Annotated in this window: 54 protein-coding genes and 4 pseudogenes (1 of these 58 running past the window's edge); 33 read left to right on the top strand and 25 right to left on the bottom strand. The window is 72.1% G+C overall.

The annotated features are described in order from the left end of the window. Positions 1-280: 280 nt before the first annotated feature. The 10 genes from QWU11_RS19410 to eccCa (QWU11_RS19455) all read right to left on the bottom strand — a co-directional run bounded on the left by QWU11_RS19410 (position 281) and on the right by eccCa (QWU11_RS19455) (position 40,123). Complete coding sequence (locus tag QWU11_RS19410; protein ID WP_290114936.1) at positions 281-1,132, bottom strand: hypothetical protein; 852 nt, start codon at positions 1,130-1,132, stop codon at positions 281-283. Between the two features lie 66 nt (positions 1,133-1,198). Then, positions 1,199-2,968 carry a hypothetical protein gene (locus QWU11_RS19415; RefSeq protein ID WP_290114937.1) on the bottom strand — a complete coding sequence of 590 codons (1,770 nt, stop codon included), beginning with the start codon at positions 2,966-2,968 and terminating at the stop codon, positions 1,199-1,201. A gap of 45 nt (positions 2,969-3,013) precedes the next feature. After that, entirely contained in the window at positions 3,014-3,409 is a 396-nt protein-coding gene (locus QWU11_RS19420; protein ID WP_290114938.1) for a hypothetical protein, read from the bottom strand. Between the two features lie 62 nt (positions 3,410-3,471). After that, positions 3,472-3,780 (bottom strand): WXG100 family type VII secretion target, encoded by a 309-nt coding sequence (locus QWU11_RS19425; RefSeq protein WP_290114946.1) that lies wholly within the window; start codon positions 3,778-3,780, stop codon positions 3,472-3,474. 10 nt (positions 3,781-3,790) lie between these two features. After that, positions 3,791-4,123: a WXG100 family type VII secretion target gene (locus QWU11_RS19430; RefSeq protein ID WP_290114972.1), complete on the bottom strand. Its 333-nt coding sequence runs from the start codon at positions 4,121-4,123 to the stop codon at positions 3,791-3,793. 93 nt (positions 4,124-4,216) lie between these two features. Further along, positions 4,217-29,470, bottom strand: a complete 25,254-nt coding sequence (locus QWU11_RS19435; RefSeq protein ID WP_290115568.1) for a macro domain-containing protein — start codon at positions 29,468-29,470, stop codon at positions 4,217-4,219. A 231-nt stretch (positions 29,471-29,701) separates the two neighbouring features. Further along, positions 29,702-31,531, bottom strand: a complete 1,830-nt coding sequence (locus tag QWU11_RS19440; protein ID WP_290114974.1) for a hypothetical protein — start codon at positions 31,529-31,531, stop codon at positions 29,702-29,704. A gap of 73 nt (positions 31,532-31,604) precedes the next feature. Continuing rightward, positions 31,605-34,895 (bottom strand): right-handed parallel beta-helix repeat-containing protein, encoded by a 3,291-nt coding sequence (locus QWU11_RS19445; protein WP_290114976.1) that lies wholly within the window; start codon positions 34,893-34,895, stop codon positions 31,605-31,607. A gap of 80 nt (positions 34,896-34,975) precedes the next feature. After that, positions 34,976-36,139, bottom strand: a complete 1,164-nt coding sequence (locus QWU11_RS19450; RefSeq protein WP_290114978.1) for a S8 family serine peptidase — start codon at positions 36,137-36,139, stop codon at positions 34,976-34,978. 30 nt (positions 36,140-36,169) lie between these two features. After that, a complete protein-coding gene (gene eccCa / locus QWU11_RS19455; RefSeq protein ID WP_354670862.1) occupies positions 36,170-40,123 on the bottom strand; it encodes a type VII secretion protein EccCa in 3,954 nt (1,317 codons plus the stop codon). Positions 40,124-40,235: 112 nt separating this feature from the next. Here eccCa (QWU11_RS19455) and eccD (QWU11_RS19460) point away from each other — a divergent pair, with 112 nt between their 5' ends. From eccD (QWU11_RS19460) to QWU11_RS19470, 3 genes are all read left to right on the top strand, one after another. Beyond that, positions 40,236-41,621, top strand: coding sequence for a type VII secretion integral membrane protein EccD (eccD, locus tag QWU11_RS19460; protein ID WP_290115005.1), 1,386 nt, complete (start codon positions 40,236-40,238; stop codon positions 41,619-41,621). Between the two features lie 12 nt (positions 41,622-41,633). Next, complete coding sequence (eccB, locus tag QWU11_RS19465) at positions 41,634-43,061, top strand: type VII secretion protein EccB (protein ID WP_290115014.1); 1,428 nt, start codon at positions 41,634-41,636, stop codon at positions 43,059-43,061. 142 nt (positions 43,062-43,203) lie between these two features. Beyond that, the gene (locus QWU11_RS19470; protein WP_290115016.1) at positions 43,204-45,183 is read left to right on the top strand and encodes a ricin-type beta-trefoil lectin domain protein; all 1,980 of its coding nucleotides are present in this window, start codon (positions 43,204-43,206) and stop codon (positions 45,181-45,183) included. Between the two features lie 10 nt (positions 45,184-45,193). On the opposite strand, the gene QWU11_RS19475 is transcribed toward QWU11_RS19470, so the two are convergent. The 3 genes from QWU11_RS19475 to QWU11_RS19485 form a co-directional block, all read right to left on the bottom strand. Further along, entirely contained in the window at positions 45,194-45,346 is a 153-nt protein-coding gene (locus QWU11_RS19475) for a hypothetical protein (RefSeq protein WP_290115018.1), read from the bottom strand. Between the two features lie 20 nt (positions 45,347-45,366). Beyond that, positions 45,367-45,699, bottom strand: a complete 333-nt coding sequence (locus QWU11_RS19480; protein ID WP_290115021.1) for a hypothetical protein — start codon at positions 45,697-45,699, stop codon at positions 45,367-45,369. Between the two features lie 293 nt (positions 45,700-45,992). Then, the gene (locus tag QWU11_RS19485; RefSeq protein ID WP_290115023.1) at positions 45,993-47,000 is read right to left on the bottom strand and encodes a CHRD domain-containing protein; all 1,008 of its coding nucleotides are present in this window, start codon (positions 46,998-47,000) and stop codon (positions 45,993-45,995) included. A gap of 168 nt (positions 47,001-47,168) precedes the next feature. Between QWU11_RS19485 and QWU11_RS19490 the strand changes: the two genes are divergently transcribed. Next, positions 47,169-47,648 carry a hypothetical protein gene (locus tag QWU11_RS19490; protein ID WP_290115026.1) on the top strand — a complete coding sequence of 160 codons (480 nt, stop codon included), beginning with the start codon at positions 47,169-47,171 and terminating at the stop codon, positions 47,646-47,648. A 161-nt stretch (positions 47,649-47,809) separates the two neighbouring features. Next, positions 47,810-48,904: an NlpC/P60 family protein gene (locus QWU11_RS19495; protein ID WP_290115035.1), complete on the top strand. Its 1,095-nt coding sequence runs from the start codon at positions 47,810-47,812 to the stop codon at positions 48,902-48,904. A gap of 7 nt (positions 48,905-48,911) precedes the next feature. Here the strand turns inward: QWU11_RS19495 and QWU11_RS19500 are convergent, their stop codons facing one another. Further along, complete coding sequence (locus QWU11_RS19500) at positions 48,912-50,069, bottom strand: efflux RND transporter periplasmic adaptor subunit (protein ID WP_290115042.1); 1,158 nt, start codon at positions 50,067-50,069, stop codon at positions 48,912-48,914. A gap of 131 nt (positions 50,070-50,200) precedes the next feature. On the opposite strand from QWU11_RS19500, the gene QWU11_RS19505 reads away from it, so the two are divergent. The 4 genes from QWU11_RS19505 to QWU11_RS19520 are packed head-to-tail and all read left to right on the top strand — an operon-like array spanning position 50,201 to position 53,964. Next, a complete protein-coding gene (locus tag QWU11_RS19505; protein ID WP_290115044.1) occupies positions 50,201-51,379 on the top strand; it encodes an efflux RND transporter periplasmic adaptor subunit in 1,179 nt (392 codons plus the stop codon). Continuing rightward, the gene (locus QWU11_RS19510) at positions 51,376-52,122 is read left to right on the top strand and encodes an ABC transporter ATP-binding protein (protein WP_290115060.1); all 747 of its coding nucleotides are present in this window, start codon (positions 51,376-51,378) and stop codon (positions 52,120-52,122) included. Before QWU11_RS19505 ends, QWU11_RS19510 begins: the two co-directional genes overlap by 4 nt. Further along, entirely contained in the window at positions 52,119-53,402 is a 1,284-nt protein-coding gene (locus tag QWU11_RS19515; RefSeq protein WP_290115069.1) for an ABC transporter permease, read from the top strand. The genes QWU11_RS19510 and QWU11_RS19515 overlap by 4 nt, the downstream gene beginning before the upstream one ends. After that, positions 53,395-53,964, top strand: coding sequence for a DUF5666 domain-containing protein (locus tag QWU11_RS19520; protein WP_290115071.1), 570 nt, complete (start codon positions 53,395-53,397; stop codon positions 53,962-53,964). The genes QWU11_RS19515 and QWU11_RS19520 overlap by 8 nt, the downstream gene beginning before the upstream one ends. A 327-nt stretch (positions 53,965-54,291) precedes the next feature. Here the strand turns inward: QWU11_RS19520 and QWU11_RS47350 are convergent, their stop codons facing one another. Then, a complete protein-coding gene (locus QWU11_RS47350; protein WP_354670868.1) occupies positions 54,292-54,843 on the bottom strand; it encodes a DUF6817 domain-containing protein in 552 nt (183 codons plus the stop codon). Continuing rightward, positions 54,826-55,239: pseudogene (locus QWU11_RS19525) on the bottom strand (PaaI family thioesterase); the annotation flags it as partial. The gene QWU11_RS47350 and the pseudogene QWU11_RS19525, both read right to left, overlap by 18 nt. 58 nt (positions 55,240-55,297) lie before the next feature. Between QWU11_RS19525 and QWU11_RS19530 the strand changes: the two are divergent. Continuing rightward, a pseudogene (locus QWU11_RS19530) lies at positions 55,298-55,699 on the top strand (LysR substrate-binding domain-containing protein); the annotation flags it as partial. A 6-nt stretch (positions 55,700-55,705) separates the two neighbouring features. Here QWU11_RS19530 and QWU11_RS19535 read toward each other — a convergent pair. After that, entirely contained in the window at positions 55,706-56,050 is a 345-nt protein-coding gene (locus QWU11_RS19535) for a hypothetical protein (protein ID WP_290115073.1), read from the bottom strand. A 419-nt stretch (positions 56,051-56,469) separates the two neighbouring features. Here QWU11_RS19535 and QWU11_RS19540 point away from each other — a divergent pair. Next, positions 56,470-56,997, top strand: a pseudogene (locus QWU11_RS19540) (FHA domain-containing protein); the annotation flags it as partial. Between the two features lie 136 nt (positions 56,998-57,133). Next, positions 57,134-58,224 (top strand): annotated as a pseudogene (locus tag QWU11_RS19545) (FAD-dependent oxidoreductase). Here QWU11_RS19545 and QWU11_RS19550 read toward each other — a convergent pair. Then, on the bottom strand, positions 58,197-58,487 hold the full coding sequence (locus tag QWU11_RS19550) for a hypothetical protein (RefSeq protein WP_290115075.1): 291 nt from the start codon (positions 58,485-58,487) through the stop codon (positions 58,197-58,199). The pseudogene QWU11_RS19545 and the gene QWU11_RS19550 overlap by 28 nt on opposite strands. A gap of 177 nt (positions 58,488-58,664) precedes the next feature. Here QWU11_RS19550 and QWU11_RS19555 point away from each other — a divergent pair, with 177 nt between their 5' ends. From QWU11_RS19555 to QWU11_RS19565, 3 genes are all read left to right on the top strand, one after another. Next, positions 58,665-59,804, top strand: coding sequence for a sensor histidine kinase (locus QWU11_RS19555; protein ID WP_290115077.1), 1,140 nt, complete (start codon positions 58,665-58,667; stop codon positions 59,802-59,804). Then, positions 59,801-60,475, top strand: a complete 675-nt coding sequence (locus QWU11_RS19560; protein ID WP_290115079.1) for a response regulator transcription factor — start codon at positions 59,801-59,803, stop codon at positions 60,473-60,475. Before QWU11_RS19555 ends, QWU11_RS19560 begins: the two co-directional genes overlap by 4 nt. Before the next feature lie 170 nt (positions 60,476-60,645). Then, positions 60,646-61,305 (top strand): DUF2306 domain-containing protein, encoded by a 660-nt coding sequence (locus tag QWU11_RS19565; RefSeq protein WP_290115098.1) that lies wholly within the window; start codon positions 60,646-60,648, stop codon positions 61,303-61,305. Positions 61,306-61,491: 186 nt separating this feature from the next. Here the strand turns inward: QWU11_RS19565 and QWU11_RS19570 are convergent, their stop codons facing one another. Then, positions 61,492-61,857 (bottom strand): LiaF domain-containing protein, encoded by a 366-nt coding sequence (locus tag QWU11_RS19570; RefSeq protein ID WP_290115101.1) that lies wholly within the window; start codon positions 61,855-61,857, stop codon positions 61,492-61,494. A gap of 121 nt (positions 61,858-61,978) precedes the next feature. After that, positions 61,979-62,632: a hypothetical protein gene (locus QWU11_RS19575; RefSeq protein ID WP_290115123.1), complete on the bottom strand. Its 654-nt coding sequence runs from the start codon at positions 62,630-62,632 to the stop codon at positions 61,979-61,981. Positions 62,633-62,818: 186 nt separating this feature from the next. On the opposite strand from QWU11_RS19575, the gene QWU11_RS19580 reads away from it, so the two are divergent. Further along, on the top strand, positions 62,819-63,619 hold the full coding sequence (locus QWU11_RS19580) for a hypothetical protein (RefSeq protein ID WP_290115129.1): 801 nt from the start codon (positions 62,819-62,821) through the stop codon (positions 63,617-63,619). A gap of 4 nt (positions 63,620-63,623) precedes the next feature. On the opposite strand, the gene QWU11_RS19585 is transcribed toward QWU11_RS19580, so the two are convergent. Next, a complete protein-coding gene (locus QWU11_RS19585) occupies positions 63,624-64,373 on the bottom strand; it encodes an SDR family NAD(P)-dependent oxidoreductase (RefSeq protein WP_290115138.1) in 750 nt (249 codons plus the stop codon). Between the two features lie 356 nt (positions 64,374-64,729). Here QWU11_RS19585 and QWU11_RS19590 point away from each other — a divergent pair, with 356 nt between their 5' ends. The 4 genes from QWU11_RS19590 to QWU11_RS19605 all read left to right on the top strand — a co-directional run bounded on the left by QWU11_RS19590 (position 64,730) and on the right by QWU11_RS19605 (position 71,577). Further along, a complete protein-coding gene (locus QWU11_RS19590) occupies positions 64,730-66,994 on the top strand; it encodes an NADP-dependent isocitrate dehydrogenase (RefSeq protein ID WP_290115159.1) in 2,265 nt (754 codons plus the stop codon). An 83-nt stretch (positions 66,995-67,077) separates the two neighbouring features. Further along, positions 67,078-67,713 (top strand): TetR/AcrR family transcriptional regulator, encoded by a 636-nt coding sequence (locus QWU11_RS19595; protein ID WP_290115161.1) that lies wholly within the window; start codon positions 67,078-67,080, stop codon positions 67,711-67,713. 40 nt (positions 67,714-67,753) lie between these two features. Further along, positions 67,754-69,571, top strand: a complete 1,818-nt coding sequence (locus tag QWU11_RS19600) for a chloride channel protein (RefSeq protein ID WP_290115163.1) — start codon at positions 67,754-67,756, stop codon at positions 69,569-69,571. 77 nt (positions 69,572-69,648) lie between these two features. Beyond that, positions 69,649-71,577 (top strand): DUF6461 domain-containing protein, encoded by a 1,929-nt coding sequence (locus QWU11_RS19605; RefSeq protein ID WP_290115175.1) that lies wholly within the window; start codon positions 69,649-69,651, stop codon positions 71,575-71,577. Positions 71,578-71,598: 21 nt separating this feature from the next. On the opposite strand, the gene QWU11_RS19610 is transcribed toward QWU11_RS19605, so the two are convergent. Next, complete coding sequence (locus QWU11_RS19610) at positions 71,599-72,873, bottom strand: S8 family serine peptidase (RefSeq protein WP_290115177.1); 1,275 nt, start codon at positions 72,871-72,873, stop codon at positions 71,599-71,601. Positions 72,874-73,066: 193 nt separating this feature from the next. On the opposite strand from QWU11_RS19610, the gene QWU11_RS19615 reads away from it, so the two are divergent. Both QWU11_RS19615 and QWU11_RS19620 read left to right on the top strand, forming a co-directional pair. After that, positions 73,067-76,381, top strand: coding sequence for a right-handed parallel beta-helix repeat-containing protein (locus tag QWU11_RS19615; RefSeq protein WP_290115179.1), 3,315 nt, complete (start codon positions 73,067-73,069; stop codon positions 76,379-76,381). 146 nt (positions 76,382-76,527) lie between these two features. Then, the gene (locus tag QWU11_RS19620; protein WP_290115181.1) at positions 76,528-77,133 is read left to right on the top strand and encodes a sigma-70 family RNA polymerase sigma factor; all 606 of its coding nucleotides are present in this window, start codon (positions 76,528-76,530) and stop codon (positions 77,131-77,133) included. Positions 77,134-77,241: 108 nt separating this feature from the next. On the opposite strand, the gene QWU11_RS19625 is transcribed toward QWU11_RS19620, so the two are convergent. Beyond that, on the bottom strand, positions 77,242-78,099 hold the full coding sequence (locus QWU11_RS19625) for an EamA family transporter (protein ID WP_354670863.1): 858 nt from the start codon (positions 78,097-78,099) through the stop codon (positions 77,242-77,244). Between the two features lie 16 nt (positions 78,100-78,115). On the opposite strand from QWU11_RS19625, the gene QWU11_RS19630 reads away from it, so the two are divergent. Next, positions 78,116-78,547, top strand: coding sequence for a MarR family transcriptional regulator (locus QWU11_RS19630; protein ID WP_290115183.1), 432 nt, complete (start codon positions 78,116-78,118; stop codon positions 78,545-78,547). Positions 78,548-78,550: 3 nt separating this feature from the next. Here the strand turns inward: QWU11_RS19630 and QWU11_RS19635 are convergent, their stop codons facing one another. Beyond that, a complete protein-coding gene (locus QWU11_RS19635; RefSeq protein ID WP_290115201.1) occupies positions 78,551-79,474 on the bottom strand; it encodes an AraC family transcriptional regulator in 924 nt (307 codons plus the stop codon). A gap of 82 nt (positions 79,475-79,556) precedes the next feature. Here QWU11_RS19635 and QWU11_RS19640 point away from each other — a divergent pair, with 82 nt between their 5' ends. Continuing rightward, positions 79,557-80,285, top strand: coding sequence for an SDR family NAD(P)-dependent oxidoreductase (locus QWU11_RS19640; protein ID WP_290115203.1), 729 nt, complete (start codon positions 79,557-79,559; stop codon positions 80,283-80,285). A gap of 22 nt (positions 80,286-80,307) precedes the next feature. On the opposite strand, the gene eccCa (QWU11_RS19645) is transcribed toward QWU11_RS19640, so the two are convergent. After that, positions 80,308-84,258: a type VII secretion protein EccCa gene (gene eccCa / locus QWU11_RS19645; protein WP_290115214.1), complete on the bottom strand. Its 3,951-nt coding sequence runs from the start codon at positions 84,256-84,258 to the stop codon at positions 80,308-80,310. Positions 84,259-84,659: 401 nt separating this feature from the next. Here eccCa (QWU11_RS19645) and eccD (QWU11_RS19650) point away from each other — a divergent pair, with 401 nt between their 5' ends. The 9 genes from eccD (QWU11_RS19650) to QWU11_RS19690 all read left to right on the top strand — a co-directional run. After that, entirely contained in the window at positions 84,660-86,057 is a 1,398-nt protein-coding gene (eccD, locus tag QWU11_RS19650) for a type VII secretion integral membrane protein EccD (protein WP_290115222.1), read from the top strand. A gap of 30 nt (positions 86,058-86,087) precedes the next feature. Beyond that, positions 86,088-87,575 (top strand): type VII secretion protein EccB, encoded by a 1,488-nt coding sequence (gene eccB / locus QWU11_RS19655; protein ID WP_290115224.1) that lies wholly within the window; start codon positions 86,088-86,090, stop codon positions 87,573-87,575. A gap of 111 nt (positions 87,576-87,686) precedes the next feature. Continuing rightward, positions 87,687-88,028, top strand: a complete 342-nt coding sequence (locus QWU11_RS19660) for a hypothetical protein (protein ID WP_290115226.1) — start codon at positions 87,687-87,689, stop codon at positions 88,026-88,028. Positions 88,029-88,090: 62 nt separating this feature from the next. Then, on the top strand, positions 88,091-88,411 hold the full coding sequence (locus QWU11_RS19665) for a WXG100 family type VII secretion target (RefSeq protein ID WP_290115228.1): 321 nt from the start codon (positions 88,091-88,093) through the stop codon (positions 88,409-88,411). Between the two features lie 113 nt (positions 88,412-88,524). Beyond that, entirely contained in the window at positions 88,525-88,980 is a 456-nt protein-coding gene (locus QWU11_RS19670) for a type VII secretion system-associated protein (RefSeq protein WP_290115230.1), read from the top strand. A 54-nt stretch (positions 88,981-89,034) separates the two neighbouring features. After that, positions 89,035-92,121 carry an AAWKG family protein gene (locus QWU11_RS19675; RefSeq protein WP_290115237.1) on the top strand — a complete coding sequence of 1,029 codons (3,087 nt, stop codon included), beginning with the start codon at positions 89,035-89,037 and terminating at the stop codon, positions 92,119-92,121. Between the two features lie 42 nt (positions 92,122-92,163). Further along, complete coding sequence (locus QWU11_RS19680) at positions 92,164-92,646, top strand: YbaB/EbfC family nucleoid-associated protein (protein ID WP_290115239.1); 483 nt, start codon at positions 92,164-92,166, stop codon at positions 92,644-92,646. After that, positions 92,639-93,001, top strand: a complete 363-nt coding sequence (locus QWU11_RS19685) for a hypothetical protein (RefSeq protein ID WP_290115241.1) — start codon at positions 92,639-92,641, stop codon at positions 92,999-93,001. Before QWU11_RS19680 ends, QWU11_RS19685 begins: the two co-directional genes overlap by 8 nt. A 16-nt stretch (positions 93,002-93,017) precedes the next feature. After that, positions 93,018-115,343, top strand: partial view of a phospholipase D-like domain-containing protein gene (locus QWU11_RS19690; RefSeq protein WP_290115243.1) — the 5' portion only. The gene runs 33,957 nt beyond the window's last position; 22,326 of the gene's 56,283 nt are visible here — the first part of the coding sequence; it begins with the start codon at positions 93,018-93,020; the stop codon falls past the right edge of the window.

Below are 115,343 nucleotides of genomic sequence, written 5' to 3' on the forward strand. Positions count from 1 at the left end.
CGAGCCGGTGCCCCGGCCCGGGGCGGCGCGGGGGCGGGGGCGCGCCCGCCCCGGGCGCGCGCGGGGGGGGGGCGGGGGGGCGGGGGACCCCCCCCCCCCCCCCCCCCCCCCGCCCGCCCCGCCCCCCCCCCCCCCCCCCGCCGGCGACCACACGCCGCCGCGACGGGCAGCGCACGCCGCCGCCGCAGGCCGCCGGGCGGACCCGCCGGCGCGCCCCCCCCCGCCCCCGCCGCGCGGCCCCCCCCCCCCCCCCCCCCCCCCCCCCCCCCCCCCCCCCCTCTCACACGCCCACGCCGGAATTCCAGATCTGGGTGGGGGAGGGGTGTTCAGCGGTGTGCTCTTCCGAGCTCGCCGCCTGGTGGGGGGGGGGGGCCTGGTCCGGCGGGGGGACGGCGTCCGCGGGCGCCGCGTCGGCCGGCGGCGGGAGGTCCGGCGCCGGCACGTCGTCCTTCAGGGGCGGGGGCGGCTGCTCGTCCGCCGGGGTCGGCGGCGGCTCCTGCCCCGGTTCCGTGAGCTTGCCGCCCGCCGTGCCGTACTGACCGGCAAGCTTGGCGATGATCTCCCGCATCTTCTCGTTGAGCTCGGCCTCGATCTCCGGGTACCGCGACACGTCGACGGTCGTCCCGCCATCGGCGCCCTGGACGTACGGCGCGGGCCCGGGATCGACGGGCGCGGGGCCCGTGCCGGCGTTGTACGCCTGGGCCGCGGCGTTGTACGCCCCTACCTCGTCGTTGTACCGGTCGATCGTGTCCTGGCCCGCCTCGGTGATCGCCGTGGCCACCGCGGTCTGAGCGTCGGTGAGGTCGTCGCCGGCCTGGTCGAGCGCGCCCTTGTACGGCGTGAGCGAGTCGGCGTGCGCCTGGGTGTCGTCGATCATCTTCGTGATGAGCCCGGCGAACCCGTCGGCCGCGGGCCCCTTCCAGGTGCCGTCCGGCCCGGTCAGCGTGTCGCGTACGTGCGTGGCGTTCTTCGCGACGCCGTCCAGCTTCGTCCTGGCGTCCTCGAAATCGGTGCCGGCGTCGTGGATGGTCGCCGGCTGCCCGTCGTTGATCGCCGCCTGGATCTGCTGCCACGTCCAGCCGGCGTAGTCGCCCGCCCCGCCGGGCGGGGCCGGCGCTGGGTCCGGAGCCATGGTTCACCTCCTCGTCATCGGCCACGCGCCGCCCGGTGGGCGGCCGTGCCTGGGTGTACGGGGCGCTCAGCGGCCGAGCACGCCGAGGCCGAGGGCGGTCTCGGCGCCCCAGACCTCTTCGTCCTCGACCAGCCAGGTCGTACGGTCGCGGTCCTTCTCACCGCCCGCGCCGCCGCCGCCCATTCCGCCGCCGCCCATCGGCATCGGCTCGCGGCCCCCTTCGCCGGCGGCCGCGCGGCCACCCGCGGCGGCCTCGCCGGGGGCGCCGAACTCCCTGGCGCCGGGCTTGACCGCGCCTTCGCTCGCCAGCGCGCCGGGCCTGGCCGGTGCTCCTCCGCCCACCAGGTTGGCCAGGTTGGGCGGTTTCACCCCGGCCTTCTCGAGGTTCGCCAGCGTCGACGGGCTGAACTTGGGCAGCGGCTGGTGCGTGAGGTCGACCGGCTTGAAGCCGGGCGGCGCACCGATGCCGCCGGGGGGCGTCAGCGCCGGCTTCTTCAGATCGCCGACCGTCAGCGGCTTGCCGTCGGGGCCGGTGAGCGGCTTGCCGGTCTTCGGGTCGAGCAGGGTCCTGCCGTCCGGGCCGACCAGTGCGGGGCCGTTCGGCGTATCGACCAGACCGGGTCGCGTCAGGCCGTTGCCGTCCGCTCCACCGGGCGTGACCAGGCCGGGTGCGTCCGGCCCGGTGCCGACCAGCGGCTTGCCGCCGGGTCCGAGCTGCTGCCCGTCGGGTCCGAGCTGCTGCCCGTCGGGTCCGAGCGGCTGCCCGTCGGGTCCGAGCTGCTGCCCGTCCGGCGGGGCCAGGTCGGGTGCGTCCGGGCCCGCTCCGGGATCGGTGAGCGCCTGGTCGTCCGGGCCGGGCACCTGGTCGTCGGGTCCGAGCGGCTGTCCGTCCGGGCCGAGCGGTTGACCATCCGGGCCGAGGGGGGCGTCACCCGCGCCGCCGGGGGCGTCGGCACCGTTCTTCAGATCGGGTGCCCCGGGTCCCTTCTGCGGGTCCGGCGGTTTCGGCGGCGGCTGCTGCTTCGGCTGCTTGGGCGGCTTCGGCAGCTTGGGGTTGGGAATGTCGATCTTGATGGGAGCCGGGTCCTTGTTGGCGGCCGGCATGGTCGGGAGCACCCCGGTCGGCGCGGCCATGTCCGTACCGGAGGTCCGGTAGTTGCTCACCAGCGTGTTGATGGACTTGCGCATGTCGAGGGTGAGCTGGTGGTCGATGTCCGGATAGCGGGAGATCATGACGATCGTCGTGCCGTTGTAGTCGTACCAGGGCGGAGGGCCCTTCTCCGCCCCGCCGTCGGAGTAGGTGAAGTCGACGGTGCCGGTCGTGGTCCCCGGCTCCGCCGGTGTGCTGTTCCATCGGTTGATCACCGCGAGCGCGGCGTTGTAGTTCTTGGTGTTGACGTCATTGATCGCGTAGCTGAGCGCGTTGCCGGCGGAGTACAGGGTGGCGAGGTAGCTCGGTGGCCCTTCCAGCGGGGCGGCGTGCGTCTTGACCGCCGCGAGGGTCTTGGCCATCAGGCCCTTGAACGAGTCCGCCGCCGGTCCCGTCCACCGGGGGTTGTCGACCCCGACGATCAGGTCGGTCTGCGCCTTGAGCCCATCGTGGACCAGGTTCAGATTGGTGCTGCCGGTCCCGTAGTTATTGGCCGAGGTGTACAACGACTGCGGGTCGGAGACCTCCGGCAGCTTCTGCGCCGCGGTGTTCAGGTCGGTGTTGACGCTGCCGGTGATCGAGGCCTGGATCTGCCGCCAGTCCCACGTGTCGTAGTCGGTGTTCCTCGGGTCGAGCTTGTAGCCCAGGTTGTTCTTGTGGAGATCCGGCTCGTCGGGATCGGCCATGACCTTCCTCCTTTCTCCGTGCCTCTGCCGGTACGGGCGTGCCGGTCAGGCCGCAGGGTTCTGCGGCAGCAGGGGATCGACCTGGTTGACGAGGTCCTGGACCTTCTGGACCAGGTCCTTGTTGAGGGACTCGACGTCGGTGTAGTTGCGGACCATCACTTCCAGGCCCTCGGCGAACTTCGTCAGCGCCGTGTTGAGGTCGGTCAGATGCTTGGAGTACGACCCGGCCCGTCCGTTGCCGTCGCCGTATCCCACGAGGCTCTTGAAGCTGACCGCGTCCGAGAAATTGCCCGGAAGGATCTTCACCGCGTCGACGGCGCCCTTGGCGCCGAGGACGTCCGGTATCAATTCGCGGATCTTCCCGGCGAACTTCGCCAGGTCGTCCGGCTGGACCAAGATGTCTTTCTTGTCCTTATCGTCTTTTTCGGGCGCGGGCGCCATTCGACGACTCCTTTCCTCTGCGGGGCAGAGGCCGGCGCGGTCGCCCGCGCCGGCCCCGATTGTCAGCCGTAGACGTTCTGCCAGGATCGAAGGTTCTGCTGCTCGGTGAGGTCCACGTTGTCGAGCATGTTGTTGAGCGTCGTGTGGCTGTCGTTGAGGCAGGTGTTCATGGCGTCGGCGGCCGCGTTCCAGATGTTCTGCTGGTGGTCGTACTCGGTGCGGGCCGTGTCCTTCCAGTTCTCGTAGTCGAGGTTGTTCTTGACGTCCTTGTCGAGATCGTCGAGTTCCTGCCGGATGAGCCCGTCGAGCCGCACCAGCTCGGCCTTGTCGTCGTGCGCGGCCTGCCGGTTGAGCATCAGCCTGCTACCCATTTCGTCCTCCTTAGATCGGCAGAGTCAGGTTCTGGACGGTGCCGCCGAGCTCGTTGGCCTGGGCCTTGTTCGTGTCCTCGGTGTGGTCGGCGTTGGTCGCCGTGCCACCGAGGGCGGTCTGCACCTTGCCCAGCGCATTGGTGATCGTGCCGAACTGGGCGTTCCAGTCCTCCATGACCGAGTGGAACTGGTTCGCCGATTCGGCCTGGTAGTTGAACTGCAGGTTCTGCAGGTGGCCCTGCGCCTGCGTCCGATAGCCCTCAAGCGTCTGCAGCCGTCCGGCGATCTTGCCGGCCGTCGTCTGCATCGCGACGGTATCGACGATTCTCTGGTCGTCGGCCATGGACTTCACCACCTTGTGTTCCCGGTCTGACCGACCGATTCGAATGTGCTTTCATCTGTAGCTACGCAGCACTCCGGTGGTGGGTTCAGCGTTTTATTTCTTGGCGATTCCCTTGGTCTTCGACAGCAGTTCGAGGCGCTCCAGCGCGGCCTTGAGCGCTTTGGTGAGATTGTTCAGCTGCGTGGCGACACCGGTCGACGCGGTGCCATTGACGATCGCCTCGCGATTCGCCGCGACCCAGGTCGTCATCTCGTCGAAGAGGCGCCGGTAGTCATTGACCGCCGTCGCCAGGCCCTTGGGCACGGTGCCGGCCGCGGTGCTGCTCTCCGCGTCCTGCGGCAGGTCGTCCAGCAGCAGCTGGTTTCCGTACTGGATCTCGTCCCACTTCGCCAGGTTCTCCAGCGCCTGGGTCGGAGCCGCATCGGGTTCGGGCTCCTTCTTCTCCTCCGGCGCCTTCTCCGGTGCCTTCTCTGGTGTTTTCTCCGCAGGCGGCGGCTCTTCCTCGTCCTGGTCCTCTACAGCGGGCGCCGATGGCTCGTCGTCGTCATCGTCGTCGTCGTCCGGGAAGTCATCCGGCTCGCTCTCCTCCGGCGTCACGGGGAGGTTCACGGGACCCCCGCCGGCCGCCTCGACCAGCCGCTGGAACTCCTGGAAGGCGCGGCGCAGCAGCTCGGCGCGCTCGATCAGCGCCCGGCTCTCGGCGGGTGTGGGAAGCGGGCCGGGCGGCTCGAAGCCGTCGAGCAGGGCGGCGACCGCGTCCCACGAGGCCTGCAGGGCCGCGTTGGTCACCCCGCCCTGCAGCGGGTGGGCGGTGAGCTCCTCCAGCGTGTCCGCCAGCAGCCTCTCGTAGCTGTGCCGGTCCTCACGCAGGGCGCGGAACGTGCCGCGGGCGAGATCCTCGATCGTGCCGGCCACCAGCGCGCCGGCGTCCGGCTCCTCCCCGAGCTCGCCCGTGCCACGGAGCCGGGTGAGCAGCTCACCGCCCTGGATCCGGCCCGGCCCGGCGTCGCGCAGGGCGATGTTGAAGTTGCCGGCGAGCAGCAGCAGCCGCTCCGCCCGATCGCGTAGCGCGAGCCGCTGCGCGTCGTCCAGGGCGTTCGGCGTGACGTCGCCGAGCGTCCCCAGGTCCAGGACCGCCTGGTCGATGCCGGCGAGGAGGGCGTCACGGGCGGCGGTGAGCGCGCTCCGCCGCGCGCCCGTGGCGAGGCCGGGGATCATCACTTTGCGGAAACGGGTCTCCTGCCGGATGAAGACCCGGGTGGCCGGGTCGAGCAGGTAGCGCAGCAGCGGCCAGGCGCGGCCCGCCGTCACCTGGAGCCGCGGCCTCGTGAACAGGTCCGACGGCACGCGTGGCGAGCCCTCGCGGCCCGGAGCGCGCAGGCCGTCGACGTGCTCCTTGCGCAGCGTCCTGTCGAACTCCTCCAGCCGGTCCCGCAGGTTCCGGAGGACGTTCATGGCCAGCCCGGGACGATCAGTGCCCGTCGCGTTCGTGTCGAACGCCCGCGCCTGCGTGATCGCCTGGCGCAGCCCGCGCGCCACCCGTTCGACCGCCGTCACGCGTTCCTGGCGGGTCGTGGCGGCGGCGACCGCGGCGATCCGGCCGCCGATGAGGTCGTCGATGCGCGGCTCGGTCAGGAGGAACTCGACCGACCGCCGCAGGGCCGTCGCGTCCGCCGTGTTCAGCCGACCCGCGACCTCGTACAACGTCACCGGCTCGGGCCCCGCGTCCTGCGTCTTCTCGATGACCGGGGGCGCCTCACCGAGGGCCTGCTGGACGCCGAGGAGAGCCGCCTCCAGGGCCCGGTCCACGGCCTGGTACAGGTCGTGGAGCCGCTGATGCCGTGGAATGACGGTACGGAGCTGCCCCGTGGTCAGCCGCCTCGCGGGGAGCCTCATGAGGTCGTCGACGGCCTTGACGCCGTCGTCCAGCGCCTTGTCGGCCTCGGCGAGGGCGTCGCCGAGCCCGGCGACGTCGACCGCCTGCTCGGTGGCCCGGCGGCGCAACGCGGTCAGTTCCGTGCGCCGGTTCGCGCGCTCGCCGGCGCGGGTGGCGTCGTTGTTCGCGCCGTACAGGGCCAGGTGCCGTCTCTCGAGCGCCGGTCGCGGCAGGTCCTCGGCCGGGATCAGGTCGGGGAACTGCCCGGTGACCCACTGCCTGACCTCGTCGAGGGTCTCGGCTTCGTGCTGGTGCGCGGCGTACATCGCCGACATCGCGGGGAACGCCTCGGCGAGCCGGTCCGGGCTCAGCGCGGCCGGATCGGCGCCGACGTACACGCCGTTCTCCAGGGGAACGAATGCGGGCAGCCTCGCCTCGGCGGCCTCGGACGCCGCCTGGGCCCCGGTCAGCCTGGTCCGCAGCGCCTCCACGTCGAAGCCCTGCTTCGTCGCCTCGTCCAGCCGGGCGTGCAGCCAGGCGCGGTCCGCAGCGAACGTGTCGGCCCGGTTGCGGTTCCGCTCGCCCTCGATCAGCGGCGCCATGAACTCGCGCATCTCTTCCACGTCGCCGTCGGTGAACGCGCCCGTCTCAACATCGTCCTCGAGCTCGTCCAGTCGCGACTCGTGGTCCTTGACCGCGTCTTCGAGCTGGTCGACGGCGTCCCTTATCGTGGTCAGCTCGGCCGGGCCGAACTCCCCGACGAGGTCGGTGAAGACCGCCTCGTCGGGCGTCTCGAGCAGTTTCGGCCGTCGCCGGGTGATGTCGCCGGAGATGCGTTCCCACACCTGGTCGAAGTTGCGCCCGGCGTCCAGGAGGACGTCCGAGCCGTCTTCCAGCAGGGCGCGCCGCTCGTCGTCCGGCCGGTCCTCCAGCGCCCGTCGCATCCTCGCCGTACGGGCGTTGACCAGCCTGATCTTCGCGTGGACGGTCAGCAGGCGATGGAACCGCGTCGCCAGGTCACGGCGCAGACGCTCCTGCCGCCGCGCGGAGTCCTCGGGGCGCAGGTCCTCGGCGATCGCGTCGAGCTTGCGCCTCGCCCGGCCGAGGACCTGCTGCCACTCCCGGATCCTGCGGGACAGCTCGGTCAGGGCCCGATGGCTCAGCCGGACCTGACGGGGCGAGTACTCGGCCTCGGGGACCTCGAAGGAGGGGACGGCGTCCCCGGCCCGCCGTACGGCCTCGGCCGCGGCCTTCAGCTCCTTGACCATCGCGCCGACCTTGGCGCCCGCCTTCCGCGCGGCCTCGGCCCAGGCCAGCGTCTCCTCGGCCTGCTCCGCGATCACGTCCCGCACGCCGTCGCGGAACTCCAGTCCCTCCTGCAGCAGCGGCGGAAGCTGACGGCGCTCGTCCCGTACGTCCGCCTCCGCCGGCGGCCTGTGGTCGGCGAAGTCGGTCTCGAGCAGGGTGAGCAGTCCGGCCAGCGTCTCGTCGCGCCGGTTGATCGCCTCGGCCAGGTCGCGCATGCCCAGGTACACCCGGGCCATCTGCTCCGGGGTGAGGTCGCGGACGCTCGCCGCTTCCTCCGGCCAGGCCAGGCCCTCCTGCGCCGCGATCACGGCCGCCAGCGCCCCCTGCAGCCGCCGGGCGGGTTCCTGGATGTCCTGGCCGCCGGACCTCGCGGTGTCGAGCCAGTCGAGCACCAGCGTCTCGTTGCCCCGGGCGGCCTCGAGGGCGGCCGCGGTACCGGCGGCCTGGATGGTCTCATAGAAGCCGTTCACCCGGTTCCGCAGCTGGGCGGCGCCCGCAGCCAGCGCCCCCTGCAGCCGCGTCCGTACCGTCCGGATGGCGGTGTCGAGGTCACGGGTGCGGTCGATGAGCTCCCGGAGCGGACGGGCGGCGGTGTAGGCGAGTGTCAGCGACAGGCCGAGCGGGTCGGCGGTCGCCTCCACGGCGTTCCGCCCCTCCTCCTGTACCTCCGCGAGGTCGTCCTCGGCCGCGTCGAGGATCTCGCGGATCTTCGCGACGTCGAGCCCGCCCGCTTCGGCGCCGGTGAGCCGGTCCCGCAGCTCCTGGAGGTCGGCGTCGCGCCGGGCCGCGTTCCGGTTGAGCGCCGACAGCGCGATCTGCAGGCCGATGATCCGGTTCACGAGCGGCATCGGCGCGGGCATCCTGCCCAGGGCGCGTTCGGCGTCGGCGATCGCGTCCGCGAGGGCGTCGGCGGCCGTCAGCCAGTCGCGCAGCGTGGTCCGGAGTCCGCCCAGCTGTGCGCTGCTCAGCGTGCCGATCCGCCGGCCCTGGTGCACTCCGCTCATCCGCTGGACCTGGGCGGTGAACGCCTCGTGTGCCTCCGTCAGCGCGCGCCGCAGGTCCGCGACGTCGTGGCCGGCGCCGGCCGCGGCGTCGAGCATGTGCTCCAGATCGAGCCGGCGGGCGAGCCGCGGCCGGTTCTCCGCGACGAACTCCCGCATCTGCGCGTTGAGCGTGTTGATCTCCCAGAGCAGCACGTCGTCCTCGGGAGGCGCGGTCAGGTCCTCCTCGCGCCGGAACGCCGGCGGCAGCACGCGCGCCGGTGCGCCGGCGCCGAGCTCGCGCGTCTCCTTCAGCGGGATCAGCTCGAGCAGGTCGGGGACGCGCTCGGTCGGCGACCACAGCACCATCCCCTCGCCGGTGATCTCCACGGAGACGACCTCGGCGGGCTTGCCCGGCGCCGGCCGCCAGGAGAAGTTCCACCGCACCCGCTTGGCGTTGATCCGCGTGTAGTCGCGCTGCGTGGTCTTGTCCCCGCGCTCCAGCATGGAGCCGGGCTGGGAGGCCGTGCTGGAGTTGTCGAAGCCCACCGACGAGCTGACCGTCAGCGCTCCCGCGAGGGTCTGGAGCAGGTCGCCGTCGGGCACGTCCTTCCCGCCGTCCCGGGGGTCCTTCGACGGGACCTTCGGCACCTGCTCCAGGTGGTGGGCGCCCTTGACCACCGGCGTAACCGAACCGCCGAAGCCGTGGGAGGACCGCACCGAAGTGGCGCTCTTGTGCAGACGGCGCTCGAAGTCCTTGGTGATGCCCTCGCTCAGGGTCACCCCGGTCACCGGGTCGTAGTCGACCGGCTCCCACTCCAGGATGTCGGCGCTGACGCCGAAGACCCCCCAGTCGTCCCACAGCACGCCGGGGACGGTCAGGTCCTCGCTCCACCCGTCGCCGTACAGCATCGGGATCGCGTTGCGGACGAGGAATCCGCTGGAGATGATCGTGTCGATCGTGTTCCGCAGCCGGTGCAGGCCGGTCTGCCAGGACGTCTTCGGGCCGAGGTCGAAGTACTTCTTCACGTTCGGCCGCTCGAAGAGCAGCTTGGCGACCTCGCGCAGCCGGGGGATGGCGCCGATCGTCTCCACGTCCGACTCCGCGAGGAGCGTCGAGTTCAGCGAGAACCCGTTCCGCAGCGTGCCGTGGTTCCGGTTCGCCGCCAGCTCCCCGTACGCGTGATCGGTAAGGGGCCGCTCCGGCTCCAGCTGCTCCACTCCGGTCGGTACGGTCACGGCGGTGTACACGAGCTGCTGGACCAGCGGGTTCACCGCCTCGTTCACGGCGTTGGACGAGCCGGTCTTCTTGTCGTCGGCGAGGCCGACCTGGGCAGCGTCGAAGGGCACGCGAGGGTCGAACCGCGTCAGGGCGCGCGGGAACGCGAGCACCAGCCCGCCGAGCTCGATCGCGGACACGTCGATCCGGGTGCTGGACCGCGGCCGGTCCAGGAGCAGGGTGTTCAGCTCGGCGACGAACGCGCGGTCCAGGACGACGCTGACGTCGAACCGCACGTCGAAGCGGAACTGCTCGGGCCTGTCGAGGTGGAGCAGGCCGAAGCTCTCCTCGTGCTTGATGGTGGAGGTCTGCTCCCGGCCGGTCGAGCGCGTGCCCGTACCGCTGAGGCCGGCGTCCTCCTCGCGCAGGCTCTGGGTGCTGAGGAAGTTGCGGGCCTGGGTGAGCCCGGCGGTGCCGGTCCAGGACCCGGACGTGCCGCGTGACGCGTCGATCTGCTCGCCGCGGGCGTTCTTCCGCTCGATCACCTTCGTGGCGGCGGTCGGCCCCTCGTGCTGCGGGTTGGTCAGGCGCGCCTTGATGGTCAGCGTCGCCATCGAGCCGATGAAGAAGCTCCGGTCGGGGATGAGAACGCTCAGCCCGGCGAGCATGTCCTCCAACAACGCGTCGGTCCCCTTGACCGTGGTGATCTTCTCCAGCTGTTCCTCGATCGCCTCGGCGACCTGCTCGGGGAAGGCCCGGCGGGCCTCCTCCATGACGAGCTGGTGGAGCCCCCTGTCCCTGGCGTCCTCGCCGTGGTCCAGCTCCGGCACCTCGATTTTGATCGAGTGGCCGATGCCGTCGCCCCGCATGGTGTTCGTCGGGGGCAGCAGCGCGCCGCGGCGGACCTTGACGGGCGTGACGCCCGCGCTGAGGTCCAGCCAGTCCGGCTCCACGTCGCCGGCGCTCGCGTACAGCAGCAGCCAGGCGTGGGCGGCCTGGGGAGCGGGCAGGGAGTTGGCCGGCTGCGCACCCTCCAGCTCCGCGTCGGGCTTGATCAGATTGCGGTCCACCGCCTGCTTGTACGGCATCAGGATCAAGCCGGAGGCGTTGACGTCGGAGCTGCGGCTCCGCATCCCCGAGCGGTGCAGCGCCCACGCGTCCCACACCTCGGCGTGCACGCTCCAGGTCAGCGCGACGTCGCCCCACATCTGGGCGTCGATGTCGATCTCGACCCGGTCGAACTGGCCCGTACGGGTGACGGTCTCCCTCGTGGGGCCCGAGCGCGCGTACCGGGGGTTGACCGACAGCCGGAGCGAGTCGGGCGGGCTCGGCGCCGACTCCAGGCCGAAGGGGAGGTTGAGCGTGCCGCCGAAGGTCCAGTTGCCGTAGTCGGTGCTGATGCCGCGCCCCACGGTGGCGGTGGCGAGCGAGTGCGTGTAGCGGTACGCCACACGGCTCAGGCCCAGCGAGCCGATCTTGTCGACGCGCACGCGGAGGCTGACCTTGGCCATGGTGTCGCGGAACGGGCCCCAGGTCAGCCGTCCGGTCCAGATCCGCCGCGCCCGCTTCTGGAAGTCGCGGAACTGCGGCCCGACCGTGTTGATGCGGTTGGCCAGTTGCGCGTGCTCGACCGGGGTGAGCGTCTCCACCCCGAGCAGCTTGAACACGTGCTGGATCTCGGAGAGGAGCCTGCCGGTGTCGGGGGTCACCAGGGCGCCCTGCGGCAGCCGGTGCACCAGGTTCGCACTCGAAGGGTCCGGCGTCCACTCCTGGTCCCGGCTCTCCTGGGGCAGCACCGGCGTGGTCGTCATGCCGTACAGGTCGCGGGTGGGGATGTCCTTGAGGCGCTTCTTCCGCTCGTCGTCGAGCACGACCTCATGGGTCAGGTCCTCGTTGACGAACAGGTTGGTGGCCACCTGCACTGGAGCCGCGGTGGCGAGCTCCCTGGTCAGGGTGACGGTCGCCTCCTCGTCGTAGGCGCCGGGCATCACGGCCTGGTCCTTGCGGCGGTTGGCCGTCACCTTCTCGGCGCTCAGCAGGAAGCGGAAGCCGCCCTTGAACTCGGCCATGTAGTTGGAGCCGCCGCCGATCGCCCCTCCGGCGCTGAAGCCGCTCTTCTCCTCGACCGACCCGCTCCAGCCGACCCGTGGCTGGATGGTGAAGTCCGTCTCGGCCAGCGGGCCCTTGGTGAGCTTCTTGCCGGCGAACGGAAGGTCGATGCCCGTGCTGAGGCTCCACGCGCGTACGGTCGAGGTGGCCAGGTCCCAGAAGTTGCCGTAGTAGACCTCGACCTGGCCGCCGAGGGTCCGCAGATAGCGGAAGTCCCTGCGGTCGTACTGCGCCTGGACGCGCACCGACAGATGCCGGTCGCGTACGTTGCCCGGCAACGGCAGCAGGATCTCATCGCCTCCGCCCGCCGCCTTGTGCAGCCGGCCGGCGAGGTCCTCGGGGCCCAGGGCGTTCCAGAGCGTGAGGAAGTTGTCGAAGCCGTCGGTCCAGTTCTCGTCGAACCGCACCCGGCTGCGGCCGGCCGGGACCGCGTCGCGCAGGGAGATGCCCGGCAGGAATTCGGGGAAGTTGGCGAGGATCAGCCCGACCGCGCCGTCGAGGACGCCGATGACCTCCGGTCCCCAGCGGCTCACCCGGCTGAACGGCGGCAGCCAGTCCGCGAACTGCGGCGGGAGGACCAGCGTACGGCCGGGGGACCGGCGTTTGCGAAGTTCCTCGGACGTCGCGGTGTCGATCTCCTCGGCGGAGTACCGGCTGCTGCTCCTCGACCGGTGTGAGATCGCCGACCCCGACGACTTGGAGCGGCGGTCCGCCGACAGGAAGCCGACGTCCAGGGTCTTGTTCTCCTCCGTCTTCGGAGAGGCCAGCGGGGCCAGCGGCTTCACCGTCGTGAACTCGAGACGCTCGTCCCGGCGCGCGTCCGAGGTCAGCATCCGCATCAGGACGTAGCCCTTGACGCGTTGGACCCGGTTCGCGGTGAGGCTGGAGACCTCGAAGATCGCCGTGAACCCGACCAGGCTCTGCGGTTCGCTGGTGAACTTGAGCTTGTACAGCTCCACGCCTCCCGCACCCATGCCCGGCCGGTTCTGCGACACGGACCGCTCGCCGGAGAGCGGCACCTCCGGGGAGAAACCGAGGGTGGTCGCGGCCAGCCTGATGGCGACGGAGTGCCGGGTGCTGATGGCGTCGGTCTGGCTCACCGGCTCGGACATGCTGGTCACCAGCGTGTCCTCGGTGTCGACCTTGGTGCGGGTGTCCAGCTCGGTGAGGACCTTGCCCTGGTACAGCCGGACGTTGATCTTCACCAGGTCCGTCACGAACAGGCCGGCGGCGTTCCGCTCGTACAGCGGGTTGGACAGCAGGCCCTCCCGGTTGGCCCGGTGCAGGCCGCCCTTGAGCGTCCCGACGCCGGTGAACGTGGTCAGCGACTCGTGGCTCGCCGTGCCGACCTTCGACAGCGCGGGATGCACCAGGGAGAACGCCGCCGCGCGGACCGACGCCGAGCCGACGACCGCCTCCGTCCACGACGTCCGCGGCAATGTGTGCTCGGGGCCCAGCTCGGTGTCGGTGGGGATGGGCTCGTCCGGAGTCAGCGAAGCGTGACGCGCGCTGTCCGTACGGCCGCGGAAGTCCAGGGTGATCTGGTCGTGGAACTCCTTGACCTGGGCGGTCGTCGCGTCGAGCCGCGGCGAGGGCGCCTTCGCGACGGCCTGGGTCTCCGGCAACGGCACGACGTCGATCCGGTCCTCGTCCTGAGTGGTGGCGTCGTCCGCCGTCTCCTGCCCGGCCTGTTCGGTCTCGGTCTCGGCCTCGGCCTCGGTCTTCGCGTTCCACCACTCGGTCGTGGCGTAGGCCGGATCCGTCAGGCCGCGGTCGCGGGAGCGGACGGCCTCACGGCCGAAGCTCGTCTTCAGGGCGCCTGCCACGATGTCCGTGATCAGCCGCAGGTCTCCTCCGGCCTTGTCCACCGTGAGGAGGATCCCGACGTCGTGCACGAAGTCGATGGCCCGGTAGGACGACGTCTTGATGTAGCGCGCGGTGTTCGTCGACGTGGAGACGCCGTCGGTCTGGCCCGTCCTGTGCAAGGGGATGCTCGTGGCGCCGATCGTGCCGCCGAGTTCGGCGAACTTGCCCTTGAACCCCTTGCTCCCGCTGAGCGACGGGCCGAGGTTCAGCTCGCTCCGGTACGACCGCGAGGCACTGATCCCCCGGCCGTACTCATGCAGCTGCCGGGTCCGCAGGTCGCCCTTGCCGGGGAGGCGGCGGAACCGCTGGAAGCCCGTGGGCAGGCCCTCCAGCAGGTTGCCGCGCGGGTCGGTGATCTGCGTCCAGCCGCCCAGGTGCAGCGTCACGACCACCTCGTAGACGCCCTTGGTCGTGTGCAGCGTCAGGGCCAGGCCGTCTCCCAGCGCCTCTTCGAAGTCGGCGCCGAAGGTGTCCTCGTTCAGCGTCCGCGACAGGATGTCGGTCGCCTCCGACCGCAGGTCGTCCGGCAGGGCGCCCAGGATCAGGTTCCGCACCCGGGCGAGCAGCTCGTCGGTGGCCTCGGAGGTGTGCGGGCCGACCGTCTGCCGCAGGTCGGACCGCGTCGTGTAGTCCGGCGGCGCGAAGAGCTTGCGCAGGTCCTCCTCGTCCGGGTCCACGACGTCCTGGATCGGCCGTTCCTCTCCCTCCTGGATGAGCGGGATCCGGGCGATGCTCCCGATCTTGCTTCGGTCGCGCTGGGCGTCCCGCGCCCCGCGTACGGCGTTCCGCACCTCCTCGAACAGCCGCCGCTGGGTGTCGATCTGCTCGGTGAGGTAGGCGCGCACCGCGGCGTCCGGCACGCGCTCGGCCGTCGCGGCCGTGTTCGCCCAGGTGAAGAGCTTCGCCACCGCGTCGTGCCGCTCGGCCAGCTTGGCGAGCCGGGGCTCGAGGCGGTCGCGTATCCCGCCCAGGTCCCCGACGTCGCCGGTGAGCCTGTCGCTCGCGTCGCGGTAGGCCGTGTCGAGACGCGCCCAGTTCTTCTTCAGGCGGTCCCAGCCGCGCTCGGCCACCTCACCGGCCTTCGCGGGCTCGGTGTGGGCCTCGCTCAGCGGGGTGTCCGGTGACCACGGCGGCTTGAGCGTCGTCCCGGTCACCGGCGGAGGCTGCCGTACGAGGGTCGTGACCAGCGTCTTGCGGGGCGGCGCGGCGGATACCGGGCGCGGCGGCGCGGTCGAGGTGGCCGGCCGGACGACCTGGACCCCGGCGGCCGCGAGGTGGTGGCGCAGCTCGGCGATCGCGGCGCGTACGGCTCCGACGCGTCCACGGACCTTCTCACGCGTCTCCGCCGTCGGGACCTGCCCGCCGAGCGCCGCCTCACGGATCTTCGCCACGGTCAGCTCGGCGTCGTGGTGCCATTCGCCGAGCGTGACGAGCTCGCCGGCCAGGGCCAGGCGGATGTCCTCGTCCTCGACCTCCTCGATGGCCCGGCGCAGCCGGTCGGTCGCCTGGGAGAAGTCCTCGGCGAAGTCGAGCCAGGCGTTGTCGACCTCGTTCCACGCCTGGAGGCCGGCGTCGAGGGACTCGGCCTCCTCGTCCTCGAAGACCATGTCCTCGTCGGCCAGGACGCCGAGCCGGTGCCGGACCGGCACCGGGATCGGCGCGGCCTCGATGTCGGTGTGCGCCACACCGAGCCCGAGGAACTCGGTCAGCGCCTGGCCGGTCAGGTCGCCGAAGGGGAGCGCGTCGTTCCCGGCCTGCGTGAACGCCTGGTCGAACGCCAGCAGCGCCGAGGCGACCTCCTGCGCCGTCCGCCAGACCGCCTCCGGCCCGGCCTGGAGGCGCGCGGGCGTCAGGTCCTCCGGAACGCCGTCGGGGAACAGCTCCCGCGCGTCCCGTACGGCCGCTTCGAGACGCCGGGCCGCCTCGGCGAGGTCGCCGGTCGCGCCCGCCGCCGCGTCCAGCGCGCCCGTCACCGCGCCCGTGTCCAGGGCCGTACGAAGGACGCTGATGGAGGTGGTCAGCCCGGTCAGCCAGGTCTGCGCCTCGGTCACGAGCCGTTCCAGGCTGTTGGCGGCCCGCAGCAGGTCATCCACCTGGAGCTGCGCCCGGGTGTACCCGGGCACGCCGGTGTAGCCGGTCGAGTCCAGCCCCGCCTGGAAGCCGGCGAGGTTGACGTCGGCGTACGCGTCGAAGACGGCCCGCAGGTCCGCCGGGAGCCGGGTGGACAGCGCCGCGAGCCCCTGCCAGGCCTCGCCGAAGCGATCCTGCAGCGCGATGCTCTGCTCGTCGAACCGCTGGACCGCCTCTTCCGGCGTCGACTCCTCGGCGGGCGCGAACTGGTCCCAGGGGAGGTCCGGCGGCTGGTCGAGGGTGGAACGGGTCCCCATGTAGTGCCCCGGCACCCGCACGAAGTAGAGCCGCGGGCCGCCCGGCACGTGCCCGAGGTCCGTCGTGTAGCGGTTCTGGACCACGGTGATCGGCAGGCCGAGCTCCGCCGCGGCCAGGTGCGCGACCGAGTCGCCCGCCTGGTTGTTCCAGCTGTTCATCTCCCGGATCTCGCGGACGAACCGGTTCTGCTGCTCCTCCACGCTCTCGTAGTCGTTGAAGTAGAACCGGCCGCCGTACCGCGACAGCCGGCCCTGGTCGGCCACGGTGAAGTCGACGCGCAGCCGGTTCGCCAGCCACCGCCGGATGGCGCGGACGGCCTTGTACCGGTTGTCGCCCCTGCCGTCGCCGAGATCCGCCAGGTCCGGGATGACGCGCTTCAGATGGTCCCAGGCCATCTCGATGAGGCTGTGGTAGAAGCAGTTGGCGTCGCCGGGGACGTCGAGCTCCCGGAGGTTCAGCTCGGCCATCTTGGCCGCCAGTTCGGAGCCGTCGTACGGCGCCCGCTCGGTCGTGGCCGTCTTGATCGCGCGGGACGGCGTCCCGACCAGGGCGGTCAGGTCGCGGAAGTCCTGCGCCTTGCCCTTCGCCCGCGACGTCGTGGTCTTCTTGAGGGTGGAGGTGATCGCGGGGATCGCCCCGCGCGCCTGGCTCTTCCTGATCTCCTCGGGTGTGACGCGCGCGGACGGGGCGCGCCGGTCCAGCCGGGCCCCTTCGAACAGCCAGTCGGCGAACCGGCGCGCGTACGCGTCGTCGAGGCCGTACAGGACCAGCCGGACCTCCTGCACGTTCGTCGCGGTGTCGAGCAGTGCGCGTGCGGTGTACCGGGTGGCGAGATCGTCCTTCATCTTGAAGGCGTTCGTGGAGATCTGCGGGAAGGTCACCGAGGTCAGGCCCAAGGCGTCGGCCTCGCGCAGCGCGCTGTAGACCGCGTCGTAGAGCAGCTGCGCGTCCTGCTGGCTGGGGATCGCGTAATTCGGCCCGACCGTGTGGATCACGTGGGTGATCGTTCGTTTGTTCTTCTTCCCGATGTCGAAGGACTCGGTGGTGACCGCGTCGCCGACGTTGAGCGTCGTCACGCCCCGGTCGGCCAGCGCCTGCCGGCTCGCCACGTCGATGCGGCGCTCGCCGTTCTGCCGGCCGCCCGCGTCGGCGATCGTGGCGGCGATCGTGCCGCCGTGCGACAGGCCGGCGTTCGCCGCGTTCACGATGGCCTGGGTCGGCTGCTCCAGGATGTCGCCCTGGACGATGAGCAGCCGCGGCGTGTTCGCCGTCGCGCCCGGCAGGGTGATCTCGTACGTGACGTCGTCGACCTTGGTGAGCGTGTTGCCCTTCGGCGTGGTGACGTTCTCGCCGGGGGCCCAGCTCACCGGCGCGTTGATCGGGATCTTCGCCAGCGCCTCGGCGTTCGCGGTCAGCACCGCGCCCAGGTCCGGGCCGGCCGGTGTGCGCCGCGCACCGTCGAGCTCGACGAAGTCCGCGGGTTCGGCCAGCCCCGGCAGCATGCCGGAGCCGAAGACGAACGGCCACTGGGCGGTGACCCCGCCCGGCTGCTGCCAGATCATCCCGTCGGTCGCGATGCCCTTGCCGTCGAGGTGGGACAGGATCGCGGCCGCCGCGTCCAGGAAGTAGCAGACGAGGAACAGGACCGGCCGGCCCCGGCGGCGCGGGTCGGCGTCGATCCGCCGGGCGGCCTCCGCGTCGGTCAGCGGCCGTCCGCCGTCCGTCAGCATCCCCGTCATGGCGTCCGGGTGGCCGAACACCACGAAGTAGTCCGCCAGCTCCGGGAACTCCGACGCGGCCGAGAACTCCGCCTTGTCGGCGTTCGCGCCGGCGAAGTACAGCCCGGCCGGCACCTCCATGACGCCCTGGGGCAGGGCGCCCAGGGACTCCAGCGCGTCGCCGCCCAGGACGCGTCGGAAGCCGGCCGCGGCGGCGAGCGCGTCCGCGCCGTGCAGGGTGCCGGGCGGGCCGGACCGCAGGTCGAGCAGCGCCTGGCCGTCCACCCCGTGCAAGGGAAGGTAGAACCGGTTCCCCTGGTCGCCGGCGCCGCTCAGGATGACCGCGCCGGTCTCGGCGTCGACGGCGACGGCCACCAGGGCGCCCGGGAGCCGGATGACGCCCGCGAGCTCGGCCTCCGCGAACGTACGGGCGATGCCCTCGTCCGGCGCACGGGTCAGGCCCGTGCCCTCGTCGGCGCGCCGTACCTCCTCCGTCTCGCGGCGCAGCCGGGTCCAGGTCAGGGCCGCGCCGAAGGTGTTCTGCCGCCGCGCCTCCTCGGCCAGCCAGCCGGTCAGGTCCAGCGTCGGCGGCTCGGTGCTGTGGGTGGCCTGGTAAGCGGTGGCCCACTCGGTGCGGAACTCCCGGGCCAGGCGGCCGCGTGCTGAGCCGGTGAGGTCTCCCTCGGCGTCCAGCGCCTCGTAGCGCCGGCCGCCCTGCCGGAGGGCCGCCTCCAGGCCCGCCTCCTCGGCGAAGTGGTCCGCGAGTCCGGCGAGCAGGCCGTCGCGCCAGATGTCCCAGAGCCGTTCCGCGGCCGGGCCGGAGTACGCCCGCGCCTCGTCGTACGCCTCGCGCAGCCGCTGCTCGAACCGTGCCCGCGCCCGTTCCGCGCCGGCGGGTGACAGGCCCTCGGGGATCGCGGCCTCGATCGCCGGGGCGACCGTGGTGAGCTCCTCGTCCCAGCGCTGTTCGGCGGCCAGCCGGCCGGGGAGCGCGGCGACCAGCTCCTCCAGGCGGATCGGCCACTCCCACGCGGCGGTGGCGGGCTCCTCGCGGTGAAGGCGTTCGTAGGCGGCCGTGGCGGTGGCGACGAACCGCGCCCGCGCGCGGACCAGGGCCTCCGGGGAGAGCGGGCCGGCGTGGGCGGCGGCTTCGGCGAACCGCGCGCCGAGGTCGTCGTGGAGCGTGGCCGGCGGCGCGTCCTCGGTCGCGAGCTCCGGCTCGTCGTGTTCCTGTTCCTGGTCCGGCGCCTCCAGCCGCTCGGGGACGGAGGCGACCAGCGCCGCCGACGCGGCCTCGAAGCCGAGCCAGGCGTCGACCAGCGCCGGACCGGCGAGAGTGCCGGTGGCCAGCCCGCCGAGATGCTCGCGGAAGGCCGCCTCGACGGCCCGGTCGAAGTCCGCGCGCGCCCTCTTCCGGCTCGCGGCGGGGAGCGTGCTCTTCGCCGCCGCCTCGTCGAACAGGTGCCCGGCCGCCTGCCGCTCGGCGGCGAGCCGTGCCTCGAAGGCGATGCGGGCGGTGAACCGCGTGGTGAGCCGCTCCTGCTCGGTCTCCCAGCCGTCGCGTCGGGACCGCGCCCAGCCGAGTGTGGTGGCGAAGGCGTTCGTACGGGCGGCCTCGGCGGCCAGCCAGTCGCCGACGCGCAGGTGCCGGAGCCCGTTGCTCTCGGCGTACGCGTGGGCCCAGTCGGCCCGGAACCGCGTCGCGAGCCGGTCCCGTACGTCGCGCGGGAGGTTCGCCGCCTCGTCGATGACGTCGTACGCGAGCGCCGCGTCGTGCAGTGCGGCGGTCAGCCCGGCCTCTCCGGCGAAGCGCTCGTCCAGGTCCGCGGTGAGGCCGGTGACGAGGTCCGCCCACGCCTGCGCGGCGTGTTCGAGCCGCCGGGGTGCGGGCTCGGGGCTGCGGAGGAAGTCCCAGGTCCGTTCGAAGCCCTGCCGCAGGTCCGCCAGGAACCCGGCACGCGCCTGGGCGACGCCGGGCGCGGCGAGACCCTTCGTGGCGGCGGCCTCGGCCAGGGCCGCGTCGAGGGCCGGCGTGACGGCGGCGGCCTCGGCCTCCCACCGGCCCTCGAACTCCAGCCACCCCGGCAGCAGCCCGGTCAGCCGGTCCACCTGCCCGGCCCAGGTACCGCCGCCGCCCTTGAGAACGTGGTGGTACGCGGCCTTGGCCGTGGCGAGGAACTCCGCGCGCACCTGGGCCACGCCGCGGGCCGAGACGGGATGGGCCGGGGCGCGGTGCAGGGCGTAGAACTCCTCGGTGGTCTTCTCGGCGATGGTCGCGCCTTCGCCGGACGGCCGCAAGAGGTCCTCGTCGTCGGCGGCCAGTGAGCCTCCGGCGGCCTGGTCCTCGGTGTCCTCGGCGTCCTCGACCGTGACCCGCCGGTCCGGCTCGCCCTCCTGGTACGCGCCGAGGGCCTCGTCGAACCGGTGCTCCAGCTCCCGCAGCGCGGCGGGCAGGGCCGCCTCGCCGGTGGCCTTCCGCAGAAGGGCGTCGAGGCCCTTCGTCCAGGTCTGCTTGGCGGCCCGCAGCGCCTTCGGGGCGAGGTGGCCGTGGCTCATCCGCCCGTACGCGTCGGCGTGCAGGTCGCGGGCGGCCTCGGTGAGCCGCCGCCGTGCGTCGGCGTCCTCGACGGCCTCCTCGAAGCGGGCCTGCGCCTCGGCCAGCCTCCGCTCCGCGTGCGCCTCGAACGCGAGCAGGTGCGGGATCTCCGCCTCGATCCGCGCGGTCCACTCGACAAGCTCTTGGCCCGCCTTGACCAGGCCTTCTCCGTTCAGTTCGGGCAGGCGGCCGATCTTCTGCTCGACCGCCGTCTCGATCCGCCGGCCGAGCTCCCGTTCCAGACGGTCGGTCGCCTCCTCGGAGAACGCGTGTTCCCCGGCCGCCTCTCCGAGCTTGTCCAGCGCCCGGTCGCGGGCGAACTCCACGGTGGCCTGGACGTCCAGCCGCCCGGCGATCCCCTCGACCAGGCGGGACACGGTGTTCTCCAGGCCGCGCAGGCCCTCTTCCAGCGTCTCGTCGGTGAGCCGGCCCTGGGCGAGCCCGCGCAGCTCGGTGCGGAACGCCTTCTCGTACGCCCGGCCGACGTCGTCACGTACCTTCGCCAGGCCCGTCTCGGACAGCGGCGGGGCGTTCCCGGCGGACCGCCACTCGGCGATCGCGTCCTCGACGCTCTCCCCGAGCCTCCGCTTCTCGGTGATGAGCCGCTCTTCGAGGCGCGTCCGGGCCTCGTACCGCTCGATGAGCCGGTCCTGACGCTCCCGCCAGGTGGCGTCGTTCCGCGGTTCCTGTTTCACGACGACCTGTCGTCGCGCCGTGACGGGCGTTTCGGGAACGAACCGCGGAGGGGCCGGCGCCGGGGCGGTCTCGGCCGCGCCGAGCGCCTTGGCGGCGTCGGACAGCCGGCCGCGGAGGCCGGTCGACCACATCGCCTCGCCGAGCGCGTCCGTCGTCTCGCCGAGCCGCCGCCGCGCGAACGCCCTGTCGTGCAGCCGTTCGACCTGGGCGGAGAACTCCTCCCGTACCTCGATCAGGTCGGTGAGGGAGGCCGGCAGGCCGTCGGCGGTCTCGGTCAGCCGGGTCTGCGCCTCCTCCATCCGTACGGCGAACTCCGCCTCGTGGGCGAGCCGCCGCGGCATCAGCGTGTTGATCTGGGCGAGCGTGTCGGTGAGCCGCCGGTTCGCGCCGGCGAGCCCGACCGCGCCGAGGTCACCGGTCTTCAGGCCGCCGTGGGTCGCGGCGACGGCCGCCTCGACGTCCTCGCGGAGCAGGCGTTCCATGCGGGGCGTCACCGCGGTCCCCTGCTCGGCCGCCGCCGCGCCGAGCGCGGCCAGGGCCTCGGCCTGACCGGCCTCCAGCGTCGCCTCGTAGGTCAGCAGGCCGCCGACGCCGTCCAGGAGCTCGGCGGCGGCCCGCTCGAAGGCCGGGGCGGCGGCGGCCACCGCCGTGTCGGACAGGCCGTCGACCAGGCCGCCGAGCGTCTTGTCGAACGTCTTCTTGAACGCCGCGTCGTACTGGGCGCGTACCGCCGCCGTGCCCGCCTCGGAGAGCCGCTCGCCGGAGTCGCGTACGGCCGCCGCGAACCGGTCGTCGATCCCCAGCCGGTCCTGGACCGTACGCCAGCCGGTCTCGGCCTGCCGCGGCGCGCCCGGCTCGTGGACCTGCGGCGACAGGCCCAGCTCCGTCGCGGCCACGCCGAGGTGCTCGCGCAGCCCCGACGTCCAGAGCATGTCCTCCACCATGTGGCCGGACTTCGCGGTCGTGGGCCCTTTGCGCAGGCCGCGGAACGCCTTCCAGTGGACCTGCCGGACCGCCTCGCCGAACCGCGCGCGCACCGCCGCGACGTCGGCTCCGGTGCCGCCGGTCTCCTCCCACTGCCGTACGACGGCGTCGAGCTGGGCCTCGGCCTCGCCCGCGCGAAGGGCCAGGTGCGCTTCGTAGGCGATCTCCTGGGGGAGCGACCGGGCGATCGTCTTCAGCGCGTCCGCGAGTCCACGGCGCGCGGCGGTCTCTCCGCGGGCGTCCAGGCGGGCCCGGTCCCCGTACCGGCGGGCGGTCGCCTCCTCCACCCGGTCGCGGACGCGGTCGCGGATCCGCTCGACCGCGTCACCGGTGAGCCCGTCGTGGGCGGACAGCGCGGCGTCGAGCTCCTGTGCCAGTTCGGCCTGCGAGGACTCGAGGACGGCGTGGAACGTCAGCCGTCCCGGCAGGCCGTCGACCAGCCCGGCCGTCTCTTCGCGTACGGTCTCCAGCGCCTCGCCGAGCGCCTCGGGAGCGAGTTCGTCCTCGTCCAGGCCGTGGAACTCCCGGTCGTACTTCGCGTCGAAGGCCCGCTCGAACTCCTCCCACACCTTGTCCAGGGCCGCCTCGGAGATCCGCCCGCCGCCGTCCTCCCACTGCCGTACGGCGTCGTCGAACCGGTCCGCGATCTCCACGCGCTCGGCGCTCAGGTGCTCGTCGAGCGTGACCTGAGGTGGTGTGGTCTCCGGCGCCGGCTCGGTGACCGGCGTCTCCAGCGCGAGCAGCTCGTCCTGGATCCGGCGGCCGACCCCGGCGCCGAGGCGCTCGTCGACCTGGCCGCGGGTGAGCGTGACCACGGGCGCCTGCTCGACCACCGGCTCCTCGACCACCGGCTCCTCGACCACCGGCTCCTCGTGCACCCGCGGTGCCGGGGGCTCGGGGGCCAGCTTGCGCGCCGCCGCGAGGTGGAACGGGACCGCGGCGATGAGGCCGCGGACCTCCGGCCGGAAGCGGAGCTTCACGATCTGATCCGCCTCGGGCCGCGGCAGCTTCCCGGTCTTCACCTCGCCGAACAACCGGTCGGCCGTGGCCTGGAGGTCGTCGCGCACCATGGCACGGGCCTGGGCGACCTGGTGGTCCGTCAGGTTCTCCGTCTGGGCCGCCTTCGCGTCGAACGCCTCCAGGACGGTCTGCTGGGCGACGTCCACGGTCGCCTGGAAGTCCAGCCGGTCCGGCAGGGTGCCGAGCAGTTCGTCCGCCTTGGCGGCGAAGGAGGTCCCCCTGGTCGCCTCGAAGGACGCCGTCGCGGCCTCGTCGAACTCGGCCCGTACCTTGTCCATCGCCGCGCCGGAGAGGACGTTCAGCTCGTGTGCCGCCTCCCAGTCGCCGACGGCGGCCGCGAACTTCTGCTTCAGGCCGGCCGCGCGCAGCGCCGCGGGCTCGGCGGGGGCGGGCCGGGCCGCGTCGAGGCGGTGCGGGATCTCCTCGATGAGGTGCTCGATCCGGGGGCCCAGCCGTTCCTCGCCGATCCGGACCGCCTCCGCCTCTGACAGCGATCCGGTCTTGAGACCGCGCAGCTCCTTCTCGACCGCGCCGGCGACGTCGGCCTGGACCTTCCGGCGTACCTCGGCGACCTGCTCGGCCGGCAGCGTCGTCGTCTCCGCCGCCTCGTCGAAGTGCGCGCCGACCTCCCGCTGGACGGACTCGGTGATCGCCTGGTGGTCGAGCCGGCCCTGCACGGTCGTGGCCAGCGCCTTCGCGGTCAGCCGCAGATACCGGTCGTTCTTCTTGAACGCCGTGCTCGCCGCCCGCGCGAACTCCTCGCGCACCTGGCCGAGGCCGGCCGGGGAGATGACGCGGTCCTCCTCGCTCGCCAGCCAGGTCTCCGCGGCAGCGTCGAACGTGTCCAGCAGGGCGTCCTTGGCCGCCTGTACGGTCGCGGCGGTGACCGGCTCCGCCGTCGACGTGAGTTGCCCGGCGTCCGTGAGGGCCTCGACCACCTCCTGGACCGTTTCCGGTGCGCTCTCGACGCGCTTCCACGCCTGGTCGATCGCATGGTCGGACAGGAGGGTGTTCTCCAGCCGCGCGTCGACGGCCGCGTCGAACCGCTGCCGCGCCTCGCCGAGGGCGTCCTCGGTCCTTCGCTGGAGGTCCAGCCGGTCCGCCACGGTCCCGGCCAGCTCGTCCACGGCCGCGGCGATGTCCGGCGCGTCGCGGAACGCCTCGGCGGCGGCCTCGTCGTACTCCGCCCGTACCTTGGCGAGGCCCTCGCCGGAGAGCGTGCGTCCCTCGCCGCCGGCCTGCCAGGCGTCGACGGCGGCGGCGAACCTCTCGGCGGCCCGGTCGACCACCTTCGGCGGCGCGGGGACCGGGGTCGCCTCGTCCAGCCGGTGCGCGACGCCGTCGACCAGATGCTGGACGCGTGGTGTCACCCGGTCCGCGGTGATCAGGTTCACCTGCGGCGGGGTCAGCGTGCCGGTCTTCAGGTCGCCGAGCTCCTGGGCGATCACGTCGGCGACGTCCTCCGCGATCTGCCGGCGGACCTCGGCGGGGACGGTCAGGCCTTCGAGAGCCTGGGCCTGGAACCTCTCGACCGTGGCCTGGAAGTCGAGGCGGCCCGGTACGGAGGCGGTCAGCATGGCCGAGACCGCCGTACGGTACTGGCTGTTCTTCAGCGCGTTCCGGGCGTCCTGGGCGAACTCACCGCGTACCTTGGCGAGGCCCGCCTCAGAGAGGGCGTGCCCCTCCTGTGCCTGCCAGCCGGCGGTGGCGGTCTCGAACGCGCTGTCCAGCGCCTCCTGCGCCGCCTCTGCCGTGTGGACCGGGTTCGCGGAGGTGGCTGGAAGCGTGCCCGCCTCGTCCAGGCGCTCGGGAAGCCCGTCGATGATCTGCTGGACCCGCGCCGCCGGGGCCTGCCCCTGCTCGATGGTGTCCCGCAGCTCGGTATGGATCCGCTCGCGCGCCTGGTCGATCTGGTGGTCCGACAGCAGCTGCCCGGGTTTGCGCACGTACTCGCCGACCGTCGCGTCGAACCGCTGCCGTACGTCGTCCTGGAAGACGCGCGTCGTCGCGGCCTGGACACGGGCCTCGGCCGCCTCGACCGCGACCTGCTCGTCCAGCCGCGCGGGGATCGAGTCGAGGAGCGCCTTCGCCTTCGGCGCGAAGTCATGGGTGCCGGCCGTCTCGCCGAACGCCTGCCCGGCGGCCCCGCCGAACTCCTTGCGCACCTTCGCCACGCCCGCGTCCGAGAGGGTCCCCTGGCCGCGCCATTCGTCCACGGCGGCGTCGAACTTCCGGTTCAGGTTCTCCCGTGCCGCCTCCCACGCCGTCGTACGCGCGCCCGTCCTGACCTGCTCGGCCATGGTGGTCTGCGGCTCGGTGTGCGTGAGGTACACGGCGTCGTCCAGGCGCCGGGGGATCTCTTCGATGAGCTTCTCGAACGGGCCCTTGACGTCCTGCAGGATCCGGTCGACCTCCGGTTCGGTCAGCCCGTCCGTCTTGAGGCCGTTCGCCCGCTGGTCGAGGGTTGCCCGCGCCTCGGTCTGGATCTGGTCGCGGACCTGGGCCACCTGGTGCTCGGTGAGCGGGTCGGCACCCTCCTTGTTCAGGCGGTCGGCGACCGCGGCGTCGAGCTTCTCGTCCATGACGTCGCGGGTGGCGTCCGCGACCTCCTCGAACTCGCCGCCGCCCTCCGCCGGCTGAGGGACCGGCCGCGGCTCTCCGGGGGCACCGGTCTCCGGGTCCAGGCCGGCGATCTCGCGGAAGTCCCGGAGCGTCCGGGCCGCACGGGCGTCCGTCACCTCGGACAGGCGCGTGCCGAATGCGTCGCCGGCGCTCTTCTCCTGGGCCAGCCAGGAGTCGACGTCGAGCTCGCCGCGACCCCACGTCTCGTCGTACGCCTCGACCCAGTCGTGCCGGAAGTCGGCGGAGAGCGTGTCGAGGGTGTCCTCGTCGAACGCCCACAACCCCTCGTTGATGCCCTCGAAGGCGGACGCGGCCTGCGGAAGCGTGGCCTCCAGCCCCTCCTCGTGGGCGAGCCGGTCCCGCAGGTCCTTCCTGAGCGCGTCGAAGCCGTCGTCGAACCGCCTGGCGTTCGCCTCGGGGAGGGGACGGCCCTCCTTCAGCGGCCCGAAGGTCTCCCTGTAAGCGGCGTCGACCTTGGCGACGAACTCGTCGCGGACCCGGGTCAGGCCCTCCTCGGAGACCTCGCCGATGAGGCCCTGCCAGCGGTCGGCCGTCCTGGCGAAGGTGTCCTGGGCGTTGCGGATCGCGCCTTCCATGCCTTCGTGGAACTCCATCCGGCCGTCGAGGGTCCCGGCCAGCTCCTCCGCACGGACCTGCCAGGCCTCTTGGGCCTCGCGGTAGCGCTGCGGGCTCCACTTGTCGCCGCCTGCCAGGCCCTCGAAGACCTTCCCGTACGCGTCGCCGAGGTCACCGGTCCACTCCTCGGCGGCCTTGGCCAGCCCCTCCTCGGAGAGGTTCCAGCGCTCGGCCGCGGCGTCGAAGCGTTCCCGCAGTTCGGCGGCTGCCTGGACCTTGCCGGCCTCGACCATGAACCGGCCGGTGACCGGGTCCATGATCTGCTCTCGCGCCTGTTCGTACTCCGCCTGCGCCTGGTCGAGCCGCTTCTCGCCCCAGGTCTCTCCGTTCGCGAGCCCGTCGTGGGCTTCGGAGTAGGCGTCCTGGACCTTGGTCAGGAACTCCTGCCTGAGCGCGGCCCGCACCTCCGGGGTCAGGCCCTCGCCCTGGTGGGCCTTCATCCAGGCGTCGTAGTCGCCGTCGAACCGCTTGCCGGCCTGCTCGAATACCTCCTGACGGCCCGCCTCCACCTTCAGCCGGCCGCCCACCGTGTCGCCGAGGTCGTTCAGGTAGTCGTCGAACTTCTGGGTGATCCGGCTCCGCTGGTCCTCGGTCAGGCCGGGCTTCTTGAGGACCTCGGCGAACTTGTCGAACACCTTGCCCGCCGCGCGGCCGTACTCCTCGTGGACCGCCTCCAGCCGCTCACCGCTGAGGGGGGTCGCGGCGTCGCGGTTGAAGGCGTTCGCCTCGGCGGTGAACCGGCGCTCGAACTCCAGGCGTGAACCGGCCGTACGGATCAGGTCATCGACCTGGCGGCCGAAGGCCTCGTGGGTGGCGGCGAACCGCTCCGGGGACATCTCGCCGTTCTTCAACGGGCCGAAGGTGTCCTCGTACAGGTGGCGCAGGTCGCGTTCGAAGCCCTCGCGCGCCCGGCCGGCGTCGGCCTCGAAGCCGGCCTTGGCCGCGTCGACCTTGTCCAGGAAGTCGGGGACGCTCGTCTCGGGGCTGATCGTCTCCTGGAGGTCGGAGAAGTGCTCCGTGGCCTCGCGCACCCAGTCCTGGGCGGACTCGGTGAACTTCCGGGTCGCGTCGTGGTTCTGGACGGCGTAGGTGTCCTCGAAGGTGAAGCGGTCGGTGTAGGTCTGGGTGAGCTGGTCCTGCCGGAAGTCCCACGCCTCCATCCGCGCGCCGAGCGCGTCGGGGTCGGGGAAGCGGGCGTCCGCCGGGCCGCCCACGTCGATCGGCGTGACCGGAGGGTTCTGGTCGGGCTGGTTCTGGTCGGGTGGGGTCTTGTCGAACAGGTCGGGCCGGTCGGCCGGAGTGGTGTTCTCGCCGACCACCGTCGTGGCGTCGGAGACCGATCCGTCCACGAGGGTCGCCGTGTCGTCGGGACCCGATATCTCGGACTTGCCGGTGACCGGCTTGGTCTCGGGGCCGAACGTCGCGGTCGCGGGCTTTCCGGTGGGTGTGCTCGGCGGGCCGAGCGGGCTCGTGTCCCTGGGGCCGGGGGAGGCCAGGTCGGGGCGGGGGCCGGGCGTTTCGGTACGCGGCGTCGTGCCGGGCGTCCCATGACCGCCGGGGGTCGGCTGGGGGGCGCCGACCGGTTCGTTCGGGCCGCCGAAGGGTGCGGGGGCCGTGGCCTGAGGGGTCTGCACCCCGGCGGCCGGGGACGGATCGCCGGGACCGGCGCTTTCGAGCGGTGTCGGGGCCGCGTCCCGGCCGAGACCGCCGGCCTGCGCCGGATCCTGCCGTACGCCGGAGTTGTCGGCGTTGGTGGTGACGGTCGGCTGGTCCTGTCGTACGCCGGGTGTGTCGGCGTTGGTCGTGAAGGGCGGCTGGTCCTGCCGTACGTCCGGTGTGCCCGCGTTGGCGGTGACCGGTGGCTGGTCCTGTCCAACGCCGGGTGTGTCGGCGTTTCCGGTCGTGGGGGGTGCGTCCTGCCGTACGCCAGGGGTGTCGATGTTGGTGGTGACGGGCGGCTGGTCCTGCCGTACGCCCGGTGTGCCGGCGGTGACCGGGGGTGCGTCGTGCGGTACGCCGGGGATGCCGGTGGTCGCCGGGTCCTGCGGGAGGCCGGACTCGGTGGGACGGTCGAGCTGCGGGGACGGCGCGTCCGAGAACGGCACTTCGTGGGGGTTCAGGATTCCGCGGTCGTCGGGCGCCTGCTCCGGCGCCCGGCCGAACGGGGGGTACGTGCTGTGGTCCAGCGGCTCGACCGGTGTGAAGCCCGGCGGGAACTCCAGCCGCGTGGGCGGCGGCGCCTCGACCGGGAGCGGCGGGACCTCCCCGATGACGGGCGCTTCGCTCGGTGTGAAGCCCGGGGGGAACTCCACCACCGGCGGAGGGTCGGTGACGAAGGTGTCGGGCAGGTCGTTCAGCCAGTCGCCCACCTGGGGCTCGGGCGTTCCCTGATCCGGGCCCAGGTCGGGGCGTGGCCCGGGCGGCCCGTCCCCGCCGAAGTCCGCGATGTCCGAGCCGAAGTCGGGCACGTCCACCGGGATTTCGATCTTGCCGGCTCCGGCCCGTACGCCGAGTTCCGACGCTGCCGCGCCCGCACCGCCCATGAACGCTCCGGCGGCGGCCTCGAACGGGGTCACCTCGATCGGCTCGCCGGTGATCACCTCCGTGGCCACGGTGGTGACGACGCCCAGGCCGGCCCCTGCCACGGCGTTACCGGCGATCTTGGCCACGATGTCGTCGGTCAGCCCGGCGATCATCTTGTTCATCCCGGTGAAGATGACCGGGCCGAGCAGCCCGCCGGCCGCCGCGCCGATCGAGGCCAGCTTGGTGATGTCCTTGTCCCAGGCCTCGCGGTCACCGTTGGCGAGCTGCCCGAGCTGGATCGACGCGTCGGTGACCAGGGAGATGATCTCGTTGACCACCACGGACGCGATGAGCTCCTCCATGAACTGCCAGGCCGCCTGGTTGGCGCCGGCCACGACCTCGGGGAGGAGGGTCAGCGCGGCGCCACCGGTGTACTCGGCCAGGAGGTAGATGTAGACGACCGTCGCCAGCGACTGGGCGAGCATGACCAGCGACGAGACCTTCATGTACTCGATCTTCAGCGCCCACTCGTAGAGCTGGTCGCGCGCCATCTGGTGAAGATCGCTCAGCTCGTCGAGACTGCCCAGCAACTGGGTGAGCGTCTGCCGGGCCTCGGCGGCACCGTCCCCGTCGAAGGCCTGCGTGAGCATTTCGAGCGGCTGGAAGAGACTCTGCCTGTCGTCCGCGATGCCGTTCGCGATCTCGAGGTGCATGAGGCCGAGGCCCTCGAGACGGTCCTCGTTGGCCATCGGAAACGCCCCGCCGTCGAACACCCCGAAGATGTCTCCGGCCCACTCGGGCAACATGATCGCCACGAGAACATCCCTCCGTTGGTGACTCCGGCGGCTCATCCGGGAGTTACGGAGAGCGGCCGGCAGGCGTTCAATCGGCACGGTCGAGTCGCGAGCGGTTCCGGCGGCCGACTCGGGGGTGCGGGAAGCGCCCGGGTGTGCGTTCGTGCAGCGTGGTCGGGGCGTAGGTGGATCCGGCCGCTCACCCGGGGTTCACAGAGAGCGGCCGGTACGCGCGGCGCGGGTTCAGGTGGTCGTGTCGTCGCTCTGCCAGGCCCGCGTCGCGCGGTCCGGGACGAGCGTGAGCGACCAGGCCGCGTCCGAGGCGCCGCCGAGCCGTACCTGGACCACCCGTGGTCCCCGGAGCGGGCCGAGGCCCGTCGCGTACCCGGCCGGAAGAACCGCGATGACCAGGTCCGACGGGGTCGTCGCCGCCGCGTTCAGGTCCGGTACGCGGCGTACGGCGGGGCCGCCGTCCACGCCTTCGAGGACGTCGCCGACCAGAGCGACGGACGCCCCCGCCGGGCCGGTGGCGAGCTGGGAGACGAACGCCTCGGCCAGCCGTTCCGCCGCGTCCGCCGGTCCCTCGATCGTCACGGCGCCGGGAGCCGCGCCGAGGTCCAGGAAGAGGCACCCCTGCGGCGCCGCCCCGACGCACACCACGGCCCGCCCGGGCGGCACGTCGTGCGGCAACGGCCGCCACGCGACCGCCGCGCCGGCGGTGAGCCGTACGGTCACCAGGTCGTCTCCGAAGGAGACGTCGTGGACGACGGCGGGCCCGGCATGACGCGGGCGCACACTCCGGTCGGGTACGAGAGGCACCGGGTCGGTCGGGAACGGACCGGTGGCCGGCGGGACGTCCCTGACCACGATCGCGGCCACCACGTCCTGCGACGGCTCGTCCACCGCCGGCTCCGGCGGCACGTCCCACGTCGACCCGCCGGGATACGTCCGCGCTGCGGAGGGCCCGAGGACGAAGCCTCCGGTCGGGACGTCCGAAGGGGCGGCGATGCCGGGGTAGGCCGCTCCGGCGGTGGGGCCGAGGGCGGCGTCTCCGGATGGGACGTCCGGGGGGACGGGCACGCCGGGATAGGGCGGGGTGCCGGGTTGGGTCCGCGCGGCGGAGGACCTGAGGGCGAAGTCCCCGGTCGGGACGTCCGGGGAGGCGGGCACGCCGGGGTGGGCCGGCGCGGTGGTGGCGTCTCCGGATGGGACGTCCGGGGGGACGGGCATGCCGGGGTAGGGCTGGGTGCCGGGATAGGTCTGGCCGGCGAGTTCGAGGTGGCTCATGGGGATCGGCGGAGCGGTCGAGTACGGCTCGGCGCCGGGGTAGGCCGGTATGACGAGGTCCGGATGCGTGACGTCGGACCGCCGAACGGCCGGCCGCGGCCCCGCGTCCCCGCGTCGGCCCTCCCTGCCTCGGTCCTTCCCGCCTCGGCGTTTCACACCTCGGCTCTTCCCGTCTCGGTCCTTCACACGCGGGCCGTTTGCCTCCGGGGCGTTCTCGCCCGGGTCGTGGAGGGAGACGTGGTTCTGGACCGGACCGGTCTCGCCGGGCGGGGCGGCCGTACGCCGCCGGCGGCGTACGTACAGAACCGTTCCCGCCAGCAGGGCGACGCCGCCCGCGCCGGTGCCCGCCAACGGCACGAGCAGGTCGGTGCCGGTCCGCCGGGGCGCGGTAGGCACGGGGATGGGGATCCGGCCCTGGCGCACGCCGGGCCCGGACGCGTCGTCGGGCAGGATCAGCACCCACCCGGGCTTGATGCGCGTCGGGTCGGTCAGCCGCCCGCCGTCCCGCTGCAGGCGCCCTTTCGTGAGGTCGAAGATCTCTCCGAACCGGTCGCCGTTGCCGAGGGTCTTCTGCGCGATCTCGAAGAGGAACTCCTGCTGCCCGTCGGCCGCCGCCGGCGCCACGACGTAGAACTTCACCGCCTGACCGGGCGTCGGCGACGGAGCCGGCGCGGTGGCCAGCGCCCGTGCGGGCGCCATGGCGTGCGACACGACACCGAGCGCGAGCGGCAACGCCACCGCGGACACGCGTACCGCGGCGGTAAAGGGCACGGACTTTCCATTCATCTTCCTCACCTCACGAGAGAACGCGGCGAACTGCTGAGTGGTACGCACACGGGCACCACTCGCGTTCGACCCGTCAGGCCGGTACCGGAAGGTCGTCGGGCAGGAGGACGCGAAGGTCGTCCGTCGTGGGCCGGGCGAGGCGGCTGATCCGCGTCGCCTGCCTGGTGACCATCGACTGCAGCAGCCGCCGTACGTACCGGCCGTTGCCGTGCGGCTCGTCCGGAGGCAGGCGGAGATAGTGGGCGTGGACCGCGCGGATGGTCACGGGCGGCAATTCATAGCCGGTCGCCGTCGCGTGTTGCTGGGTGATCGTGACCATCTCCTCCGGCGTGTAGTCCGGGAAGTGGATGTGGTGGGTGAAGCGTGAGCCCAGTCCCGGATTGGAGGCCAGGAAGCCGGCCATCCGATCCGTGTAGCCGGCGACGATGACGACCGTGTCGTCGCGGTGGTCCTCCATCAGCTTCACGAGCGTGTCGACCGCCTCGCGCCCGAAGTCGGACTCGTCCGACCCTCGTGGCGTCAGCGTGTACGCCTCGTCCACGAACAGCACGCCGCCCCGGGCCTTGCCGAACACCTCTTTCGTACGGATCGCGGTCTGCCCGCGGTACTGGCCGACGAGGTCGGCGCGCGTCACCTCGACGATGTGCCCGGCCGCGAGCACGCCCATCGCGGCGAGGAGCTGGCTGTACAGCCGGGCGACCGTCGTCTTGCCCGTGCCGGGCGGCCCGGCGAAGACCAGGTGCCGGCTGATCGAGGGGACCGCGAGCCCCGCGTCCTTGCGATGGCGGGCGGCGGCCAGCAGGTTGACCATCTCGGTGACCTCCTGCTTGACCTGGGCGAGCCCGACCATGCCGCTGAGGTTCGCCAGCAGGAGGTCCAGGTCGGCGGCCTCGCCGCGGGCGCCCGCGCCGATGCCGGAGGAGGCGGCGTCGCCCACGTCGGCGGGCAGCAGCCGGGTCAGGTCCGCGGGGGTCAGCTCCGTGGTCGAGGCCAGCCGCCGTGCCTGCCGGTCGATCATCTCCTCGAAGGTCTTGCGGGCCGTACGGGCGTTGCCGAAGCTCTCGTCGCGGACCATGGCCTCGAACCGGGCGCTCAGCAGGACCCGCGCGTCCTCGTCGAGTTCGAAGCGGTGCTGGTCGCACATCTGCTCCACGATCGTGACCAGCTCGCCGGTGGAGTAGTTGTCGAACTCGATCGTGCGAGAGAACCGCGAGGCCAGACCCGGGTTGGAGCCCAGGAACTTCCGCATCTCGTGCGAGTAGCCCGCCGCCACCACGACCAGGTCGTCGCGGTGGTCCTCCATGAGCTTGACCAGCGTGTCGATCGCCTCGCGGCCGAAGTCGGGGCCGGTGCCCTCACCGCTCGCCGACAGCGCGTACGCCTCGTCGATGAACAGGACACCGCCGAGCGCGTCGTCCACCACCTCGCTCGTCTTGATCGCGGTACCGCCGACGATCTGGGCGACCAGGTCCGCTCGCGCGACCTCGACCACGTGCCCGGAGCGCAGCATCCCGAGGGCGGCCAGGATCCGGCCGTACAGGCGGGCCACCGTGGTCTTGCCCGTCCCCGGCGGCCCGGCGAAGATCAGGTGGCGGCTCATCGGAGGGACGGGCAGCCCGATCTCCTCGCGGCGTTTGGCCAGGTTGATCAGGCTGATCAGCGTCGACACCTCCTGCTTGACGCCGTCGAGCCCGACCAGCCCGGACAGCTCCTCCCGTAGCGCGTCCAGGTCGTCGCGGGCGGGCTCGGCGGACGCGCTCGCACGTTCGCCGCCGGCCGTGGTCGCGGTGCCGTGGGCGTCGGGGCGGCCGTTGCCCCGGCTCGTCAGCCGTTCGACGGTGAGCTTCGCGTCCGGCGCGGTCTGCCGTACGCCCGACCCGCGGTTGTCGCGCACCGTGCAGTCGACGATCGTCAGCGCCCCGGCCGCGTCCACGACCACACCGTCGCCGTCGTTGCCGAACACCTCGGTGTCGGCCAGCGAGCCGCGCGCGCCGGCCTCGAACCGCACGCCCGGGCCCGCGCAGTCGTGCACGCGGCAGCGGGTCAGCGCCGCCTCGCCGGCCACCTCGACCGGCCCGGCGACGTCGCACTCGCGCAGCGCGACCACACCCTCGGCCGCGACGCGCACCGCCGGGCCGTCACCGGCGGTGAAGCTCGTGCCGCTGACGTACGGTTGGGCGCCGTCGCCGGCGGCCAGCCCGGCGTCGCCGTTCCCGCCGATCTCGCAGTCTTCCAGCCGCCCGCGCCCGCCGCCGGTCACGATCACGCCGTGGCCGGCGCAGCCGCGTACCGAACCTCGCCGGAACAGCGGGTTGGCGCCCGACTTGACGCCGATGCCGTGCGACCGGCCGTCCTCGACCTCCAGGCGGTGGAACTCCGCTGCCGAGTCCTCCAGGACCACCACCGACACGTCCGCGCAGTCGCGTACGACGGTGTCGGTGAAGGCCGGCTCGCTGCCGCCGTCGACCCAGATGGCCGGGCCCTCGGTGCCGGTGAGCCGGTTGCCGCGGAAGTCGCCGCGCGAGGCCCCGGTCACGTGGATCCCGTAGCCGGAGGTCCCGGCGATCGTGCAGGAGCGTACGGACGGCGCGGCACCGGAGCCGACCGCGATGCCGTGCCCGCCGGTACCGCTGATCGAGCACTCCCGTACGGCCACGTCGCCGCCGCTCGCGACGTAGATCCCGATGTCGGCGGTGCCGGAGATCGCGCACCGCTCGACCACCGTGGCGCTCCGCTGCTCCAACGCGATCGCCGGGCGCGCCACGTCGCTGATGCGGCAGTCCTCGATCACCCCGCGGGCCTGGCCCATCGCGCACACGGCGTTGCCGCCGACCGCGCTGATCGTGCAGTGCCGTACGCGGGGATGGGCACGTTCGCTGATGACGACCGCCGAGCTGGCCACCTCGGTGATCTCACACCGCTCGATCGAGGACTCGGTGCCGTCCATCGCCACGATGCCGGCGCCCTCCGGGTTGGTCACGCGGCACTCGTCCATCCGCAGCTCGCCGCGCGCCCGTACGAGCACCGCGCCCCAGCCGGCGCCGACCATCTCGCAGTCGCGCACCACGCCGAGGCCCAGGGGCACGTCCAGCGCGGGGTGTTCGACCGAGCCGCGCAGCACCAGTCCTTCGAGGACGACCCGCTCGGCCGCCACCACCACCGCGCTGCCACCGCCGGCGCCGGCCACCTCGACGGCGCCGCGGCCTCCGTCGGCCAGGATCGTGACGTTGCGGCCCGCGACCACTGTCTCGTCGTATCGTCCGGGCGCCACGCGTACGACGGCACCGTCCGGCGCCATCGCGACGGCCTCGCCGATCGTGCCGAAACAGTGCGGGCTTTCCGGAGCGACCACCAGAATCGACATCGGGCCCAGCCTCATCTCATCGACAGGTTCGTCATTCATCTGGAGTACGCAGCGGGGGGTGGCCGGGCTCAACGGACCGGTCACTCGCGGGGCAGGACGCCGGCCTGCCAGCCGCGGCGGCGGCCGGCCTGGATGACCGCCGCAGCCACGCCGATCACGGCGACCGCGCCGCCGACGCCGACGATGAGCAGCAGCGCCAGCCGCTCCGCCCGGTGGTCGGCGATCACGCGCGGGGGAAGCGTCACCCGCGGCGCGGCCCCGCCGTCTCCGCCGAGCGTCATGATCGCGCTGACCGCCTCGTACGGGTTGACGACGCCCCAGCCGACGCCCGGGTCGGGCACCGGCGTGCCGGGGCGCGTGGCCGCGTTCTCCAGGCGCCGTTTCACGTCGGCCACCGAGAGACGAGGGTGGTACGCCCGGACCAGCGCGGCCGAGCCCGCGACGTACGCCGCCGCGTACTCATTACCGGAGCCGACGAGCTGTCCGGGCCCGCCGGTGCCGAGGCTGAGCAGGTCCTTGCCGGGCGCGGCCAGGTCGACCCGCACGCCCTTCCCGGCCCGGCCGGCCGCCTCACCGTCCTGGTCGGTGGCGGCGACGGACAGTGCGTCCGTGTCGGCGGCGGGGAAGAACCGGCCCTGCCGGTCGTCGCCCGACTCGGCCGCCGGCGCGACGACCAGGACGCCGTGAGCGGTGGCGTTCCGCACGGCCCGGGTCAGTTCGGGGCCGCCGGCCACGGGCTTGACCGCGACCGCGACCACCTTCGCGCCACCGGCGACGGCGGCGTCGATCCCCGCCGCCAGCCCGGCCGCGACCGGGGCCTCGCCGTCGCGCGCGACCCGTACGGGCAGGACGGTCACGCCGGGCGCGACGCCCGTCATGCCGACGCCCTCGACCCGCCGAGCGGCGACGAGGCCCGCGGCGAACGTACCCGTCCCGACACAGTCGGTGTCGGCCCGGCCGCCGGAGGCGACGTCACGGCCCGGCGTCACGTGCCCGGTCAGCTGCGGCACGCTCGCGTCGACGCCGGTACCGAGGACCGCCACGACGACGCCGCGCCCGTCCGTCAGGTTCCAGGCGCGCTCCGGCGCGAGGGCGGCCTGCGCCCAGGGCCGCTGCGGCACGCGCTGGGTGGCGGCCGCCGCGCACTTCACCAGCGGCGCGGGCGGTGCGGCCGCGGCGGGCGTCGCCGAGAGGAGGCCGGCGAGCCCGGCAAGGCCCGCCCCGGCCATCGTGCTTCGAATCATGACGAGGTTCTCCCTTCAGGAGCCCGGCCGCTACTCCACGAGAGCGGTCTGGACGATCGAGACGCCGCGGCGGCGGGTGATGTACTGCGCGCGGCCGGTGGGCAGTGTCTGCGGGCGCACGTCGCCGAGGAACATGCCCTCGTTGCGCGGGCAGGAGAGCAGCAGCGCCGGGGTGTTGATCTCCCAGAGCCGGCGCATGAGCGGGTCCATCATGCCCCGCCCGGCGTTGGCGCTGGATCGGGCGACGACCAGGTGCAGCCCGATCTCCGCACCCAGCGGAAGCAGGTCCAGCAGCGGCGACAGCGGGCTGTCCGTACCGCTGCTGACCAGGTCGTAGTCGTCCACGAGGACGAACAGCCGCGGCCCGTGCCACCAGTCGCGCAGCGCCAGCCGTTCCGGCGTGATGTCCGGTCCGGGGACGCGGGCCCGCAGCGAGTCAACGACGTCGGAGATGTTCTGCTTGAGCACCATGCCGGACACCGCGTAGCCCAGTTGCCGCTCCTTGGGGATCGCCTCGTACAGGTCGCGGCGGTAGTCGGCGAGCATGATGCGCGCCTGGTCGACCGGGTACCGCGCCGAGACGGCGCGTGCCACCAGCCGCAGCAGGTTCGACTTCCCGGACTCCGTCTCGCCGACGACGATCAGATGGGGCTGCTGGGCGAAGTCGTGGACGACGGGCCGCAGCGCGGTCTGGTCCAGACCCAGCGGGAGCCGCAGATCGCCGTCCGGCGCGGGCAGCGCGGAGGCGGGGATGCGGTCCGCCAGCAGGCGCACCTCCGGCGCGCGAGAGCCGGTCCATTCGTCGTCGATCGCCTGGACGACGTCGCGGATCGCGTCGCCGAGCCCCTCGCCCGAGCAGACGCCGTCCGCGCGCGGCACCGCCGCCAGGAAGTGCAGCTTCTCGGACGTGATGCCGCGGCCGGCCTGTTCGGGCACCTGGGCGGCGGCCCGTGCGTTGATCTCCGACTCGATCGAGTCGCCGAGGCGGAGTTCGAGCCGGGTGCCGAGCAGGTCGCGCAGCCACGGGCGGATCTCCGACCAGCGGGTCGCGGTCACGACGAGGTGGATGCCGTAGCTGAGGCCGCGGTTGGCCAGGTCGGACAGGATCGACTCGGCCTGGTCGAACTCCTGCTTGAAGGTGAACCAGCCGTCGATGATGAGGAACACGTCGCCGCACCGGTCGGCCGCGGCCCAGTCCTCGTGCCGCCGCGCGCGGTACGCCTCCATCGACTCGACGCCGTGGGCGCCGAACAGGCGCTCGCGCATGGTCAGCAGCGCGTGCATCTCGGCCATCGTGCGGATCACCCGGTCCTGGTCCAGGCGGGTGGCGACCGAGCCGACGTGCGGCAGTCCCGCGACGGTCGCCAGCGCGCCGCCGCCGAAGTCGAGGGCGTAGAACTGCACCTCGGCGGGGGTGTGAGTGAGGGCCAGGCTCAGCATCAGCGTACGGACGAGGGTGCTCTTGCCGGCCTGCGGAGCGCCGACGACGCCGACGTGCCCGCTTCCGCCGGCCAGGCCGACCGTCAGCAGGTCGCGTACGCCGTCGAAGGGCCGGTCCACGATGCCGACCGGCACGGACAGCCGGCCGTGGTGCGAGCGCTCGACGGTGGTCAGGCCCCGTACGGGATCGGGTTCCAGCGACGGCAGCAGCCCGTCGAGCGTGGGCGGATCGTCCAGCGGGGGCAGCCAGACCTGGTACGCGGGCGGCCCGGCGTCGCGCAGCCGGTCCAGCATCACCCGCATCAGCGTGTCCCTGCCGACCTCGCCCCACGCCTTCTCCTGGAGGGTCTCCTCCGGCTCGGTCGCCTCCTGCGGCTCCTCGGGCGGCTCCAGATACGTGATCCCGTACGGCACGATCTGCCGTTTGACGTGGGCGACGCTGTGCTTGCGCCGCTCCTTGCCGCGGTAGGTGCCCGACACGTACGCGGCCTTGAAGCGCTGGAGCCCTTCGACGCCGTTCTTCATGTAGCCGTTGCCGGGCGCGGAGGGCAGCTCGTACGCGTCGGGCACGCCGAGCACGCTGCGGCTCTCGGTCACCGAGAACGTCCGCAGCCCGATGCGGTACGACAGGTGGCTCTCGAGCTGGTGGATGCGCCCCTCGTCGAGGCGCTGGGAGGCCAGCAGCAGGTGCACGCCCAGCGACCGACCCAGCCGGCCGATCATGATGAACAGGTCCATCATCTCGCGGCGGGTGGACAGCATCTCGCTGAACTCATCCACCACGACGAACAGGGTGGGCAGCGGGTCCAGGCCGCTGCCCGCGAGGCGCGCCTTCTCGTAGTCGAGAAGCGAGGCGTACCCGGCGCGGCGCAGCAGTTCCTGCCGGCGCACGAGCTCACCCTGCAGCGCGTCCTGCATCCGGTCGACCAGCGGCAGCTCGTCGGCGAGGTTCGTGATGACGGCCGAGGTGTGCGGGAGCTCGTCCAGGCCGAGGAAGGTCGCGCCGCCCTTGAAGTCGACGAGGACGAAGTTGAGGGTCTCGGAGGAATGCGTCGCGGCGAGCGCCAGCACGAGCGTGCGCAGTAATTCGCTCTTGCCCGACCCGGTCGCGCCGATGAGCATGCCGTGCGGGCCCATGCCGCCCTGCGCCGACTCCTTGATGTCCAGCTCGATCGGGCTGCCGTCCTGCGCGACGCCGATCGGCACCCGCAGCCGGTCCCACGGGGACCGCGCCGCCCACAGCGCCGCCGGGTCGTACTCGCGCGGGTCGCTGATGCCCAGCAGCACGGTCAGGTCCAGGTTGGCGGCGAGTGGGTCGGCGGCCTCCGTGCCGGCGCCGAGGCGGCGGGGTGCCAGCACCTTGGCCAGGCTGCGCGCCCGTACGAGGCTGAGCGAGTCGGGTCGCCCGACCCGGGCCGGCACGTCGCGGCCGACGCGGTCCGCGCCGACCGACTCGATGCGCTCGGCGGTGACGTCGAGGCGGAGCGTCACGCGGTCGGCCTTCCACGGCAGCGCGCGGGACAGGTCCAGCACCAGCACGTTGCGGAAGCCGATGTCGGCGATCCGCGCGCCCGGCGTGACGGGCACGCCGTCGAGCACGATCACCACGAACGGCTCGTCGCCGCTGGACCGCGCACTCGGGTCGAAGCGCGGGCGCTCGGCGAAACTCTCCCCGAGCAGCCGTTCCAGCTCGGCGTAGCTGTCGGTGACGAGCCGCACCGGACCGGCGGCGTCGTTCTCGGCCGCGTGGTGGGCGTGCGGCAGCCACTTGACCCAGTCCCAGTCGGCGCGGCGGTCGGCCCCGGCGCAGACGGTCACCTTGACGTCCTCCGGAGAGTGCAGCGTGACGAGCTGCGCCAGCATCGCCCGCGCCATCCCGTGGATCGCCTCGGGATCGCCGCGGAACAGGACGCGGGCGAACGCGCGCAGGTACGCGGCGGCCGGCAGGTCCGGCAGCGTGGTGTACGCCCGGATGAACCTCCGCAGCGCGCTGGCGCACAGGGGTTCGAGGTCCTCGACCGGCTTGCTCTGCGGTGGGCGCAGCCGTACGGCCAGGCGCTGGTCGCCGGTGCCGATCCGCGCCTCGCCGAAGTCGTCGTCGCTCGGCCGCCGCTCCCACAGGCGCGTGGACAGCGCGACCGACCACAGCGACTCGGGCACCGGGTGCCGCCAGCGGACCGCCGAGCGCTGCCGGTCGGCGTCGCGGCGCACCTGGCGGCGGGTCTGGGACAGGTAACGGAGGTAGTCGCGGCGCTCGCCGTTCATCTTCCGCTTGCGGTCGCCGGAGTTGCGCCACAGCATCCCGAACAGCATGCCGACCCCGGCCAGCCCCATCATCGCGGCGGCGAGATAGCCGATCACCGCCGTGCCGGGGCCGATGAAGATCAGCATCATCGCGCCCGACGCGGCGGCCATCGGCAGGTACGTCACCGCCGCCGCCAGCCCGCCTCCGTTGGTCTCCGGAACCGCGGGGGGCTCCTGGAGCACGATCTCGCCCTGCGGCATCTCCGGACCTGATCGCTGCGGCGGTCGCCGCACCGTCATCGTGCCCATGGTCGCCTCCATCGATTTGAACGCCTTCTGCGGCAAGGCCGTATGACTCGCCAATGGGACGTACGGCCGCATCGGCCGCTCGGTTCGGTACGAGGGAGCACCTATGACGACTACGACAAGTGACGCATGCCGGCTGACCGTTGTGGCCCCGTCCGGCTGGATCGAGCTGGCCGTGCCCAGCGACATCGCGATCGCGGACCTGCTGCCCGCGCTCGTGCAGCAGGCGGGTGAGCACGCGGCGGAGGAGGGCCTGGAGCACTCCGGCTGGGTGCTCCAGCGGCTCGGCGAGGAGCCGCTCGATGAGGACCTGACCCCGGCCGCACTCGGCCTGCTCGACGGGGACACGCTGTACCTGCGGCCGCGTGACCGCGCGCTGGCCGTCCTGGAGTTCGACGACGTCGTGGACGGTGTGTCGGCCGGGGTACGGAACCGGCCGAGCCGCTGGCGCGACGCGGCCACCCGGTGGCTGTTCCTCGGCCTGACCGGCGTGACGCTCGCGATCGCACTGGCGGTGCTGCTGTTCGGCGGCGCCACGCTGCACCTGCGGGTCGTCTCGTCGGTGCTGGTCGAACTCCTGCTGCTCGTGGCGGCGGCCAGCATGTCGCGGGCCTTCGCCGACACATCCGCCGGCACCGTCCTCGGCCTGGCCGCCCTCCCGTACGCCGCGCTGAGCGGTGTGCTCGCGGTCGACCTGGTCGGACCGGCGACCGGTCTCGGCGCCCCGCATCTGCTGGCCGCCGCCGCGGCGACGGCGGGCGCGGCGTTCATCGCACTGCTGGCCGTGGGCGCCTCCGCGCCGCTGTTCCTGTTCGCCGGCGGCACGGCCCTGGCGGGTACGGCCGGCGCGGCGATGCCCGTGGTGAGCGGCATGGACGGGGCGCAGGCCGCGGCCTTCATCGCCACCGTCGTGCTGATGCTCGCCCCGAGCGTTCCGGTCACCGCGTTCCGGCTGGCACGGATGCGGCTGCCGATCCTGCCCCGTACGCCCGAGGAGCTGCAGCAGGACCTGGACCCGATCGCCAGTGACGCACTGCTCGACCGGGCCGGCGTCGCGGACCAGTATGTGACCGCGCTGTTCGGCGGGGTCGGCGCGGTCTGCGCGGGCAGCCTGACCGTTCTCGCTCCCGGCCACGGCTGGGAGGCGCCCGCCATGGCCCTGGCGATCAGCGTCGCGCTGCTCCTGCGGTCGCGCGTGATGGCCGGCGCGTGGGCACGGGTCACCGCCGTCGCGCCCGCCTGTTACGGCGCGGGCCTGTACGTCGTGGCACGGGTGCACGCGAACCCCCGGCTGACCGACGTCGTACTCGTCCTCCTCGTCGCGCTGGCCGGCCTGCTCCTCGTCGGCGCCCGGCGGATGCCCGGCAAGCGGCTGCTGCCCTACTGGGGCCGCGCCGCCGACCTCGCCGAGTCCGCCGTGTCCATCGCCCTGCCCGTGCTGCTGCTCGCAGTCCTGCACGCGTACGGCTTCGCCCGCTCGTTCTCGGACTAGGAGTACCCGGACATGCAGACCAAACGGGATCAGGTGCAGTCGCACCTCTGTGTCGTCGGACGGCTCAACGCGGCGATCGTCAGCGGGGAACCGGACGCGCCCGATCCGCCGATGCGCCGCGTCGTCACCGGCGGGGTCGCCGGCCTCGTCGTGGGCGCGCTGGTCGTCGCCGGTTTCGGCGTGTACGGCCTGATCAGGCCGGGCGGGTCGACCGATTGGAGGACCGAGGGGGCGCTGGTCCAGGTGAAGGAGAGCGCCGCCCGCTTCGTGTACCTCGGCGGTGAGCTGCACCCGGTGGTCAACTTCGCCTCGGCCAAGCTCATCGGCGGGCGGAACTCGCACTTAGTGTCGGTGCACGAGAACACGATCAAAGATGCCCCGCACGGCCTTCCGGTCGGCATCACCGGCGCTCCGGACGCGTTGCCCAAGCCGGACGCGCTGAAGGGGCGGAACTGGACCGTGTGCGCGGCGCCCGTGGCCGACCAGAGCACGGGCAAGACGGCCGACCAGGTCGTGGTGTCGCTCAACACCCCGCCGCCGGCCTCCGCCGGGTCGCGCGACGAGGGCGTGCTCGTCCAGTCCTCCGACACCACGAAGTACCTGATCTGGCACGGGCGCCGTCACCGCTTCACCGCCGCGACCGGCCCGTTCGCGCTCGGCTACCGCGGCGTCACGCCCTATCCGGTGGCCCCGCAGTGGCTCAACATGCTGCCCGCGGGGGCCGACCTCGCGTCGCCGCCGATCCCCGGCCGGGGGAACGCCGGTCCGGACATCGGCGGGCGGCCGACCCGGGTGGGCCAGGTCTTCGTCGCCGCCAGCCCGGGTACGGCCAAGCAGTACTTCGTGCTGTTCGGCGACGGGCTCCGGCAGGTCAGTGAGACCCTCGCCGACCTCGTGCTCGGCGATCCGGCCACCACCGGGGCCTATCCGGGGAAGACCGTGGCCGCGCTCCCGCTCCAGGCCGCGGCGGCCGCGCCGCACCTGGCGCCCGGCGGTCAGGGGGCCGGAGACCTGCCTCCCTCGCCGCCCCGCCTGACGCAGGATGCCGGGCGCCCGGTATGCGCCGTCGCGCGGGCGGGTTCGGCGCAGGGCGCGACCGTGGAGGTCGTGGTCCCCCGTGGCGGGCCGCCGGCGGGCGGCGTGCCCGTCACCGACAACGACCCCCGTACGGCGGACCGGGTCGTCGTGACGCCCGGCACCGGCATGCTCGCCCGTGCGCTGTCCGCACCGGGGAGCGCGTCGGGCGCGCAGTACCTCGTGACCGACCTCGGCGTGAAGTATCCGCTGCCGTCCACGGACAGCGTCAGCGCGCTGGGGTACGAGGGCGTCGTCCCGGTGCCGATCCCGCCGTCGATGCTCGACCTGCTGCCCACCGGGCCGGCCCTGGACCGTACGCGGGCGACCGCGACCCAGCCGGTGTCGCCGCCCGCCACACAGTGATCCCCGCCCCGCCGGTGCCGCCGGCGGGGCGTTCGCTGCTTGATGTGACCCTTAAATTTAGTCTTGACATAAGCCGCGAACGAGGTGAGTGTACGGGTCGTAAAGCGCTCCCTGAGCCTCTCCCCGCCACTCAGGAGATTTCATGTCGCGCGCACGCCCTCGTTCGATCCTCGCGCTGATCGCGCTGCTCGGCGCCTGTCTGACCAGCGTCCTCACCACGACCGCCGCCGGTGCCTCTCCGGTGCGCCCCGCCACCGTGCCACCGCCCCCGTCCGGCTGGACGACGGTGTTCAGCGACGACTTCACCGGGTCCGCCGGGTCGCCGCCCTCGTCGGCCAACTGGTTCTACGACATCGGCACCGGCTACGGCACCGGCGAGATCGAGCAGACCACCAGCTCGACCGCCAACTCCTACCAGGACGGAAGCGGCAACCTCGTCCTCAAGGCCATCAAGAACGGCAGCAGCTGGACCTCTGCGCGGCTGGAGAGCACCCGCGATGACTTCCAGGCCCCGGCCGGCGGCAAGATGGAGATGACCGCGTCGCTCCAGCAGCCCGACCCGGCCAGTGGGCTGGGGTACTGGCCCGCGTTCTGGGCTCTCGGCTCGCCGATGCGGGCCGGCGGCGGCTGGCCCGGCTCCGGCGAGATCGACATGATGGAGGACGTCAACGGCCTGAACCAGGCGTCGCAGACCCTGCACGACTCGGCCAACAGTCCCGGCCACGCGCTGATCCCCTGCCCGAACACCGCCTCGACCTGCCAGACCGGCTTCCACACCTACTCGGTGATCATCGACCGTACGAACACGAGCGCCGAGACGCTGCAGTTCCTGATGGACGGCGCGGTGGAGAGCACCATCACCGAGGCCTCGGTCGGCACCGCCGCCTGGCAGCAGGCCATCGACCACGGGTTCTTCATCATCTGGGACCTGGCGATGGGCGGGAACTACCCCGACGGGATCTGCGGCTGCACGACGCCGACCGCCGCGACGACGTCCGGCGCGTCGATGAGCGTCGACTACGTGGCCGTGTACGAGCAGGGCGGCAACTCCACCCCCACCGCCACGGCGACCGCGACGGGCACGGTGAAGGGCCTGAACGGCCTGTGCCTGACCAACCAGAACTCCCTGAACACCGAGGGGAACCCGATCGGCGTCGGCGCGTGCAACGGGAGCGCCGGGCAGGTCTGGTCCACCTACAGCGACAACACCGTACGGGTGCAGGGCGGCTGCCTTGACGTGGTCAGCGCCGGGACGACCAGCGGCACCAACGTCGACTGGTATCCCTGTAACGCGACGAACGCCCAGGTCTGGAGGTATCAGTCCGGCACGCTGGTCAATCCCAACTCCGGCCTGTGCCTGACCGACCCCGGCGGCAACACGGGCGCCCGGCTCGACATCGAGACCTGCACCGGGTCCGCGCAGCAGCAATGGACGCTGCCCGCGGGCGGTACGGGCAACACCGTGACGGTGACGAACCCGGGCGCCCAGAGCTCCACGGTCGGCACCGCGGCGAGCCTGCAGGTCAAGGCGTCGGACTCGGCGTCCGGCCAGACGCTCACGTACGGCGCGAGCGGGCTTCCGGCCGGGTTGTCGATCAACTCCTCGACCGGCCTGATCTCCGGGACGCCGACCGCGGCCGGGACCTCGAACGTCACCGTGACCGTCAAGGACACCACCGGCGCGACCGGCTCGGCCGCGTTCACCTGGACCGTGGGCTCCGGAGGCGGCTGCTCGACGACGAACCTCGCCCAGGGGAAGACGGCCACCGCCTCGTCCGCGGAGTCGGCGTCCTTCCCCGCGCCGAACGCCGTCGACGGGGACCTCGGCACCCGCTGGTCGTCGGCGTTCAGCGACCCGCAGTGGCTCCAGGTCGACCTCGGCAGCTCACGATCCCTCTGCCGCGCGATCCTGAACTGGGAGAACGCGTACGGGACCGCCTTCCAGATCCAGGTGTCGAACGACGCGAACACCTGGACCACGCTGTACTCCACCACCACGGGGACCGGCGGCGTCCAGACCGTCTCCCTCAGCGGCTCGGGCCGCTACGTCCGGGTGTACGGCACGGCGCGGGCGACGCAGTGGGGGTACTCGCTCTGGGAGTTCCAGGTCAACGGCGCCTGACCTGTTTCGATCACGGCGGGTCGCGTCGCATGCAGACGCGATCCGCCGGGTCGAGGCCGGCCGCCGCCTCTTCGGCGGCGACGGCGGCGAGACCGGGGGTGAGCTCGGCGTCGGCCGGCTCACGGAAGCCGCGCCGGGCGTAGCAGGGCGCGTTCCACGGCACCTGGCGGAAGGTCCGCAGCGTCAGAGCGTCCAGCCTCTGTGCGGCGGCCCACTCCGCGACGTGGTCGAGGAGCGTCCCGCCGATGCCCCGGCGTGAGTGCCGGGATCGACACTGACCTGCGCGACGTACGCGCACCGGTCGACGACGTCGGCCACGAGGAAGGCGACCGGCTCGTCCCGCCCGGCCACCCACGCTCGGCCGGCGCTCCGGTATCCGGCCGGCACCGCCACCGGCGGAGGGGGCCTGTCGGCGAGCGCACCCAGACCGACGTCCCGGAAGAGCTGCGCGGCGGCCCCCTCGATCGCCGCCATCGCGGACAGATCCTCGACCCGCGCCGCGCGTACGTGCGTCATCGTGGCTCCCGTCGCGTGTGATGCGGGGTGCAGTTCGGTGGGTGTCGCCGGACCGACGTCGCGGTGGTGGTGCGCGGCGGCCGCCCTCGATCGCCGCCATCGCGGATGGATTCCTGACTCGCGCCTCGCGTAGGCGCGTCACCCTGGCCCCGTGCCCTGTGGCCCGATGGGGCCAGGGTGACGGGTGGCCATCTCGATCGGTGTTCGTGCGCGCTCGGCGTGCGGGCGCATTCTTGTTCGTCTCGTGCGCGAAGGCCCGGAGCGGGGGGTGCTCCGGGCCTTCGCGGCGCGGGTCAGCCGAAGAGCTGGCCGCGCACAGCGCCGCCGGGGAACTCGGCGCTGTGGAGGTTGGCATAGAAGCCGCCGGGGTTCCGCTGGATCTCCGCGGCCACCGCCGGGTCGATGTTCTTGGCGGTGCCGGAGACGGCGAACACCGTCGTGGGGATGGCGGTGGTGAACAGCGGCGCCACGACCGGGCCGTTGGCGCCGAAGGTGCCCTTGTGCACGTGGCCGAGCGTCGGGCTGACGCCGACCCACGCGAACGCGTACCGGACCTGGCCGCCCGAGGCGCGGATGAAGGAGACGGCGCGCCCGTCCGGGTCGCCGACGGCCGGGCCGCCCGCCACCGGGACCTCCTGGTCGCCGGACAGGAACGCGCGGGAGCCGCCGCCGTTCAGGAGGTCGAGCACGTCGGCCTGCCCGCGCAGCGCCCGCAGCTGGCCGCGTACGGCGCCGCCGGGGAACTCCTTGCTGTGCAGGTTGAGGTAGAAGCCGGCCGGGTTGGCGCGGAGCTGGTCCGCGATGGCCGGGTCGCTGACGGTGACCGCGCCGGCCGCCGCGTCGGTGGTGTCGGGCATCGGGGTGGTGAACAGCGGGACCTTGACGTCGCCGTTCGCGCCGGCCGCGCCCTGGTGGATGTGGCCGAGAGTCGGCGCGGTGATGTTCTTCCAGGTGAAGGCGAAGGTCACCCGGTTGCCCTGGACGCGCACGATGCCCGTGGCGCTGCCGTCCGGGTCGCCGACGGCGGGCTTGCCGGCCACCGGCACCTCGTTGCGCCCGTTGAGCTGCGCGGTCAGGAAGATCGGGGCCTGCTGGGCGCGGGCGATCGCGGCGTTCAGGTCCTGGGCCTCCGGAGCGGCGCTGGGCGGGGGTGCGGCGCTGGGCATCTTCATGCCGGGCATGCCAGGCATGTCCGACGACGCCGGCGCGGGCGTCGTGCCGTGCTCCGCGTGGGCGGCGGTGGCGGCGGACAGGCTCAGGGCGAGCGCCACGACCGGCAGCGCGACGATACGCATTCTCATTTCCGCATCCTTCGTTGTCGTGCAATCAGTGAGTCCGCCCATCTGTACGGGACACCCCTGCCGGAGGTTCAGCCGAATTATCAAAAAAACAGGATTGAACCGCCCGGCCGTGGCGTGCGTACTGCTCGCCAGGCATCACCTCTACGGCTACTTCAGGGAGCAGTTCTCATGCGCGCACGGTTCGTCCTTCTCGGCGCCGCCCTCACCATCGGTCTCGCCGCCTGCGGCGGCGCCTCTGATGGCTCCGGGAGCGACAAGAACACCAAACCGGCGGCCCGCCAGGCCGCCGCCCAGACGAGCGTCAAGATCAGCAAGTCCAGCCTCGGCGACATCCTGACCGACCAGAGCGGCCGTACCCTCTACGCGTTCACCAACGACAAGGGTGGCACCAGCAGCTGCTCCGGTCAGTGCATCGCCACGTGGCCCGCTCTGATCAGCAAGGACAAGGTGACCGCGGCGGCAGGGGCGAACCCCGCGCTGCTCAAGGCGACCCAGCGCGCCGAGGGCACCAGCCAGGCGACGTACGGCGTCTGGCCGCTGTACTACTACGCCGGCGACATGGGTCCGGGCGACGTGGACGGCGAGGGCGTGGACGGCGTCTGGTTCGCGGTCGGCGCGGACGGCAAGCTGGTCAAGACCGGGCAGTGAGCTGTCGAAAGTACGGGCCGGGCGCACTTCTCCGTGCGCCCGGCTCGCCGTTGTTTCCGCGTGAAAAATAGTTTTCCCGAGGCATTGAACCGGCACTGAGAAATGCGCGTTTCTCCGAGATGAAACACGCCATCTCTGGGCGTTCTTTCCCGGGAGAACAAATGACGAAGCTCACCAAGGGCCTCACGCTGGTCGCCGGCGGTGTTCCCGCCGCGGCGATCCTCACGGCCTGTGTCATCAACGCGACCCCCCAGGCGGACGCGAGCACCGACACCGTGCACGTGGAGAACGTCGCCGCGGAGACCGAGGCGCCGCCGAAACCGTCCGCCGCGTCCACGTACGCGATGGTCCAGCCGCGCTCCCTCGCCCCGCCGGGCGAGACACGGCCGACGCCGCACAAGCACACCGGCCGCCGTACGCAGACGGTCCCCGATCCGCGGACCAGCGCGGGTACGGTCACGCCCGCGGCTCCCGCCGTCCCGCCGGAAACGGCGGCGGACTCCGAACCGGCCTACGTCCCCACCGGCCCGAGCACCGACACCCCGGCACCGGTCGCCGCCCAGCCGACGGCACCGCACCGGCCCGACCCGAAACCGCCGCGAACCGAACCCGCCGATCGGACCAGGCCCGCCGATCGGACGAAGCCCGCCGATCGGACCAGGCCCGTTGAGCGGACCAGGCCTGTGGAGCGGACCCGCCCGGAACGGCCCGAGAAGCGGACGCCCCCGGCCCCGGAGCGTACGACCGGCCGCCCCGCTCCTGACGCGGCCCACGAGCCCGCCGCGACCGGGACCAACCAGGCCACGATGCACCGCACGACCATCGACGACGTACGGAAGCGGTTCGGGAACAAGGTCGCGGCGTTCGCCAGAGCTCAGCTCGGCAAGCCGTACGTCTACGGCGCCGAGGGCCCCCGCGCCTTCGACTGCTCGGGCCTGGTGCAGGCGGCGTACAAGTCGGCCGGCGTCAACGTGCCCCGCACCTCGGACGCGCAGTACTGGTTCGGCAAGCGCGTCCACGCGGGCCAGGAGATCCCCGGCGACCTGGTCTTCTTCGACTACAAGGCCGGCCACAGCGGCCCGGGCCACGTCGGCATCGTCGTGGACCCGGCCAAGGGCCTGATGATCGTCGCTCCGCACACCGGCGACCACGTGAAGGTCCAGAGCTACAAGAGGTACCCGGGCGGCCCGGTCGGCTTCACCCGCCCGCTGGACCGCCAGGACATGCACACCAAACTCGAGCGGATGACGAAGTGACCCGTCATCACGACGTGGTCACGCGGTCGCCCTTGGACAGGCCCGAGGTGATCTCGGTGTAGGCGTCGCCGCGGACGCCGATCCGGACCGTACGGGTGCCGCCCAGGCGCAGGCGCACGGTGTACGTGCCGTTCGGGCCGGTTCGTATGGCGGACGAAGGCACGTACAGCGTGTCCGTCGCCGAGGCCGTCGTGACCGACACGGTCCCCGACTGGCCGATCAGGATCCGGGACGGCACGTCGTCGAACGCGATCATCGCGCCGTACTTGACGAGCTTGTCGCTGGTCGTGGCGTTCGTGTCGATGTGCGTGACCGTGCCGGCGTAGGTCGTCCCGGGCTCGGCGGTCAGGGTGATCTTCGCCTGCTGGCCGACGCGTACGCTCGCCATGTCGTTCTGGGAGAACGTGGCCTGGAGCTGCACGTCGTCCAGGTCGCCGATGGTGACGAACGTGCTGGACGCCGAGGCCCGGTCGCCGGCCGTGCCGTCGACCGCGAGTACGGTGCCCGCCATCGGCGCCTTGATCACCGTGCCCGCCAGGGCGCGTTCCGCCCGGGCCAGGGTGTTCTTGGCCTGGGTGACCCGGGCGGCCGACTGCTCGGGGGAGGCCGATCCGCCCCCGGATGACTTCCCCGTCCCTCTCGGCGCGCGGGAGGCCGTCGTCGCCGGCGAACGGGCCGGCGCGCGCGGAGTCGGGGTCGACCGCGGCGTCGGTGTCGCCGACGCGCCGGGCGTCGGTGTGTAGCCGGCCGGGACGATCGTCACGCCCTCCGCGGCGACGGTGTCGGTGCCGTCCGCGGTCGCCACGGCCGCGGCGAGCGCCGCCCTGGCCGACGCGAGGTCCTCCTCTGCCTGGGTACGGTCCATCGCGGCGAGCCGCGCGCCCTCGCGCACCTTCTCTCCGACCTTGGCGTACACCCGGATCACCGTCCCCGACGCGCCGAAGGCCAGGTCGCGGCTGTCGGCGCTCTCCAGGTTCCCCGACGCGCCGGCCGTGGCCGTCACGTCTCCCTCGGCCACCGTCGCGTACGCCGGAGAGGCGCCGCTCGCGCCGCCGGAGCCGATGGCGACCGTCGTCGCCGTGCCGATGACGAGAACGCCGAACGCACCGAGCGCCACCTGGGTGCGTCGCGAGAGACGATTGGGCGCGGGCCTCCGCAGTTTCATGCCGCGAGACGATGACCTGCGCGGATGACAGGGCCGTGGGGCTCAGATGAAAATCGTCTTTGAAGTTTCTCTCATCGTTTCTTCATCATCGGATTAGGCTGGTTCAACGCGGCGTCGACAGCGTTTGCCGCGTGAAACGACTACTCAGACGCCGGTCCCTGGTGATCAACGGTGCGCTCGGCGTGCTGCTGGTCCTCGGCATCGGCGTCGGCTACTTCTCACTCACCGGCGGAGACGACGCCGCCGGAGCGTCCGCCACCCGCACCGCGACGGTCACCCGCGGCACCGTCGTGTCCTCCGTGTCGGCCTCGGGCTCGGTGGCCAGCGCCAAGAGCCGGTCGCTCGCCTTCGGCTCCTCCGGCACCGTCACCCAAATCAAGGTCGCGGCCGGCGACAAGGTCAAGAAGGGCGACGTTCTCGCCAGGATCGACGCGACCTCGGCCGAGGAGAACCTCCAGTCGGCCGAGGCCGGCCTCGCCGCGGCGGAGGCCGGGGACACCTCCAGCGCGTCCGGTTACTCCTCCTACGTCTCCGCGAGGAACTCCTACAACCAGGCCGTACGGAGTCTCGCCGGGACGAAGCTCACCGCCCCCTTCTCCGGCACGGTCGTCTCGGTGAACGGCACCGTCGGCGGCTCGTCCAGCGGTGGCTCGTCGTCCTCGTCGTCCTCGGGCTCGTCATCCTCGGGAACGTCCGGCTCGTCCTCCTCCGGCGGCGACTCCTCCAGCGGCAGTTCGTCGAGCGACTCGTCCAGCAGCGGCTTCATCGAGCTGGCCGACCCCGCAAAGCTGGCGGTCACCTGCGAGTTCACGGAGTCGGACGCGATCAAGCTGAAGGTCGGCCAGTCCGCCGACATCACGTTCGACGCGCTCAGCGGCGTCACCGCCACCGGCAAGGTCAGCGAGATCGACATGTCGCCGACCACGACCGACAACGTCGTGCAGTACGGCGCCACGATCACGCTCTCGAAGCCGTCCGCCCAGGTCCGGCTCGGTCAGACCACGACCGTACGCGTGACGACGTCGTCCGCGCAGAACGTCCTGTACGTGCCGGCGGCCGCGGTCAGGACGGCGGGCGGCCAGAGCACGGTGACCGTGAAGCAGGGGAGCACACAGGTCGCCAAGCGCGTCGAGATCGGCGTCCAGGGCGACCAGGGGACCGAGATCAAGTCCGGACTGAGCGAGGGCGACGAGGTCCTCATCCAGGCGACCACGACCAGCGGTTCCAGCAACTCCCAGACCCGCCCCGGCGGCGGGGGCCTGGGCGGCGGCGGTGTCGGTGGCGGCGGCGGTTTCGGCGGCGGCCGATGACGCCCGCGCCTCCCGTACTCGACGTGCGCGGAGCGACCAAGGTGTACGGCACGGGCGACACGGCCGTGCACGCGCTGCGCGGCGTTTCGATGACCGTCGAGCGCGGCGAATACGTGGCGATCATGGGCACGTCCGGGTCGGGCAAGTCGACGCTCATGAACATCGTGGGCTGCCTCGACATCCCCACCGACGGCCGCTACCTGCTCGACGGGACCGACGTCGGCTCGCTCGACGAGCGTCGCCTGTCGATCCTGCGCAACCGCAAGATCGGCTTCATCTTCCAGTCGTTCAACCTGATCCCGCGGATGTCCGCGCTGGCCAACGTCGAACTCCCGCTGGCGTACGGCGGCGTGAAGACGGCCGACCGCCGCCTGCGGGCGGAGGCCGCCCTCGCGCGGGTCGGGCTCGCCGACCGGGTCGACCACGAGCCGAACGAGCTCTCGGGCGGCCAGCAGCAGCGCGTCGCGGTCGCCCGTGCGCTGGTCACCGCGCCCGCGCTCCTGCTCGCCGACGAGCCGACCGGCAACCTGGACACCCGCTCCACCGCCGACCTGCTCGGCATCCTCGACCGGCTCAGCACGACCGGCCGCACGATCGTGCTGATCACGCACGAGGACGAGGTCGCCGCGCGCGCCAAACGGGTGATCCGGCTGGTGGACGGCCAGGTCACCGAGGACCGCCGGCACGCGCGGGTGGACGGCCCGCCGCCCGCGGCGGCGCAGGCGATGGAGGGCGCGCGATGAGCGTCTGGGAGATCCTGCGGTTCGCCCTCCGCGGCCTGACCGCCAACAAGCTGCGCAGCGGGCTCACCATGCTCGGCATCCTGATCGGCGTCGGCGCGGTCATCGTGCTGGTCGCGGTCGGCAACGGCTCGTCGCAGCAGATCAAGGACCAGATCTCGCGGCTGGGCGCCAACTCGCTCACCGTCACGCCGTCGACCTCCGGAGGCGGCGGTCGCGGCGGCGGCGGTTTCGGCGGTTTCGGTCCCGCGGGTGGCGCGGCCGGCGCCGGGGGTCAGAGCAGCGGCCCACGTACGCAGGCGCACGACCTCACCGTGGACGACGCGAAGGCGCTCGTCGACCAGGTCAACGCCCCCTCGGTCAAGAGCGCGTCCCCGGTGGCGACCTCCTCGCAGGTGACGACGGCGTACGAGGGCACGAGCCACACGATCAGCCAGTTCGTCGGCACCTATCCGGGTTACTTCTCGGCCGCCAACAAGATCGTCGCCTCCGGGACGACGTTCACCGGCGACGACGTGACCGGCGGGCGCAAGGTCATGGTGATCGGCACCACGGTGGCCGAGGACCTGTTCGGCACGGTCGACCCGCTGAACAAGCAGGTCAACGTGGGCGGCACGCCGTTCACCGTGGTCGGGGTGCTGAAGGAGTCCGGCTCGTCCGGCTTCCAGGACGCGGACGACGTCGCGATCGCTCCGCTGACCGCCGTGCAGCAGAACATCACCGGCTTCGGCGGGCTGAGCCAGATCGTCGTGGAGGCCGAGAGCTCGAAGGTGATCGACCAGGCGCAGGGCGAGGTCACCGACGTGCTGGACCAACGGCACGGCATCTCGGGCTCGAACTCGGCCGACTTCCAGGTCATGAACCAGGCGAGCCTGCAGGAGACGGTGACCGCGTCCAGCAGGACCTTCACCGTGCTGCTCGGCGCGGTGGCGGCCATCAGCCTGCTGGTCGGCGGCATCGGGATCACCAACATCATGCTCGTCACCGTCACCGAGCGGACCCGCGAGATCGGCATCCGCAAGGCGATCGGCGCGCCGAAGGGCGCGATCCTCGGCCAGTTCATCGCGGAGGCCACCGTGCTGAGCCTGCTGGGCGGCGTGCTCGGAGTGGCCGTCGGCGTCGTCGGCAGCCTGTTCACGGTCGTCGGCGTGAAGCCGGTGATCGTGCCCTCCTCGATCGTGCTCGCACTCGGCGTGTCCGTGGCGATCGGATTGTTCTTCGGCAGCTATCCGGCCAACCGGGCGGCCAAGCTGCGCCCGATCGAGGCGCTGCGCCATGTCTGACAGCGATGAGAGGGAGAACGACGTGAGCGGCCGCAGACGACGTGTGGAACCCGCCACGGAGGCCGTAGGGGAAGGCGACGCGCTCGCCACGTCGCCGTTCGAGGACGACCTGGCCGGGGAACCGGCCAAGGCGCCGCGCGCCCGCCGGCTGCCCGGCGTGACGACGATCCTGTGCGCCGGCCTGGTGCTGGCCGTCGGGTTCCTCGTCGGCGTCCAGGCCGACCGTCACTCGGGGAATCAGGGGACGTCCGGCGCGGCACCGGCCGCTCCGGGCGGCGCGGGGACGCGGGGCGGCGGGTTCCCGGGCCAGGGCCAGGGGCGCCCGGGGGGCGCGACCACCGGCACCGTCCAGCGGATCGAAGGGAAGACGATCTACGTCAAGACGGCGAACGGCACGGTCGTCCCGGTGAAGACGACCGGCACAACGAAGATCAGCGCTGCCCGGAAGAGCTCGGTCAAGAGCCTGAAGTCCGGTACGAGCGTCGTCGTCCAGGGTTCTCAGGCCCAGGACGGTTCGGTAACCGCCACCTCGGTCAGCCAAGGCACTTCCTCGGGTGGCTGACCTTTCACTGTCAACGGAGACGAAATTGATCGATAGAACGGCGATGGTCCGGCTGGCCGGTGTCGCGGGCGCCACGCGCCTTACGCACTTCTCGCCTCGGTCTTTCCGTAAGCGCCGAAAGGAGAAGAGCGGGTAATCGAAAGGACCCGGTCATGCGTTCCCGAAAGGCGCCCTGCTCGGCCCGCGAGGGCATCGGCGTCACGCTCTCGGCAGCGCCCGCCCACGGAGCCCGTGATCACGTACGAGAGGCGGCGGTACCCACTCCTCGACGGCGCCGCTGCGGACGTTCCCGGACATCGGGGCGGGCACCCGACCCTTGCGGCAGGCTCAGGTGAGGGTGGTCTGTACGGTCCGCCAGGCCGGGTCGCTGAGCAGGGTGCGCCAGGAGGTGAACAGGCCGAGCAGCGCCGGGCCGTGGGTCGTACGGAAGTCGGTGTTGACCTGGGCGAGGTCGAGTTCGTTGGCCGCGGTGAGCTCGGCCAGGTCCCGCCGGACCTCCGGTGGCGGGTCGGACTCGGCGCCGGTGAAGCGGTCGCGGAACGGTGCGCCGTCCACGGCGAGCCGCGGATAGGAGAAGCCGCGGTCGCAGCCGGCGTACAGGTGGACGAGCCGCTCGGCCTCCTCGCCGATGACCGCCGCCAGCTCGCGCCGGTCGTGCACGTCGCCCAGCGCCGCCGGGAAGCCGTCGGTGCCGTAGAAGGCGTGGCAGAGTCCGGCGAGCCGCAGCGCCGGCCGTGCCCGCCACTCTGCCAGGAGCGCGTGCACCCGGCCCAGGTGGGCCAGCAGGGTGCCGCCGGGATGGGCGAGTTCGTCCGCCCCGTGCGCGGCGAGGAAGGCGGTCACGGCGGCGAGGTCCGGCTCCGGGCGGTCGCGCAGCATCGACGTGACGCGAGCGGTGCAGACGCGGCGGTTCCGGTCGTCGGTGATGACGACGTCGTAGGTGGCGAGCGTTTCCCCGGCGTGGGTGCGGGTGGCGACGCCGGTGACGTGTCCCGAGCGCACGGCCCGGTGGTGCGTCGCGTTGATCTCGATGCCGAGCGCCTGCCGGCCCGGACCCGCGTGGACGGCGGCGCCGCACGAGCCGATGCTCTCCGCGAGGACGCAGGACGCGCCGCCGTGCAGGGTCCCGTACGCCTGGGTGTTGCCCTCCACGGGCATCCGCGCGACGACCCGGGCCGCGCTCACCTCCAGGAACTCGATGCCCAGCCGGTCGTCCAGGCCGCCTCGCGCGGCCCCGAGTTCCCGCCCGATCCGCTCCAGCTCGTCCGTCGCCATGCGCGCATTGTGAGATCGGCACGAAACCCGCGTCAATCCTCGTCGGGTCACCACCGGCGGCGTCACCGTACGGCCCTTCATGGCCGGCGCGATCACGGCGTCCCGCGCGCGCAACCCGCGGGCGACGCTGGAGTTCCGGCCGGCGCACTCGACCCGGCGCCGCGTCGAACTCCTGCGCGGCGGCCGCGTGGACCTGGCCTGGATCACGCTCGGGCAGCCACTGCCGGGCATCCGGCAACGGCCCGTCATCGACCTGCCGTGGGTACTCGTCGTGCACAGGCTCGACGTCGGCCACGCGGTCGTGCCCATGCCGCCGCGGCTCGTCCTCGGCCCGGACAACCCCGTGCGGGCGATCCCGATCCACGGCCTGAAGCCGATCGTCGCCGGCTGGGCCGTACGCCAGTGGAACGCGCTCAGCCCGCTCGCCGCGGAGTTCGCCGACCTCGTCGCCGCCGGCTGACGGCGTCTACTCGCCGTACTCCTCGGGGATGCTCGGCAGCTTCTGCGTGAGCACGCTCTCGGTCGCGGCGGTCTCCTTCGCGACCTCCTTGGCGATCACGGTCTTCTGGTGGCGTAGCGCGCCGTTCTCCCGCAGCAGCTCGTCGGCCTCGGCACGCAGCCGGGCGACTCTCGCCCTCATCTGGATGTGGACCACCACGCCGCCGACGACGACGCCCACCGCGAACGCGGCCAGCGCGGGGACGAACAGCACGGCGACCGCGGCCACGGCCAGTGGCAGAACGATCAGGATGAGCCGGGCGTTGCCGGCTGCCCAGTCCAACGCGGCGTTGACACGCCTCGGGATCTTCACGCGCACTCCTTCCGGACCGGCGCGCCCGCGGCTCGGACGCTCCCGGCTTCCAAGGGCAGAACCTATTCCACGCGACCGACCGCACCGCACCCACCGAAAGGGCGAGTCGCCCGAGAACGCACCGCCCGCACCGCGGTGACCTGCGCACATGTCGCGAACGCTGTCCTCGCCGACGGATGCCGGGAGTCCACCCGGACCGACGGGCCCCGGCAGCGAGGCCGTGCCTTGGCGTTTCCGTTACCTTCACTGGGGAAATATTGGAAAGGCGTTGTGATCTTGCTTACGCGCCGGAGGCGGCTTCCAAAGACGGCGTACCGGGGACGATCACAGCGTCCGATGCCACCGCACCGTCCTTGCCCGGCCTCCGTGGCGTACGGTGCCACAGGCACCCCCGAGGCCAAAGGTAGGAGGCCAAGCCGATGACGCCGAGCATCCGCTGCACGCAGTGCGGTCACGCCAATCCGGACGATGCCCGCTTCTGCTCGAACTGCGGCACTCCGCTCAGCCGGGGTGTTCCGCCGGTGATGAGCGAGTCCGGGGATTCGACGTCGACGATGTCACTGAGTGCGATCGAGGCGGCCGTCGAGGCCGAGCAAGCCGAACAGGCAGGGCAGAGCCACGATTGGACGGCCGACCAGTCGGGCGTCAGGGCACTTCCGTCGAACACCGCACTGCTCCTCGTCAAACGAGGACCCAACGCCGGAAGCAGGTTTCTCCTGGATCGTGAGACCACCACCGCGGGCCGTCATCCGGAAAGCGACATCTTCCTGGACGACGTGACCGTGTCGCGTACGCACGCTGAGTTCTTCCGGCGCGGCGCGCAGTTCTCGGTACGCGACGCGGGCAGCCTCAACGGCACCTACGTCGGCCGCGAGCGCATCGACGAGGCGATGCTGTCCAGCGGCGACGAGGTGCAGATCGGGAAGTTCCGCCTGGTGTACGTCAGCAACGCGCCCGAGGCCGCGCCCGCACCCGTACCGGCGGCCGCCGGTGCCCCTGCCGCCGGTGCCACCCGTACGGAACAACGGCCCAAGCGCGGCTGGTGGGGACGATGGCGGCGGTGACCGTCCCGTACGCGGCGCCATGAGGGTCGTCGTCGTCGGCGCGGGCATCGTGGGGGCCGGCACGGCGTACCACCTGAGCGCGTCCGGCGCGCAGGTGACTCTGGTCGACCGGGCCGACAGGGGCAGGCGACGGCGGCCGGGGCCGGGATCGTGTGCCCGTGGCTGTCCCGCGTACGCGACCCGGCGCGGCACCGGCTCGCGAGCGAGGGCGCGCGGCACTACCCGGGGCTGATCGCGCGGCTGAACGACGAGGGCTTCACCGACACCGGGTACGCCCGTACCGGGGCGCTGGCGCCGGCCGGCCCCGGCGACGAGGTCCGCGAGATCGCCGAGCGGGTCGGCGCGCCGGAGGCGGGCGACGTGACGGTGCTCGATCCCGGTGAGGCGCGCCGGCTGTTCCCGCCGCTGCGCGGCGACCGGCCGGCGGTCCACATCACCGGGGCGGCCCGGGTGGACGGCCGGCGGCTGCGCGACACCCTTCTCGCCGCCGCGGAGCGGCACGGTGCCGGGCGCCGGAGCGGTTCCGCACACGTGACGCTGGCCGGCGACGGCCACTGGACCGTACGGGTCCAGGACGACCTCACCGAGGCCGACGCGGTCGTCGTCGCGGCGGGCGCCTGGTCGGCCCGCGTCCTGACCTCGCCGGGGGCGCCGCTGCCCGTCGTCCCGCAGCGCGGCCAGATCGTGCACCTGCGGCTGTCCGGTGCCGACACCGCCGGGTGGCCGATCGTGCTGCCGCAGAGTGATCACTACATGCTGGCCTTCGAGGACTCCCGGATCGTCGTGGGGGCGACGCGCGAGACCGGTTCCGGCTTCGACCACCGGGTGACCGCCGGGGGTCTGCGCGAGGTGCTGGACGAGGCCGTCTCCGTCGCGCCCGGACTCGCGGACGCGACGGTCGCCGACGTACGGGTCGGGTTCCGCCCGGCGAGCCTGGACGAGCGTCCGCTCCTCGGCCTCGTCGCTCCGGGTCTCGTCGTCGCGACCGGCTTCGGGCCGTCGCGGCCGACCTCGCCCTCGGCCGTACGCCGGCGATCGACCTGGGCCCGTACGACCCGGCGCGCGCGGTCGCCCGCTGAGCCTCAGCGGTCGAACACCACCAGCCGCTGAATGATCACGCATCGGCGTGCGGGCCGGCGGCAGATCGCGGCCGGCGTGACGGTGTTGCCATCGACGTTCACATTGCGAATGTGCTGGACGTCGTGGCTGAAGCTTGGACTGTTGATGATGAATGAATTCCGGTTGTGCCGGCCGTTTCCATTGCCGTCGTAATAGGAGATCGAGGCGTTCGCGTCGTCGGACAGGAAACCCCCGAAGAACACTGCGGCGATGAAAAGGGGAACGACGGTCCTGCCTGGCGTAGGAGTGCGCACGAGTGGGCCCTCTCTAATTCGCTATAGGTAATAATGTGGCATACCCGCCGCCCGCGCGTTGATGGCCCCACTCATTGAACATTGCCCAAGCTTCACCGTCGTGCCGCCGGGCAACGGCGATTTTTACATTTACGCGGGCTATATGCGCAGTGGTGCGGTCGCTCGTACGATGGCCCGGTGCCCGACCTTCTTCGAGCCGTGTGGGACGAGCCCCGTCCCTCTCGCCCGCCGGCGCGAGTGTGGCGAGACTGGGCGCTCGCCGGGCTCTTGGTGCCGGCCGCCGTGCTCGAAGGGGGGTTGCGCCCGGACGTGCCATGGCGGGCGCTGTCGGTGGTCCTCACGGTCGGGCTCGTGCCCACGCTGCTGTGGCGCCGCACCCGGCCGGCGCCGATGGTCGCCATCGCCTTCGGCGCCTGCGGCCTGGCCGGACTGCTGACGAGCGGCGAGCCACCGGGCCTCGACACGCTGGTGTACCTCATGCTCCTGCCGTACGCGCTGTTCCGGTGGGGGTCCGGACGCGCGATCGTGCTCGGCGTGACGGTCATCGTCGCCAAGGTCGGCCTCTCGGCCGTCGTCGACGAGACCGGGGCCGGGGACGCCGTCGCCGGCTTCGCCTTCCTGTCGTCGAGCATGGCCCTGGGCGTGGCGCTGAGGTACCGCGCCGGGACGCGGGCACGCGCGCTCGACCGCGCCAAGCTCCTCGAACGCGAACGGCTGGCGCGCGACCTCCACGACACCGTGGCCCACCACGTCTCGGCGATCGCGATCCGCGCCCAGGCGGGCCTCGCGACCTCGGAGGCGGATCCGCGGGCCGCGGCCGAGGCGCTCCGCCTGATCGAGACCGAGGCGTCACGGACCCTCGCGGAGATGCGCGGCATCGTCCGTGTGCTGCGCCGCGACGAGCCGGCCGACCTGGCGCCGAGCCCGCACCTCGCCGATCTACGGCGGCTCGCGAGCCACGGCGAGGCCGGGCCGGCCGTGGACGTGGAGCTGTCCGGCGACCTGGACGACGTGTCGCCGGCGGTCGGGGCGGCGATCTTCCGGCTGGCCCAGGAGTCGGTCACCAACGCCCGGCGGCACGCGCGCGACGCCACCCGCATCGAGGTCCACGTCACCGCCGACGAGACGTCGGTGCGCCTTTGGGTGAGCGACGACGGCGACACCGGCCTCGTACGGCCGGCGGCGTCACAGGGGTACGGACTGCGCGGCATGACCGAGCGCGCGGGCCTGCTGGGCGGCACCTGCGAGGCGGGACCAGGCCCGGAGCGAGGCTGGACCGTGACGGCCGTGCTGCCCCGGGCGGAGTGGACGTCGTGAACGTCCGGGTGGTCGTGGCGGACGACCAGGAGATCGTGCGTACCGGGCTCAGGATGATCCTCAACGCGCAGCCGGGCATCGAGGTCGTCGGTGAGGCCGCCGACGGCCGGAGCGCGGTCGAGCTGGCGCGGCGCGTACGCCCCGACGTCTGCCTGTTCGACATCCGCATGCCCGGGATGAACGGCATCGAGGCCACGCGCGCCCTCGCCGGGCCGGCCGTCGAGGATCCCATCGCGGTCGTCGTCATCACCACCTTCGACCTCGACGAATATGTGTACGCCGCGCTGCGGGCCGGCGCCCGCGGGTTCCTGCTCAAGGAGGCCGGCCCCGACCTGCTCGCGCAGGCCGTACGCGCCGCCGCGTCCGGAGACGCGCTCATCGCGCCGAGCGTGACCGCGCGGCTGCTGGAGGCGTTCGCCGGCTCCGGGCCGGAGGCACCGGCGCCGCAGCCGGTCGAGGCGCTCACGGGCCGCGAGGAGCAGATCCTCGGCGCGGTGGCGCGCGGGCGTACCAACGGTGAGATCGCCGACGAGCTCCACATCACGCTCAGCACCGTCAAGGCGCACGTCACCAGCCTGATGACCAAGCTCGGCGCCCGGAACCGCGTCGAGGTCGCCATGTGGGCGTACGAGACCAGCCGTGTCAGGAACCGGCGGACCCGGAGACGCTGAGGGCGCACTGGCCGAAAGTACGACCCGGGAACCAGACGATCGGCCAGGTACGTTCCGGCTCTTCGGCCGATGAACCGTACGGCGCCGTCGGCCACGATCGAGCCATGAGCGACAGCGCAGCGACACGGCGTCCGGCCGGCGGGCCTCGACGGACCCGGGCCGGGTGGCCCGTGCCCACCGGACTGATCCTGCTCGCCCTCGTCCCGGTGATCGCCGGCGCGGCCCGCATGAGCGAGCTGGCCGGCGGCGCCGAGGTCACGCCGGACAACGCCCGGTTCCTCGCCTCGCCCGTGCCCATCGTGGTCCACGTCGTCAGCGTCACCGTCTACAGCATCCTGGGCGCCTTCCAGTTCGCCTCGGGGTTCCGCCGCCGCAGGCCGGGCTGGCATCGGGCCGCCGGGCGCGTCCTGGTGCCCTGCGGGCTGGGCACGGCCCTCTCAGGGCTGTGGATGACCTTGTTCTACGCCCGCCCGGCCGACGTGGGCTCCGCTGTCACCGGCCTTCGGCTCGTGGTCGGCTCGGCCATGCTGGCCGCGATCGTTCTCGCCTTCACCGCGATCCGCCGGCGGGAGATCGCCCGGCACCGTGCCTGGATGATCCGGGCGTACGCGCTCGCCCTGGGCGCGGGCACCCAGGCGTTCACCCAGATGCCCTGGATCCTGGCCGTCGGACCGCTCGACAAGTCCAGCAAGGCTGCGCTCATGGGCCTCGGCTGGGCGATCAACATCGCCGTCGCCGAATGGATCATCAGACGGCCGTCCCGCCTCCGGGACGCGCGCACGAGGGCACGACACGACCGGCCGGCCTCGGTCCCCGCATCGTCCGGCTGACGGAACCCGTGCGTCCCCGGAACGGCCGGCAGTCGGTGCGGGGCGAGGTGCCTCCTTCGCCCTCGTCCGGCCCGGCGGCCATCTCGCCCGGTCCTCCGGCTCGGCGGCCGCTCCGGCCGATTCGCCGCGCCGGTGGTCCGGTCCGCCGGAGGCCGCGTGCGCCGGGTCCGCCCGCCCGTACGCGGATCAGCTGGTGCGCCGGAGGCGCACGCCGCCGAAGATGCCGTACGCCAGGACGCGGACGGTCGGGGCGCCGGGGATCACGGGGCCGGTATCGGAGGGGCGGCGGCCGATCAGGTTGAACCCCTCGACCACGACGTTCACGCCCTCGGGCACGGTGAGCTTCACGCCGCCGACCAGCGACACCTTGATCACGGTCGCCTCCCCCTCGGGAAGGGCGGCCTCGGTCAGGTCCAGGTCGATCCCGCCGACCGGGGTGATCACGATCGTACGGCGGCGCATCTGCCAGACGTCCTCGCGGCGGAATCCGCCCAGCAGGGTCAGGTGGAGGTCGGTGGTCTTTTCGGCCGGCGTGGGCTCAGTGTTCGTCATGGATATGACGGTATGGCGCGGATCGGCCGCCGGTTAGTCACGGTGATCACGCCTTGCCCATGACATTCGTCATCTCAGCAGACGTCGGCGAGCCCCGCCCAGGGCGGGGCTCGCCGAAGGCTCAGTGGATGGCGAGGAACCGGTAGGCGCGGTAGCCGCGCTGGTAGTTCGCCGACCAGACGTGCTGGCGGGGACCGGACTGGCCGCCGGCCTGCTCGTACACCACGGCCGGGCCGCCGACCTTGCCCTGCCAGCGGACGAACAGCGCGATGTGCGCGTCGTCGCCCGGGCCCTTGTAGTAGGCGAACGCGTCGCCCGGGGCCAGCGCCGACTTGGCGATCTCGCGGGACTTCGAGGTGTGGCCGCCGAGCGGGGTCAGCGCGGGGTTGGAGCTGCCGACAGTGAGGTTGCCGACGTTCCAGGCGAGCGAGACGTAGCCGGAGCAGTCCGCGCGGAACGTACCGGCCCGGCAGGAGGACCGCTGTCCGGAGGTGGTGTAGCAGGTGCTCTGGGAGTACGGGATGTTCGTCTTGTTCAGCCACCACCGGGCCCGTGCGAGCACGGCGGCGCGGGTGATGCCGGTCGCCGCGCGTGCCTCGCCGCCGGCGCCGGGGCCGTTCCCCGCGAGCGAGACCTCCGCCGCCTTGTTCGTGGCCTTGTTCGCGATTATGGGTCTCGGCGCGGTGTGGCCGCCGCTCGCGGCGACGGGCACCGCGACGGCGAGGGCGGGCACGCCGAAGGCGGCGCCCAGGAGGAGCGTGTGCGTACGTTTCATGGTTCGTCTCTTCCTCTCGATCCGGTCGTGCACGGACGGGATCGATTGAAGGCACGGCCCTGACCGGCCGCAAGACATTCGCCGTCCGAGGTGGTCCGGGACGGTTGACTCATGTCCCGGACGCAGGTCAAGGCCATGGTGGAAACTGTCGCCCGAACGTTCCGACTCCGCTGGGGAGGACCAGCGATGGCCGAGCTCCCGCCGGACACCGCCGCGACCGTCGAGGACTACGTCGGGCTGCTGAGCGCTCTCTGCGACCGCTCCGGGCTGAGCCTGCGCGGCCTCGAGCGCCGGGCCCGTACGCTCGCGCTGCCCCGCTGGCTGCCCACCTCGACGGTCAGCGACGTCTTCCGCGACCCCGGCCGGCTCACGACCATGACCGACCGGCGGGAGTTCGTCGAGTCGATCCTGCGCTGCTGCGGCGTGGCCGATCTTGAGCCCTGGCTGACCGCGCTCGACCGCCTGACCACACGCGAGCCCGAAGCGGCGGCTCCGCGGAGAAAGGTGCCGGGCCGATGGTCAGCCGCGGCCGGCCTGGTCGCGGCCTGCGTGGTGGCCGCCGGCGTCATGTGGTTCGCCTGGAGCCCGGGCGACGCCACGGCACCGGCGACCTGCGTGACCGGCGCGGTCCGCGACGCGACGATCGACGCGTCCGCCCTGGTCGGCACGGACGCCAAGCGTGAGGACCCGACTCTCGACTTCGGCTACCTGCACGGCTCGGCCTGGTACGCCTCCCACGACGGAGCCACCTACTACTGGGGTCGGGGCCGCTCCGACGCCGGCACCGGGGGCGTACGGCTCGACTGGCGGGCGCGTACGGGCCCCTGGCACTCGTGTCCCGCGCTGATCACCGGCCACGAGCCGTCCGGCACCTACGTGCGCACGCCCGCGGTCCGGAAGGTGGCCGGGCGAACCGACCTCGTGATGCGCATCTGCCTGTGGGCCGACCATCCCCGGCACGCCGAGAAGTGCACGGCGACCCTCTGAGCTCTCAGAGCGCGGAGGCGCCGCCGTCGACGGTGAGAAAGGCGCCGTTGACGAACGCGGCCGAGTCGGAGGCGAGGTACGCCACGGCCGCCGCGATCTCCTCAGGACGGCCGACGCGGCCCGCCGGGGTGATCGCCAGGAACGGGCCGCGTTCGTCGCCAAGGGCGGTCTGGACGCCCTCGGTCTCGATGATGCCGGGCAGCACGGCGTTGACGCGGACGCCGGAGGGACCGTACTCGGCGGCCCAGATCCGGGTGAGCTGGTCGACCGCCGCCTTGCTGGAGGTGTACGCCGTGGCGCCGGTGATGCCCTTGCGCGCGGCGACCGTGCCGATGTTGACGACCAGACCGGCGCCCTTGGCCGCCATGGCCGGGATCAGCTCGGCGGTCAGGAAGAACGGCCCCTTGACGTTCACGTCGTAGACCTCGTCGAAGACCTCCTCGCTCGTGTCACCGGTGGCGACGAACGGGTAGATGCCGGCGTTGTTCACCAGAATGTCGATGCCGCCGGTGATCCGCGTGGCGGCGCGCGCCAGCTCGCGCGCCCCGGCCGCGCCGTTCAGATCGGCCCGTACGAAGTCGGCCTTCCCGCCGGCCGCGCGGATCTCGGCCACGGCCTTCTCGCCGCGCGAGGTGTCGCGGCCCGACACCACCACGTGCGCCCCCTGCCCGGCCAGCACCTGTGCGGTGGCCCGGCCGATGCCGCTCGTCGCCCCGGTGACCAGTGCGTTCTTCCCTGTCAGCGTCTCGGACATGACGTCTCCCGTACCCGTAGTTGGAATGACCTTTCCAGGAGTACAGGCCCCAGATTGGAATGTCAATTCCAATGAGGAGACAGGGGGAGGAGTGTCGCGGTCCTGCTGGTGTGCGGAGAGATGCCCGATCGGCCCGCGGGGCCCGTGACGTCCGGTGCCGTCGCTATCAGGTCGAGGGGTTAGTCTCAGCCGGATGAGTCCTGGCCGCTGTGGCCCGACACTCAGCCAGTCATATGCCGAGGATGGAATCACAATTCCACAACGTGCGCTGTACGTCGTGTGCCCACAGGCCGACACGCGGCGCACCCCCACAACGCGGTGCGACGACGCCCCCATCAGTAAAGGAACGCGAGAACATGGAACCCCAGGTCACAGGAGCCGGTGCCCCCGACGCGCGGACCGCACCCTCGTGCGACATCGTCTACACCCACACTGACGAGGCGCCCGCTCTGGCGACGTATTCGCTGCTGCCTGTGATCCAGGCCTATGCCTCCACCGCCGGGGTCACCGTGGAGACCCGTGACATCTCGCTCTCCGGCCGCATCATCGCCACGTTCCCCGAGTACCTGCGGGAGGACCAGCGCATCGCCGACGCGCTCGCCGAGCTGGGCGAATGGGTCGAGGACCCGCGCGCGAACATCATCAAGCTGCCCAACATCTCGGCCTCGATCCCGCAGCTGAAGGCGGCCGTCGCCGAGCTGCGCGAGCAGGGCTACGCGCTCCCGGACTACCCGGACGACCCGCAGACCGACGAGGAGCGGGAGATCCGCGCCCGGTACGACCGGGTCAAGGGCAGCGCCGTGAACCCGGTGCTGCGCGAGGGCAACTCCGACCGCCGTGCCCACGCCGCGATCAAGCACTACGCGCAGACGCACCCGCACCGCATGGGCGCCTGGACGCCTGAGTCCCAGACCAACGTCGCGCACATGGACGCCGATGACTTCTGCACGACCGAGAAGTCCGCGGTGATCTCCGAGGCGGGCTCGCTGCGCATCGAGCTGGCCGGCGACGACGGCTCCACCACAGTCCTGCGCGAGTCGGTACCCGTCCTCGCGGGCGAGGTCGTCGACGCGTCCGTCATGCGCGTCCCGGCGCTGCGTGACTTCCTCACCGCGCAGATCGCGCGCGCCAAGGCCGAGGGCGTGCTGTTCTCGGTGCACCTGAAGGCCACGATGATGAAGGTCTCCGACCCGATCATCTTCGGCCACGTGGTCCGCGCGTTCTTCCCCAAGACGTTCGCGGCGCACGGCGAGACGCTCGCCGCGGCCGGCCTGACCCCGAACGACGGCCTCGGCGGCATCCTCGCCGGCCTGGAGTCGCTGCCCGGCGGCGCCGAGATCAAGGCCTCCTTCGACGCCGAGCTGGCCGAGGGCCCGGAACTCGCGATGGTCGACTCCGACCGGGGGATCACCAACCTGCACGTCCCGAGCGACGTCATCGTGGACGCCTCCATGCCGGCCATGATCCGTACCTCCGGCCACATGTGGGGCCCGGACGGCGGGGAGCACGACACCCTCGCGGTCATCCCGGACAGCAGCTACGCCGGCGTCTACCAGGTCGTCATCGACGACTGCCGCGCGAACGGCGCCTTCGACCCGGCGACCATGGGCTCGGTGCCGAACGTCGGCCTGATGGCGCAGAAGGCCGAGGAGTACGGCAGCCACGACAAGACCTTCGAGATCCCGGTGACCGGAGCCGTCCGCGTCGTCGACGCCTCGGGCACCGCCGTCCTGGAGCAGCCGGTCGGCGCGGGCGACATCTTCCGCATGTGCCAGACCAAGGACGCGCCGATCAAGGACTGGGTGAAGCTCGCCGTCACCCGCGCCCGCGCGACCGGTGACCCGGCCGTGTTCTGGCTCGACCGGACGCGCGCGCACGACGCCAACCTGATCGCCAAGGTCGAGCGGTACCTGCCCGAGCACGACACCGAGGGCCTGCGCATCGAGATCCTGTCCCCGGTCGAGGCGACCGCCCTGTCGCTGGAGCGCATCCGCCGCGGCGAGAACACCATCTCGGTCACCGGCAACGTGCTGCGCGACTACCTGACCGACCTGTTCCCGATCCTGGAGCTGGGCACCAGCGCCAAGATGCTCTCGATCGTGCCGCTCATGAACGGCGGCGGCCTGTTCGAGACCGGGGCCGGCGGGTCCGCGCCCAAGCACGTCCAGCAGCTCGTCAAGGAGAACTACCTGCGCTGGGACAGCCTGGGTGAGTTCCTGGCCCTGGCCGCCAGTCTCGAACACCTCGCGCAGACCACGGGCAACGCGCGCGCCCAGGTGCTCGCGGACACGCTCGGCCGGGCCACGGCGACCTTCCTCGACGAGGACAAGTCGCCCACCCGCCGCCTCGGCGGCATCGACAACCGCGGCAGCCACTTCTACCTGGCCCTCTACTGGGCGCGGGAGCTGGCCGACCAGGCCGACGACACCCTGCTCGGCAAGGCGTTCGCCCCGCTCGCGGAGATCCTGTCCGCACACGAGCAGACGATCGCCGACGAGCTGCTGTCGGTGCAGGGCGCTCCGGCCGACATCGGCGGTTACTACCGGCCCGACACGGCCAAGGCCACGGCGGTCATGCGCGCGTCGGCGACGTTCGAAGAGGCCCTCGCCACCCTCGCCTGACATCGCCCGGGGCGGTCCACCCTACGGGTGGGCCGCCCCGTACCTTTTGGAATGCTGATTCCAGTCAGAGTAAGGTAAGGCCCATGACCGGGACATCGACGGCGGCGGGCGCCGGGCAGAAGCTCACCGCCCCCGGCCGCCGCACCCGCGACCGCATCGTCGCGACGGCCGCCGACCTGATGTTCCGCCAGGGCGTCGCGGGTACGAGCATCCCCGACGTCCAGCAGGCCGCCGGCGTCAGCGCGTCGCAGATCTACCACTACTTCGGCGACAAGCGCGGGCTCGTACGCGCCGTGATCGACCACCAGATCGAGGCCTCGATGGACGGCCAGCGGCCCATCCTCGACCACCTGGACAGCTTCGACGCCCTGCGCGCCTGGTGTGACGCGGCCGTCGAGGGCCAGCGGCGGCGCGACTGTGAGGGCGGCTGCGAGATCGGCTCGCTCGCCGGCGAGCTCGTGGAGACCGACCCCGTCGCCCGCGCCGACCTCGTCGAGGCGTTCGACCGCTGGGAGAGGCCCATCCGCGACGGTCTCAGCCGCATGCGGGATCGCGGCGACCTGTCGCCCGAGGCCGACCCGCACGACCTGGCCACGATGATGCTCGCCGCGCTCCAGGGCGGTCTCCTGCTGACCCAGATCCGCCGGAGCACCCACCCGCTGAAGATCGCGACCGACGCCGCCATCGCCCACATCGAGACCTTCGCCACGCGTCGCTGACACGGCCGCCGCGTCCAGTGATTCGTTGCATAATGCAACGATGCCCCCGTCCCAAAGCTCACTCCGATCCCGTACGCCCGACGCTCCGGCACGACGTGTCATCCGCACGCAGCAGGGCGCCACGAAGGCGGTGACGGGCCTGCGGGAGGCGCCGTGGGGCCTGGCCGTCCTCGCGCCGGCGGTGGGCGCGGGCGCGGGGCTCGTCGCGATCGTGTTCCGCTCGCTGGTCGACCTGCTCACCCGCCTGTTCTCCGGCCACGGCGACTACGCGGGAGCCGGGCACGCGGCGAACCCGTACGTCTCGTGGCTCGGCATCTGGTTCGTGCTGGTCGTCCCCGTGATCGGCGGGCTTCTGTACGGCCCGCTGGTGGAGCGGTTCGCCCCTGAGGCGCGCGGCCACGCGGTGCCGGAGGTGCTGCCGGGGGTGGCCCAGCGCGGCGGGCGGATCGTCCCGAAGGTGGCACTGGTCAAGTCGCTGGCGTCGGCGCTGTGCATCGGCTCGGGCGGTTCGGTCGGCCGCGAGGGACCGCTCGTGCAGATCTCCTCCGCCCTCGGCTCGGCGGTCGGCCGGGTGGTGCGGCTCCCGGAGAACCGGCTCCGGGTGCTCGTGGCGTGCGGCGCCGCGGGCGGGATCGCGGCGGCGTTCGACGCGCCGCTCGCCGGGGTGTTCTTCGCGATGGAGCTGATCCTGCGCGACTTCGCCGCCGACTCGTTCGGCGCGGTCGTGCTGTCGAGCGTGACCGCGTCAGTGGTGGGCCGGGCGGCGTTCGGGAGCGGGGCCTTCCTGCACCTGCCGGCGTTCCACGTGCACCACCCCGCCGAGTACCTGCTGTACGTCGTCCTGGGCCTGGCCGCCGGCGCCGTCGGCGTGGGGTTCACCCGGATCCTGTACGCGATCGAGGACGTGTGCGACTGGGCATGGCGCGGGCCGGAGTGGCTGCGCCCGGCAGCGGGCGGCCTGCTGCTCGGCATCCTGCTGCTCCTGCTGCCGCAGATGTACGGCGCCGGCTATCCGGCGCTCCAGAACGCGGTCGGCGGCCGGTACGTCTTCGGCTTCCTGCTCCTGCTGCTGCTGGGGAAGATGGTCGCGACCGGCCTGACCATCGGCATCGGCGGCACGGGCGGGGTCCTCACCCCCAGCCTGTTCATGGGGGCGATGTTCGGCAGTGCCTTCGGGCTGGTCGCGCAGCACGTCGGGCTGGCCGGCTCGCCGGGCGCGTACGGGCTGCTCGGGATGGGCGCGGTGTTCGCCGGCGCCGCCCGCGCCCCGATCACCGCGGTGATCATCATGTTCGAGCTGACCGGCGCGTACTCGATCGTGCTGCCGCTCGTCCTGGTCGTCGGACCGGCCACTCTGGTCAGCCGGCTGATGTCCGGCGACAGCGTCTACACGCTCAAACTGCGGCGCCGCGGCGCGCGCGTCGACCCCGGGCCCGTCGGGCCCAACCCGCTGGCCGCCCGGCCGGTCGCGGAGGTCATGGAACCGGTGCCCGACCCCCTGCCGGAGCGCACCTCGCTGACGCAGGCGGCCTACCTCCTGGCCCTGTCCGAGCACGGCGTCCTCCCGGTGACCGACGCCGACGGCGCGTACCGCGGCACCGTCACCGCGCGCGCCACCGCCCAGGCCCTCGCCGACGACGGCGAGACGTCGCGGACCGTCGGTGACCTGGCGGAACTGCCCACCGCGGTCACCGCCGCACGGCCGCTCACCGACGCGCTCCACCTCCTCGTCGGCGCGTCCGGCACCGGCCTGCCCGTGCTCGACGACGACAGGACCGCGCTCGTCGGCTGGATCACGCACCAGAGCGTGCTGGCCGCGCTCCGGCCCCCGGCGCCCGCCGCGCGGACCGGCCACTGAACCGTTCCGCCGCGCTGCTCGTATGCGGAATTGACCGGTCGTTACCAGTCCGGGGCCAAGGTGGAGCGGAGACTGCTGTGCGGGAATTGATCCAGTTCAACCGGCTCGGCCCGGACGAGACGCTCAGCTCGCCGTCCGGCCGTTTCGTGCTGCGCTATGACGCCGACGGTGTCGCGGCCGTGACGGACGCGAGCACGGGCGAGGTCCGCTGGCGAGCCGGCGAGCAGGGCCGGCTGCTGCTCGGCGGCGACGGGACGGTGCAGATCGAGGCGCCCGGCGACCACGAGGTCGTGTGGCGCTCGGACTTCGCGGCGGTCCGCGCGCGGGCGCTCGTCCTCACCGACGACGGGGACTTCGACCTGCTCGGCGGCGACCGGGTACGGCTGCTGAACTCCCGTACGGGCCCGGTCGAGTCGGCCGGGCTCGGCGACGCGGCGCCGGTCGCCGACATCACCGGCGAGCGGTTCCTCGTGCTGGAGGGGAAGCAGCGCCGGACCGTGACCCGCAGTCCCGACGGCTCACTGCAGGTCTCCACTCAAGGGCGCGGGTTCGGCATGAGTCACACGCTGCCCGCCCCGCTGGTCGCGTGGATGGAACAGCCGGACACCCTGCTGACCTGGCGCATCCTGCCGCTCGGCGACCGCAAGACCCGTGACCTGTGCCTGATCGACGCCGAGGGCGAGGTGCTCTGGCGCGACGGGATGCGCGACCTGCCGGCGGCGCCGCCTCCGGCCCGCGGGCACGTCCACGGCGGCCCGGAGCTGGGGTGCGGCGGGCGGCTGCGGCACCAGTCGCTCACCTCGATCTCCGGCGCGTACACCCTCGTGCACCAGGACGACGGGAACCTGGTGCTGTACTTCAACCCCGAGCACCGGGCGGTCTGGGCGACGAACACCTGGTGGGCGGGTGACGGCTGGACCGATCTGACCGAAGACGGCGAGCTCATCGTCCGCAACCTGTGCGGCGGGCCGGTGTGGCGGTCGGGCACGGCCGACTCGGGCGTGCAGTGGCTCGTGGTCGACGACGAGGGCGGCATCGCGCTGCTCGACGACGCCGGCACCGCGGTCTGGGAGGTACGGACCGGGCCGCACGACCCGGCGCCGGCCGCGAACCCGGGGCGCGGGGCGGTGCTGCGGCGCGGCCAGACGCTGCAGCGCCAGTCGCTCACCTCCACCGACGGCGGCACGGTCCTGGCGCACCGCGACGACCGGCGGATCGTGCTGTTCGGCGAGGACGGGCACTGGCTGTGGGACGAGTTCGTCTGGGACGCCGAGCGCAGCCACCTGGCGCTCGGCGAGGACGGCATGCTGCGCGTCCACGCCGAGGACGGCACGGCCGTGGTGGAGCTGGGCGGCCCCGGCGACGAGCTGGTCGTCGAGCCGGGGAGCGTCGTGCTCCGCCGCGCGGACGGCACGGCCGTCTGGAGCCAGGGCGGGCTGCCCGCTGGGGAGGACGAGCCGGCCGAGGATCACACCGCGTGGCTGGCCAGGCTGAACGACGAGGTGTACTGCGTCACCGTCGTCCACGACGTCGATCCGGACACGGCGCTGCGCCGCCTCGGCGCCGAGCCGTCGCAGGTCACCTCCGGTACGTGGACGGACCTGGAGGAGCGCGCCGACCTCGAGGACGCCATGATGGACACGGCCGTGGCCGCCTTCGCGCTCGGCCCGCACACGCTACTGGTCGAGGACGGCGGCTACCGCGCGGTCAACGCGCCGGAGCTGTCCGCGGGCACCTTCATGGTCTCCAGCTACATGAGCATCAACGCCGATCACGCCTTCCTGGTGTACCGGGACGGCGAGGTGGTGGACGACCTCGGCGAGAGCGGCGACGGAGAGGTCAACACCCCCGAGGTACGGCGCGCGCTGGAGGAGATGGACTCCGACGACGCCCTGGACACCGCGTTCGAGGACGACATCGAGCTCCTGTGCCGTATCGCGGGCGTGCGGCCGACGATCGCGGCGGTGACCGGGCCCGCCCGCCTCGCGATCATCCCGGGGCTGTGACGGGCCTTCGCCGCGAGGGGCTCACTCGGAGCGGCCGGCCGGCCGCCAGCGGCGGGCGCGTCCGAGCGGGATGACCACCGCCGCGGCGGCCACGAGCGCCACGAGGCCGCCGCCCACCGACGCGATGATCAGGGCGCGGTGGCGCGGGCCCTCCGAGGCGCGGTCGGGCATCCGGACCGCGCCCTCGGGCCTCGGCGGGGAGCCGGCCGTGGAGGACACCGCCGCCACGGCCGCGTACGGGTCCAGGATCGGTTTCGCCGCGGGGTAGGCCGAGGCGACGAGCCGCTTCGCGACCTCGGCGGCCGTCAGCTGCGGCTGGTAGGCCCGTACGAGCGCCGCCGTCCCCGCGACGCAGGCCGCCGCCAGTGAGGAGCCCGAGCCGATGAAGTGGCCGGTGCCCTTGGGGCCGACGCTGACCATCGCGTCGCCGGGCGCCGCAAGGTCGGTGTTGAACACGGGTGGCGCGTCCTTCGGGCGCGAGCCGTCCGCTCCGAAGTCCATCACCGAGACCACCTGCGGGATGAAGGCGGGGAAGTAGGGCTGCGCGATCGCGGCGCCGCCTCCGGTGGTCCCTCCGGTCCCCGTTCCCGTCGTTCCCGTGGTCCCTGTTCCCGTGGTCCCGGTGCCCGTGGTCGCGGGCACGGCGTCCGGCACGGCGGGCGCGACCACGAGGACGTCCTTGGCCGTGGCGTAGGCGACCGCGGCCGTGAGCTCGTCTCGCCCGATGGTCAGCGCGGCGGCGACGTAGATGACGCGGGCCCCGCGGTCGACGGCGGTGTGGATGGCCGCCGCGACCCTGCCGGGGGTGGTGATGCCGCGCGGGTCGGTGCCGCGTACGGCGAGGATGCGGGCCTGGGGGGCGACCCCGCCGCCGGTCGCGTCGTCGGCGCGGCCGGCGATCAGACCGGCCACGAAGCTGCCGTGCCCGACACAGTCCCTGCCGGCGTCGCCCGCCGCGGTGACCCGGCCGGCCATCGCGGGGACGTCCGCGCCGACGCCGGTGTCCACCACCGCGACGGTGACGCCGGCGCCCTCACTGAGCTGGCGGACCCGCGACAGGCTGAGTGCGCGCACCGTCCACGGCTGGGCGTGGGCCTGCGTGGGAGAGGCGTCCGTGCAGTGCTGGCCGGGCGCGAGCACCGACGGCATGACGGGCAGCCCGACAGGGCCGGGCGCGGCCTCGGATCGCTCGTACGCGGCGGCCGACGCGGCACCGGGCACGGCGGAGACCAGAAGCGAGGCGGTGGCGGCGGCCACCGAGGCCACGGCGTGCAAGCGCCGGGGGACACGTCGCATGCGCTCAGCCTAGGGTTTTCCTCTTGTCGTTTTCTTGCCGTGGGCCGCAAGTGCCCGTACCGGTCCCGGCCGCCTCGAAGAAGGGTGTCAAGCGGTCCGCCCGAGCGGCATGATGGTGGCCACGGGCCTGTCCGCGCCGTAAACGACACCCCATCGGCCCACGGCTTCAACCGCTCCCCAAGGAGGGTTCAGCGTGTCTCGGCAGTTGCTCACCGTCTCCCCGGACGAGCCGGGCGGTTTCCGTACGGTCGAGGAGGCGCTGGCCGCGGCACGCACCGGCTCGGTCATCCGTGTCCGGCCTGGCCGATACCCCGAGAGCCTCGTCATCCGGACCCGGGTCACCATCGTGGCCGAGGGGGAGCGAGGCAGCGTGGAGATCTGCCCGCGCAACGGCACGGCGGTGATGCTCCTCACCGACGCCGTGATGCTGACGGACCTCACCCTGCGCGGCGGCGGCGACGACGTGCCGGTGATCGACGCCGCGCACGGCCAGGTCGCCATGGAGGGCTGCACCGTGGCCGGTTCCGGCTGGACCGCCGTGCTCGCCCGCGGCGCCGGTTCGCTCGCGATGCGCGGATGCCGGGTCACCAACGCCGAGGGCGCGGGCATCGTCGACACCGCCGAGACGGGCAGCGTCATCGAGGACTGCCTCATCGAGAACCTCGGCACCTCCGCCATCGTCTTGGGCGAGAAGGCCCGGTCCACGATCCGCGGCTGCCAGCTGCGCGACGCGCGCGGCAACGGCGTGCTGGCCAACGGCGAGGCGCAGGGCACGATCGAGGACTGCCAGATCACCACGACCTCCAAGCCGGCCATCGCCCTGGAGGGCGACAGCGCCACGCGCGTGGTGCGCACCAGCGTGCGCGACTGCGCGGTGGGCGTCTACGTGACCAGCGGGTCGCGTCCGACCCTGGAAGAGGTGACGGTCACCGACATCACCGCCGGTCCCGGCATCGTGCTGGCCGGCGGCGCGGACCCCCTCGTACGGCGCTGCCGCACGGGCCGTACCAAGGACAACGGGCTGGCCGTCACCGAGCGCTCCCGTGGCACGTTCGAAGGGTGTGAGTTCAGCGGCTCGAGCGCGCCCGCGATCAAGATCTCGGGGTCCAGCTCGCCCTCGCTCAGCGCAACGACGGTGCGCGAGTGCCTCGACACGTCCGCGTCCGTGCTGGTGACCGAGGACTCCGTGGCGGAGTTCGACCGGCTGGACGTCGTGGACGCCGCGGGCGTCGCGATCGTCATCCGGTCCGGCGCCAACCCGCTCGTACGGCACGCGACCATCACCGCGCCCGGCGGAGCCGGCGTGGAGGTCGGCGACGACGGGCGCGGGCGGCTGGAGCACTGCGTCGTCGAGCGGGCCGGCGGCACCGCCGCGCGCATCGGCGACGGGGCCAACGTCACGTTCCGCGACTGCGTCTTCCGCGAGGCCGCCGAGGCGGGTCTCTCCGTCGACTCCGGCGGCCTGGGCATCGCCTCGGACTGCGAGGTCTCCGGCAGCGGCGCCTCGGGCGTGGCCGTACGCGACGGCGGCGATCTGACGCTCACCCGGGCCCGTATCAGCGGCTCCGGCGCCCACGGCATACTCCTGTCCGCCGGCGCGCGGGCCACTCTGGACGGCTGCGAGCTGACCGGCAGCGTCGGCGACGGCATCCGCGTCGACAGCGCCGAGCCGGTCTCCGTCCTCGCCTGCGCCGTACGCGACAACCGGGGCGCCGGCCTGCGGCAGCCCCGCCCCGGCGGGCGGCTCAACGTCCGCGACCTGGACAGTTCGGGGAACGCCGTCCCCGACTCTTGGGGCGGGGAGCCGGTCGAGGGCACCGACGGCCCGATCGAGGAGAAGACCCGCACCCCCGCGCCCGTCGGGCCGCTGGCGGAGCTGGAGTCGCTGGTCGGCCTGCAGGGCGTGAAGCGCCAGGTGCGCACGCTGGTCAACCTCAACCAGATGTCGCAGCGCCGCGCGCGGCTCGGCATGCCCGTACCCCCGATGAGCCGGCACCTGATCTTCGCCGGCCCTCCCGGCACCGGCAAGACCACCGTCGCCCGGCTTTACGGCGGGATCCTCACCGAGCTCGGCGTGCTGCGCAGCGGGCACCTGGTCGAGGTCTCCCGCGCCGACCTGGTCGCCCAGTACGTCGGCGCGACGGCCATCAAGACCACCGAGGCGTTCAACGAGGCGCTGGGCGGCGTGCTCTTCATCGACGAGGCCTACACCCTGGTCTCCGAGAGCAAGGGCGGCGGCAGCGACTTCGGGCGTGAGGCCATCGACACGTTGGTGAAGCTCATGGAGGACCACCGCGACGACGTCGTGGTGGTGGCCGCCGGCTACACCGACGAGATGAAGTCCTTCCTGTCCGCCAACCCCGGCATGGCCTCGCGGTTCAGCCGGACCATCGAGTTCAGCAACTATGCCGTGGACGAGCTCGTCACGATCACCGAGAGCATGTGCGAGAGCCACCGGTACGAGCTGGACCCACGCACCCGGCATGCGCTCGCCACCCACTACGAGCGCATGCCGCGCGACGCGACGTTCGGCAACGGCCGCGCGGCGCGCCTGGTCTTCGAGGAGATGATCGACCGGCAGGCGTTCCGGCTGGCCTCGATGAGCGACCCGGCCGAGAGCGACCTGTCCCTGCTGCTGCCCGAGGACGTCAGCGACGAGGCCGCGCGCGTGACCGAGACCTCCAGCGACCTCGACTCGCTCCTGGGCAGCCTCTCCGGCATGATCGGCCTCGGCGCGGTGAAGCGCGAGGTCAAGGACATGGTCGACCTGCTCGCCGCGGCCAAGCAGCGCGAGGCCGCAGGCCTGCCCGCGCCCAACATCAGCCGGCACCTGGTCTTCACCGGCTCGCCCGGCACCGGCAAGACCACCGTGGCCCGTCTCTATGCCGAGCTGCTGCTGGCCCTCGGCGTGCTGCGCCGCGGCCAGCTCGTGGAGGTGGCCCGCGCGGACCTCGTGGGCCGCTACGTCGGTCACACCGCGCAGCTCACCCGCGATGTGTTCCAGAGCGCGCTGGGCGGCGTGCTGTTCATCGACGAGGCGTACACCCTCACCCCGGAGAACAACTCCAACGACTTCGGCCGCGAGGCGGTGGAGACGCTCCTGAAGCTCATGGAGGACCACCGCGACGAGATCGTCGTCATCGTCGCCGGCTACACCGAGGAGATGCAGCGCTTCCTCGACTCCAACCCCGGCCTGGCCTCGCGCTTCTCGCGTTATGTGAAGTTCGACGACTACTCGACCGACGAGCTCCTCGACATCATGCGCAAGCAGGCCGCGACATCGGGGTACGAATGCGCCCCGGAGACGGTCACGGCGCTGCGGGAGTACGTCGACGCGCTGCCGCGGGACCGCACCTTCGGCAACGCGCGCCTGGCCCGGCAACTGCTGGAGACGATGATGACGCGCCAGGCGAGGCGTCTCGGCGCGATGCGCTCGCCCGCCGTCGCGGACCTCCGTTCGCTGCTGCCCGAGGACCTGCCCTCGGCCAACACTCCAAGCCCGCGCTGACCAGCGCGTACGCACTCCCTGTAGGCTCCGCGACGCGCTCGGCAAGTCGGCGGCAAGCACTCACCAAGAGCACGCCTCGATTGTTGGACCCCATCACCGGCTTTCGGCCGGTTCCGAACGACGAATCGTGATGAGGTCGCCTCCCCATGACGCGCAGCACAGTGCTGGACCGTCCACCGGCCGTGGCCAGGAACGTTCCCGCGCCACGACGTACCGTCCTGCGCCCGGCTCCGCAGCGAGACGCCGCACGGGAGGACGCGTTCTCACGCACGCTGTACGAGCGGCATGGCACGGTGCTGCTGAGCTTCGTCGTCCGGCTGTGCAACGGGGACCGGCACCGGGCCGAGGACATCGTCCAGGAGACCGCCGTACGGGCCTGGCAGCACAGAGGCATCCTGGACCCGACGACGGACCACGTACGGACCTGGCTGTTCACGGTCGCGCACCGGCTCGTGATCGACCACCACCGAGCCCAGCAGGCCCGGCCGAAAGAGGTCGGCGACGACGAGCCGGACGAGACCGCCGTACCCGACCCGGCCGAGCTGGTCGTCACGCTGCGAGCGGTCTTCGAGACCATGACCGAACTCACGGAACAGCAGCGCGAGATCCTCATCTACACGCACTATCTGGGCTACAGCGTCGAACAGACCGCGAACGCCCTCGGCCTCGCCCCGGGCACGGTCAAGTCTCGCGCCCACTACGCGATGCGCGCCCTCCGCACGTCCCTGCGAGCCCGCGCGGTGATGGACTGACCCTCTTGGCTCGCGCGGGGCGGCTGCGGGTCATCCACAGGTGTGCACATGGCTTTCCTGGTCACAGACTCTGCTGGACAATCGGATTGGTGGAGGCGCGGTGCGCGCTCAGCAGGCGCGGGCCGTAGCAGGGGCAGGTGTGGGCTTGGGGGCGCCGCGGGTGTTCGTCCGGAGTTGGGCGAGCAAGGTGCCGCCGAAGGCGATGGTCATGCCCAGTAGCTGGAGCGGGGTCAACGCCTGGCCCAGGGCGGCCCAGCCGATCACGGCCGCCGACAGCGGGCTCAGCAGCGTCAGGAACGCGACCGACGTCGCGGGCAGCCGGGACACACCGCGGAACCACAGCCAGTAGCCGGCGGCCGTGCCGACGACGCCCAGGTAGACGTAGCCGGCGACCGCGCGCCCGTCCAGCGCCGGTGGTCCGCCCTCGATCAGCAGGCTCACCGGCAGGAGCAGGAGGCCGCCCGCCGTCAGTTGCCAGCCGGTGAAGGTCAGGGCGCCGACGCTCTCAGGCCGGCCCCAGCGCTTGGTGAGGACGGTGCCCGCCGACATGGCCGCGGCCCCCGCCACCCCGGCCAGTACGCCGAGGAGATCGAGCCGCGCGCCGGAGCGCAGCACGACCAGGCTCACCCCCGCCACTCCCATGAACCCGGCGAGTACCCGGTGGGCGGCGGGGCGTTCGGCGAGCAGCACGGTGGCGAACGCCAGCGCGAAGAGCGGGCCCACCGCGCCGAGGACGGCCGCCACACCGCCCGGCAGCCGGTACGCCGCCAGGAACAGCAGCGGGAAGAAGGCGCCGATGTTGAGCGTGCCCAGCACCGCCGCCCGCCCGATCCACGCGCCCCGCGGCAACGTACGGGTCACGGCCAGGAGGGCCAGTCCGGCCGGCAGGGCCCTCATCAGTGCGGTGAACAGCGGCCGGCCGGGCGGCAGGAACTCCGTGGTGACCGCGTAGGTCGACCCCCACACGAGCGGGGTGAGGCCGATGGGGATCGTCGGGCGGGTCTCGCGCCTGTCGCGGTTGCTGGACCTCCGGCTGAAGGACTTCTTCGCCGAGCACGGGCTGGAGCGCTGGGAGTTCGACGTCCTGGCCACCCTGCGCCGGTCAGGGCCCCCGTACGAGCTGACGGCGGGCGCCCTCAACCGGGCCGCCATGATCACCTCGGGTGCGATCACCAACCGCATCGACCGGATGGCGAAGCGGGGGCTCGTCGAGCGGGTGCCCGACGAGGAGGATCGCCGCTCCGTGCGCGTACGGCTGACCGAGCGGGGCTGGAAGACGATCGAGGAGCTCGTCGGCCCGCACACCGAGAACGAGGCACTCCTCCTCGCCGCCCTGGGCCCGGACGAACGCGACCGGCTGGCGGCCATGCTGCGCGACCTGCTGGAGTCCCTCGGCGACACCTCGCTCGAATAGCGGTCAGCCGCGCCACGCCGAGGGCGTACGCCCGCGTGCGCGTTTGAACGCCACGCTGAACGCGAACGGATCCTGGTAGCCGACCTGCCGGGCCACGGTGGCGACGCTCTGCCGGGTGTCGCGCAGCAGGTCGGCGGCGAGGGTCATGCGCCAGTCGGTGAGGTAGCCGAGCGGCGGCCGGCCGACCAGGGCGGCGAAGCGCTGGGCGAACGCGGCGCGGGACATGCCGACCTCGCCGGCCAGCGAGGCGACCGTCCACCGGCCGCCGGGATCCTCGTGCAGGAGCCGCAGCGCCTCGCCGACCGCCGGGTCGCCCAGCGCGCGGTACCAGGCGGGTGGCGTCGCCTCCGGCCTCGTACACCAGGTCCGCAGCGCGATCACCAGGACCAGATCGAGGAGCCGGGCGAGGATCGCCTCCTGGCCCGGCTCGTCGCGGGCCGCCTCGGCGGAGAGCAGATCGAGGGCCGTACGAGTGCGCGGCCCCGCGGGCACGACGGCCAGCGGCGGGAGCATCTCCAGCAGGCGGGAGGCCGCGTCGCCGTGCAGCTCGTACGCGCCCCGGAGCATGACGGTGGCCCCGGCGAGGCCGTCACCGTACGTCCGGGGGACCGGCGTCGGCGGAGAGTCCGCGGGGGCGCCGGTGGGGAGGTACTTGCGCCCGTCGCGGATCACGAACCCCGGTGCGGTCGCCGGGTCGTCCGTGACCGTGTACCCGCCGGGGGCCGTGACGAGGGCGATGTCGCCCGCGGCGAGGCGTACGGGAGCGGAGTCGCCGAGCCGGATCCAGGCGTGGCCGCCGAGCGTGGCCGCGACCGTGAGCGGTGGCGCGTCGGCGTACGTCACGCCCCACGGCGGCGACTGGATCAGCCGCCTGACCAGCGCGTCCTGCGCGCGTGCCCGCTGCAGCAGGTCGGTCAGGACGTCCACACCCGTCACCATAGACGATCACAAAGGAAATCAGGATCTCCACCCATGGATCGTCCAGGCGGCGAACGGTTGGCTGGACGGCATGACGAAGTCCATCGCTGTGTTCGGAACCGGCCCCGGTGTGGGCCAGGCCATCGCCCGCCGGTACGGAAAGGAGGGCTACGACGTCGTCCTGGTCGCGCGTCGTCAGGGACCTCTGGACCTGCTCGCCCGTGAGATGTCCGCCGAGGGCGTCACCGCCCATGTGATCACCGCCGACCTCGACCGCACCGACGAGGTGCCGGCGCTCGCCGTGCGGATCCGCGCTCGTGTCGGGGACCCCACGGCCCTCTACTACGGCCCGGCGCCCGCCGCCCCGCCGTTCGTCCCCGCCGCCGGTCTCACAGAGGAACTGCTCCAGGACCGCATGCCGATCACGATGTACACGCTCCTGGCCCTGGTGCGGGAGTTCCTCCCCGCCATGGTCGAGCGCGGCGACGGCGCCATCCTCAGCGCTCAGGGGGCCGCCGCCGTCCAGGGCCGGCCGCACATGAGCGGCTGGCCCACGATCCTGGCCGCCCAGCGCAACTACTTCCAGTCACTCGCGGGCGAGGTCGCCGCCAAGGGCGTGTACGTCGGCGCGCTCTACATCGGCGCCCGCATCCTGGGAACCCCCTTCGAGGCGGAGTACCGGCGGCGCCAGGCCCAGGGCGAACCCGTGCCCGACCTGGCCGCCGCCGCCCCCGCCGCGCTCGCCGGCATCCTGTGGGACATGCACGCGGAACGGGACCGCCACGAGACCGTCTTCCCCGCCGAGCACATGGACCGATGAGACGCCTGCGGCCAGACAGGTCCTAGTCCTCCAGGACCGCCGTCTGCATCTGGACCGCCTTGCGCCGGGCGATGCGCAGCGCCCGGCCGGGCGGCAGGATGCGGCCCTTGATGTTGCCGAACAGGAAGCCCTCGTCCGGCGGGCAGGACATCAGCAGGGACGGCGTGTTGACCTCCTGGAGCCGCCGCATCAGGATCTCGCCCAGACCGCGCCCGGCCCCGGCCGCGGACCGCGCCACGACCATGTGCAGGCCGACCTCGTACCCGAGCGCCAGGTGTGACAGCAGCGGGTCGAACGGGTGCTGCATCGGACCCGCGCCGATCATGTCGTAGTCGTCGACCAGGATGAACAGCCGCGGGCCGCTCCACCAGTCGCACAGCCGCATCCGGGCCGGTGCGATCTCCGGTCCGGGCACGCGGGCCTTGATCGCCCGCCCGGCGCCGTCCACGAGGTCGCGCAGCGCGTCCATGGCGACGGCGTGCCCGAGCCGATATTCGTCGGGCACCGCCTCGATCAGCTCGCGGCGGTAGTCCACCACCATGATGCGGGCCTCCTCGGGCGTGTACCGCGTGGTGATGGACTTGGCGATGAGGCGCAGAAGGTTCGTCTTGCCGCACTCGGTGTCGCCCACCACGATCATGTGGGGGTTCTCGCCGAAGTCGTGCCACACCGTGGAGAGCCGCTCCTCCTCCAGTCCCAGGGGCACGCGGAGGTCGCCCTCGGGGGCGGGCAGCTCGTTCGCGCTCAGCCTGGCCGGCAGCATGCGCACCCGCGGCGCGGACGGGCCCTCCCAGCTCTCGTCCACGGCCGCGACCAGCCCGGCGATCCCGTCGGCGAGGTCGCCGGCGTTCTCCACCGAGTCGATGCGCGGCAGCGCGGTGAGGTAGTGCAGCTTGCTGTCACGGGTGATGCCACGCCCGGGGAGGCGGGGTACGGAGGCCGCGCGGCGGGCGTCGATCTCTGAGTCCATCGGATCGCCCATGCGCAGCTCCAGGTGCGTCGCGGCCTGGTCGCGTACGGCCGCCGACAGCTCGACCCAGCGGGCGGTGCTGATGATGAGGTGGATGCCGTAGTTGAGGCCCCGGGCGGCGATCGCGTTGAACGTCGGAAGGAACCGGTCGAAGTCCTGGCGCAGGGTCGACCACCCGTCCACGACGAGGAAGACGTCGCCGTGGGGCTGGTCGGCGAACTCCCCGGCCGCGCGGCGGCGCCGGTAGGTCGGCATCGAGTCGATGCCGTGGTTGAGGAAGAACTGCTCGCGGTCGGCGAGCAGCGCGGTGACCTCCGCGATCGTACGGCTGACGCGTTCGGGGTCCATGCGCGCGGCGATGCCGGCGACGTGCGGCAGGCCGGCGAGGCCGATCAGCGTGCCGCCGCCGAAGTCGAGGCAGTAGAACTGCACCTCACGCGGGGTGTGGGTGAGCGCCAGCGCGGCGATCATCGTGCGGACGAGCGTGCTCTTGCCGCTCTGCGGACCGCCGGCGATGGCCACGTGCCCGCCGGCGCCCTGAAGGTCGATGACCAGCAGGTCGCGGATCTGCTCGAACGGCCGGTCGACGATGCCCACCGGGATCGTCAGCGCGCCGCGCAGGTGAGAGTCGACGGTCGTCAGGCCGAGAACGTCGTCGGGTTCGAGCGGCGGGAGGATCTGGTCCAGCGTCGGCGGCAGGTCCAGGGGCGGCAGCCACACCTGGTGGGCCGGCGGCCCGGCGTCGCGCATCCGGTCGACCGCGACCGACAGCAGCGTCTCGCCGGACTCCTCCGGCTCCTCCTCGACCTCCAGGGGCTCCAGCGGCTCGACCGGTGCCACCCGCGAGGCGGACCACGGCACGACCTGGCTCGCGACCCGTTCCTGGTTGGCCCGGCGCGCGCGGTACGAGCCGGAGGAGTAGGCCGCGCGGAACCTCGTCAGCGCCTCGACACCGGTCTTGAGGAAGCCGCTGCCGGGTTGTGGCGGCAGCTGGTGTGCGTCGGGTACGCCCAGCACGCCGCGGCTCTCCATGGCCGAGAAGGTGCGCAGGCCGATGCGGTAGGACAGGTGGCTCTCGAGCTGGTGCATCCTGCCCTCGTCGAGCCGCTGCGAGGCGAGCAGCAGGTGCACGCCCAGTGACCGGCCGAGGCGGCCGATCATGACGAACAGCTCCATGAAGTCGCGGTGCGCGGCGAGCAGCTCGCTGAACTCGTCCACCACCACGAACAGGCTCGGCAGCGGCTCCAGTGGCGTGCCGGCGGCGCGCGCCTTCTCGTACTCCAGCACGGAGACGTAGTTGCCGGCGGCGCGGAGCAGCTCCTGACGCCGCATCAGCTCGCCGTGCAGCGCGTCGCGCATGCGGGAGACCAGGGACGCCTCGTCGGCCAGGTTGGTGATCACCGCGGAGACGTGCGGCAGCTCGTCGAGCCCGAGGAAGGTGGCGCCGCCCTTGAAGTCGACGAGGACGAAGTTGAGCGTCTCGGAGGAGTTGGTCAGCGCCATCGCCAGCACGAGCGTGCGCAGCAGCTCACTCTTGCCCGAGCCGGTCGCGCCGATCAGCATGCCGTGCGGTCCGGTGCCACCCTGGGCGGACTCCTTGATGTCCAGCTCAACCGGCGTGCCGTCGACGCCGACCGCGATCGGCACCTGCAGCCGGTCGGCGGGGGTGCGCTTGCGCCACAGCGTGGCCGGGTCGTGCCGGTGCAGGTCGGAGATGCCCAGCAGCGTGGCCAGGTCGATGGTGGACGACAGCGGCTCGGCGCTGTCGCCGCCCACGCCCAGCCGGTACGGCGCGAGCCGTTTGGCCAGCGTGGTCGCGCCGCGTACGCCCAGGTGGTCCGGGCGCCCGAGCAGGGTCGTCTGCTCCTTGCGGTCGCGGTCGGTGCGGACCAGCCGGAGCTCGCCGTCCCCGATGTCGAGGCGCAGGGTCGTACGTCCGGGCCGCCAGGTCAGCGCCCCGCTCAGGTCGATGACGGTGGCGTTGCGCATCCCCGGGCCGTCGAGCGGATGGCCGGCCGGGATGGTGGCGCCGTCCACCACGATGAGGGTGTACGGCTCCTCGCGGCCGGTCTGCGCCTCCGGGTCGTACTGCGGGCGCTCCCAGAACTCCGCGCCGAGCATTCCCTCCAGTTCGGGAAAGTCGGTCGCGATCATGCGGACCGGCCCGGCGCCGTCGGTGTCGTGCGGATTCAGGTTGTGCGGCAGCCACTTGACCCACTCCCATTCCGCGCGGCGGCCGGGCGCGACGCACAGCGCGAGCCACAGGTCGTCCGGGCAGTGGAAGACGGCGAGCTGGGCGATCATCGCCCGTACCATCCCGCGAACGGCCTCCTCGTCCCCGCGCATCAGCAGCCGGGCCCAGGAGCGCAGGTAGACGGCGGTGGGCTGCTCGGGCACGGTGGCGTAGGCACGGATGAAGCTGCGCAGCGCGTGCGCGGTGAGGGGTTCGAGGTCCTCGACCGGCTTGGTGGACGCCGGCGACAGCCGCAGCCCCAGCTTCTGCTCGCCGATCGCCAGCCGCGCCTCGGCGAAGTCGGGGTCGGAGGGGCGGCGTTCCCACATGCGGGTGGTGCCGACCATGGACCACAGCGTGTGCGGCGACGGGTGCCGCCAGGCGAGGGACTTTTGCTGATCGGCCACTGCCGTGCGCACCTTGCGCCGGGTCTGGGTGAGGTAACGCAGGTAGTCGCGGCGTGCGCCCTTCAGCTTCTGCTTGCGTTCGCCGCCGCGGCGCATCACGTTGCCCAGAAGCATGGCGCCGGCGGAGCAGACCATGAGGATCATCGCGAGCGGCAGGAAGCCGTTGGAGGCGCCGCCACCGCCGCGCGTCATGTACATCATCATCATGGCCGCGGACATCAGCGCCATCGGCAGGTACGTCCACACGGCCGAGGAGTCCGGCACGGCCTCGGGCAACGTGGGCGGCTCTTGGAGATTGATCTCGCCGTCGGGCATCTCGGGCGCGCGTCGGCGCACCGGCCTGCGGAAAAGCACAAAACTCAACGGAGGCCTCCTGGCGTGTGCGGCACGGCACCAACGGCGATGTGCGGAGAGCAGCCGAGGAGAGCGAGCGAACTCGCTGACACGCATCGTACAGCGGCCGGCCGGCGGCAGAACCTTTCGAATTCGGGTGAACCCGGAGCGGCCGCCGTACGTATGCCTAGGCGGAGAGCACTGACGAGACCGAACCGAACCACTGAGAAACGACAGAGCACGCCGACCTCTCACGTCCTCACCGCCCGGCGAAGGTGGGCGGAACCGCGGAAAGACGAGCACGCCTTTGAGCGAACGCAGCGAGCGAATCGATGACCCAGCGCCTCAGGTCTCTTCCCTGATGAGGGAGGGCTCGTGAGAGAACGCAGCGGGCGGATCGGCCGGTCCCACGCCGTGGCGGGGGAGGGCCGGTGAGCAGCGGCACGGCGGCGGGACTGTGCCGGCTGACGGTACGCGCGCCCACCAAGGCCATCGACCTCGCGGTGCCCGCCGACGTCCCGGTCGCCGACCTGCTTCCCGCCGTGCTCGGGTACGGCGGGGACGACCTCGGCGAAACCGGCCTCGAACACGAGGGCTGGGTGCTCCAGCGCCTGGGCGGTGCCCCGCTCGACCAGGAGGCCACCCTCGAGTCGCTCGGCCTGCGCGACGGCGACACCGTCTACCTGCGGCCGCGTACGGAGGCACTGCCCGAGGTACGGCTGGACGACATCGTCCACGGCATCTCGACCACCATGAAGGACAGCCCCCACGGCTGGAGCCCGCTCGCGAGCCGGCGGCTGCTGCGCGGGCTGACGCTGGTGGCACTCCTCGCCGCGCTCGCGATCCTCGCGCTGCCGGGCGGCCCGGCCGCCCAGCGGGAGATCGCGGCGGGCGCGTTCGCGATGCTGCTGCTGGCGGGCGCCGCCGCGGCCAGCCGCGCCGTCGGAGACGCCGCCTCGGCCGCCCTCCTGGGCGGGATGGTCGGCCCGTACCTCGTGCTGGCCGGCTGGCTGCTGCCCGGCGGAAAGCTGAGCGGGCCGGAGCATTATCAGACGCTCGGTGCCCGGCTGCTTGCCGCGTCCGCGGCGGAGGCGGGCGGCTCGGTGCTCGCGCTGGCGGTGGTGGCGGCCTACACCGCGTTCTTCGTCGCCACGACCATCTTCGCGGTCGCAGGCGCGCTCGCCGGCGTCCTGGTGATGGTCGCCGGGATGCCGCCCGAGCACGCGGCGGCCATCGTCGCCCTGGCGGCGGTCGCCTTCGGAGCGTTCGTGCCGTCATTGTCGTTCCGGCTGTCGGGGCTGCGGACACCACCGCTGCCGACCAACGCCGAACAACTCCAGGAGGGCATCGAACCCCGCTCTCCGTCGGCCGTCGCCGCCCGCGCGGTCCTCGCCGACACCTGGATGACCGCCTTGTACGCGACGGTCGGCCTGACCTGTGCGCTCTGCGTGACGGAGCTGGCGCAGGGCGGCGATCTCAGCAAGGTCGTTCTGGCCGCGGCGCTGTCCCTCCTCCTGCTGCTGCACAGCCGCGGCATGGGCAACGTCTGGCAGCGCCTGTCCCTGGTCGCACCCGGGGTCTGGGGCGCGGGCGCGATGGTCGCCCTCGACGTCGCCGGGAGCGATCCGGCCGGCCGGGTCCTCCCGGCCGTGGGGGTGGCGTCGGCCGGCGCGGCGTTCCTCATCGCCGCATGGGTCGTACCGGGCCGCCGGCTCGTGCCCTACTGGGGCCGGGCCGCGGAGATCCTGCACAGCCTCGTGGCGGTCAGCCTGCTGCCACTGGCCCTGTGGGTCCTCGGCCTCTACGGCACCTTGCGAGCGATCGGCTGATCTCGGACAGGAGAGGAGGGGCAGGAGACGATGCAGTCACGTCGTGACCAGGTCCAGGCCCACCTGTTCGTCATGGGCCGGATCACCTCCGGGATGCTCCGGGCCGACCCGGACGCACCGGAGAGCCCGCAGGGCCGGACGAACCGCGGCACGGTCGCCGGAATCGTCGTCGCGGTGCTGCTGTGCGCCGCGGCGTTCGTCTGGGGGCTGATATCCCCGGGCAAGTCCAACTCCTGGCGCGACTCCCAGAGTCTGATCGTCGACCAGGACACCGGCGCCTCGTACCTCTACGTGGACGGCCGGCTGCGTCCGGTCCGCAACTACGCGTCGGCCCGCCTGATCGGCGGCACCAAGATGAAGACGCGCAAGGTGCGCACGAAGTCGCTGAACGGCGCGCCGCACGGGCAGCCGGTCGGCATCATCGGCGCGCCCGACGCCCTGCCGTCGCCGGGGGACCTCAGCCAGAATCCCTGGGCGGTGTGCTCCGGCACCGGTGACACCGGGACCAACGCGCCCATCACCACGCTCGCGGTGGGGGTGAGCGGCGCCGAGGACTCCCCGCTGACGGCGGGCGAGGGGATGCTCGTCATCGGACCCGACTCCGCCGTGTACCTCGTGTGGCAGGGCAGCCGACTGCGGCTGAACCAGAAGGGCGGCGCGATGTCCGCTCTCGGGTACGCGGGGCGGCTCCCGGCTCCGGTCTCGGCGGCGTTCCTCGACGCGCTGCCCGCCGGTCCGGACCTGACCGCGCCCGCCATCCCCGGCATGGGCACCGCCGGGCCGGTCCTCGACGGGCACGCGAGCCGGGTCGGGCAGGTCTTCCGCGTCGGCGTGATCGGTTCCGATCCGCGCTACTACCAGCTCCGCCAGAACGGCCTGACCGAGGTCAGTGCGACGGTCGCCGACATGCTGCTCGCCGACGCTCAGGTCCGCCGCCTCGCGTACGGGGGGCGGAGCACGAGCGCGGTCCCGCTGGCGCCCGACGCGTTGAACCAGCACCTCGCCCCGGCGGACCAGGCGTCATCCGTGAGCGCGATGCCGGAGACGCCGCCCCGGCTGGTGGACCGCGGGGTGGGCGAGGATGCCTGCGTACGGATCGCGCCGGGCGGCACGGGTCCCCGGGTGAGCGTGGTGCTGGCGACCCGAGCCTCGCTCGGTCTGGTCGCCCAGGCGCCCACCGCCACCGCCTGCGTTCCGGTGGAACGGATCACCGTCCCGCCGGGCGGCGGCACGCTCGTACGCGCGCTGGCGGCCGACGGCGGCACGGGCGCCGCCACCACCTATCTGGTGACCGACACGGGCACCAAGTTCCGCGTGGCCACCTCCAGCGACCTCGTGGCGCTCGGTTACTCGGCAGGAGAGGCGGTGGCGCTGCCGTCACCGCTGCTCGCGATGGTGCCGTCCGGCCCGGAGCTGAGCTCGGCGGCCGCGGAGTCGGGGACCTCCCCGGCGACGACGGAGCCGTGCGGCGGTCCCAGGCAAGGCGGTGACAAGTCCACGACAAGTCAAACCCCGTAGAGAAGAAAGAGAGCATGGGGCGAAGAATCGGATGGTGGAACGAGCCGGCCCGGAGAGCGCTCCCCGTCCTGCCCCCGTTCCCGTGCACTGAACCAGAGAGGAAGGCGAACGGTGGCAGCCAGCGGAATGCAACAGTCGCAAGTATCGGCGACCAAGAACGGCGTCAACGCCCTCGAACAGGCGTTCACCGGCATCACGAAGATCCGGCAGGACGTCGAGTCCACGCGGTACAACCTCGCCTCCGGCTACAAGGGCTCGGACGGGAAGTTGTTCGGTGACCTCGTCAACAACTGGGAACAGCAGGCCGACGTCATTCTCACGAACCTGCGGGACATGATCGACAAGCTGAACCAGACCCTCACCTCGCAGCATCAGCAGCAGGGGTCGAGCAACGACCAGATCAACCAGGCGTACAGCCAGTCGCAGTCCGTCTTCGACGCCCTGCACGGCTGAGCACGCCCCCTTTCATCCGGCTGACGACAAGCGCATTCCGCTGACGTGAAACGAGGACACCGATGAGCGAGGACTTCACCGACGGCTACATCTACGTCGACTACTCGCACATGAACAACGCCGCCGACGACCTGGTCTCCCAGACCAAGGCCATCGCGCAGACGATCTCCAACATGGAGATGGAGCTCTCCGAGCTGAAGAAGACCTGGGTCGGTGAGGACGCCCAGACCTACGACAAGAAGCAGCAGGCATGGGACAACGCCATCAAGGCGATGGAGAACATGCTCACCAGCCACTCGCAGCTTCTGGACGAGATCTCCGGCAGCTACAAGTACAACGAGAACAACCTCAGCCAGATGTGGTCCGAAGTCCGCATCGGTTGATCTTCTGTGCCTCCGGCCGCCTCAGCCGCGGCGGCCGGAGGTCGTGCCGACCGTCATGACCGGTACGCGGACGTGAGCGTGCCGACGCCGACCAGACCGAGGAGCGTGAATCAATGGCTGACCCGCTGAAGATGGACAAGGCCGGACTGCAGGCTTTCGTGGACAACCAGATCGCCCCCTTCGAGAAGTCCCTGAAGCACGTCGCGAACGATGACGACCAGTACGGCGTGACGATGGACAACCTCCTGGGCAAGGGCCACATCAACGCCGACGACAGGCCGATCTTCCAGAAGCAGCGGCCGCTGCCGATCGGCCACCTCGCGATCGACAAGGACTGGGGCGGCGACGTCCTCGTCAGCGGCATCAACGACTCCGCGACGTCCATCTCCGACGTGTACGTCAAGCAGATCAAGCTCTTCAGCGACCTGCACACGAACCTGAACAACACGATCACCAAGCTCATGACCGGCCAGCACGATTCACTGGAGAAGATCGACGGGAAGATCTTCCTGGACGGTCTGGGCACCGTGCCCGGTGACTTCACAGGAACCGGCGGCTCCAACTCCTAACCCCCAAGCAGCCTCTGGCCCCCGCTTCATCAGTATTTTTTCCTGGAGTGCGACATGGCGAACGACACTGGTGCGAACTCGTCGGGCGACGACTGGTGGGACGCCATATCCAAGCTCACCGGCTACGAGCCGCCGAAGCGTGAGAACCTGTTCGACCCCAGCCTCCTGGGAAACAACAAGATTCCGCTGATGAAGCTGGAGATCGACGACTACGACGTCGAGCCGTCGGACGCGGAACTCGCGGCCATCAACGACCTCGGCCAGTGGCGCATGCAGAACTCCGGCTGGCGCGTCCAGAACACCGACTTCGTCGTGCCCTTCTACAGCGGTGACACGAGCGTCGGCTCAGTGGTGACGATGCGCAGGGCCCGCATCACCCTCCTGGGCACCACCGGAAGCGCCGACGCTCCAGGCGGCGGGTGGAACTACGGAGCGCAGTTCACCGAGCACGGCAGCCACCTCATGGGCGACAACTTCGCCGGCTGGGACTCCCGGCCGCTGGCCCGCTACAGCTACGGCGGCGGCATGGCCCTGGAGGCGCTCCTCAACGACCCGTACTCCACGTGGCGGTTCAACTGGGACGACGTGCAGGTCGCGGACGAGTTCGCGGTCGACCTCACGGGGTTCGACCGCGTCGCCAACGCGTTCGACCGGGCGGCGACGTTCTTCCACACCAGCAGGACGACGATCCAGGGCTGGGAGGACGAACTCGGCAGCGAGGCCGCGGCGTGGCGGGGCCAGGCGGCCGGCGTGTTCTGGGACATCGTCCATCAGCTCGGGGTCATCTACCAGAACTACAGCGACACTCTCCCGACCACGAACGGCGCCTCTCAGGCGGGGGAGGATCTGCGGCAGGTCAAAACGGCCGTGTACAACGCGTTGTCGACCCTGCACGGGACGTGGACCACCTGGGTGAACTCGATTTCGAGCAATCCCCTGCGGGTGCTGCACGACGTCCTGCTCGAAGTGACGGACGACATTTGGTACAACAATATTACGAAGGTCCGTACCCACTTCTATTACTCCGAGTACAGCAGTTACAGCGAGAACAAGGTGGAGTACGACGGGTTCCGGACCGGCGCCCACGACAAGAACAACAACGTCTTCGGCGACCTGAACAGCATGGACACCTGGCACGCCATCGGTGCCGAGGCGGTCAAACGCTGGCAGAAGGGCGTGGACGACAAGCTGGGCAAGGCCGGCCACAACGCGCTCATCGACGCGCACAACTCCTGGGTCGACGTCAGCAAGATATTGCAGAAGCTGACCACTCCGAGTATCAGCCTCCAGTCCGACTACCAGGCGGACAAGGCAGCCGCCGAACAGGACAAGGCGGACGCGGCCGCGGCGGCCGCGGCACAGCACGAGAAGGAGATGGAGGACAAGGCGGAGAAGCAGCGGGAGGAGGACCTCGCGCACCAGAAGGAGATGGAGGACAAGGCAGAGAAGCAGCGGGAGGAGGACCTCGCGCACCAGAAGGAAATGGAGGACAAGGCAGAGAAGGAGCAAGAGGAGCAGAAAGAGCACCAGAAGGAGATGGAGGACAAGGCCGAGAAGCAGCAGGAGGAACAGGAGAAGAAACAGGAGGAGCAGCAGAAGAAGCAAGAGGAGCAGTACGCACAGCAGCAGGCGCAGCAGCAACAGCAGTACCAGGAGCAGAAAAAGGAGCAGGAGGAGCAGGAGAAGAAGCAGGAAGAGCAGCAGAAGAAACAGGAAGAAGAGGCCAAGCAGCAGTACCAGGAGCAGATGGCCACGCAGGCGGCCCTGCAGAAGGAGCAGGAGAAGAAGCAGGAGGAGCAGGAGAAGAAACAGGAGGACCTGCAGCAGAAGCAGCAGGACCAGGCCCAGAAGCAGTACGAGGAGCAGCAGAAGCACCAAGAGGAGCAGGAGAAGAAGCAGGAAGAGCAGCAGAAGAAACAGGAGGAGCAGGCGCAGAAGCAGTACGCCCAGCAGCAGCAGACGCAGTCCGACTACCAGAAGCAGCAGCAGGACCAGGCCGAGAAGCAGTACCAGCAGCAGAAAAAGGACCAGGAGGCGCAGGAGAAGAAGCAGGAGGAGCTGCAGCAGAAGCAGCAGGACCAGGCCGAGAAGCAGTACGAGGACCAGAAGCAGCAGCAGGACCAGGCCGAGAAGCAGTACCAGCAGCAGCTCTCGGGCGGCGGTGGCGGCAACGGCAGCTCGCAGCAGCAGTACGAGCAGCAGCTTCAGCACCAGCAGGACCAGTTCCAGCATCAGCTGGAGAACCTGGCGAACAACCAGATGGGCAGTCAGACGCACGTCAACCCCGACGGGTCGGTCACCACCGACTTCAGCGACGGCAGCTCGACGACCTTCGACCCGCACACGGGTCAGGAGACGCTGACCCTCCCCGACGGAAGCGTCAGCGCCCACCACATCGACTCCGGGCACTCGTTCACGAACCCCGACGGCAGCACCACGACGGTCAACGGCGACGGCACCCTCACGACGCACTTCCCGGACGGCAGCACGACCACGGTCAACCCGCAGACGGGTATGGCGACCACGCACGAGCCGGACGGGCAGACGATCACCACGAACCTCGGCGGGGGCGCCACCCTGCCGCACATCCCGTACACGGGCAACGGCGCCGGCTCGCTCTATGAGCCCGAGCTGCACGACCTGCCGTACGAGGGATCGCTGGGCTCGGCCTCGCTGCCCGGCGGCGCGCAGATACCCGGAAGCGTGGCCAGCCCCGCCGGGAACTACCTCCCGCCGGGCACCTACATGGACGGCACCACGACCGGCGGAATGCCGCCGGCGGGCACCCCGACGACCGGCGGTATGCCCATGGGCGGCGGCGGTATGCCGATGGGCGGCATGGGCGGCGGCATGGGCGGTGAGAAGGGCGGCGGCGGCGAGCGCGTCCGTCAGGTCTATGACGACGACGAGATCGTCACCACGGACGGCGGGTCGCTCGGCCGCCGGAGCCGCCGCGCCGCGGAGTACGAGAGAGAGACCGCGGCGGGCCGGCGTACGCCCACCGCCGCCGGCTACGACCCGTACGGGGGAGCCGAGCGTGAGCAGACGGAGAGCGGCGAACGCGAACGCGAGGCGTGGGCGCCTGAGGAGGAGGACGTCTGGGGTACCGACGAGGGCGGTTCGCCGGCCGTCATCGGATGACGGACCCGGCGGTCACGCGGTACGAGGGAGAGGGCAGCGGAGATGGATCTGAACGAAGAGATGGACGCGCGTGTCGCCGAGGCGCGGGCGCGTCTCGAGTCGACCAAGGCCGCGGTGGCCCGGGCGCGAGCCGAGCTCGGTGAGGCGTCCACGACCGTACGGTCCAAGGACCGTTCCGTCGAGGTGACCGTCGGTCCGCAGGGCGAGCTGAAGCGGGTGAAGTTCCTCGACGAGAAGTTCCGGACGATGGAGCCGGCGCAGCTCTCGGCCGCCATCGTCGAGGCCGCGGGGAAGGGGCGGGCGGTGATGGCCCGGCGGGTCAAGGACACCTTCTCGGCGATCAGCTCGGCCGGCCGGGGCGGCGAGGACGTGCCCGGCTACACCCCCGACTGGGAGCAGATCTTCGGGTCGGCGCTGAAGGCCGGCGGACGGGGCGGCCGGGCGGCCGCGCCACGTGAGACCAATCGCGGCCGGCCGGCCGCGAAACTGCACGACGAGATCGTGGAGGACGGTAACGATGTCTGAGAAGTTCCGCGCCGACCCGGCCCGCGCCAACGCGGCCGTGGCCAAGATCGACGATCTGAGCAAGCTGATCATCGGTTTCGGTGATCAATTCCTCGACAGCTTCGACAACGCCTCGGAGATCCTCGGCCACGACGAGTTCGGCCGTGCCGCCGGACGCCAGCTCTTCAACCAGACGACGCAGATCCACGAAGGGGTCCTGGCGTTCGGCCAGGTCACCGACGCGGTTCCGCTCATGCTCAGGTCGCAGCAGGCGAAGGTCGGCAAGGCGCAGACGGACGCCATCGGCGCCATCAGTGAGTTCGGGGTGTACCAGGGTGAGGGGCTGCCGGGGAAGGGCGGCGTGCACGGCAAGTAGACGGGGGTGATCGATCGTGGGTGACGCGCCGGAAGGGCTGACGTTCAACGAGGACGAACGGAAGCTCTTCCTGGTCCTGATGGGGACCGAGCCTCCTGAGGCCGTTCCCCAGAAGGTCTATGCGCTGAAAGAGCCCTTCGACACGCTCGATCAGAATCTGAGCACCCTCCCGATGCACTACGACGACACCGTCTCCAGCATCGACGGGGCGCTGCCGGATGAGGTCATCCAGCAGTTCAAGGAGACGTTCGGCTCGCTGCTCGGCGCCGACGGCGGCGTCAACCACATCGACCAGGTCAGGCAAGCCGCCCAGCTCATGAGCGAGCAGGTCGGCGGCTGGTCCCGGAACCTCCTTGAGGCCCAGGTCCAGATCATCTCGATGCTCATCGCGCTGATGGTGCAGCTCGCGATCATGGCGGCGCTGGCGGCCTTCACCGGCGGCTCCTCGCTCGGCGAGGAGGAGATCGCCAAGGAGACCACGCGTCTCGGTCTCACGATGCTCATGCGGGGACTGCTCCAGCTCGTCGAGTGGGTCATGCCGACGGCGATCCAGGCGGCCATCGGCGCGCTGCTGATGATGGCGGCGAGCCTGATCGCGAGCGCGATCGACGGTGACCCGGAGGGTCCGCACATCAACTGGAAGTGGGTCGGAGAGGGCGCGCTCGGCGGCGCGCTCGCCGACCTCGGGATCCGGGGGATCGGGGGCGTCTTCGACAGGACGATCCTCAATCCCATCAAGAAGCTGGACAACACGTTCCTCACCGGGGCGGCGCTCGTCGGCGGCGACTTCATCAAGATGGGCGGCGGCGGCGCGATCGCCGGCACCTTCACCCAGGGGCTCATCGACAACCACTGGCAGGTCCTGCCGATGATGTTCGTCGGCGGCGGTGTCGGCGGCGTCGTCTTCGGCGCGGCCGTACGGGGCGCCGCTCTGGGCGGCATCAAGTACCGCATGACGAAGCTGGACATCAACCCCGACCTCATCCGGCCGCTGGAGAAGACCGAGCTGCTGGCGGACCCGCCGGGCCGGGGGCCGGGCGATGGCCCGCCCGGTTCCAACGGCGCGAGGAACATCGACACGTTCACCCCGCGGGAGACGATCGCCCCGCCGCCGCCGGGGCACCCGCCGCCCGGGCTCAACCGGCCACGGGGCGGCGGCCCCGTACGGACCGGGCCGGGCCTCACGGACCCGTCGCGCGAGACGTTCGACAACGAGTCGTTTCCCAACCCGGATCTGGAGAACCCCGCCGCCCAGTTCCGCGAGAACGTCCCGCCGCCCAGCCCCTCGTTCACCGAGGTCCCGCCGCTGCTGGACGAGCACGGCATGCCGATCGAGCCGCCGCCGCTCGCGCTGAACACGCCGCCGCCCCTCAGCCCGCTCTCCACGGTCCGCGAGAACATCTCGCCGGCCGACCCCTCGTTCACCGAGGCTCCGCCGCTGCTGGACGAGCACGGCATGCCGATCGTGGAGCCTCCGCCGATCGGTTCGTCCACGCCTCCCGGGCCGCTGAACCGGCCGATCGAGTCCGCACCGCCCCCGCCCCCCAGCCGCGAGGCTCCGTTCCAGGAGCGGCCGACGACGCCGGCGCAGCCCGTACGGACCGAGTCGGGAACGAACGGGAACCCGCCGCCGGAGGCCGAGCACGAGGGGCCCCCGGCCCCGCACGACACGACGTCGCAGGACCCGCCGCCCGACACCACCTCGCACGACACGACGCACGACCCGGCCTCGCACGACGTCCCGCCGATCGAACACGACCCGATTCCGCCCGTGGACCTGGTGTCCGGACATGAGGACGCGGCGCCGAACTTCGTCTTCGACTCCGCCGACCACGTCACCCAGCAGCAGCTGCGGAACGGCCAGGACGCGCAGGCGAGGCGTTTCACCGAGCGGCTGCAGACCGAGGACCGCCGGTACTGGCAGCAGCAGGAGGCCGACCAGCACCTCGACGCCGCGGTCGCCGCGCACCTGTCCTCCAACACGCACGGCGTTCCCTCCGAGGGGCCGCGGCTCGACCCGTCGGCGCGCGTGCGCGAGACGGACCTGCCCGAACACCTCCGCGGCCCGGTCGTCTCGGCATACCACTCCGCCGTCAGCGAGCACGAGGCGAGCCTGGGCACTCCGGGCGGCCGGAGCAACGCGCCCGAGGGGCAGCAGCAGCCCCTGGCCCAGCGGCTGCGCACCAAGCTGGAGACGGTGTTCGCGGACTCGGGCTACACCGGGTCGCCGGACCGTACGGCCGAGGTCCTGCTGCGGCCCGACGAGCGCTTCGAGCCGGAGGCGCTGGCCCGCAGGGCCGGGGTCCCGGACCATCTCCTCGGCCCGGTCGCCGACGGCTACCGAGCGGTCCGCACCGAGACCGGCGGGAGGAACGACCCGGCCGCCACCACCCGGCTGGCCGAGGAGCTGGGGACACGGCTCTCGGCGCTCGACCACGACCTGGACGTCTCCGTACTGGCCGACCGGATGGTACGCGAGCAGGCGCGGCTCGACACCGACGGGTCGCGGCCCTGGACCGACGACGTGCGGGGGCGGTTCGACTCCCGCTGGCGGCCGCTGCACGACGAGCACCTGGCCGGCACGCTCTCCCGGCAGGAGTTCGGGCAACGCTTCCAGGAGCTGGTCGACGGGCTGCCCGACGAGCTGGAGCTGGAGGCCGCGGTCCGGCTGGCCCGTGAGAGCGCCGGGAACGCCTTCGACGCGAGCGACCTCGGCGAGCGCTCCGCCCCGCCCGCCGAGGCGCGGTCGCGCGCACGCTTCCTCGCCGAGGTCGAGTCGGACGTACGCGGGATCGCGGAGCGGCTCGGCATGGGAGGGAAGCGGGTCGACCCGGGCGTGTGGGACCGGTTCCACACCGAGGCCAACACCCGGATCAACGAGCTGACCCAGGGCCTGCGCACCCGCATGGAGCTCGAGCGCGAGGCGGACCTTACCTTCGGCCGTCTCCTGGACCAGGCGGGCCTGGACCACGCCTCCGCCGACGCCCGGACCCTGCGAGCGGAATACGACGCGGAGTTCGCGGCCCGTACGCGGACCCTGCCGGACGGCGACGAGGCACGTACGCTCAGCCACCGGGACTGGGAGAGCCGGCGCTCCGAGCTGACCGACGGACTGCGCGACCTGGACGACCGCTGGGCGGGCCGGCTGCGCGCCAAGACCGCCGAGAACGCCCTCCTCGCCCGCGCGGGCGAGGAGATGGGGAGCCACGAGAGCGCCTGGCGGGAGCGGACCGGGCGGGCGGAGATCGGCGACCGCGACACGGTGCTGACGGAGCTGCACGACGATCTGCGCGCGGAGGGCACCAGGCTCCTCGGCGACCGCGACGCACGGGAGCTGACCGCCGACGAGTGGGGCGACCACGTCAGCGAGCTGACCGCCGCGTACGAGCGCCTGGCCGAGGAGATGCCCGCGCGGTTCGACGAGCACGTCAGCCGGACCGAGATGCTGCGCCGGGTGGACCGGGCGCTGACCGGCCTGGACCATCCGGACGGGCACGTCGAACGTGTCGGTACGGACTTCCGTGCCGCGATGACCGAGGCGCACAAGGCGGTGGTCGGCCGCCCGGAGACCGGCGTCTGGTCCCGTGCGGAGCTGGCCCGGCGGGAGGCCGCCTTCGACCGGGAGTACTTCCAGCCGTACCGGGCCTCCCTGAACGACCGGCTGGCGTTCGAGGCCGCCCTCGACCACGTGCTCGGCGAGAGCGCGGAGCGGTTCCACGACCTGACCAGTGAGGTGAGTGAGCTCACCGGCCGCGCACGCCGGCGGTACGCCATGACGGACCAGACGTTCGAGGAGACCTCGAAGGACTTCCGGGCGGAGTCGGCGGAGATCTTCCACCAGGCCCACGGAGTGGCGCGCGACCTTCCCATCATGCTGGAGCAGGAGCGGACCCAGGGCGACGTCTTCGGCACCACGCTGCGGGAGACCTGGACGAACTTCCGCGCCCAGGTCGACGCGACGCGGGTGGCGGGACTGCGCGCGCGGGCCGAGACGGACTACGACACCGGTCATCCGTCCCTGACCTCCCTCCGCGCGCGGCAGGAGTACGAGGAGGGGCTCAAGGCGCTCCGGCAGGGCCTGGCCGACGGCTGGGACCGGGCGATGACCCCGGATGAGCAGACGGCGCTGCTCGGTACCGCGCGCTCCGACCTCGCCGCGCTGCGTGCGCGGGTGTCGGCGCGGGACGCGGTGTACCAGCGGTCGGGCGAGGACCCCGAATGGACCCTGGACTTCGGGAAGCTGGACGTCACCCGCGCCCCGGCCGAGGAGCACGGGCGTCTGCCGGAGACGGAGGAGAGCTCGCGTCCCTCGACCGTCTCCGAGGGGCCGCCGCGCGACTCCGAGGACCGCCGGGCGTACGTCGAGGACGTCCCGGACGAGGGAGAGCCGGTCGAGACGCCGCTCCTCGAAACCGTGCACGTGTCCGTGCCCGAGATCGAGACGGTGACCGAGCCTCCTCCCGCGCCCCGCTCGACCCGGATGGTCGAGGCGGAGAGCCGCATGCGGGAGGAGCTCGACGGGCTGCGCGCCGAGATCGCCCAGCGCGACGAGGCGTACGTCGCGTTCGAACGGCAGGTGGCCGACCACCCGCGTGACGCCGCCCGCCTTCCCGCCTCCGGCGTCGGGGCGCTGCGCCGGCGGTTCGCCGAGCGGTGGGCCGCCGAACCCGGCCGCCGGACCGCCCTGGGCGAGGAGCTCACCCGGTGGCTGGATGAGGCCCACACGGTCGCCGACGCGCACGAGGTGTTCGACCGTGAGGTGATCCGCACCCGGCGGACGCTGTTCGGGGAGCGGGACGCCGGCTTCCGCGACGACCCCCGCGTGGTGGCGCTGCGGGAACGCTTCGTCCGTGAGCTGAGCGGTTCCGCGCGGGGCGACGCCGAACGGGCCCGCCTGGTCGAGGAGCTGCGCGGGGAGTACGTACAGGCCCGTACGGAGTGGCGGCAGCGGGCCGCCGCGAACCGCGAGTTCGAGGCGGCGCTCGCCGTCGAAGGGCCCGAGGGCCGCCTCGACCTGGGCCGGGGCACGCACGAGTGGGACAACGCGACGCGCCGCTGGCACGAGGAGGAGCTGACCCGGCTCCGCACGCGCTACGCCGACGAGCGCGCCGCGCTCACGGACACGGGGCCGGAGGCGGCCCAGCTGACCGAGAGCGTCCGGCACGAGGCCCTGCGGCTGAACGCCCAGGTCAGGCCGATCGCCGAACTGGGCCGCAGGCTGGAGCAGGCCGCGGAGAGCCACGCCCCGGACCGGGAATGGGCGGAGGAGACGCAATCCTGGTACCGGGACGAGCAGACCACGCTCACCCGGCAGACGATGGAACTGGCGCGTGCCCGGCCGTTCGACACGCAGCTGAGGTCCCGCCTGGAAGCGGACTACGAACGCCGGCTCACCGCCCTGGAGGAGGTCGCCCACAACCGGGACCTCGCCCGGCAGGAGTTCGCCCGCGTCTCGGCCGGCCAGGTGACCGGTCAGGCGCGGCTCAGGTCCCGTGAGACGGTCGAGTGGGCGAACGGGCGGATCGAGGAGATCCGCCAGAAGTACGTCGACGAACAGCTCACCGACACCGCCATCCGGGAGGCCGAGAGCAGCGGCCGGGAGTTCGTCCCCGCGCCGGAGGGGACCGCGCCCGGCGACTGGCGCGTCCACGCGCTGTGGGCGGCGGAGACGCGGCAGCACGGCAGGTACAAGGAACTGTTCGCCCAGCGCGACGCCGAACTCGCGGAATTCGCCGAGTTCGAGGTGACCCCGGAGGAGCGGGCGGCCTTCGAGGAGACCGTCGAGTCCTGGGCGCAGGAGCACCCCGAGGCGCGGAACGATCCCTCCTTCAACGAGATCAAGGAGCGGATGGGCCAGGAGTTCGAGCGCCGGCTCCTGGCCGGCGACCGGGACCGGCAGGAACTCATCGACGAGCTCCCCGCCGAGCTGGACCTGGAGGCCGCCCGGCAGGTCGCGATCTTCCGCGGTCATCGCGCATTCGAGCAGTGGCGGGTCGACGCCTGGCACCGCCGGGCCGACTTCCAGGAGGAGGGTTCCGGACAGGGGCTGACCCGGCCCGTCCCGGACGATGCGTACGAGGCCGAGCGCACGGAGTTCACCCGGCGCTGGGACGACGCCGTACGAGACATCTTCACGCGGTCCTCCGACATCCACGAGAACATCGCGGCGACCCGTCGTACGGCCGAGACCCGGTTGACCGAGCTGCTCGACGACATGCGGGTGGACGTCGACCGCCGGGCGCGCCTGCTCCCCGAACAGGAGCGTTTCGCCGAGATCCTCAAGGACACGGCGACCTCGTACAAGAGCCACCTCTCCGAGGAGGACGGCGCTCTCCTGGAGGGTTTCACCGCACGCGAGGGCAACCCGTCCGAGGCGGGGCTCCGGCAGGTGCTGACCGACAACCTGAAGGAGCTGGAGACCGCATTCGACGAGCACTTCCCGCGCGGTGAGGAGGTCACCCCGGAGCACGAGGCGCGGTGGGAGGAGACGTTCGCGAAGAAGGTCGGCGCGCTGCCGTCCCGTCTCGCGGAGCAGACCGCGCGTGAGGGCGCGCTGAGCCGCGTCGTGGAGGACTTCGAGACGAGGTACACCTCGTGGGAGGCCGACCCGCGGCTGAGCGAGGGGTTCCGCGAGCGGTTCGGCCTGCAGTACAGCACCGCGCTGGCCCAGGGGACGCGCTCGTCGATGCAGACCGCCATCGGGCGCTCGGTCAACGACCGGTTCGGCGAACTGTTCACCGGCGAGCAGGAACGCCCCCTGGCCGAGCGGCTCGAAGAGTGGCGCACCTGGTACGACGAGACCGTCGGTACGGACCGGATGCACGTGTGGTTCGGCGTGGAGGCGGGGCGCCAGAGCGTGAGCGCCAGGACCGAGCAGATCTTCCGCGACGAGACCGCGCGCCGGTCTCCGGACCGGATGCCGTCCGGGGACGGCCTCGCGCGGGCGCAGTCGGGCCTCGTGGAGCGCGCGCTCGGCGCCTACGACGAGGTCTTCGGCTCCGCCGCGCGCAGGCCGGAGGACCTGGGCGGCCGAGTGGAGGTGTGGGACGAGCGGATGGAGCGGCTCACCGCCGAACTGCCCGCCCACCTCGACTTCGAGGCGACGGCCTCCGGCGCGCTCAAGGGGATGGGCCGCTCGTTCGACGGGCTGAGCCAGGGACACCGTTCGGACGACGAGGGGTGGCTGGACCGCACCGCCGAGACGTACCGCGACGAGGCGTTCGACGACGTCCGCGTCCTGCTGGCCCCGCGAGACCTGTCCGCGACCTGGTCGGAGCACGAGGCGAGCACCGACGACGCGTTCTCGGCCGGCCGCGCGGAGGCCGCCGGGGAACGGACGCTCACCGAGCCGGAGCCGGAGCCGGAGCCGGAGCCGGTCACCGAGGTTCAGCCGGTCACCGAGGTGGCAGTCGAGACGGCACCCGCCACCGAGCGGCCGGTGATCGGTGAGGACGACTTCCCCGAAGACGTGACGTCCAGCCCGGAGACGATGATCCTGGACGCGCCCCTCCCGGCGGGGCACACCGAGATCGTGGACAGGGCCTTCGAGCCGAACGCCGACACGGCGAGACGGCTGGCGGCGATGTCCCGGGACGAGCGGGCGTCCGAACTGACCGCCCTGGAGCCGTCGCAGCGCGGCCGGCTTGCCACGAGCCGTGACTTCGTCCGGGCGCTCCATCAGGAGTTGCCGTCCGCGGAAGAGTTCGCGGAGACGGCGGCGCGGTTGCTGACCGAGATACCTCCGGAGACGGAGCGCCCGGTCACGGCCCGGCAGGTCCTGCAGGACGTCCTGACGGTGATGCTGAACGCGCGGGACGTGGCCGCGCGGCTTCTGCTCCTCGGCGTGCGGGTCGTGGTGGTCCCGAAGGATCTTCCGGTGACGGCCCTGCCGCAGTTCCAGGCGCTCGCCGCGAAGGCGGCCGAGGCGGGCGCGCGTCCCTGGGACCGGGCGCGCAGCTTCATTCTGGACAGAACCCTGTTCATCTCCGAGGAGAACCTCCTCGGGGAGGTCGGCGTCCATGGACTGACTCATCCGGATGGGTACTCCGAGGTCACGCATCACATCGCACGCGCGATCCACCAGTTCGGCCTGAGCGCCACCGAAAAGCAGCAGTTGGCTCAGGCGTGGAGCCAGAGGAAGACGGCCCAGGAGGACGGGCACGCGGTGGCGTGGCCCGACGGGGAGCTGACCAACCCGGAACGTCCCGGCCTCACGAACTACTCCTCACGGTCCGAGCCGTCGTGGTTCTCTCAGGCGTCCAACGTCTACCTGCGGGCGAACGCGGGCGCGGACGTCCACACCGGCCTCCCCCGGAACAACGATCCCGCGTGGGTCCAGCAGAACGAGCCGGTGCTCCACCGTGTCTTCCAGCGGATCTACGGTGCGCAACCGCGGTTCTCCGATCCCGTCAACCCGCTGGCGGCCACCCTGCACGACGACATCGTCACTGACGGTTTCCGGATGCTGTGGATGCGGGCCGAACTCACCGCGGTGGTCACGGAGCGGGCGAGTGCGCTGGTGGCACGCCTCGTGGCGATGTCACCGGAAGAGCGCGCGTCCGCGATCCAGCTCATGCCGGAGACCGCGCGCGAGGCGTACTCGACGAACCCCGCCTTCGTGCGCGGGCTCCGCGAGAATCTGCCGACGAGCGAGTTCACGGCCGCGGCGGCCAGATTCGTGGCCCACGTGCCAGGTGAGGTGGGGCGGCCGGCGGCGGCGCGTGAGCGGTTGCTGGCGATCCTGCGGCGCACGATGGTGAACCCGGTCCTGGCCGAGCGGCTCCTGCTGGCCGGTGCGCGGATGTGGGTGATCCCGAAGGACCAGCCGCTGACCTCCCTGCGACCGTGGCGTCACCTCGCCGGGAAGGACGACTGGGACCACATCCGCGGCACCACCGACCGCAGGACGGCCGCGGCGGCGGTCGGTGAGGAGGTGCTGCTCGGAGAGGCCGCCTCGGTCGGCAGCAACTACCCCGACGGCCACGGATCGGCCCTGCACGAGTTCGGGCATCTCGTCCACTTCTTCGTGGTGCCCCGTGCGCAGGCGGACCGGATCGACAAGTGGTTCAACGAGAAGCTGGCGAAGGCGCAGGCCGGGGAGACCGTCGCGTGGCCCAACGGGCCCTACCGGAACCCGAACCATCCCGATCCGGATAAGCGGAACCTGGTCAACTACTCGGCGACGAACTCCGCCGAATTCTTCGCGGAGACCGTCAACGCCTATTTCAACACCAACACGGGCATCGACTTCGACACGCTGCTGCCGCGGAACAACGGGCCCCGATATGTGGAGCTGAACGAGAAGCCGTTCCTGTTCAAGATGATGCGGCAGCTGTTCGGCAAGGACCCCTCCATCGAAGAGGTGAACCCGGTCGGGGCGGTCCGGGCGGAGAACGAGATCCACCGGCGGTTCCGGCAGCTGTGGAGCGAGCCGGACGAGTACGAGGCGAGCCCGCCCCTGGGCAGAAGCCTGCTCGACGCGCCCATCCCGACCGGCGGGGCCCACGGGACCGCCGTCACCGGCCCCGTGGCGACTCTCACCGGTTTCGCCGGGGGAGGCCACGTTCCCCGGACGGAGATGGCGGCGCGTCTGGCGGCGATGACGCCGGATGAGCGGGCGCTGGAGCTGCCGCGCATCCCGTTCTCCGAACGCAACGCCATGGCGCGGGATCCGGCCTTCGTCGCCCGACTGCGAACGGAATTCAACGCGGCGGAGTTCGCATCGGTCGCGGCCCATCTGATGGTCGATGTCCCGGACCATCTCGAGCAGTCGGTGCTGGCGCGTCACACGACCGTCAAGACCGTGGAACGGATGCTCGCCAACCCGGTCGTGGCGGAGCGGCTGCTGCTGCGCGGCGCGTACGTCCACATCGTCGCGCGTGACCAGACGCTCGCCTCTGTGACCCTCATCCGTAGCTTCCCCGGAGATTGGAAGGCACCCCTGCTGCGGGGGAGGACGGACCTGACCAACGCGGTCTCGGTCGTCGGAGAGGAGAACATCGTCGGCGAGGAGCCGCAGGTGCCCGGCGTCGGCGCCCACGCGGACGGCTACTCGACTCTCACCCACGAGTTCGGACATCTGATCTGGGGGCACGGGCTGACCGCGGCCGAGCGGCAGAGAGTCATCCACTGGTTCGAGGCGAAGAAACCGCAAGGAAATGCCATGCGGTGGCCGGACGGTGAGTACACGAACCCGCACCACGCCGACCCTGCCAAGCGCGGGCAGCCGAACTATTCCGCGACGAAGGCCGAAGAGTTCTTCGCCCAGGCGGTGAACGTCTATCTGGGGACGAACAAGGGTCACGACGGCACGACGCATCTGCGGCGCAACAACGGCGCTCGTTATCTGTGGGAGCACGAACGCCCGGTGTTCTTCCTCTTGAAGGACGTCTTCAAGTCGGACTTCACTGCGATCGAGGGTGCGAATCCCACCACGGCGAATTCCTTCTACGGCCCGTTCCGTGAGTTCTGGGAGGGAGTGGACGAGCGGCCGGCGCCGGCGGTCGCCACGTCGCTGCGTCACGACGACCTGTGGGACGAGGTACGGCTGGAGCTGGCGAAGGCGCCTCCTGACCAGCGTCTCACCAGTGAGGAGACGGCGAAGCTGCGGGCGGAGCTGGCGGATCGGTACCAGGGGCTGGCTCCGTCGTTCCGGCGCACGCTCGGGCAGGCCGGTGCGGAGATCGCCCGGACCTATCTCAACGGCGAGCCGGTGCGGACGCGCGGTGGAGGCTCGGGCAAGGAGAAGGAGTACTGGGCCACCCTCTCGCCGCCCGCGAGCTGGACGGCGACCAAACCGCTGCGGAACGTCGTGCTGGCGGAGGGTCCGGACGGCGCGGCGCTGACCGTGGAGACCAAGAAGGTCTTCCAGATACCGGACGGGCGCTCCTTCGTCTCCGAGGACGACGCCAAGGCGGCCCTCACGAACACGCCCGCGGGCGGGGCGAAGCCGGCCGTGCGGATCATCATGGTCCCGGAAGTGATCTTCGGAGTGCTGCGGGACCTCCCGCAGGAGACCGAGTACGCCGACCCGGAAGTGGCCTTCGAGTCCGAGGCGAGACTCGAGAGTGCGATCGACCGGGTATCCGGCGGATCCACCGGATCCGCCGGGCCGTCCGACCGCGCGCTCGAACACACCCTCCCAGAGGACTGGAAGATCACCGAGGAGGGGAAGGGCTGGCTGATCGGGCCGCGGCCGATCGGGGCTCCGGCGGGCTCGCACGACCATCTCAACATCGGCGTGCCGCCCGCGGTGGGCCACTCGTTCCTCAGCGATCTCGTCGAGCAGAGCTGGCGGGACGAGAGTGTCGGTTCCCTCGCCAACCTCCACCTGACCGACGCACTGGACTTCGGCGACTACATCACCGCGCGCTTCCTGTCGTGGGACCACCTGGGCTACATGGCCGAGAACCCCAGGGACCTGTACCCGTGGCTGGACATCAACGACGTCGCGGTGCAGGAACTCCGGTTCCAGGCGGCCAAGCTCTACCTTCACACCGCCGCGCGGCTCACCGGCTTCATCCGGACCGGCAACGAGAAGTCCAACGCCAACGCCCTGATCCGCCGCGACCCCGGCCTCGGCTTCCGTGACCTGCCGGAGCGTGCCCGCACCTTCCTGAGCGCCGACCGGGAGGCGTTCCTGGACGCGTTCGAGATGTCGTACCTGACCCGGGTCCCGGATTACTACGAGCACTTCGCCCAGCAGCAGGGAGCAGAGGTCCCGAACGGCGATCTGCTGAGTCTCGTCGCGAACCACAAACCGGTCAGCGTCAAGGATTACCTGGTCGCCGGGATCACCGGCGACCTCAGCGTCCGTCTGGACGCGTTCCTCGACCTCACCACGGTGAACCGGCTCGACACCAGCGGCGGCACGCTGGGCAAGGTCGTGGTCGAGGCGCGTGCCGTCGGGAAGTCGCAGGTCAACGCGGTCACGTCGCGAGAACTGCACAAGAACGTCACGAGCCTGGCGCTGAAGCTCTATCCGCGGGCCGAGCGGCTGTACCGCCCCACCCCCGAGGACATCGAGCAGTTCGAGGAGGCGATCGCGGCGCTACGGGCGCAGGCCCCGGCGCCGGGCGAACCCCTCCCCGCGGCGGCGCCCGCACCCCTCGAGCTTCTCTACCGCGAGACGTCGCCCGAGGCGCGCGCCCGTTACGACGAGGCCGTCGCGACGCTGCTCGCGAGCTATGAGGACACCCACGCCGCCGCCCAGGACGCGGTCGGCAGGCTCGGCGCCGACGGCTCGGGGCGGAACCTGGCCGAGACGATGCGGCTGTTCGAGGAGACGGCGGCCCAGCGGTACGGCACGAGGATCGACCGGATCGGGCCCCACGACCCCGGACCGCGCAGGGCCTGGTGGCGGCAGCGCATGGAGGCGAGCGGCTATCGCCTGGCGGAGGCTCCCCTCGGCCACGTCGAGAAGATGTTCGCCGTCCACGCCGACCTGAACCCCGCCTCTGACGGTAAGGACTTCCTCGCGGCGATGATCGCCTGGCGGGTGCCCATGGGCGAGCCGGTGTACGACATCGTGCTCGCCTGGCACCGGGCCGGCTACGGCGGCGAGCCCGTACGCCACGCGCTGGCGACCGAGGCGTCGGAGCTGGCCGGCTGGCTCGACAACGGTTTCGACCTCGTCGAGAACGCCGCGAACCCGGAGAACGCGGCCGAGCTGACGCCGCCCCACCTTCTCGCCTACGACCGGCTGACCGGGACCCTCCCCGCCGAGCTCGGGGCCGCCGCCGAAGAGACGGGGCTCACCTCCCGGGGCGCCGCCGCTCTGCTGGCCCTGCCCCACCTGCCGCCCGAGGGCACGGACCCCGTGGCCGACCTGCACTGGACGATGGCCCGCCGGGCGGTCGTACGGCTTCCGCAGGAGCAGCGGACGGTGTGGGCCGCCTGGTGGCACACGGGTACGGCCGATCCGGCGGCCGGCGAGAAGCTCCCGGCTCCCGGCATCTGGCGCGTCTGGGGATCGGCCGAGGAGGCCCTGGCGCAGGTCCAACGCGGCCCGGGGCCCGGCCGGGTGGTCCTGACGAGCGTCAGCGAGATCGTCCACGCCACGGGAACGTTCGGGCGGGCGTCCGGTCAGGGCGAGCTGTACTACGCCCTGGACACCGAGGAGCACCAGGTCGCCGATGTCCGCGTCGTCACCGACCCGTCCACCGGCGAGCCGCGCGTCGAGTTGACGCTCGAGACCCCCGCCGTACACGCCGGGACCGTCGACACGGAGACCGGAGTCTTCGCTCACCACCACGAGCCGGCCCACGAGGAACTCCGGGACCCGGACGAGGTGCGGACCCGCGACATCGTCCGCGCCGGCAACCTCGTCTTCGGCCGTGCCGACCTCAGCGACCGGGAATGGGCCCAGTGGGAACCGCTGCTCACCCACCTGCCGCAGACGTTCGTGGCCTGGCGCCTCGGCCCCCAGGGCGAGCTGCTCACGGCCACCGGAGCCCTGCCGCTGGCGAACCCGAGCCGGACGTTCGTCTACGCCGGTGACCTGGCACGGCTCGGCACGCCGGAGGGCTTCGCGGCGGACGTCATGCCGCGGCTGGGCGAACTGGGCGCCACCGACCTGCTGATCCTCTCCCCGGACGGGCACTCCGAGGCGACGGTGCTCGGGCTGCGGTTGCTCGCCGACCTGCACGACGTCCGGATCCACACCGCCCCGCTGATGCCGCCGGGGCACGGCGGCGAGCCGGCGGCGTTCCCGCTTCCGCTGGACGCCCAGGGGCGGCCGACGTCCTGGGTGACGTACCTGCCGGGCGGCGGAGTCCTCCGGCCGGCCGACCAGGTGGCCGAGTGGCGGCCCGACGATACCGAGGTGAGGGAGAGCGAGCTCCGCCGCGCGGGCGAGGAGCAGTACGGGAGCCTCCACCTCACCGCCGGCGACCGGGCCCGGTGGGAGCCGCTCTTCGAGCAGGCGTCCGCCGAGGTCGTGTCCTGGAGGCTGGACGAGGACGGAGACCTCCTCACGTCGCGCTTCACGCCGCCGCTGGCGAACCCGGCGCGGACGTTCCTGTACGGCGGATACACCGACGCGACCGGTGCACCGCTGGCCTACGCCGCCCGGCGCGCGGCGGCGCTGGCGGAGCAGGGATTCAGCGACCTGCTGCTGCTGGCCGGCGTCGCGTACCCGGAGTCGGCGTCGCGCGCGCTGTCGGCCCTGGCCCAGGAGTCGGGCCTGCGGATCCACACCGCCCCGCTGGCGCTGGCACCCGGGCACGGCGGCGGCGGCCCGGTCTTCCACCTGCCGTTCGACGCGGGCGACCGGCCGTCGTCCTGGGTGACGTACCTGCCGGACGGCACGGTCCTGCGGCCCGCAGACGCGGCCGGCGCCCCGGCGATCGCGGAGCCGGACTCCTATCCGCTGCCGGCGTACGTCGACGTGCCCGGCCGCACGGAGCCCCGTCCGAGCGTCGAGACGGTGAAGCTCGACGCGGACCACCGGCAGATGCTGTGGACCGAGGTGCGCGGAGAGCTGGAGCGGAACAGCTGGACCCCCGGCCGGCCGAACTGGACTCCCGAGAAGCACGCGGATCTCTCGCTGCTGCGGGCCAGGCTGTCGGAGAAGTTCTGGGAGCTGTCTCCCGGAGTGCGGAGGCACGCGCGGTCGGCCGGCGTGGCGCTGGCGCGGAACTTGATGGGGCTCCACGGGGCGCTCGGGGCAGGGTCGGGCAAGGAGAAGGAGTACTACCTGGCCATCCGGCACCCGACGATCACGTGGGTCAACAACCGGCATGGCCTGCTGCTGGCGACGGGACCGGAGAACGCCAAGCTGGTCCTCGAGACCGAGAAGGTCTACTCGGGGCCGAAGTCGGACTACTACGTGGACAAGGACGAGGCGCTCAGGGCGGGTGGCACCGGGACCCTCAAGATGGTGGCGATCCTCGAAGGAATCTTCGGGCTGCTCCGGGACCATCCCGAAGAGAGCAGTTACATCGACCCGGCCCGCTCGTTCGCCGTTGAGCAGGAACTCGAGTCGGCGCTGTACGAGATCCGCGCCGAGCCGGGCAGAAGCGCCGACATTCCCCTGGAGTTCGTCCTTCCGAAGGGCTGGTCGGTCACCAAGGAGGGGAAGGGCTGGCTGGTCGACCAGTGGCTGGTCGGGCCTCCGAGGTGGGGAGCGCGCGAACACCTCAACGTCGGAATGCCGCCGGAGGTCGGGCATCCGATCCTGAGGCACGTCCTGGAGAACACCTGGCGCGACCTGAGCCAGGGATGGCTCACCCGTGATCATCTGGCGGACGCGCTGGACTTCGCCGACGACATCGCGGCCCGCTTCATCGCCCAGGAGTACCTCGGGTACATTCCCGCGGACCTGCGGGTCGTGCACCGATTCCTCGACGTCCCCGACCTCGCGGTGCAGGAGTTGCGATTCCACGCCGCGCTGCTCTATGTCGTCGGCGCCATGCGGCTGAACGGACTCGCGCGCGAAGGATGGGACAAGGCCAACGCCGCGGTCCTGGACCGGCACTCGCCCTTCGTCATCCTGCGGGAACTTCAGGAACGAGCGAGGGCATTCCTTCCGGAGGACCAGGCGTCGTTCCTGAAGATCGCCGAGGCCACTTTCCGGAAACGAATGCCGGACTACGACGCGCTCTACCAAGAGCGTACGGGCGAACCGGTCCCTGAAAGCGGCCTGCTGACGCTCTCCCGTGAGGGGACCGACTACTCCGTCCAGCAGTACATGGTCGCCGGCCTGGTCGGTGACACCCAGGTCGTGAAGAACAAGTTCACGGGCATGACCGTGCTGAGGGATCTGGACAGAAAGGGCAAGACCCCCCAGGCGGTCGTGGAGGTGCGGGCCTACGGGGCACAAACGGTCACGGCGGAGACCTCGCGCGACAACCACAAGGCCCTCACCGACACGGTGCGTTCGTGGCGGCCCGTCGCGGAGCGCCTGCGCCATCCCACGGAGGCCGAGCTCGCCCAGATCAGCGCGGCGAAGGATGAGCTGAGGCGCCTCGCGCCGCCCCGCGGTGACGATGAGGTCCAGCTACCCGTCCCGGAGGTCGGCCACGGCTCGCGCTACGACGAGGAATGGCCCGCGCTGCGCGAGGCGTACGAGGAGGCCGTGGCCGTCCGGCTGGCCAGGGCACAGAGCCCGCTTCTCCTCGTGCGCGCTCTCACCCGTGATCTGAACCACCGGTTGTCGGCGGCGGTGGGCCGGGACACCGCGTCGCTGTTCGGAACGCCGGAGCGGCCGGTTCGCTCGACGGAGGAGCTGGAGCAGCTGCTCACCGGGGGCTCCGAATGGGGCCTGCACGAGACGATGACCGCCTTCGAGACGGCCCTCGACCGGCAGGCCGAGGCGGGGGCGAACATCGTCCCGCTCCGCGACTCCGGCGGGCGGAGCGACTGGTGGCACGGGCGGATGGATGGACTGCGCGGCTACCGGCTGGGCGAGGAGCCGCCCGACCGGATCGAGCGGCTGTTCGCCGCCTACCGGACCCTGGCCCCGAAGAGCGACAACAACCTGGGCGTCCTCGCCGCGATGCTCGCCACGCAGATACCCAAGGGATCCACGTTCTACGACGTGGTGCTCGCCTGGCGGCGGGCGGGCTTCGGCGACGAGCGGGTGCGCGAGGCGCTGAACAGCGAGGCCACGGAACTCTACGAGTGGGTCGACCGGACCCTGAGGCCCAAGGCCGGGGTGCGGAACGCGCGGATGCTCGACGCGCTGACACTCCCGCACCAACGTCCGGCGGACGCGGTCCACTCCCCTGAGAGGGAACTCGCCCGTACGACCATCACCGAGGGAGGACCGGGCCGGGCGTCCGGCGCTCCGCCGGGTGGCCTGCGTGGTGGATCGCGGGACACCGGGGTCGACCCGCTGACCGCGAGCTGGCCGATCGGCCGGGAGCTGACGGTCGGGGTCCGCCGTTTCGGCGACGTCACGACCGTGCCGGCCCATGAGGTGCCGGTGCCGGCGGCGGGCAAGTCGGTGGAGCGGTGGTTCACCTTCTCGCGTGCCCTGGAGTCCCACTCCGCGCCGGCCACCTACGAGGTCAGCGAGCTGGGCTCTGTCAGACTCCCCGACGGGCGGACGCTCTCGCCGGACGGCTGGCGGCGGTTCGGCGACGACTTCTTCCACGAGCCGAGCGGCGCCTTCCTGCGGGCCGACAGCGGCTGGATCGGCCAGGCCGACAACGCGGAGCAGCTGCGCGACCTGCCGCGCGAGCCGGCGGAGATCGCGCCGTACACCCTCGTCGCCGGGCCGTCGGGCCTGTACCTCGCGCCGGCCGGACTCGAACGCGGACCCGCGGTGCACATCCCGCTGGCCGAGAGCGCCGCTCCGCACGCCATGGAGCTGTCCACCGACCCGGCACCCCCCGAACGCGCCGTCGACGGCGGCGAGCAGGGCCGCGACGAGATCGTCGCGTACCACGAGGAGCTCCTGCGGCGGCTGTCGTTCGAGCCGGTGCGGGACGAGCCGGCCGACGCGCTCATGTCCTCCGTCCACTCCCTGGCCTCGGAGAGCGGCGCCTACGAACGTGCCGTGGGCCAGGTGCCGGCGGCGGACCCGGAGGTGGTCCGGGCCGCCCGGGAGGCCGCTCACCGGCTGTACACCACTCTCGCCCCGCGCCTGGGGGCGGAGGAGGCCGCGACCGGCTTCTCCACGTACCCGGCCGAGGAGCTGGAGCGGCTGCTCGGCGAGCGCTCGGAGTGGGGCCTGCACGAGGTCATGACGGCGTTCCACCAGGCGGTTCACCACTACCACGACACGCTGATCGAGATGGTGGAGGAGCCTCCTTCGGACCTTGACCAGACCGAGTGGATGTTCCGGGTCTACGGAGGACTCGGTCTCGGCCCCGAGAAGAGCCGGCTGTTCTTCCAGGCGGCGATGGCCTGGGCCGCGGCGGTGTCCCGGCCGCTGTCCGACATGGTGCGGGCCTGGCACACGGCCGGCCTCGGCGACCAGGGCTTCGCGGTGCCGGAGCACGTCCTGACCGGCGAGGCGAGGGACCTCCACACCTGGATCGACACCGAGTTCACCCCGCGCGACCGCACCCTGAACCCGCGCCTGCACGCCGAGCTGACCCCGCCCCACCTGCGCGGTGACGGCGAACCCACACCGCTCTCCCGGGCCGCCGAGGGCACCGACGAGTACTTCGCCGGTATCGCACGGATGATCAGCTGGGACGAGGAGGCGGCCCGCGGCCCGGCGACGGTCGCCCCGGGCGGTGTGGAGGAGACGGCGCCGGCGCTGCCCAGACCACGGGCCTGGCCGCAGCGGGCGGTGAGCGCACCACACGCCGACGGTGCTCCCGTGCTGCCGGTGACGCACAGGCACGTGTACGCACGTGGCTCCTGGCCCGCGACGCGTGCCGCGTACGAGCACGCCTTGGGACGGGTCGCGGCGACCGACCCCGCGGTGTCGCGGATGGCCCGCGAGGTCACGCGCCGGGTGTTCACCACGCTCGCCGGCCGGATGGGCGAGGAGGAGGCCGCGGCCGGTTTCTCGCCGTATCCGGCGGAGGAGCTGACGCGGCGGCTCGACGGCGAGGGGGAGTGGAGCCTTCACGAGGTCATGACCGCGCTCAACCGGGCGGTCGACCTGCACGCGGAGGCACTGCGCGACGCGTGGGACGTGCATCCCCCGGCCCGGGGCCCGCGTGAGGAAGAGTGGCTCGCCGAGATGCGCGACGTGCGCGGCTACCGCGTGCACTTCCTGCCGCCGGACCAGACCGAGTGGCTGTTCCAGGTCTACGGGAAGCTCGGGTCCGGGCCGGAGGAGGACCGGCTGTTCCTCCAGGCGGCGATCTCCTGGGGCACCGCGATGTCCCAGCCGGTGTTCGACACGCTGCGGGCCTGGCGCGGGGCGGCGCCGGACGACGGCACGGGCTTCGTGGTGCCCGAAGAGATCCTGGCCGGCGAGGCGACGGACCTGTACTCCTGGCTGGAGTCGGAGTTCACCCCGTGGGACCGTACGCGCGACCCGGAGCTCCTCGCCGCCCTGACCCCGCCCGACCTGGGAGAGCACGAGGAGGTGGCGCTCAGCCCGGTCGACGCCGGCAACGTCCCGCCGGTCGGGCCGTGGGCGCCGCCGGCCCTGACCCGGCGGCCCGTCACCGAGGTCGCGGCGCCGGAGCGGCAGCTCGCGCGGACCGATCCGGCCGAGGCCCCGGAGCCGGTCACCCGTCTCACGTCGTCCGATCGGGAGCTGACCTGGTCGCAGTTCAAGCTCGGACCCGAGGAGACCCGCCAGGCGTTCCCGTGGCTGAGCAAGATCAACCCGTTCGCCGAAGAGGGCGGGGACTTCCTGACGAACTGCCTGCTCGTCGCGATCGCCATGCACCTCACGCTGGAAGAGGCGCGGCTGAACCCGGATGAGGATCCGGAGCTGGCCGCCTACTTCCAGGCTCCGCCCGACGTCAAGTCGCCGTACGAGTACCTGGCCAATCTCGACAAGGGCGAACCGATCGACGTTCCCGGCGTCTGGGCGATCGAGGACGCGCTGATCGAGGCCGGACACGGCGCGCACGGAATGGTGCTGATCGGTCCGCACGACACGGACGTGGACCACATCATCGCCGCGGTCAACCGGAACGGCCGGGTGGTCTACCTCGACACCCAGAAGCGCGGTGAGGCCGAGGTGCCGCGCGAGTACCGCAGCCTGCAGTTCCTGCCGGTCAGCGGAGGCTTCCCGCGCGCGGCGATCGTGGCGCGTACGGAGCCGTGGCCGCACGGACGGTGGCTCGGAGCCGGGGGCACGGACCACGGGGCGGCCGAGGCGGAGAGCGCCCTGGTCCCGAGCCGGTCGGCGCCCGCGTACGGGACGGACATCATCGGGACCTGGCAGTACCGGGCCATGCTCGACGGCACGTCTCGTTCTTCGGCGCTGCGCGACCTCGATGCCGCGGTGGCGAGACTGGCGAACGACCGGACGAACGCCAAGGCGATGCGCGCCGTGCTCTACGCGATCGACGAGTGGCGGGCGCCCAAGGCCGGCGCCAGCAGCCGGGACGCGGACGTCGGGCGGCTCCAGTCCGCGGTCGAGGCGGATCTGGCCGACCTCCGGGACACCGCCGGATCGAACCGCCCGGGGCCGGACAGCCGGCCCTCCTCGGGCGCCGCTGTCCGCAGCCAGGATCCGGCCGCCCTCACCAAGCTGGAGGACCGGTTCTTCCCGCCCACGCTGGGGTTGGGCACCGCGCACCTGTCCGACACCGTCATCACCCCCCACGTCGACGGCGGCCCGTATTTCGGGGCGATCGCCAAGGTCCTCGACACGCTGCACGGCCCGGGCGACCGCCTGTACATCAACTCCTGGTACTTCAACCTCGCCACCCGGCTGCGTACGGGCCCCGGCGAGATGAACCTGGGCGAGCGGCTGGTGGCACTGGCCGAGGCCGGCGTCGACGTACGGGTGGTCGTCGCGATCCCCCGGCACTCCCTCGGCCTGTCCACGAGGCCGCTGACGCATCCGGACCTCCGGCACGCGCCGTACGCGACGATGATCGGCGGTTTCGCGAAGACCAACCTGCACTCGGTGGAGACGCTGCGCGGCGCCGGCAGCAACGGCCGGACCCCGCTCGCCGACCGCGTCCTCATCGACTGGGGCGGCGGGTTCGACTCACGGCACGAGAAGACGACGGTCGCCTACAGCGCGTCGACCGGTGAGCTGCACGCGTTCGTCGGGGGCATCGACTACGCGCCGAACCGGTTCACCGACGTCCGGCACGACGGAGCCCCGGAGCACAACTACACGCACGACGCGGGGGTGCAGCTGCAGGGCGGCGCCGCGGAGGAGGTGCTGCGGAACTTCTGGACGCGCTGGGACGAGACCGCGACACTGCCGAACCGGAACTACTGGTCGGGCGGCCAGAACAAGCCGTACAACCCCTCCATCATCGCCAAGCCCGGCGAACTCGTGCCGACGTCCGTGCCGAAGCCGGTGCGAACGTCGAGCGGGTCCTACGGCGACGCCGGAACACGAGTCTGGCGGAGCTACGGCCCGCAGCGGATCACTCCTCTGGGCGACTCCCTCCAGCTCGGCTGGCACACGCTGCCGGCCGGCGGGGTGAAGGAGGTCGTCACCGGCCTGACGAGGGCGATCGACACCGCCAAGAGGTACATCTACGTCGAAGACCAGACGCTCAACCCGTCTCACGTCGGGAACGTCTTCAACAAGCACGAGATCCTGTTCCCGGCGGTCTCCAGGGCACTGGCCAGGGGCGTCAAGGTGATCTTCGTGACGCAGGGCTTCCCCGGCCGGGGCGCCAAGTCGTCGGCGGACGCGACGCCCAAAGTGTCGGCGGAGATCGACACGTTCGTGCTGCAGGGGCTGAGCCCGGCACAGCGAAGGAACTTCGCCCTGTTCACCTTGCGGGACACCAAGGTGCACACGAAGGTCGTCCTGATCGACGACGAGTTCGCCTCCATCGGGTCGGCCAACTTCTGGGACCGCTCGATGGTCGGGGACGAGTCCGAGGTGACGGTGGCCATGGTCCACCCGGGCGGCTCACGCTCGCTCGTGGCCGACCTGCGGGTGCGGCTGTGGCGCGAGCACATGCGCCTGCCGGAGTCGGCGTCGGTCGACGCCGGCCTCCGTGACCTGGACAACAGCCTCGGCTACTTCCGCCGCCAGTGGGGCACCGGGACGACATCCACGATTCCGCACAGCGCACTGGACGAAGTACGCGGCAGCGGCCTGATGAGCAAGCTCCTCGGCCGCGCGCCCTGGACCGAGAGCGCGGGTCCGGCCTCCCCGGTCTCCCGTTCGGAGCTCGCCACGAGAGTCACCGCCGCCGCTCCCGCCGGCGGCGAGAAGGGCAAGGGGAAGGCCGTCGTCCCGGTCCCCGAGTCCTCGGGCCTTCTCCAGGGCGAGTCCGGCGGCGCGCTCACCCGCGATCCGGATGAGTCGATGAGCACCATGCCCGACCGGCTGGAGCAGGCGCTCACGGAGGCGGGCGTCGACGACCGTGTGCACGCGCTGAGCACCGACAACCTGATCCGGCTCGTCCAGACGCCCGACATGTGGGGCGCCTCCATGGACAAGGACGAGATCTCGGCGTTCGGCACCCGGGCCGTCGACGAACTGGCCCGAACCGTGGGCGGGATCATCGGCCGGGGTACGCGGCTGGTCGACGTCGTCAGCCTCCTGCCGCCGAGCGGGCGCATCCTCGAGGCGACGAAGAACGCGCTTCTCGAGGTCGCCGCGCACGACGGAGCAGAGCCCGTCGTCGTGCGCTTCCTGTTCGGCAACGTCCCCATGCGCGACACCTTCGCCGAGTTCGTGAAGGACCTGGGGAGTTTCCTCAAGAAGAACAAGGTGCCGATGGCGCGGATGACCATCCTCGCCGGGCAGTTGTCCAAGGTCCTCAAGGGCCTCTGGAAC

This window comes from Actinomadura sp. DC4 (assembly GCF_030406325.1).
Taxonomy (GTDB): domain Bacteria; phylum Actinomycetota; class Actinomycetes; order Streptosporangiales; family Streptosporangiaceae; genus Actinoallomurus.

Excerpts from the sequence above, each read along its gene's own strand:
- QWU11_RS19410 (WP_290114936.1), bottom strand. The coding sequence starts at position 1,132 with ATGGCTCCGGACCCAGCGCCGGCCCCGCCCGGCGGGGCGGGCGACTAC.
- QWU11_RS19415 (WP_290114937.1), bottom strand. The coding sequence starts at position 2,968 with ATGGCCGATCCCGACGAGCCGGATCTCCACAAGAACAACCTGGGCTAC.
- QWU11_RS19420 (WP_290114938.1), bottom strand. The coding sequence starts at position 3,409 with ATGGCGCCCGCGCCCGAAAAAGACGATAAGGACAAGAAAGACATCTTG.
- QWU11_RS19425 (WP_290114946.1), bottom strand. The coding sequence starts at position 3,780 with ATGGGTAGCAGGCTGATGCTCAACCGGCAGGCCGCGCACGACGACAAG.
- QWU11_RS19430 (WP_290114972.1), bottom strand. The coding sequence starts at position 4,123 with ATGGCCGACGACCAGAGAATCGTCGATACCGTCGCGATGCAGACGACG.
- QWU11_RS19435 (WP_290115568.1), bottom strand. The coding sequence starts at position 29,470 with ATGTTGCCCGAGTGGGCCGGAGACATCTTCGGGGTGTTCGACGGCGGG.
- QWU11_RS19440 (WP_290114974.1), bottom strand. The coding sequence starts at position 31,531 with ATGAATGGAAAGTCCGTGCCCTTTACCGCCGCGGTACGCGTGTCCGCG.
- QWU11_RS19445 (WP_290114976.1), bottom strand. The coding sequence starts at position 34,895 with ATGTCGATTCTGGTGGTCGCTCCGGAAAGCCCGCACTGTTTCGGCACG.
- QWU11_RS19450 (WP_290114978.1), bottom strand. The coding sequence starts at position 36,139 with ATGATTCGAAGCACGATGGCCGGGGCGGGCCTTGCCGGGCTCGCCGGC.
- eccCa (WP_354670862.1), bottom strand. The coding sequence starts at position 40,123 with ATGACGGTGCGGCGACCGCCGCAGCGATCAGGTCCGGAGATGCCGCAG.
- eccD (WP_290115005.1), top strand. The coding sequence starts at position 40,236 with ATGACGACTACGACAAGTGACGCATGCCGGCTGACCGTTGTGGCCCCG.
- eccB (WP_290115014.1), top strand. The coding sequence starts at position 41,634 with ATGCAGACCAAACGGGATCAGGTGCAGTCGCACCTCTGTGTCGTCGGA.
- QWU11_RS19470 (WP_290115016.1), top strand. The coding sequence starts at position 43,204 with ATGTCGCGCGCACGCCCTCGTTCGATCCTCGCGCTGATCGCGCTGCTC.
- QWU11_RS19480 (WP_290115021.1), bottom strand. The coding sequence starts at position 45,699 with ATGACGCACGTACGCGCGGCGCGGGTCGAGGATCTGTCCGCGATGGCG.
- QWU11_RS19485 (WP_290115023.1), bottom strand. The coding sequence starts at position 47,000 with ATGAGAATGCGTATCGTCGCGCTGCCGGTCGTGGCGCTCGCCCTGAGC.
- QWU11_RS19490 (WP_290115026.1), top strand. The coding sequence starts at position 47,169 with ATGCGCGCACGGTTCGTCCTTCTCGGCGCCGCCCTCACCATCGGTCTC.
- QWU11_RS19495 (WP_290115035.1), top strand. The coding sequence starts at position 47,810 with ATGACGAAGCTCACCAAGGGCCTCACGCTGGTCGCCGGCGGTGTTCCC.
- QWU11_RS19500 (WP_290115042.1), bottom strand. The coding sequence starts at position 50,069 with ATGAAACTGCGGAGGCCCGCGCCCAATCGTCTCTCGCGACGCACCCAG.
- QWU11_RS19510 (WP_290115060.1), top strand. The coding sequence starts at position 51,376 with ATGACGCCCGCGCCTCCCGTACTCGACGTGCGCGGAGCGACCAAGGTG.
- QWU11_RS19515 (WP_290115069.1), top strand. The coding sequence starts at position 52,119 with ATGAGCGTCTGGGAGATCCTGCGGTTCGCCCTCCGCGGCCTGACCGCC.
- QWU11_RS19520 (WP_290115071.1), top strand. The coding sequence starts at position 53,395 with ATGTCTGACAGCGATGAGAGGGAGAACGACGTGAGCGGCCGCAGACGA.
- QWU11_RS47350 (WP_354670868.1), bottom strand. The coding sequence starts at position 54,843 with ATGCTGCGCGACCGCCCGGAGCCGGACCTCGCCGCCGTGACCGCCTTC.
- QWU11_RS19570 (WP_290115101.1), bottom strand. The coding sequence starts at position 61,857 with ATGACGAACACTGAGCCCACGCCGGCCGAAAAGACCACCGACCTCCAC.
- QWU11_RS19575 (WP_290115123.1), bottom strand. The coding sequence starts at position 62,632 with ATGAAACGTACGCACACGCTCCTCCTGGGCGCCGCCTTCGGCGTGCCC.
- QWU11_RS19580 (WP_290115129.1), top strand. The coding sequence starts at position 62,819 with ATGGCCGAGCTCCCGCCGGACACCGCCGCGACCGTCGAGGACTACGTC.
- QWU11_RS19585 (WP_290115138.1), bottom strand. The coding sequence starts at position 64,373 with ATGTCCGAGACGCTGACAGGGAAGAACGCACTGGTCACCGGGGCGACG.
- QWU11_RS19590 (WP_290115159.1), top strand. The coding sequence starts at position 64,730 with ATGGAACCCCAGGTCACAGGAGCCGGTGCCCCCGACGCGCGGACCGCA.
- QWU11_RS19595 (WP_290115161.1), top strand. The coding sequence starts at position 67,078 with ATGACCGGGACATCGACGGCGGCGGGCGCCGGGCAGAAGCTCACCGCC.
- QWU11_RS19600 (WP_290115163.1), top strand. The coding sequence starts at position 67,754 with ATGCCCCCGTCCCAAAGCTCACTCCGATCCCGTACGCCCGACGCTCCG.
- QWU11_RS19610 (WP_290115177.1), bottom strand. The coding sequence starts at position 72,873 with ATGCGACGTGTCCCCCGGCGCTTGCACGCCGTGGCCTCGGTGGCCGCC.
- QWU11_RS19620 (WP_290115181.1), top strand. The coding sequence starts at position 76,528 with ATGACGCGCAGCACAGTGCTGGACCGTCCACCGGCCGTGGCCAGGAAC.
- QWU11_RS19630 (WP_290115183.1), top strand. The coding sequence starts at position 78,116 with ATGGGGATCGTCGGGCGGGTCTCGCGCCTGTCGCGGTTGCTGGACCTC.
- QWU11_RS19640 (WP_290115203.1), top strand. The coding sequence starts at position 79,557 with ATGACGAAGTCCATCGCTGTGTTCGGAACCGGCCCCGGTGTGGGCCAG.
- eccB (WP_290115224.1), top strand. The coding sequence starts at position 86,088 with ATGCAGTCACGTCGTGACCAGGTCCAGGCCCACCTGTTCGTCATGGGC.
- QWU11_RS19665 (WP_290115228.1), top strand. The coding sequence starts at position 88,091 with ATGAGCGAGGACTTCACCGACGGCTACATCTACGTCGACTACTCGCAC.
- QWU11_RS19670 (WP_290115230.1), top strand. The coding sequence starts at position 88,525 with ATGGCTGACCCGCTGAAGATGGACAAGGCCGGACTGCAGGCTTTCGTG.
- QWU11_RS19675 (WP_290115237.1), top strand. The coding sequence starts at position 89,035 with ATGGCGAACGACACTGGTGCGAACTCGTCGGGCGACGACTGGTGGGAC.
- QWU11_RS19680 (WP_290115239.1), top strand. The coding sequence starts at position 92,164 with ATGGATCTGAACGAAGAGATGGACGCGCGTGTCGCCGAGGCGCGGGCG.
- QWU11_RS19685 (WP_290115241.1), top strand. The coding sequence starts at position 92,639 with ATGTCTGAGAAGTTCCGCGCCGACCCGGCCCGCGCCAACGCGGCCGTG.